The organism is Cupriavidus sp. 01L45, assembly GCF_056399885.1.
This window is the reverse complement of record NZ_JBFTSG010000003.1, coordinates 168,827-264,232: the sequence shown is the minus strand read 5'-3', so window position 1 is coordinate 264,232 and position 95,406 is coordinate 168,827. Positions and strand designations below refer to the sequence as shown.

The window sequence follows — 95,406 nt, the reverse complement described above, 5'->3', positions numbered from 1 at the left end:
GAAAAGAGGGGGCCATGTTTGAGTATCGCCTTAAGGCGATGCGAGTTTGGCCCCCGGCCGCTCTTTTTGTCTGCCGACGAGGAGGGGGTCGCCCCATCCGGCGCGCCTTCTTTGCCTACTTTCTTGGCAAGACAAGAAAGTAGGTCGCCGCCCCGCAGGGGTGGTGAAACTGCTTTGACTTTAAGCCTTTGAAGTTGAAGTTAAGGCAGTCCCAAGTCCCAATACCCCAGCAAAAAACCAACACGATCCCCCCGCCACGCCACCCCCACCACATCCAGCTAAAATCCCCCTGCCCCCCGCGCGCAGCGCGGCCCACAAACCGCTACCCCGCGCCCCCCATGCCCACCTACCCGGCGCCCCGCCACGCCCTCCTGGCTCTCGCCCTTTACCTGGGCACCACAGCCGCATGGGCCGCGCCCGAAATGCCCGACGTACCGGCTTCCACCGCTACCACCACCAGCAACTGGAAAATCTCCGCCGGCCCCGGCATCTACGTCGCACCGAAATTCCCCGGTGCCCGCGACTCGCTCATCTACCCGATCATCTACCAGGACATCGACTACAAAGGCCGCTTCTTCTCGCGCGGTTTCGATTTCCTAGGGATCTACGCCGTCAACAACGACATCTGGCAGGTTGGCGCGGATTTCCAGCTCGACCCGACCTGGCGCAAGAGCAAGGACGACAGCCGGCTGAACGGCCTGGGCGACGTCAACATGACCGTGCGGGCGCGGGCATTTGCGCAGGCACAGGTGTCGTTCGTGACCTTCTCGGCGGATGTCGCGCAGGATATCGCTGGCCAGGGACAAGGCCTGATCGCAAACGGCGACATACTGTTCAGCCTGCCCGCGGGTAAGTGGCTATTCACTTTGGGGCCGGGACTGACGTGGACCAACAGCAAGTACATGCAGACTTTCTTCGGTGTCACGGCGGACCAGAGCGCACGCTCCGGCTTGCCCACGCATGCCGTGGGGGCTGGCCTGCGCGAATGGCATGCGAATGGCATCGTCAGCTATGAAATCTCGCGCAACTGGTCCGCGCTGGGCTCGGTGACATTTGCACGGTTGCAGGGCGATGCGGCCAGCAGCCCTATCACCGAGCGGCGTCAGCAATGGACCGGCATGGGCGCGGTGACCTACCGCTTCCGCTAGCCGGCGGCCTTATGGCACGGCCCGCAGTCCTCAGGACCGGCCCGGCCCCGGCACTGCCGTGCCCCCGGCCGCGACCGGGGCGGTGGGCCGCAGCACCAGCCAGACGGCCAGCCCGATCAGCGCCCCGCCCGCCACATGCGCCCATGACAACTGCTCGCCAAGGAAAATGGCGCCCCAGACGATGCCGAACGGCGGGATCAGGAAGGTGACCGTCAGCGAGCGTACCGGTCCGAGGTCGGCGATCAGGCGGTAGTACAGGATGTAGGCGATGGCCGTGCAAAGCATCCCCACTCCGAGCATCGCCAGCCATACACCCGGCCCGGCAGCCGGCAACGTGTTTTCGCGCGCCAGCGCGATCGCGCAGAACGGCAGCAGGAACAGGCTCGCGCCAAACATGCTGCCAGTCGCCACCAGGCGGCTGTCCAGCCCGCCTTGCGCGGTGATCCAGCGCCGCGCAAGGAAGCCGGCCAGGCCATAGCAGGCGGTAGCCACCAGGCAGGCGGCGGCGCCGAGCATCACCTGCGGCGAAAACGCCACCGGACCGGTGCGGGTCAGCACCGCGACGCCGGCCACACCGAGGACGACCCCGCCGGCCTTGGGTAGCGTCAGGCGTTCGCCAAAGCACAGTGCGCCGATCAGGACACCCATCAGCGGCGTCATCGCATTGAACACTGCCGAGTAGCCCGCCGGCAGCCAGAGTGCCGCGAACGAGTACATGACGAAGGGGATGCCGGAGTTGATCACGCCCAGCGCCATGACCTGCCGCAACTTGCCCCGCATATCCCAGCGCACGCGCATAAGGGCCAGGCAGACCGCAAGGGTGATTGCGCCGATCAGTACACGCAGGAAGGCCGCGGTCAGCGGGCCGAGCACCGGCGCCCCGATCCGCAGGAACAGGAAACTGGCGCCCCAGATGGCGGCAAGGCTAAGCAGGCGAATCAGGTCTGCGGGTTTCATGTGAGGGCATCGAGGATGGTGTGCACGGATTAAACCCCGCAGCCGAAGTGGCCGCAAGCTGGTTTCGGACATCTCCCTGCCTGAAACAGGCGCCACGGCAAGGCACTGGAAACAGGCAAAAAAAGTGCCGCACAAGGCTCTCACATGTAAGATTGCAACGTTCATACCCTACTGATGAGGGGACGCCCACATGTGGTACGTGACAAGTCGTATTTAGTTATTTTAAAATCTGATCTGCGCCAGAGTTAATTGACCCCTCCGACGCATTCCCGACAAGCCGCCACTCACGTGGCGGCTTCTTTTTTTGCGGCGCACGGTTCACAACTATAAATCAACGTCAACCGCAACGGGAGATGCCGCGTTTGCAGCGTCATGAAACGACAGTTCCTTGGCTTGCTAGCCCGCATCTACGTCCTCCAATTTGCCGTCGAGGTGCCGGCCACCGTGGCCATGCTGGCCGAGATGCTGATGGAGTACGGCTTCCAGGTCGACATCGGCACCGTCCGCCCCTTGCTGCGTGCCTTGCAGATGGAAGGCTATCTCGAGAGCGTCCTGCGCGACGGCATTGGCCGCGTCTACCTGATCACGGAGCGTGGCCGGGAAGAGCTGCAAAGCAGCCGCGCCCACGTCGACGATCTCCACCGCCGGCTGCACTCCCGCAACAATCCTTCGGAAATCTCCCACAGCTGATTGCCCCGGAGGCCGGCCAACGATATTGGCCGCCCCCCTGGCGCCGCCACAGCCCGGTGTCGGCGCGAGCCCGTACTGGCTTCTCCGATCGCGTTTCCCCCGTACACGTCCCCCCCGCAAAATCGCCCCATGCAGGATCGCTTCGCCGCAATGCTGCATGCGATGCATAACGTACCCGTTTCTGCGTGAGGCAACATGCTTCGCGTCAATGAAGACGGCCCGGCGAGGCCGGCGCGCGGTTGCACCGGCCGCACCGGGCCTGCTGACTGACCGCTCTTGCTGGCTTACTTCTTCTCTGCCTTGCCTTCGTAGCGCTTGCTCCATTCGGCGAGGATGCGATCGCGATTGGCGCTGGCCCAGTTGAAGTCGTTCTTGATCAGGCGCTTCTCGTAGTCGGCCGGCAGCAGCGGATCCGGTTTGGCGATGCCCGGAATGGCCAGGACCGCGAAATTCTTCTCGTACAGCGCCATGGCCTCGGACGAGGCGGAGAAGTCGGCGAGCTTGCGCGCGGCGTCCAGGTTCCTGGTGCCCTTGATGATCGCGGTGGCCTCGATGTCCCAGCCCAGTCCTTCGGCGGGCAGCACGATATCGATCGGCGCGCCTTCCTTCTTGGACTTCATGGCGCGGTATTCAAACGCGATGCCGATCGGGAACTCGCCCTGGGCGGCCATCTTGCAGGGCTTGGAGCCGGAGTGCGTATACAGGCCGATGTTCTTGTGCAGGGCGTCCATGTAGGACCAGCCCTTCTGCTCGCCCATCATCTGCAGCCAGGCGCTGACATCCAGGTAGCCGGTGCCCGACGACGCCGGGTGCGGCATGACGATCTTGCCCGCGTATACCGGCTTGGTCAGGTCGGCCCACGACGTGGGCTTGGGCAAGCCCTGCTTCTGTGCCTCGATCGTGTTGAAGCAGATCGCCGCGCCCCATACGTCCATGCCGACCCATGCCGGCGGGTTGGCGGCGCTGCGGTATTGCGCATCCACCGCGGCCAGGTTCTTGGGCGCGTAGGGCTGCAGCATGCCTTCCTTGTCGAGGATGGCGAGGCTGGAGCCCGCCAGGCCCCACACCGCATCGGCGCGCGGCGCGGCCTTCTCGGCCAGCAGCTTGGCGGTCACGATGCCGGTGGAATCGCGCACCCACTTGATCTCGATCTCGGGATTGGCTTTTTCGAAGGCAGCCTTGTAGGCGGCAATCTGGTCGGCTTCGAGCGCCGTGTAGACCGTCAGCACGGTGCTGGCATGGGCGGCGCCGGCCAGCAGCGAGAAGGCGGCCACAGCGGTGGCGGTGCGGAACAGGTGAGGCATGGTTTCTCCTTGGGATGCGTGTCTTGGTGTCGGGCAAACAGGGTTGGCAGGTCTCAGCCTTGCGGCGCGCGCCAGGCTTGGGTGCGCCGCAGCCAGCCGCGCGCGGCGCCCATCAGCAGCAGGCAGGCCAGCGCGGAGGTCAGCAGGATCAGCGTGGACATGGCCGCCGCCGGCGCGGTGTCGCCGGCATCGTCCATGTTCAGCACAGAAATGGCGGCCAGCACGGTATCCGGGCTGTAGAGGAAGACCACGGCGGACACCGTGGTCATCGCCGAGACAAAGAGGTAGCGGAAGATATCGATCAGTGCCGGCAGGCAAATCGGCACCGTCACGCGCCAGCAGGTGACCAGCGGCGCCACGCCGAGCGAGAGTGCCGCGGCTTCGAACTCCGCATCGAGCTGGCGCAGCGCGGCGGCGGCAGTGAGATGGCCCGTGGTGTAGAAGTGCGCCACGTTGCAGATCACCAGCAGCGTCATGGTGCCGTACAGCGTGTGCAGCGGATTGGACGGCGCGTTGAAGAAGAACACATAGCCCAGCCCGAGGACCAGGCCGGGCACCGCCATCGGCAGCACAAAGCCTGCCCGCAGCACGCCATGCAGCCAGGCCGGCCCGCGCGTGCGTTCGGTCAGCCAGGCGCCGAAGAAAATCGCCAGCGTGCCCGCCAGCGCGGTGAGCGCGGCCAGGCGCAGGCTGTTGCGGTAGGCCAGCCAGCCGCCGCCGTCCATATTGTCGAAGTCGTAGTGCGCCAGCGTCAGCTGCAGGTTGTACGGCCACAGCTTGACCAGCGAAGCGCCCACCGCCGCGGCCAGCACAGTCAGCAGGAGCGCCCCGGTCACGATCACCACGAGCGTGCAGCAGGCGTCGCGCAGCGGGTCACGGCCAGGCACATAGACCTGCGCGCGGCTCGACATCTGCGCGCGCTGGCGGCGCTGCATGGCGATATCCACACCGAAGGTCAGCAAGGCCGGCAACAGCAGCAGCATGCCGATCAGCGCGCCGCGCGCGAACTGCTGCTGGCCTACTACCGCCTTGTAGGCTTCCAGCGCCAGCACCGGGTAGCCGCCGCCCACCACCTTGGGCACACCAAAATCCGTCACTACCAGCGTCAGTACCAGGCAGGCCGCGCCAAACAGCCCGTGGCGGGCCCCTGGCAGCGTCACCGTCAGGAACGTCCGCCACGGCGAAGCGCCCATCGCGCGCGCGGCCTCGTACAGGCGCGCGTCTGCCAGCGAGAGCGCCGCGATCAGCACCATCAGCGCGTGCGGAAAGGTGTAGAAGGCCTCGCCCAGCACGATGCCCCAGAAGCCATAGATGCCGCCCGCGCCAAACGCGCCTTTGAAAATGCCCTGGTTGCCGAACAGGTAGACCAGCGCGATGCCCGGCAGCAGCGAGGGCGCAAACAACGGCAGCAGTGCGATGCCGCGCCACAGCGGCTTGAAGGCGATACGCGAACGCTGCAGCGCATAGGCAAAGCCGAAGGCCAGCGGCACCACCAGAGCGGCCACGGTCAGGGAGACGGCGAGACTGCGCCCCAGCAGCGGTACGAAATTGGGATTGGCTGCAAGCTCCGCCATGCGCGCGGGAAGGGCCCAGTGCCCGGCCTCGTCGAACCAGGCTTGTCCGAACAGCGCCAGCAGCGGAAGCGCCAGCGCCACGGCCAGCGCTGCCAGCCAGAGCCATTTCATCGCGGCGGGCGCGCCGTGGGCGATGCGGTCCGCCAGGCTGCCGGCGCCGCGCGCGCGGCTGGCGATGGTGGCAGCATCGTTCGCTTTGGCGGCGGCCACGGGCAACGCGCGCGTCATGCGAACACCTGCAGCGCCTGGCTCGGCAGCGACACCCAGAACTTGTGGCTGCCCTGCGCCGGCAGCAGGTGGCGTTCCTCGCGCAGTACGTCGGCGAACAGCGTGATGCCCGGCAGGCGATCGGCCTCCAGCATCAGGCGGTAACGGCTGCCCAGGTAGGTCTGGTCAACGATGCGCGCCAGCAAGCGGTTAGGCTCGCCGTCGGCAGGGTGCAGCCGGACCGCTTCCGGCCGGCAGCACAGGCGAACGGCGCCATCGGCGACCTCGCCGGCGCGGGCCGGAGAAACCGCCAGCTCAAGCTCGCCCACGCTGAAGGTGTCGCGCCCGCTGAGCCGTCCCGCCAGCCAGTTGGCCTGCCCGATAAATTCAGCGACGAAAGGCGACGCCGGGCGCTCGTAGATTTCGCCGGGCGTGCCGACCTGGGCGATGCGCCCGCCCTCCATCACGGCGATGCGGTCCGCCATCGCCATGGCTTCTTCCTGGTCGTGCGTGACCATCACGGTGGTGATGTTCAGGCGGCGCTGCAACTGGCGCAGTTCCAGCCGCAGGTGCTCGCGCACGCGTGCGTCGAGCGCCGACATCGGCTCATCGAGCAGCAGCAGCGAGGGCGCCGGCGCCAGCGCGCGCGCCAGCGCCACGCGCTGCTGCTGGCCGCCGGAGAGCTGCCCGGGAAACTTGCGCTCGCTGCCGGCCAGCCCCACCAGCGCCAGCATTTCACCGACGCGTGCCTCGCGATGCGCGCGCCCCATGCCGCGGCCCTGCAGGCCGTAGGCTACGTTCTGCGCCACGGACAGGTTGGGAAACAGCGCATAGGACTGGAACAGGATGCCGTAGTCGCGCGCTTGCGGCGGCAAGCCGGTCAGCTCCCGCCCGCCGGCGTGGATGCGCCCACCGTCTTCACGCTCCAGCCCGGCGACGATCCGCAGCAAAGTGGTCTTGCCGCAACCCGACGGGCCGAGCAGGCACAACAGCTCGCCTTGCGGCACCGACAGCGAAACACCATCCAGTGCCTGGAAACCGCCTGCCCCGCCGAAACGCTTGCCTACCCCTTCGATCGCCAGGAACGCGCGCTCCGGCACGGACTCACCTGCTTGCATGAACAACCCTCTGCGCTTTGGTAACAGCGGGCAGCATAGGGAAACCGGATGCCAGGCGTGTGGCAGCCGGGCAAAGAATCCCGATAAGGGTATTGGCGGATTTTGGGGTCAGTGGCCTGTCGGCACAGCTTGCACCTTGGCGTGCATCGTCGCTTTCCCACCCGCCGCGCAGATCTCCATCAGGCCGGCGAGCGGCACCGGCTGCCAGAACAGGTAGCCCTGTACCGCGTCGCAGCCCCGGTCGCGCAGGAAGGCGAACTGCGCCGGCGACTCCACGCCTTCGGCCACCACCTGCAGATTCAGCTGGTGCCCGAGGGTGATGATGGCGGACGCCACCGCCTGGTGATGTTCATCATGGGCCACGTCGTCGACAAAGGATTTGTCGATCTTGAGCTTGTCGATCGGCAGCCGCGTGAGGTAGTTCAGGCCCGAATAGCCGGTGCCGAAATCATCGATCGACAAGCCCACGCCGAGCGCGCGCACGCGCTCGAAGGTATCGATGGTCTTGCTGCCACCCTCGATCAGGATGCCCTCGGTGACCTCGATGGTCAGGCTCGCGGCCGGCAGGCCGGCCGCCGCCAGGCATTGCGTGACCATGGCGGGAAACCCGGCCTGCCGCAGTTGCAGCGGCGAGATATTCACCGCCACCTCCAGGTCCAGCCCGAGGCTGGTGCGCAACTGCTGGATCTCGCGGCAGGCCGTGGCCAGGATCCATTCGCCCAGCGGCATGATCAGGCCGCTCTCTTCGGCGATGGGGATGAACTCGGCCGGCGGGATCACGCCGCGCTCGGGCGTGTCCCAATGAATCAGCGCCTCCACGCCGAGGATGCGCAAGCTGGCGGCATCGACGATGGGCTGGTAGCGCAGCCTGAAGGCTTGCGCGGCCAGCGCGCGCCGCAGCAGCCCCTCGATGGTGAAACGCGCCATCGACGCCTCCGCCATTTCGCTGGAGAAGCGGCTGAGTTGCGCGCCACCGCCACGCTTGGCTGCGTACATGGCGGCATCGGCGTTCTTGAGGAGGTCTGCAAGGTTGTCGCCGTCATCCGGACAGATCACCATGCCGATCGAAGGCGTCACACGCAGCCGCTGGTTGCCCAGTTGCAGGTCTTCCGACAAGCGCGCCAGGATCTTGGCGGCGACCAGCTCGGCCTCGCTGTCCTGGCTCACCGGGTCGAGCACCACCACGAACTCGTCGCCGCCCATGCGCGCGACGAGGTCGGCGTGGCGCACGGCGGCCTTGAGGCGGTCGGCGACGATGCGCAGGACCTCGTCGCCGATGTGGTGGCCGAGCGATTCGTTGATGCGCTTGAACTGGTCGAGATCGAGCAGCAGGAGCGCGATGCGCTCCCCCTTGCGCAATGCGCGCTGCAGCACCAGCTCCGTGCGTGCATGGAGCTGGGCACGGTTGGGCAAACCCGTGAGGGCGTCGTGATGCGCCAGGTGCCGGATATATTCGTCGGCACGCTTGCGCTCCGTCAGGTCATGCGCGATAGCGAGATAACCGCCGGCGTTCAGCCCCGCGATGACAGCGCCGCCGGCTACGGCAGCCGCCGGCGTATCGTCCGAGGCGCCTGGGGCGCGCGCCTCGGGCAGGGCGCTCAGCGTCAGCTGCACCGGCAAGCGCGAGCCGCCCTTGCGGACATAGGTCCACTCTTGTTCATCGGCCAGCCCAAGGCGCGCCTTGCCGACCACGGCAGGCAAGCCTGCGGCGACCGGCTCGCTCAGCTCGTTCGTCAGCGCGGCAGCGCGCACCGCGACCTCCCGGGGGTCGAGAAGATCGAGAAAGCGCATGTGCCCGGCCACCTCGCCGGCCTGGTACCACAGCATGCGCTGGGCGGCGCGGTTGATGCCCGTCACCAGGCCGTCGCGGTCGAAGGTAATGACGCTAAGCGCCGTGTGGTCAAGCACGCGTGCGCTGCGCTCGGCCTGCTCGGCGGCAGCCAGTTCGGCGCGGCGGATGGCGCTCAGGTCGGTCACCACCCACATCACGCGGCCGGGACCGGCGGCGGGCACTGACGTCACCGCTACGCGCACGGGAAAGACCGTGCCATCGGCCTTGCGGGCGCGGGTCTCGCGCCGCCCGTCCGGCGCGGGCAGCATGGCGGCGTCAGGGAGCAAGGTGGCAATGGGCGTACCGGCGAACTGGTCCGCCGCCTTGCCGAACAATGTCGTGGCAGCGGCACTGGCGATCTGGACCTGGCCATCGGCATCGCACACCAGGAAGGCATCGGTGGCACTGGCCAGGCCCGCGCGCTGCAATGCGGCGTCCGCCTGCCGGCCCTGGCGGGCCCGCGCCGCGAGCCGCCACGCCCTGTCCCGCTGCCGGGCCAGCACCAGGACCAGCCACGCCGCCATCAGCGTCGCCGCCAAGCCGCCCGCCAGCGTCAGCCGGGAGCGCCGCGGGCGATGCGCCGTCTCGAAGGCTGGCAGGGGGGCGGCACGCAGGGTCCAGATCCGGCCGCCGAATGTCAATTCGCGCTCTGCCTGCTGCTCCGGCGCCGGCGCGGCCGCCGCCACGGGCTCCGCGTCGCCGGCCAGCAGCGCGCCGGGCCGGGTGTCGCGCCCGTCATAGAGCGTCAGCGACAAGGTGCCGGCGGCGGGCAAGCCGACGCTGCGCAACAAATCCTCCAGGCGCAAGGACGTATAGACGTAGCCGGTCACGGCCAGCTGGCGCTGGACCGGCGTGTTCAGCGGCAAGCCGCTGCCGTACACCGGCAGGTAGAGCACCGCGCCGCGTTGCGGCGTCTGCGTTTCGTTCTCGTGCACGAGTTCCACGCCGGTGGTCAGGCGCACCTCGCCGCTGTTGCGGGCAGCCTCGGCGGCGGCCCGGCGCACGGGGTCCGAGAGGATGTCGAAGCCAAGCGCCCGCGTGTTGCGCCCGGCGAAGGGCTCGACATAGACAACCGGCGCGTACACGTCGCGCGGGCCCAGCGGGTAGACCTCGAAGCCTGGCTGGCCCTGGTGACGTATCGTCTCGACCAGCCAGTCGAGCTCCCTGGGAGGGGTCAGGCGCGCATAGCCGATCGATTGCGTGCCGGGCGGCAGCTCGTCCAGTTGCGTGGTGTACAGGTAGTTGCGCCATTGCTCGCGCGTGGCGACGGGATCGGCGGCGAACAGCCCCGCGGTCCCGCGCAGCAATTGCTCGTTCTCCTGCAGGCGCCGTTGCAAGGCCGTAAAGACCGGCGAGAACAACGCATCGAAATCGTCGCGCACTACCCGGTCCTCCAGCGTGCGCATGCCGTACCAGGCGCCGCCCGTGGCCAGGGCGCCGGTAGCGGCAACCAGCAGGGATAGCAAGACGGGCGAAAGTGAGGGCAGTTTCATGAACAGGGGGAGCGGATGGGAGCCCTCGACGGCCTCACCCTGCCGTCGCAGGGCTTCGAGCCACTATACCGTGACGTCAACGGCTCGCCCACCCCCGGCATCCCGGAGTAACGTGCGGCGCCACACGCACTCGCGCGGCACGCCCCGCGCGCCCATCCGGACTCGCGCGGGGCAGGCGCTTGTGGTAGGGTTGGCGGGCCCGCAAGCCTGCCGGAGCCCGACTCCGGCAGCTACGCGGGCCGGCCGGCCAGAAGGCACGCGCCATTCCCCGACACCGCCGGCTCGCATGCCCCAAGTTTCGCTTTCCCTGAAGGCGCGTCTCGCGCTGATTTCCACGGCGTTCGCCGCCGTACTTGGTACCGGCATCGTGCTGGCTTCGCTCTATTATGCGCACGACGACCTGCGCGCCGCGTTGCAGGACCAGCAGGACTCCATCGTCAAGCTCGCCTCAAACCAGCTCGACACCGCGATGGAAGACCGCATCACCCTGCTATCCCACGTGGCCCCGCAGCTCGCCGGGGAGCTCGGGCGCCCCGGCAACGAGCTGCGCCGCCTGCTGGAGCGGCGGATTCCCGTTCCGGGCACCTTCAATTCGTTCATGGTGGCCGATGCCCAGGGCCGCATCCTGGCCCACGACGGCGTGCCAGTGAACGTCGGCGACCGCGACTACTTCCGCGAGGCCGCGCGCACCCTGGAGCCGGTGATCACGCCGCCCATCCGCGCCCGCATCAATGGCGCGACCGGGGTGCTGGTGGCCGTGCCGATCGTCTCCCCGCAAGGTGAATTCGTCGGCCTGCTGGGGGGCTGGCTCGACCTGTCGAGCGCCAACTTCCTGGTGGAAATCACGCACAACCGGCTTGGCACCACCGGCTTCTATTGCCTGGTATCGGCCGGGCGCATGCCGGTCTACGTGCGGCACCCGGATCCGGGCATGACAGCGCAACCGGCACGCGCGCTGGGCGACACCTGTGGCGTCTATGATCGCAGCAGCGCTATCGAGTTTCTCTCGCCTTTCAGGCCGCTGATTTCCCGCTACCTGATGGAGAGCACGGGATGGGAGCTGGTGGCGGTGCTGCCCGCGCGCGAGGCCTTCGCCCCGCTGCATGCCATGCAGGCGCGCTTCCTCGGGCTGGCCTTGCTGGCGCTGGCGGTGGTGGCGCTACTGATCTGGCTGACCCTGCGGCACCTGCTGGCGCCGCTCACGCGCCTGCACCAGGTGGTACGCGACAGCGCCCGTGACCTTGCCGCCTACGAACGGCTGCCGGCACTGCAGAACGACGAGATCGGCGATCTCGCGCGCGCCTTCGGGCAGTTGATGCAAGACGTGCGCGAGCGGCGCGAACAGCTCGACCTGAGCGAGCGCCAGCTGCGCGCGGTCACCGATACCCTGCCCGCGCTGCTGGCCTTTGTCGGGCCCGACGAACGCTATGTCTTCAACAACCTGGCCTATGAGCGGACCTTTGGCATTCCGGTGCAAACGCTGCGCGGCATGACCGTGCGCGAGGTGATCGGCGAAACCCGCTATGCGCGCGTCCGGCCGTTCCTGCAAAATGCCTTGTCCGGTACCTCGGTAACGTTCGAGGTGGAGGAAAGCGATCCCGAGTACCGCTGCATGGAAACCAATTTCCGCCCCGAATGGAGCGCCGACCGCAGCCAGGTGATGGGCGTGCACGTGCATGTGCAGGACGTGACCCAGCGCAAGCTGGAGACCATGCGGCTATCGCGCATCTCCCGGCTGGATCACCTGACCCAATTGCTCAATCGCGGCGCCTTCGAGTCGCTGTTGCAGGCGGCCATGGCGCGCAGCCGTGAAGATGGCCGGCTGATGGCGCTGCTTTACCTGGACATGGACCGCTTCAAGGCCGTCAATGATTTCCACGGCCATATCACCGGCGACCTGCTGTTGCAGGCCTTCGGGCGGCGGCTGCTGCGCTGCGTCCGCGAACGCGACACCGTGGCACGCCTGGGCGGAGACGAGTTCGCCGTGGTGCTGGAGGATATCGGCGCTGCCGCCAACGCGCGGCGCATCGCCCAGGCCATCGTGCATTCGGTTGGCCGGCGGTTCTTTATCGACGGCGTGTTCGCGGATGTCGACGTGAGTATCGGGGTGGCGCTCTATCAGGGGGCGCCGATGCCGGACCAGGAGCTGATGCGGCAGGCCGATACGCTGCTCTATCGTGCCAAGGCCGCGGGGCGCGGGCGGTTCGAGATGGGGCCGGATGCGCTATTGGGGGAAGGGGACGAGGACTGAGGCCAGGGCCGCGGCACGGCTTGCACAGCGTCGCGAAGCACGGCATCACCCCGATTGACTTGCCCCGCCGCCCGCGGCGCTTCGGAAAACGGATGTCGGCGATGGTCCGCGTGGGCGCCAGCACCCGGGCGCGGCAGGTCAATGCAAGCGCCTTTACTTTGCCGCCGCTTCCCTTTACTTGCCTTGCGGCGGCGCTGCGCCTACTCCTTCCCCTCGTTGAATGGCACGTGCTTGCCGTCCCGCGACTGATACCCAAGCTTGGTATCCGCCCCCATCATCCTCTCCCACGCCACCATCGCATCGGCCACGGCATTGGGCTCGCCCTTGAACACGAGCACATCGTTCCCGCAATTGGGACACTGCCCGCCAAACACCGCATCGATGCCACGCAGGTTAGGCGCATCGATCGCATCGAAGGTGCTGAACGCCGTCTTACACGAGCCGCACACCAGTTGCGCGGGCCGCAGGCCCTCAAGCCGTGTGCGTGCCTGCTCGGCACGCTCTGCCTGGCTGCCCCGTCGTTTTGCTTCACCCATGATGAACTTCCTTCCACAGCCTGTTTGCTGCGCTCTCACTTGATTGATGGATCGTCGCGCGCCCGGCTCCTCCGTATGGTCCCGTGCCCATTCAAAACGGCACCGGGCCAATCGCCGATTGCGGCGCTACCGGCGGGAACGCGATCTGGCCGGTCTGGCGTTGCAGCGAATAGCGCACGTAGACGCCGGCATACCACTGGCTGTAGTCACGCGCGTTGTCGAGCCCGACCAGGCCACCCACAAACAGCTGCTGGGCCGCCTGGTACTCCACCGAGCCAACCAGATTGTAGGCCACGCCAGTCTTGGACTGGCCCGGATATACCGCCTTGGTCGAGCTGGTCAGGCCGGCCTTGAAGGCCGTCGCCGCCGCGGCATTGGCGGCCGACTGGGCGCCGGCATCGGTCGGGAAATAGTTCGAATCATCCTCGCGGAAGGCCTGCATGCCGAGCCCGCCGCGCACATTGTAGGCCAGCCGCCCGCTGCGGCCCGCCAGCGAGAGCGGCACCGTCACGGCGAAGTACGTCTGCGGGCTGAAATAACCGCCCTGCCCAAACGTGAAGTAGCGCAGGTTGTCCGAGTAGCCCATCGAGGTGAAGTTGACGCCGCTCATCAGCCGCTGCTCGGCGTTGTCGATCAAGCGCAGGTAGAAGCCACCGCCCCCTTCCCAGCGGTTGTTGCGCATGACGTTGTGCCCGGTCAGCACGCCGTAGCCGCCATAGCCGTAGAGGCCGAAGAGGCCATCGTCCCAACCAAGGTCGACGCGGCCGCCGCTGTTCATCACGCCACCCCACTGCAGGCCGACGCGATCGTCGCTGACGCCCGCGTAGGACAGCAGGCTGTCCGTCACGGGCCGGCGCGACGCGCCCAGCGACAGCGTGGTGCGCTGCGTCACCGGCAGGTTGAGGCGAGCGCCGGCGTTAACGTCGGTATAGCGGAAGCCCAGTGGCGTGCTGCCGATATCGGCCTTGAAATTGTCCGACTCGTAGGCCACACCGAGCGCCACCCCAAAAGCGTTCTGCGAGCCTGGCGAAGTGGACTGCAACGGCGTGCCATTCAGGTTGACCGGCGCCCCTCCCACCGGGAAGGCCAGCGGACCGCCGCCAAATCGCGAGGCGCTGTTGTAGTCGCCGCCCACCGAGCCGGCGTCGAGCGCGACCGGCGTCACCCGTGCCACCAGCTTGCCATTGCCGGCGGCCATCTTGGCTTCTGCCACCACCTGCATTTCGGTGAGCTGGCTCATGCCAGAGTCGCCGTTGCGTCCACGCAGCGTGGGGCCGCCAGCAAAGGTGCTGCTGCGCTGCGCCTCGATCTCGCGCAGTTCTTCTTGCGCGGTCTTGGGCCCCACCGGATTCGCCTGCGAGTCGGCATCGGCCAGCCAGGGCGCGCGAGACTGCGCGCCGATCGGCTGGCGCGCTGGCGCGGCGGGCACGGGTGCCGCCGCGTAGCCGCCGGCCGGCGCCGCGTATTGCGCCCCTGGATACTGGGGAGCCGCCGCAGCCTGCGGGGCCGGATACGGTACGCCGGGCTGCTGGGCGGCCTGCGCGTTGCCCGGATAGGCCGGATAGGCCGGATAGGCCGGGGCCGGCGCCGGGTAAGCGGCATAGCCTTGATTGGGCTGCGTGGCCTGGTTAGCCGCCTTGGTGCTGCCGCGCGTGCTCTTGCCACGCGTGCCGGCGGTGCTGGAGGGGGCCTGCGCCGGGGCGGGCGCCTGCTGCGGATAGTAGGCTTGCGGCTGCTGGATCACGGGAGCCATCGGCTGCCCGCCGGCGGACACCGGCGCCGGGATATAGGGCTGCGAGGGCTGCCCGCCTGCATTCATCATCACCGGCGCCGGGATCATCGCGGGCTGGGGCGCCGCCACGGCACGGCTGGGGCCTGGCACAACCGGATAGGGCGCTTGCGAGCCGGGCGGCGGCAACTGCGAGCTATCGCGCTGGCCGGGCAATCCGACAAACGGGTTGGACGGCACGCGGTCAAAGCCCGCGCCACCCGGGCGTGCGGAGCCGCTCGAAGTGCCCAGCGCGTTCTCGGCGGCCACCGCCGCGCGGAAATAGTCCGCCGCGCGCGAGGTCTTGCCCTCGGCGCGGTAGAGCCGCCCGGCGGCGGTCAGCACCTTGGGCGAGTTGGGCGCCTGCGCCAGCGCCATCTGCAGCGTGCCTTCGGCCCAGCTGTATTCCTTGGCGGCGGTGGCGGTGCCGATGGCCGCCAGCATCAGGTCGAGGTTGCGCGGATCCTTCTCCAGCACGCTCTCGTACAGCGTCAGTGCCTTCTTGTTCTCGCCGGCCTGGGCGTACATGCGCGCCAGGCTGGCACGCACGGCGCCGTTGCCCGGACGCTCGGACAGCGCCGGCGCCAGCATGTCGTAGGCGGCCACCAGGTCGCCGCTCTCGGTCAGCGCGTCGGCCTGCCGCACGATATAGGCCACGCGCAGGTCGTCGTAGTCGCGGCGCTGCGATGCGCTCATGCTGGCGTTGGCGAGCTGGCGCAGCACGCCGGCCAGTTCCACGTCCTGTTTGGTCTTGAGCAGGATGGCCGCGTACTGCAGTTGCATGCCGACATCCGGGCGCACCGTGCGGCTCATCACGTTGCGCATCAGCGACAGCGCGCGCGCCTCGTCGCCGGCATCGGCGTAGGCCAGCGCCAGCGCGCCAAGCTGGTCTGCGTCCTGCTGGGCGTAGCGCTCGGTCTGTTGCAGCACGCCAAGCGCGGCGGCTTGCTGGCCGGCGGCGGCGAGTCCGCTGGCGCGGTCGGCTTCGGCGTGCACCCACAGGCGACGCTGCAGGGTGCCCATGTCACGGGTGCGGTTCTGCGGGGGAATACGCTCCAGCGCGTCCAGCCCGCTTTGCCAGTCGCCGGTTTCGGCGGACAGCAGCGCGCTGGCGTACAGCGCGTCAGGCATATTGGGATTGGACAGCAGCAAGCCGTCCATGACGCTGCGCGCCTGCTCCTTCAAACCCATCGCGGCATAGGCGCGCGCCACGTCCAGCCGTACCCACGGGTTGGTGGGATCGGCCGCCATGGCATCTTCCAGCGCGCGGCGGGCGCCGGCGGTATCGCCGCGCTGCAGCGCGGCGCGCGCCTGGCCGCGCGCTTCTTCCGCGCGCAGCTTGCCCAGCGAGCCAACCTTGTCCTGCTGGGCCGGCGTCAGGTTCTGCACGATGGCGAGCGCTTCGGCGCTCTTGTTCTGCGCCGCCAGCACGCCGATCAGGCCGCGCGTGGCATCGGGATTGTCGGGCTGTTGCTTGAGCACCCGCCGGTAAGCCGCTTCGGCCTGGGCGTACTGGCCCTCCTCGGCCATCACGTCGGCCAGCGCCACCTGCGCCGAAGGCTCGCGCGGGTCGAGCCTGATCGCGCGCTCCAGCAGGCTGCGTGCCTCGACGCGATTGCCCGCGCTGCGCGCGGCGCTTGCCTGTTCGGACAGCAGCCAGTACGTGGCGCTGTTCTGCGCGCTGCGGTAGCGCCCGCCCGCGCCATGCTTGGCAGCCTGGTCGAGAAAGTCCACGGCCTCGGCGAACTTCTCCTGCTTGAGCCGCAGCACGCCCATGCCGCCGAGGGCATCGGCGTCGCCGGGGTGTTGGGCCAGCGCGGCCTGGAAGCGTTCGCCGGCGCGCTCGAGGTCGCCGGCATCCATCGCGTCGAAGCCCTGCTGCACGATCTGGCGCACCGGGTTGCTGGCGGCGCCGGCGACCTGCGTGGCCTGCTGCTGTTGCTGCTGACCCTTGATCGCATCGAGCTTGGCGCGGATGGTGGCATCATCGGGATGGCTTGCCAGCCATGCCTGGTACATCGGCGCGTCGGCCGGGCGGCCGCCCAGCCAGGTCAGTGCCCGGCGCCAGCTCTCGCTGGCCGCGGCCGCTACGTCGCTGCTCTTCGAGAGCGCTTCAAGCTGGCGGATACCGTCGCGCCGGGTGGATTCGCGATAGGTCAGGTGTTGCGCCAGCGCGAGCTGGGCACGGTTGTCGGAAGGATTGGCGCGCGCCAGTTGCTCGAGGCCCTTGCGCGCCTCTTCCCAGCCTTGCGCGGTGCCGCCCAGCGTCTGGTAGTACTCCAGCGCCAGGTTGCCTTGCGGTACCGCGCCGCCCGCGGCCTGCTGGTAGCGCTTGACCGCTTCCTCGCTTTGGCCGCTGCGCGCCAGCTGGCGCGCCTGCTCGACCTGCCTGGTCTCGCCGCCGCTGCTGATCACCTGCGTCAGGCGCGCCACCAGCGGTGAGTTGGGCTGCGCCTTCTTCAGGCGCTCAAGGTAGGTGCGCGCACCGTCGGCGCGGCCCGCTTCGGTTTCGGCCACACCCATGCCGTACAGGGCTTCGGGCTGGTTCGGGTTAAGCCGCAGGATTTTCTGCCATGCTTCGGCGGCGCGATCGCTGCGCCCACGTTCCTGCCAGTACTTGCCCTGGTCCACCAGCAGCTTGACCGGGTCCTCCTGCGCGGTGGCTGCCGCGGCAAATACCGTCAGCAGGCTCAGCACCAGCGTCTTGGCGCGCAGGCCCCTGGCCCGCGCGGCGTCGCCGGAATTTGCCAGTCCGTGCGTCGCCCTGGATGCGGTCGCGCCTCCGGTCATGGCCGGGCGCTTGCGGTTCGACATGTCTTCTCCCACTCCAGCTCCAGTTGCCCCGAAGGCGCGAACCGGAAGCGGCCTTCGGCAAAGCCGAGGCCAAATAATCCCAATACGGTGTCGTAATACATGGCGGCGGGCTTGCCTTGCGCGGCATCGAGCATCGACTCGGCGCGCGTGCGTTGCACCGCTGCGGCCGGCGATCCCGCGGCCTGCAGGAAAGGCACCAGCGCGGCGGAGAAACCTGTCGGCCCTTCGCCTTCCAGCACGCCGCTGTCGGCGTGCATGCGCTCGGGCGGCGCGGCGCGCCCGGCCATGCGCTGCGCCTGCGGCGCCAGCGCCTTCATCAGCACGCGCCCGGCGGCGTCGCCGCGCGGCGTCATGCCGGCCCAGAGATAGACACGGATGGCATCGTAGCTGCTGACGTCGCCCTTGTCGGGGTCGGCAACAAAACCGCTGCCGGCATTGTCGCTGCGATAGGCCGACCAGTCCGGCACGATGCCCTGCCGGGCCACCGCCTCAACCAGCCTGCCAGTCTGCGTGGCCAGCGTGCCCCAGGGGCCGGCCGGCTCCGCGGCGGCCAGGCGGCGCAGCAGCGGGACGGGCAGGTAGCTGGCATTGAGGCGCCATTGGCGCGGGCCATCGGCCTTGCCTTGTGCGAAGCCCTGCGGCCCCGGCAACAGCATGGTGCCGAAGCCCGGCAGCGACACGACTTCGTGCTGCGCCGCCAGCTTGAGCAGCGCGCGCGCCGATTCGGCATAGCGCGGCTGGCGCCACAAGCGGGCAGCCTCGAGCAGGGCGAAGGCGAACCACAGGTCGGCGTCGGAGGCCGGATTGGCATCGATCACGCCCCACGAGCCGTCGGCGCGGTGGCCCCATTGCCAGGCGGGCAGCTTGTCCTGCAGGCTGCCCGCGCCCAGGTTGGCAATGCTCCACTGCCAGAGCCGGTCGAAGGTGGCGCGGTCGTTGGCCACCAGCGCGAACACCATGCCGTAGGACTGGCCCTCGGAGGTGCTTTGCTGCTCCTTGGTGGAAGGATCGACCACGCGCCCATCGGCCTGCACGAACCGCGACAGGAACTGCTGGTATAGCGGCCAGGCGCAGGCGGCGGGCGCGGCAGGCCTGGGCGTCGCCGCCCCTGCAAGCGCGGGCCAGCCGCCCAGTGCCGCCAGCGCGCCCAGCCCGGGCAGGCCAGCCAGCCAGCGGCGGCGCGGTTGATTCACGCGCAGTTGGTTCACGCTCACTTGTCTTCTCCCCGCTTGCGGCGGGCCGCGCGTGCCCGCAGCGACAGGAAGAGCAAGGCGGCCAGCAGCAGCGCGGACCCGCCGATCATCAGCACCATGGCCAGGGGCCGCTGCGAGAGCCACCACTGCACATAGGTCCAGGGCGGCAGCTTGCCCACGTAGTAGTTCTGCTGGGCCGCCAGGCTGTCGATCTCCTTGCCGCGCACCAGGGCCAGGCTGCCCTGCACGTTGGCGACCTGGTCGGGATCGAGCAGTACCTCCGTCATCGCCAGCAAGCCTTGCGGCGCGTTGCTGGTGACCGCGACCACGCTGCGCCCGGACGCCAGCGGCGACTCGAAGGCGCTGAGCGCGGCGTCGGTGCTGGCGCTGCTGATCGACATCCGTGCTTCCAGCGAACGGTTGCGCGTGCCGTCCGCGCCGTTCCACCAGCCTGCTACGGTCGAGACAATATCCGTCAGCGAGAAGCGCTTTTCATTGCCCCCCAGCGACACCGGCATGCGCTCGGCCCACTGCGTGAACAGCGGCTGGCTCTGCGTGGTGCCGATCACCAGCAGATCGCGCGCGGACTGCTTGTCGACCTGCGCCGCTACGCTCACGGCCACGCCGGTAGCGGGATAGCCGGTGGACTCACCCATGCGCCCCATCAGCGTGAGATAGGTCGAATAGTCCTCGGCGGCCGGATTGTCCGGCAGAATCACCGCGGTCTCGGACAGATCGGCCATCCGCGTGAACGGGAAGCCGCTGTTGCCGAACACCGCCAGGTCGGGCAGCGCGATAAAGTGCGGCAGTCCGGAGATGTTGAGGGTCGAATCCGGATCGATGGCGCCCTTGACGTTGTCGAGCAGCACGTCCTTGCAGGCACCCTGCTTGAGATAGTCGTAATAGAAGTGGAACTGCAACTGCGAGTGCGCGGGCAGCATGAACAGCGGCAGGTCGATGTGTTCGCTGACCGGCACCGAGCCATCCGGCAGCACCTTGGCCAGCAACTGGCTGGCGCGGCCATCCTGGTTCTTCACCGAGCGTAGCGGATAGGCACGCAGGAACTGGTTGCTGACGTTGATATTGAGCGTGGACTTATCCACCACCGGGCGCGGCGTATAGCGGTACTTCAGGTCGATCGGGATGCCCTTGGTGCGCCAGCCGAACAGGTCGGGCGGCAGGCGGAAATTCACGCGCACAAGGTCGGGGTTGTAGCCCGAGACGTTGAGGTCGCGCACTTCGGCGAGTTCGCCGAAACGCACCGGCCGGTCGCTGCGGATCCAGTTCGGCGCGTCGTAGGGCACGCGCGGCGCCACGTCTTCGAGCTTGTTGATGGTGGCACTCTGCCCCGACAGCGCGCGGGCGCCGAGCGTGAGCGCTCGCGCCGCGGTCTTCAACTCGGCGCTGTCGCGCCCCATCACCAGCAGCAGCTTGGCGTTGGCATCGCCCGGATTGGGCACCACCGCGATCGACGGCCCGTTGATGGCGGGCACCTGCACGCCCGCTGGCTTTTCCTCGTTGGTAGCGAACACCACCGCATTGCCTTTGGCCGGCACCTGGTTCAGCGTGGCGGCAAACGATGCGCCGCGATAGCCGGCCAGCGCGCCGAACCACGACGAGACGGTTCCCGCCGCTTCCAGCGTGGCCAGCGACGGCGCGCCGGCGAATACGAAGGGCAGCCTGAGGCGGCCGACGTCGCGGCGATCGAAGAACGGCAGCGGCAGCAGCGACAGCTCGTTGGCCAGTGCCAGCGGCGTCAGCGTGAGTTCCAGCACGCTGCTATTGCCGACGGTGGCCCACAGGCTGGAGTGGAAAGGATCCTCGCAGTCGGTGGTGTAGTGGCCGATCAGTTGCAGGTTGAGGCGGTTGAACTCGGAGATCAGCCGCGGATCGATCGGCACCTCGCGCTCCAGGCTGGTGCCAGCGGTCTCCTTGGGCACCGGTACGGTACCGGCGACCTCGCCGTTGACCATCACGTTGATATGCGACAGCGCCGGTATCAGCGCGGGCGAATAGGTGTATCGCAACTTGAGCCGGGCCGAGGTCACGATCTCGTCGGCGCGGACCGAGAACGGCACGCCATTGATGGCGTCCACGCCGCGCAACTGGAAGGGCGCGGTGGCGCCCAGTTGCTTGAGCGTGAGCTGGAGGGTGCGCGCGCCGCTGCGGGGCGCGCCCGTGGCGGCCTGCGCGGCGCTGGCGGCAGGCGCCTGCGCCGCTACGGCGTCACGTGTGGCATCGGGCACGCCGGCGCGCTGGGCGCCAGCCGGGTTGACCGTCAGCATGGCGAGCGCGAGCAGCGCACCCAGGCGGGTCAATGCTGGCAAGCGCGCGGGTGGCCTTGTGGACAAGCGTGCGGGCAGGCGTGGTGTCTTGGTCAAACGCATTCTCTTCTTTCTTGCCAGTGGTCCGGTGCGTGGTCAGATCGCCGCTCCCCATGGGGCGGGGAAGCGGCACGTGGGCCGCTCAGGCCAATCAGTTTGCGGAGGCGCCAGGTTCGGGCCGCCGCAGCAGGCGGCGCATTTCTCGGCCCAGGTGGAACATCACATTATGGAAACCGAGCAGGCCGATGCGCAGGATCTGGCCGGCGGCCAGCCCCGGCGCATCCACACGCTTGCGGCCCCAGGAATCGATCCACGCGTCGGCACGCGCGAAGGTGCATTGCACGAAGGCCAGTTCCTCGCGCGGACTCATCTCCGCCAGTTCCAGGCCAGTGTGCGTCTCGCCCTGGAACACCACCTTGGCGGGGAATATGTGTTCGTCGTCCTGCAGGTAAAGCGATATCTGCACCGGCTCGCCCACGGTGGCCTTCATGCCCGGCGGCAGCCGCATGCCGATGCCGCCTTCGGCAAAGTCGATGGTTTCGCACACCAGCGCGCGGCCATCGGCGAAATGGAGCGTGGCGGGCAGCTTCATCGCAACCCGGTGCGCCACGCGGATCTGGCGCGTCTCGCTGGCGACAGCGATGGAGGCACCAAGGATGATCAGGTTGTAGAACGTCCAGATCAGGTTGAGCACGACCGTGGTGGCCTCGAACTGATTCCACAGGAACAGCCGCAGGAAACCCACCACCACGCCCAGCAGGTTGAACAGCAGCAGCACCAGGTAGGGCCGTGATATCACCCAGTCGAAGTAGGCTTCCTCGATCACCCCGCCCTTCGGCGTCACGTTGAACTTGCCGGCCGCGGGGTTGACGAAGGCCACCAGCACGGGACGCATGATGTACCAGGCCAGCACGGATTCGTAGACCTCGTTCCAGAACGAATGCCGGAACTTGCCCTGGATGCGCGAGTTGGTCATGTTCGCGTGCAACAGGTGGGGCAGCGCAAAGATCGCGATGGTCAGCGCCGAGGCCTGGATCACGTGGGCGCCGAACAGCAGGTAGGCCAGCGGCGCGGTCAGGAACACCAGCCGCGGCAGGCCGTAGAAGAAGTGCAGCATGGCGTTCAGGTAGCACAGCCGCTGCGGCAGCGACAGCCCGGGCCCGAACAGCGGATTGTCGACCCGGCAGATCTGCGCCATCCCGCGCGCCCAGCGGATGCGCTGGCCCACGTGCCCGGACAGGCTCTCCGTGGCCAGCCCCGCGGCCTGAGGGATCGCCAGGTAGGCGGTACCGTAGCCCTTGCGGTGCAGCTTGAGCGCGGTGTGGGCGTCCTCGGTCACGGTTTCCACTGCGATGCCGCCCACTTCCAGCAGCGGCGCGCGGCGGATGATGGCGCACGAACCGCAGAAGAAGGTGGCGTCCCACAAGTCGTTGCCGTCCTGCACCAGGCCATAGAACAGCTCGCCCTCGTTAGGCACCTCCTGGAAGGTGTGCAGGTTCTTCTCGAACGGATCGGGCGAGAAGAAATAGTGCGGCGTCTGCAGCATGGCCAACTTGCGGTCCTTGATGAACCAGCCCATGCAGATCTGCAGGAAGGACCGCGTGGGAATGTGGTCGCAATCGAAGATCGCCACATACTCGCCGTGCGTGCTCTTGAGCGCTTCGTTGATATTGCCGGCCTTGGCGTGGCGGTTGTGGTTGCGCGTGATGTGGGTGACGCCGACCTTCTCGCAAAATTCGCGGAATTCATCGCGCCGTCCGTCGTCCAGCACGTAGACGTTGATCTTGTCTCGCGGCCAGTCCAGCGACATGGCGGCGAACACCGTCGGCTTCACCACCGACAGCGGTTCGTTGTAGGTGGGGATGAAGATATCCACGGTGGGCCAGCTGGCGACGTCCGCAGGCATCGGAACCGGGCGGCGCTTGAGCGGCCAGGCGGTCTGGAAGTAGCCCAGCATCAGCACCACGAAAGCGTAAAGCTCGGCCAGCACCAGGCCGATGCCGAAGGCGGCGTCGAACCAGCCACCCAGCCCCACGGTTTCGGTCAGCCGCCAGTACATATAGCGGCTGGAAGCCGCGATCGACAGCACCACCATCATCAGGGTGGCAAGGTGCCCCTTGACCTTGTTCAGCCACACCGCCAGCGCGAAGCACACCGCGGCAAACCCGACCTGCTGCCAGAAATCCAGCGGCACGGTGACCACCAGCGCAAACATGGCCAGGCCGCACAGCAGCGCAAGCCACCGCGCAGGGGCACTGTCCCACAAGGGAAGCTCGACGAAAGTCGTGCCGAACCGCTGCAATAGGGACGACAGCCCGTTGGGCTTGTCCTGGTCCTGGTTCTGGTCCTTGCCTTTGGCCCGCGCGCTCTTGGGCGCGGCAGTGGCTATTGCCTTGGCTGGCTTCACGCGGCTTCTCCGTGGGCGGCCAACGCTTTCCGTATCCACGCAGCGCAGCGCTGCAGGTCGTGCGTGGCCTGGCTGTGAGGGTTGTATTCAAGCACGCTGCGATCGTAGGCAAGCGCCTCGGCCACGGCCTGGTCCTGGTGGATCACGCCCAGCACGCGCTCGCCGAGCTGGGCGCGCAGCACCTGCACCACGTCCTTGCCGAGCTGGCGGCTCACGTCGACCTGGTTGATCACCAGCACGTGGCCCAGGAAATCCGGCCGGCCCTCGCAATAGGTGCGGATCAGGTCTTCCATCAGGGGCAGCGTGGCGTAGGACGCCGCATCCGGCAGCGACACCATCACGCACAGCCGCGCACACGACAGCACCTGTCGCATGTAAGGCGACGGACCGGGCGGCGTATCGATCACGACCACGTCATCGCGACCCAGGCCCAGCGCGGCAAGCTCGGTGCGCAGCCAGCCCGGGTGGGTGGCCAGGTGCGCTTCAAACGCGGAGCGGTCCGCCTCGTTCAGCGCGCCGAACGGCACCACCAGCACGCGCGAACGGCCTTTGTACATGCTCTGCTGCCAGGCTTCGCCAGCCAGGGTCGCCCGCGCATGGCCCGCGACCTCCTGTGGCGGCATGCCGAAGTGCAGGCGCAGGGCATTCTGCGGATCCAGGTCGACGGCAAGTACATTCTCGCCGGCAACGGCAAGCGCTTCGGCCAGGTTGGCCGACAACGTGGTCTTGCCCACGCCGCCCTTGGCCGAAACTACAGCAATGATCTTCACGAGCGATTCAGCCGATCAAGAAAGGAGCGGCGCGCCGGCGCGCGCTCGCTGGTTGCGCCTGGTTCCTTGCGGCCTTCAAGCCGCGCGAATACCTTGTTCAGTTCCGTGCCGGTGCCGGGGGTGTGGTTCGGATCCACCGGCGCCCACAAGCTGCTTTGCTGCGGTGCGGGAATCGCGGGGCCTGACACCGCTGCCGGTGCGGCAGGGATTGCCTGCGCCGGCGCGGCAGGCGTGAGCGGCCTCGCGGCCGGCGCCAGAGGCGCCATGCCTTCCGGCGTGCGGAATCGGGGCTCCATCCCGGAGACTGCCGTGTTCACGGCCGAAGGCGCTTCATGCCCCACATTTTCGCGGACCGGCCCCGCGGCCGGCCGCGGCTCGCTGGCGGGCACCGCGGCCCGCCACAGTGGCGCGGGCGATGCGGCCGGCTCCGCTGCCGGGCGGGCAAATTCATGCCCGGGCGGCATCGCGGGCTGGACTGCCGGCACCACGGCGGCGCGGTCGACGCGCATAGCCGACAGCAGCGGCCAGCGCTCGCGCGCTTGCGCCGCGGCGTCTTCGCGCACAATCTCTTTGTACGTCTCCGTCCTGCCGCCGAAGCGTTGGAACAGCTTGGACAAATCGTCGGATTGACTCATGGCATCTCACTCACGCAAGGATGGAGGGCGGTGCGCCGGGGCGGACCTGCGGCAAACCACCGCAGCACCTCAACGCCCAAACCGGAATTCAACGCATCCGGTGGGATCAATCGGCGTACTCTGGCTGACCCGCAGGGCCTCGGACGAGCCAAGCATACGAAACCAGTGTTGGTACGCCCCCTCCAGGAACGCCGGTGACCAGTCGTCGGCAGCGTCTCCGAGCGCCGCCTTCAGCGGTGCGCAGTAGTGCCGGATCACCAGGGCGCCGCCAGCATCCTCGATGCTGGTCCAGCCCCAGTCCACGTCCAGCCAGATTTGGGCAATGGCCCGTTCCAGTTCGGCGAGCGTGGCGCACTCGCCCGGGTCGAATCGTTGAGCAAAACGCGCACCGACGCGCCACATGACGGCGCGCAGGCTCGCCGGATCCATGCTTTCCGCCAGTTCCTCGCCCAACGCTGACAAGACGTCACGCCATTGCGATGAGCAATGGCGCTCAGTCAAATACTGAAGAATCGCTTGATTCACCCCGAGTTCCTGTTTTAAATACTCACCGAAAATATATTTATTGTTGAAGCCCATTTTGTTACCGCCCGGGCTTATCCGCAAATGCTTCGTGCGCAACAATAGTCCGTCGGCCGGCCATGTTTCATCCGTGCAACATGCAGCTCCGTGAGCTCGCAAAAAAAGATGCCCTACGATCACACCATGCAGGTTGAAATGTGTTATCAGCCACTCCGCCCCAACAGACTGGCCGGCCGGGGCGGACGGGCGTCGACAGACTGACAGCTTCCGGCTTCGGCGTGAACCCTCCCCCTCCACAAGCGGGGATATGCGACAGCTTTCGCCGCGCCGGCCCGCGACGCAGGCCGGCAGGTCCGGGGCGCAACGCGAGTTGTCCCGACATTTAGCGTTTGCATGGAATTTATGCTTGCTTCTATAAAACAAGGAGCGAAATAAGCGGCTCCCTTGTGTATTTTTTCCCCGCATACGGGGATTGACATTCATGCCTGCGGACAACGAACCGCGGCGGCGCGGCGTATTCTAAAGGCCTGAGCCCGCAACCCGCCGCTGCGGCCAGGACGCATTGCACTTCCAGCCGGCGCGGCAAAGCCAGGATCTTTTTCGGAGCCGTCCGCCGACCGAACAGGAGAATGCCATGTCCGAGCGCAAGCCAGCCGCCACCCGGATCGAAAAGGACAGCCTTGGCGACGTGCCGGTGCCGGCCGGGCACCTGTGGGGGGCGCAGACCGAGCGTTCGCGCCAGAACTTCCGCATCGGCACCGAGAAAATGCCGCCGGCGCTGATCGAAGCTTTTGCCATCCTCAAGCTCTGCGCGGCCCGCGCCAACCGCGAACTGGGCGTGCTCAAGCCCGAACTGGCCCATGCCATCGAACAGGCGGCGCAGGAGGTCATCGCCGGCAAATGGCCGGACGAATTCCCGCTCTCGGTCTGGCAGACGGGTTCCGGCACCCAGACCAACATGAACCTGAACGAGGTGATTGCCAACCGTGCGATCCAGCTGCTCGGCGGCGAGCCGGGCTCAAGGAAGCCGGTGCATCCCAACGATCACGTCAACGCCAGCCAGTCTTCCAACGACAGCTTTCCCACCGCGATGCATATCGCCGCCGCCCGCACGATCCAGTTGCTGTTGCTGCCTGCGCTGGAGACCTTGCGGCAGGCTTTCGGGCGCAAGGTGGACGCCTTCGCCGACATCGTCAAAGTGGGCCGCACGCACTTGCAGGACGCCGTGCCGCTGACGCTCGGCCAGGAATTCTCCGGCTACGAGGCCCAGGTGGGCGATGCCCAGTCGCGCCTGCAGCATGCCATGCTGCGCGCCATGCCGGTGCCCCAGGGCGGCACGGCGGTGGGCACCGGACTCAATGCGCCGCATGGCTTTGCCGCCGTGTTCGCGCGCGCGCTGGCCGACTTCACCGGCCTGCCGTTCGAGCCCGCGCCCAACCGGTACGCGTTGCAGGCCTCGCACGATGCGCTGGCCGACCTGTCGGGCGCGCTCAACACCACGGCGTCGTCCTTCCTGAAGATCGCGCGCGATTTCATGCTGCTTGGGTCCGGCCCGCGCGCCGGTCTTGCCGAACTGGTGCTGCCGGCCAACGAACCGGGCTCCTCGATCATGCCGGGGAAGGTCAACCCGACCCAGGCCGAAGCGCTGGCCATGGTGTGCTGCCGGGTGATCGGCAACCATACCGCCATCACGCTGGCCAACGGGCTTGGCACGCTGGAGCTCAACGCCTACAAACCGGTGATTGCGTACAGCCTGCTGCAATCGGTCACGTTGCTGGCCGACGCCACCGCGAGCTTTGCCACGCACATGGTGGAAGGCGTGGAACCGGATCGCGAGCGCATCGCCGAACTGCTGGCGCGCTCGCTGATGCCAGTAACCGCGCTCAATCCGCACATCGGCTACGACCGCGCCGCCGAGATTGCCAGCCTGGCGGTCAGGCGGAACCTGTCGCTGCGCGAGGCGGCACTGGCGTCGGGCCATGTTACCGAGGCCCAGTTCGAAGCATGGATAGACCTGAGCGGGATGACGCAGGAAACCTGAGGTGCCACGCCGCCCATGCGCCCCGTCCGGTGCAAAGTGCCCGGCTATCGTGGCGAAATCAGGCCGGCCCGCCGGCTCAGCGCTGCCCCATTTCGCACACGGCGCAGACGGCCACGGCAGCGCCACAGGTGAACACCAGCATCACCAGGACCACCAAGGCGTCGACAAAGCTCATGCTGCCTGGCGAACCCACGCCGACCAGCCGCCAGCAGATCCAGGCAATCCAGCCCAGCGCCGCGAGGGCACTGCAGACCGCCACGGCCACGCCGGCCCGGTGCGTCAGCCGGCGCCAGGTGGCGGCCGGCACGCGACTGCTTTCGCTCTCGTTTTGGTTTTCGCTTTCGTGATGGGATATGACGGTCTGCATCCGGAGTCTCCTTAGCCAAACCTGCCGCCTGGATAAACCATGCCTGGACCGGCATCACATGCGCCTGAGAGGAACCCCGCGCGGCAGGTAGCGCGCCGGGCCTTGAGGACACATTGGCCGATACGCCTGGGGTACCGTCCGAGGGGAAGTATGGTGCGGCGAATGCCGAGCCGCCATAGGTAACTGTCTGACACAGCCGCACGATCCGGTCCGGCGTGCCGGAATGCAAAAGCGTACCCGTTTCTGCGCACCTGCAAACGCGCCCGCAAGCGCCGGAAAAGCGTCTTGCCGACGGTCGGCGCGCCGGTCCGGCCAGGCCTACTTGCCCGCCGCCTTCTGGCGATAGCGTGCGAGTTCGGCGCCCAGCCAGGGGCCGCTCTCCACCGGCTGCGCCTGGCCGCACTTCACCAGGTAGGGCTTGCCGCTGACGCTGCTCTTGCTAGCCCCCAGCTCGATGAAGCGTTCGCTAGTGGTGACGGCGCCCTTGTCGGCGAGGTAGTCGTATTTCTTCTTCAGGTGAGCGGCCGCGTCTGGCGCGGAATACCAGCTGCCGTTGCGGTTGAACTGGCAATTCGAGCCGGCGAGATAGGAGAACAGGTGGCTCACCTCAGCCTGCGTCGCAGGGGACGGCGCGGCCGCCGCCGCGGGGGCGGCCGGGATCGCCAGAGCAGTGGCTAACAACAAGGCAGACAGGAAGGCAGGTTTCATTGGGGGACCAGGAAGTCGCATCCGCCGCATTAGAACGGCATTCCTCAACCACTTCAAGTCATGCCGGGCCGTCCCGGCGGCAAAGCGTACCCGTTTCTGCGTGCGTTCGGCGCCTCGGTGCGAGGCTCAGCCGATGGCGCCGCCGCCATCCACCAGCACCGTCGAACCCGTCGCAAACCCCGTACCGGCCAGGTAGAGGATGGCCTGCGCCACATCCTCGGGCTGGCCGATGCGCTGCGCCGGCAGGCGCGCGGCCACGCTCTCGTACATGGCCTGGCGCGCGGCGCCGTCGAGCTTGTCCCACAACGGCGTGGCGATCAGGCCCGGAGACACGGTATTGACGCGCACCGGCGACAACTCCAGCGCCAGCCCGCGGCCCAGCGCGTCCAGCGCGGCATTGATCGCACCCTGCAGCACCGAGGCCTTGCTCGGGCGCACGCCCAGGAAGCCGGACACCATCGTCAGCGAGCCCCGCGCGCGAATCGGCACTGCGCGCGCCACGCGGTAGGCGCCCCAAAACTTGCTGTCCATCGCGGCATAAGCGTCGGCCAGCGGCAACTGGCGCACCGGGCCGGTCGGCGTTTGCGCGGCGGAGATCACCACGTGGTCCCACGGTTCGGCGGTGCTCATGAATTGCGCCACGCTGGCGTCGTCGGTGATGTCCAGCGTGGCGCCCGTCACCGTGCCTGCGCTGCCAGCCAGGCCCCGCACGGCGGCATCGACCTTGTCCCGCGAGCGCGAGGCAATGGTGACGTTCGCGCCGCGGGCGGCAAAAGCGGTGGCCGTGGCCAGGCCGATGCCGGAACTGCCGCCAACCACCAGCACCCTGGCATCCTCGAAATCGGGGAACATGGCAAGACTCCTTTAATCGTCAACCGATGAGGGAGAAGGGAAGGCCTCCTCCGTTCCGGTCATTATGATCATGCGGCGCCGTCCGATCATCCACCCTGGATTGGAAGCACTCTTGGCGGAAATTTGATAATCGGCCCCCATCCGCCCCGCGCCGGCAAGCCTGGCGCAGCGCCGCTACAATGCCGCGGTGCAGCTTAGGCCCCGCCCCTGGAGCCAGCCGCCCTCTTTCCGCCCGTCGCCGGCGGTCCCAGAACATCCCGCCCAACATGAAGCCGCTCCTGCTCGTCCTCAGCCACGTCAGCACCGAACACCTTTCCTGGATTGCCGAACAATACGAGGTACGCTACGCGCCCGACAGCGCCAGCCGCACCACCCAGATCAAGGAGACCGGCGCCAGCGTACGCGCGGTGCTGACGATCGGCTCGGCGGGCCTAACCGCCGCCGAAATCGACGCCATGCCCGCGCTGGAGCTGGTGTGCGCGCTGGGCGCCGGCTACGAGAACATCGCCGTGGCCCATGCGCGGGCGCGCGGCATCACGGTCGCCAACGGCGCCGGCACCAACGACAGCTGCGTGGCGGACCACGCCATGGCGCTGCTGCTGGCCAGCGTGCGCGCCATACCGGTGCTGGACCAGGCCACCCGCGCCGGCAAGTGGCGCACCGCGTTGCCGCTGCGCCCCAATGTGTCGGGCAAGCGCCTGGGCATCCTTGGCCTGGGCACCATCGGGCGGCGCATCGCGCAGCGCGGGCTGGGCTTCGACCTGGAAGTGGGCTATCACAACCGCACGCCGCGCGGCGATGCGCCGTTCCGCTATTTCGATACGCCTGGCGCGCTGGCCGAATGGGCCGACTACCTGGTGATCGCAACGCCCGGCGGCTCCGGCACCCGGCACCTGGTCGACGCCGGGGTGCTGGCCCGGCTCGGCCCGGGCGGCTTCGTGGTCAATATCGCGCGCGGCAGCGTGCTCGACACCGCGGCACTGGCCGACGCCCTGCGCGCAGGCAAGCTCGGCGGCGCCGGGCTCGACGTGTACGAGACCGAGCCCGAGCCGCCGGCCGAATTGTTCGACTGCCCCAATGTGGTCCTGACCCCGCACATGGCGGGCTGGTCGCCGCAAGCCATCGCGGCATCGGTGCGGCAGTTCCTGGAGAACAGCCGGCTGCACTTTGCCGGGGAGCCGGTACTCACGCCGGTAGGCTGATACGGGAGGCGGCGCGATTCAGCCCGCGGGAAATTCCACCCGTACGCGCAGCCCCGGCGCCGCGTCTTCCAGCGCGACGCGCGCGCCGTGCGATTGCGCGATCTCCGCCACAATGGCCAGACCCAGCCCGCTGCCTCCGGTGGGGGCTTCCGGCACACGGTAGAAGCGGTCGAACACGCGCGCGCGCTCGGCGGCCGGAATCCCCGGACCGTCATCGCGCACCACGAGTTGCACCGTGTCCGCGGCCGCGCCGGCCGCCACGGCCTTCACGCGGCAGGCCTGCACATCGATCTTGCCGCCGGCCGGCACGTAGCGCAGCGCGTTGTCGACCAGGTTGGTCAGCAGGATGCGCAGCGCATCCGCATCGCCGCGCACGATAGCCGGCCCGGCATCCGCGCCGGCATCCAGCCCCAGGTCGATCTGGCGATCGAGCGCGGCCTGGGTCATCTCGGCCACCACGTCTTGCGCCAGCGCGCGCAGGTCCACCGGCTCATGCGGCGGCGCCGCGGCGCCTGGCTCCTGGCGCGCCAGCGTCAACAACTGGGCCACCAGATGCGTCAACCGCTCCAGCCCCTGACGCAGCTTGCGCACGGCCTCCTGGCGTGCCTCGGCCGTGTCGGCGCGCTCCACCAGCTGGGCTTGCAGTTGCAGCGCCGCAAGCGGCGTGCGCAGCGCGTGCGCGGCGTCGGCGACGAAGGCACGCTGGGTATCAATGGCGTGCGACAGCCGCGCCAGCAACTGGTTGAGCGCCTCGGTCAGGGGCGCTATCTCGTCGGGCATGCTGCTGACGGCCAGCGGCGCCAGAGCATTGATGTCGCGCTGTCGCACCCCGGCGGCGATCTCCCGCAAGGGCCGCAAGCCACGCCCCACGGCAAGCCAGACCACCCAGCCGATCAGCGGCAGCAGCAACAGCAACGGCGCCACAGTACGCAACGCCATGCGCGCGGCCACCTGGCTGCGCGCCGACATGGGCTGGGCGATCTGCACCACGGCAGGCCCGAGCTGCACGCTGTAGATGCGCCATTCGCCTTCGTCGGTCCTGACATTAGAGAAGCCCAGCTCGGCCCGCGGCGGCAGGGCCGGATGCGTGTGCGAGAGATAGAGGCTGCGCCCCGAGCCGTCCCAGATATGGATCACCACGTCCTCGTCCGCATGGAACAGGCTGCCGCCGGGCGGCTCCGGCGGCGTAAACAACGGCGTGACCGGATTGGCGAACTGGCTGGGCAGCGCGGCGGCTACCTGCTTCATCTGGTAATCGAACAGCGCATTGGCTTCTTGCCGGGCCTGGCCATAGATCAGCAAGGTGGCAATGGCAATGCCGGCCAGCAGGCCCAGCGCCAGCCACCACAGCAGGGTTCTCTGGATGGAACGCATCAGCCCGCGCTCCCGGACGAAGACGGCGCGCCGTCCTCCAGCTTCGGCACCACATAGCCCACGCCGCGGATATTGCGGATCAGCGCCGCGCCGAATTTCTTGCGCAGCGCGTGGATGTAGACCTCCACCGTGTTGCTGCCCACTTCGTCGCCCCAGCCGTACAGGCGCTCTTCGAGCTGCGCCACCGACCACACCTTGCCGGGCCGCGCCAGCAGCGCGGACAGCAAGCCGAACTCGCGCGCCGACAAGCGCACCGGCTCGCCGTCGAGCGTGACTTCGCGGGTGACGGGGTTGATCACGATGCCGCCATAGCGCAGCAGCGGCTCCGCGCGGCCTTCGGCGCGGCGCATCAGCGCATGCATGCGCGCGGCCAGTTCCTGCAGGTCGAAGGGCTTGACGAGGTAATCGTCGGCGCCGGCATTGAGGCCCGCGACGCGATCGGCCACCGCGTCGCGCGCGGTCAGGATCAGCACCGGCGTGTTCACGCCACGCGCGCGCAGCGCGGCCAGCACCTCCAGGCCGGAGCGGCGGGGCAGGCCGAGATCGAGCAGGATCAGCGCGTAGCAGGCTTCGCCGTCCGGTCCGCCCGACTGGGTGGCGGCGGCAAGGCCAGCCTCGCCATCCTGTACCCAGTCCACCGCGAAGCCTTCCTGGCGCAGCGCCAGCTTCACGCTATCGCCGATCATGGCGTCGTCTTCCACCAGCAGCACTCGCATTGTCAGTTCTTCCGGTTCAGGCTGGCCTGGTTGGATTGGATTGTGCGTCGGGGAGTCCGTGAGCCATCGCCTCGGCCAGCGCCTGCGCCAGTCCTGGCAGGGCCGGGAAGCCGGCGGTGATCACGTAAACCGGCAGGTTTTCCAGGTAGGCGCGCATGCGGCCCTTCGCGGCAAACCGCGCGTTGAAGGCAGACGCCCGCAGCGCGGGCACGAAGCGCGGCAGGATGCCGCCGCCCAGGTAGACGCCGCCGCGCGCGCCGAGCACCAGCGCAATATCGGCCGTCACGGACCCCAGCAGGCCGCAGAACACGGCGAGCGCGCGCTCGCAGACCGGGTCGTGCCGGTGGAGCGCGCCTTCCGTTACCTGCGCCGGTGCGAGCTGCCGCGCCAGGGGCGTACCCGTTTCTGCGTGCAGCGCGGCGTGTGTCAGCGACAGTCCCATGCCCGACAAAAGACGTTCCGCGGAGACGCGCCCGAAGGCCTGGTGGGCCGCGCGCCAGGCGGTCCATTCGTCTTCGGTCTCCGGCATCAGCTCGATATGCCCGCCCTCGCCGGCCAGCGCCACGGCCGGGCCCGAGCGCGCCGGCACCAGTCCGGACACACCCAGGCCGGTGCCGGGCCCGACCAGCGCGCGCGGCGCGCCGGCCACGGCGGTGCCCGGGCGCAATAGCGTCAGGTCCTGCTCGCCGAGGTGTTGCAGACCCAGCGCCAGCGCGGTGAAGTCGTTGATCGCGAGCAGCAGGTCGAAGCCGAGCGAGCGCTGCATCTCAGAAATGGAAAACGCCCAGGCGTGATTGGTCAGCTTGACGCGATCGCCGGTCACGGGATTGGCAAGGCCGACCGCCGCGTAGCGCGGCCTGGCGCTGCCGGGCGGCAGCCCGCCGAGGTAGTGCAGCATGGCAGCCTCAAGCGAGGGGAAATCCGCCACCTTGAGCGCGGTCACGGGGCCGATGCGCTGCGGCGCGGTCTCCAGCGCGAAGCGCACATTGGTGCCGCCGACATCGCCCAGCAAGCGCGGATAGCCTTGCATGGCGTCAGGCCGAGAAGACATCGGTGCCGTGGCGATGCCGGCTCAGCACCAGGCTGACGGGCAGCGCCGGCGTGGGCCCCTTGCAGGCGCTGGCGAACACGGCTGCCTTGGCCGGCCCCGCGAACGACAGGAAAACGCGGTCGGCCGCCAGCAACGCCGCCAGGTTCAGCGTGATGCGCGCGTGCGGCGCCTCGCGCGGATGCGTCACCAGGTAGCCCGGCTGCGTGTCGGCCAGCGCCTGCTGCAGTTCGGGCGCCTCGGGAAACAGCGAGGCGGTGTGGCCGTCCTCGCCCATGCCCAGCACCACCACGTCGGGCTGCCGCCAGGCCGCATTCAGGCGCGCCACCGCGCTCGCCGGATCGGCCACCTCGGCGGCATCGGCCACCAGCGGCACGAAGGCCGCCTTGCCCGCGGCCTCGCGCAGCAGGTGGCGGCGCACCAGCGCGCCATTGCTGTCGTCATGGTCCGGCGGCACCACGCGCTCGTCGACCAGCGTGACAGTGACAGCGTCCCAGCGGATCGTGCGGTGGCGCAGGCGCTCGAACAGCGGCACCGGCGAGCGGCCGCCCGATACCGCCAGCACCGCCCAGCCGTTTACGCCGATGGCAGTCTCCAGCGCGTGGGCCACCGAGATCGCCATCGCTTCGGCCAGGTCCGCCTCGGAAGTATGTTCGTAGCGTCGCATGGTTTCTCCTGTTCGAGTGATGGTTGGCAAGGCTTGCAAGAACCTGCAAACAAAGCCGCGGCTAGACCTCTTCGTGCCAGAGCGAGCCGTCGCGCGACATCAGCGCGGACGAAGCGGCCGGCCCCCAGGTGCCGGCGGTATACGGCTTGGGCGGCACGGTGCTGTCCGCCCAGGTATCGAGGATGGGTTCGACCCAGCGCCAGGCCTGCGCCTGCTCGTCGCGCCGCACGAACAAACCCAGCCGCCCGCGGATGACATCGAGCAGCAGGCGCTCGTAGGCGCCGGCGCGCCGCACCTTGAAGGAGTTGGCGAAGTCCAGGTCAAGCGAGGTCCCGGTGAGCGCCACGGTATCGCCGGGCTGCTTGACCAGGAAATACAGGCGAATGCTCTCCTCGGGCTGCAGCCGGATCACCAGCCGGTTCTGCGGCGACAGGGTCAGCGGACGCGGGAAGATCGCATGCGGCACATCGCGGAAGTGGATCACGATCTCCGCCACGCGCGACTGCATGCGCTTGCCGGTACGCAGGTAGAACGGCACGCCGGACCAGCGCCAGTTGGCGATCTCGGCCTTGATGGCGACGAAGGTCTCGGTATGGCTGTCGGGCGCGATGCCCTTCTCGTCCAGGTAGCCCACCACCGGCTTGCCGCCCACCGCGCCGGCGCGATACTGCCCGCGCACGGTCTTCTCGGCCACGTCCTGCGGCGTGATGGGCTTGAGTGCCTTGAGTATCTTGATCTTCTCGTCGCGGATAGCATCTTCGGACAGGCTGGTGGGCGGCTCCATCGCCACCATGCACAGCAATTGCAGCAGGTGGTTCTGCACCATGTCGCGCAGCGCGCCGGTACTGTCGTAGAAGTCACCGCGCGTTTCCACGCCAAGCTCCTCGGCGATGGTGATCTGCACGTCCTGCACCCATTCGCGGCGCCATAGGGGCTCGAACAGCGCATTGCCGAAGCGGATCGCCATCAGGTTCTGCACCGACTCCTTGCCGAGATAGTGGTCGATGCGATAGATCTGGTCTTCGGCGAAGAACCGCGCCACCGCCGAGTTGATCGCATCGGAAGAATGCAGGTCGTGCCCGAGCGGCTTCTCCAGCACGATGCGGACATTGGAATGATTGAGCCCCGTACGCGCCAGTTGCTCGCAGATGGGCACAAAGATGTGCGGGCCCGTGGCGAGATAGCACACCACCACTTCGGGCGCGCGCTGGAGGACCTTCTGCGCCAGCGCATCGAAGTGCGCCGGCTCGCGGGCATCCGCCTGCACGTAGCTGATGCGGGCCAGGAAACTGGCCCAGGTTTCCGGGGGCGCATGCTCAAGGCCGGGCCGCACGCTTTGCTCCAGCGAGCCGACATAGTCCTCGGTGGTCAGGGGATGGCTGCCGGTGGCAAGGATGCGCGCGTTCGGGTGCAGCAGACCCGCCCGGTGCGCATCGAACAGCGCCGGCAGCAGCTTGCGCCGCGCCAGGTCTCCGGTGCCGCCGAACAGCACCATGTCGAAATCGGGCATGCTCACCCTGTACTCCTTGTCTTGGCCAGCGTAGATGCGGCGCAAGCACCTGGCGGGGCCCGTGAGGTCCCGGCAACGCCAGTGCGCGTCACTTGACTGAGTGACACGATGCGCCGCATAAGTTCCGGCCAGTTTACGTGAGTCGCCGCCGCTTGGCGAGGCATGGTGCGCATACGCCTCCCGGCGGGCACCGGGCCGCGATCAGCCGTCCAGCAGCGTCACCCACAGGCCGCGCGCCTGTAACTGGTAGGCGCGGGTGGCCTCGATCAGGGCGCGGCGGGGCGCCGGGTCCATGATGGCCTCGGGCAGCAGCGGATCGCGCACGATGGCGCGGATGATGGCGCGGCCCACCAGCATGGTCTCGCGCGCGGCGGCGTCGGGCGCCATGCGCGCCAGCTTGGACTGGCTGCGCTCCAGCTGCGCCAGCGCGCGGCGGTAGGCCGATTGCAGCGCCGGCACGTCCCACAGTTGTTCCATGCGCGCTTCGGCATCGGCGTCGAACTCGCGGCCGACGAAGAGCAGGCTGGCACCGGCCATGCCCAGCCGGGTCAGCGCCGAGCGCGTCGCCACGGCGCCGCCGGCGAGATTGTCGGGGCGCACATTGATGCCGGCCGCCAGTGTGCGGAAGCCGCACAGCGCCAGCGCGCGCGCATGATGCCGCCACGCGGTCTTCTCGCTGCGCGCGACTGCGGCGTCCTGCACCACCAGCCAGTCGCCCGCCCAGTGTTCCAGCCGGCTTTCCTTTTCAAACCAGTGCTCGACCTCGTCATAGACCGGATTGCCCTCCGGCAGCACCGCGTAGCAGCCGCGCTCCGTCTTGACGATGCGGCCCTGGCGCTGCAGCCGCGTCAGCGCCACGCGCACGCTGGGCGTGCCGATGCCCATCACCTCGGCGCCGCGCGCCAGCGCCTGCACCGGCAGGGTTCGTTCCGGGTGGCCGAAGAGCAGGTCCAGCACCAGGTCGGTGGCGGAGGGCTCGCGGATCTCTATTTCATGCATGAGCGGCAGCGGGGGCAATAAGGGCGGCAAGAAGTGCAGTGTCGGCAGCGTGAACGGTGAAGGGTAAACCACAAATATTTCTTCTAATTCCACATATATATCATTCTATGAAATATTTTGGTATTTGGAAAAACACCTAACCAACACCCCATCGCCACTTGATAAGCACGTTAACAATCCCAGGCACCGAGGACGCGAGCATGGATATTAAGCCCAACCCGTATGTCAGGACCGAAAGCGACGGCCCGGTCTTCACCATCATTCTGGATCGCGCCGACAAGCGCAACGCCGTGGACGGTCCCATGGCGCTGGCGCTGCGCGAGTCCTTCGCGCACTTCGAGTCCGACCCGGCCCTGCGCGTGGCGGTGCTGTGGGGCGCGGGCGGCCATTTCTGCGGCGGTGCCGACCTGTCGGCGGTGGGCGACCCCGCACGGCGCCACGAACTCGATCCGCAAGGCGGCGGCGCGGGCCCGATGGGCCCGAGCCGGCTGGCCCTGTCCAAGCCGCTGATCGCGGCGGTCAGCGGCTATGCGGTGGCGGGCGGGCTGGAACTGGCGCTGCTGGCGGACTTGCGCGTGGCCGAGCGCGGCGCTGTCTTCGGCGTGTTCTGCCGGCGCTGGGGCGTGCCGCTGATCGACGGCGGCACGGTACGGCTGCCGCGCATCGTCGGCATGGGCCGCGCGCTCGACTTGATCCTCACCGGCCGCGCCGTGCCCGCCGAGGAAGCGCTGGCCATGGGACTGGCCAACCGCCTCGTAGAGCCGGGCCAGGCCCGCGCCGCCGCCGAAGCGCTGGCGCACGAACTGGCCGCCTTTCCCCAAAGCTGCATGCTGACGGACCGCGCCTCCGCCTATGGGCAATGGGACCTGCCGCTGGCCGACGCCCTGCGAGCCGAAGGCGCCAGTGGCGCGCCGATCGTCTTCCAGGAAGGCATCCAGGGCGCCGCCCGCTTTGTCGGCGGCGCCGGGCGGCACGGCGATTTCACCGGCTGACACACGCACCGATACACGCGCGAATCCGGGATAAACGCAGCCCGGACGACCAAAGCGTACCCGTTTCTGCGTAAGCAATAAGACAGCCAGATGGCCCAGATCTCACTCGCGCGAGTTCCCCAACCTTCAATATCCGAGGACCAAAACAAGAGCGCAGCAACCAGACAACGATTCGGTGCAGCCGTGTGGAGCGCCCCCAAGGGCGGTCCACACCCCAGCGCGATGCGAAGCGAGCCGTCAAGGTGTACCAGGCCGTATGGGGCGCCTCGTCGGCAGGCAAAAAGAGCGGAAAAGAGGGGGCCATGTCTGAGCATCGCCTTAAGGTGTAATAGCCTAGACTAAATCTGACAGTGGTTGGTTATCCATGCCGCCGCACATCGGTGCGAAGGGCGTAGCCCAGAGTGCCAGTGTGCGGCGGAATCCACAAGGAGTCCGCCATGACTCAGGAACAGAAAGTCATCCGTGCCAAGGTCGGCATACTGGAACTGGCCCGGCAACTGGGCAACGTGAGCCAGGCCTGCCGCGTCATGGGCTATTCGCGCGATAGCTTCTACCGCTTCAAGGAGTTGTACGAGCGAGGCGGCGAAGCCGCGTTGCAGGAGATTTCGCGACGCCGGCCACTGCTCAAGAATCGCGTCGATCCCGAGGTCGAAACCGCCGTGGTAGCCCTGGCGCTCGAATTGCCCGCCTATGGCCAGATCCGCATTGCCAACGAGGTCCTCAAACGCCATGCCCTGCACGTGTCGCCGCAGGGCGTGCGCAGCATCTGGCTGCGTCACGACCTGGAGACCATGAACAAGCGCCTGAAGGCGCTGGAAGCCAAATCCGCGCAGGAAGGGCTGGTCCTGACCGAGTCGCAACTGGCCGCGCTGGAGCGCGCCAAGCTGGAAAAGGAAACCCACGGGGAATTCGAATCCGAGTGCCCCGGCTATTGCGGCGCCCAGGACACCTTCTATGTCGGCACCCTCAAGGGCGTGGGCCGCGTCTACCAGCAGACCTTCGTCGACACCTACTCTAAGGTGGCCTTTGCCAAGCTCTACGATCGCAAGACCCCGTTGCCAGCCGCCGACCTGCTCAACGACCGCGTTGTGCCGTTCTTTGACAGCTATGGCATCCCGCTGTCGCGCGTGCTGACCGACCGCGGCACCGAGTACTGCGGCAACCCTGAGCATCACGAATACGAGCTCTATCTGGCCGTGGAAAACATCGACCATACCCGGACGCGGGCCAGGTCGCCCCAGACCAACGGCATCGTCGAACGGCTGCACAAAACCATGCTCAACGAGTTCTATCGCATCGCCTTTCGCAAGAAGGTCTACGACTCGATCGGCACATTGCAGCTCGATCTCGATGCCTGGCTTGACCAGTACAACAACCAGCGAGAACATCAGGGGCGATGGTGTTACGGCAAAACGCCCATGCGCACCTTCCTCGACTCGCTGGAACTCGCCAAGGAGAAACTGATCCCGCATTGAGTCGCGCTTCTCGATTCAACAGCCCGACTATCTGTCAGATCGAGTCCCAGCTAATACACCTTAAGGCGATGTGAGTTTGGCCCCCGGCCGCTCTTTTTGCCTGCCGACGAGGAGGGGGTCGACCCATCCGGCGCGCCTTCTTTGCCTACTTTCTTGGCAAGACAAGAAAGTAGGTCGCCCCCCGCAGGGGGGTGAAACCGCCTTTGACTTTAAGCCTTTGAAGTTGAAGTTAAGCAATTGAAGTTAAGCAGCCACAGTTAGCCAACCGTTAACCAACCCCATCAATCAACGCCGCCAACCCAGGATCCCGCGCAGCAAAAGCATCAAACACCCCCATCGCCCTCAACCCCGGCAACAACCCCACCAAATCCTCCCGCGCCGCCGCCAGCCGACCCGCATCCTCCCCCGGATCATTCATCACCCGCCAGCTAATCAAAAACGCCCCCACGCTACCTTTGCGCACAGTCACGCCATTCACCTCCACCACATCCACCCCATCGGGCAGCAACGCATCCGGCCTCATGCGCCCTCTCCCGACAGCACCGCGTTCAGCACGCCATGCATGGCCGCCCCGGCCGCCACAATCCCCTGGCAACCCCAGGTCAGTGGATTGCCATCGAGCGCCGTCACCGAGCCGCCCGCCTCCTTCACCAGCAGGACACCGGGCAACCAGTCGTAATAGTCCTGCCCGCACTCCCAGTAGCCATCGAGCGCGCCGCGCGCCACCAGTGCCAGCAACAAGGACGTAGGCCCGTACACACGCTGGCCGAACACCTGCGGCAACATCCGGCCAAAACGGTCAAGGAAATCCGCGGTATCGCTGCGCACCTGCCCCGGCCAGTTCGGATGCGCCGTGGCAATCAGCGCCGTCGTCAGCGCCGAGCGCGCATTGGCCCGCAACGGCTGGCCATCGCAATCGGCGCCCTGCCCTGCCACCGCGCGATAAGTGCGGCCAGTGGCCGGATCGTGCACCAGCGAGAGGACCGGATCGCCCCGCACCACCAGGCACAGTGCGATGGTCCAGCCCGGCATGCCGCTCAGGTAGTGCAAGGCCCCGTCGATGGGATCGCAAACCCAGTAGGCGTCGGCAAATTCCGGCGCCTGTTGCTCGCCGCTCTCCAGCTCCTTGTCGGAAAACGGGATCTCTGGCCAGCGCTCCAGGAGAGTCTTTTTCAGCACCGAACCCACGGTGCCGCTGTGGTGATCGAACGCCACGCGCAACGCGTCGAAATCAGCCGGCGCGCTCAGCGGTTGCCCGGTACGCAGCCACCGGCCCTGCCCCGCGAGCAGGGCGGTCAGCATGTCGAGCACGTCGGGCACCGGCTGGCCAAGGCGTTCGGAGAGGGTTGGCGTTTTTACGTTGGCATTCACGATGGATCGCTCCTGGGGTGGTTGGTGCAGCCAGTCTAGGCACTTGCCGCACTGCCAACTAACGATAGAATGCCAACTTATGTTCGAAACGGGCCAAACCGATGCCGCTACGAGAAATCCGCCCGCTCGCGCACGGCGCCTCGCGCGAGCAAGTGCCGCATCAGCATGCGCAGGGGCAGTTGTTTACGGTGAAATCCGGCGTGGTCGTGATCGAAGCCGGCGGCGGCCGCTGGCTGATGCCAACCGGCTGTATCGGCTGGGTGCCGCCGTACGAATCGCACGGCGCGAGCATTCAGGGGGCAATGACCGGCATGAGCCTGTACTTCGACGAGGCCTGGAGCCGTGCCGCGATGCCTGCGGCGCTCAAGGTGGTGCGGTTGTCGCCGCTTCTGGCGGCCTTGCTCGACACGCTGGTGCAGGCCGGCCCGCCAGCCGGGCCGGTGCGCGAGCATTACCTCGCGGTGTTTGCCGATGACTTCACCCGCCAGCCGGCGCAAACCCTGTTCCTGCCCATGCCGCAGGAGCCGCGCCTGCTGCGCATGGCCACCGCCTTGCTGGCAAACCCCGACGACAACACCGGGCTGGATGGCTGGGCGGCGCGCATCGGCATGGCCCGGCGCACGCTGACGCGCCACTTCCAGGCCGACACCGGCTGGAGCCTGGCGCAATGGCGCCAGCAATTGCGCATGCTCGCGGCCATGCAGCGGCTGGTTGCCGGTGAAAGCGTCACCGCCGTGGCGCTCGGGCTGGGCTACACGAGCGTCAGCAGCTTCATCGCCTTGTTCCGGCGCTACACGGGCACCACGCCGCGCGCCTACCTGGCGATGGGCAAGGATTGAATGGCGCCGCGCGCAAACCTTGCGCAACGCACATGCAAGCAGCAACGCACCCTCTCTTGTATGCTACGGCTATTGCCGCCGACGATGCCTGACCCGCGCCATGAGCCACAAATCACGCAGCCTCCTGCAGTCCATCTTCAGCCACCCGCTGAGCAACAATATTCATTGGCGCGAAGTCGAGTCCCTGCTGCAGCAACTGGGGGCGAGCGTGGAGCCGATCCAGGGCGCGCGCTTCCGGGTTGTGCTCAACGAGTATGAGTTTTACCTGCACCACCCGCATCACGGCAATGTGTGCGCCAAGCAGGAAATCAAGCACCTGCGCGATTGCCTCGTGGCCGCCGGCATCACCTCGCCGGACAACGGCGACAAGCCGAAGTGACCCTGCGCCTGCCCGGACAGGCGTCGCGCCGGCGATCTCCCGCCCTACCCCGCGATGATGACCATCGGCATCGAGCCGTCACGGCTTGAGCCAATCGATCCTCCTCACCGCATCAGCCAAACCAGCCCACCCGGCCCAACCCGGCCAGAACGGATTTCCATGACCAATCTTTCCGCATTCCTCGTCACCAACAAATGGCCGGCCCTGCGTCCCGAGCGGATCCAGCTCTATTCGCTGCCCACGCCGAACGGCGTCAAGATCTCGATCATGCTGGAGGAGACCGGGCTGCCCTACGAGCCGCACCTGGTGCGCTTCGACGCCAATGACCAGTACACGCCGGAATTCCTGTCGATCAGCCCGAACAACAAGATTCCCGCCATCCTGGATCCCAACGGCCCTGGCGACAAGCCCCTTGCCCTGTTCGAGTCCGGCGCCATCCTGATCTACCTGGCCGACAAGAGCGGCCAGTTCATCCCGCAGGACGCCGCCGGCCGCTACGAGACCATCCAGTGGCTCATGTTCCAGATGGGCGGCATCGGCCCGATGTTCGGGCAGGTTGGGTTCTTCAACAAGTTCGCGGGCAAGGAGTACGAGGACAAGCGCCCGCGCGACCGCTATGTCGCGGAGGCGAAGCGCCTGCTTGCCGTGCTGGATGGCCGCCTCGCGGACCGGACCTGGATCATGGGCGATACCTATACCATCGCCGATATCGCCACCTTCCCCTGGGTGCGCAACCTGATCGGCTTCTACGAAGCCGGCGAACTGGTCGGCATCAAGGATTTTCCCCACGTCACGCGCGCGCTCGATGCCTTCCTTGCGCGTCCGGCCGTGGTCAGGGGGCTGGATATTCCCAAGCGCGGCTAACCCCCCGCACCTGGAGACACGCTTGTGCCGCTGATTCGGTTTGACGCCCTTGCCTCCGGTCTGCCAGCCGCCTGGAAGTCCTCCGTCGTGGGGCAGGTCGGGACCGCCCGCATCAAAATCCTCAGGATGGATGAGCAGGCGTATGAAGCCGAGACGCACGACTACAACGAAGGCCTGTTTGTCGTGAGCGGACAGCTCATTTTGCAGACGGAGGGCGAAACCGTCGTGGTCCGGCCCGGAGAGATGTATCTCGCCCTGGCTGGCATCGCGCATGCCGTGCTGCCCGGCAGCCATGGGACGCTGGTGATCGTCGACGTCTGAACCGGCGCCATCGGAGAGCGCCAGCACCGTCGACAGCCCGACCATCAGGATGGATAAAGGCAAACCGCCACCGCTCGAGATCGTGCGCTGCCCGCCGGCGATCGCTCAGCGCAGCGCGGACCGCGCAATCACGGTGCGCTGGATTTCCGAGGAACCCTCGTAGATCCGCAGGATGCGCGCGTCGCGCACCAGGCGCTCCAGCGGCATCTCGCGCGTGAATCCGTAGCCGCCATGGATCTGCAACGCGGCATCCGTCACGAAGGCCACCGTTTCCGACGCATAGAGCTTGGCCATCGAGGCGTGGTCGGTAAAGGGCTCGCCGGCCCCGCGCCTGACCGCGGCCTGCAGGGTCAGCAGCCAGGCGGCTTCCACCCGTGTCTTCATGTCCGCGAACATCCATTGCAGGCCCTGCTTGTGCGAAAGCGGCTCGCCGCCCACGTGGCGCTGTTTCGCCCATTCGATCGCGGCTTCGAGCGCGGCTTCTGCAATGCCAAGGCTGGTTGCGGCCACATCCAGGCGGCTGTTGTCCAGCACCTTCATGGCGGTGCGGAAGCCGCTGCCCTCGGCGCCGAGCCGGTTCGCGGCGGGGACGAAGCAATCGAGCGCCACTTCGTGCGCGGGGGCGCCGCGGATGCCCATCAGCTTCTCCGCCGGGGCGACTTCCACGCCCGGCGTCTTCCGGTCGACGACGAAGGCGCTGATGCCGCGGGTCCCGGCCTCGGGATCGGTCTTCGCGTAGACCACGATGAAGTCCGCCGCGTTGGCGTTGGAGATGAAGTGCTTCACCCCGCGCAGGCGGTAGCCTTCGCCCTCCGGGATGGCGCGTGTCGCCATGTCCGCGGGATTCGAGCCGGCGCGCGGCTCGGTCAGCGCAAATGCGCCGAGCTTGATGCCGGCCGCCGCGTCCGGCAGGTAGCGCTCGCGCAGGCTGTCGTCGCCGCCGATCAGGATGGAGTCGGTCGCGAGATAGTGGGCCCCGATCATCGACGAGGTGGAAGCGCAGGCCTTGGCGATCTCGACCAGAGACAGGATCAGCGCGACGGGCGATGTGTCGGTGCCGCCCCAGCGCTCCGGCAGGTTCATGCCCATCACGCCGAGTTCGGCGAGCAGCGGCACATAGCGCGTGGCCGGGATTTCATCGCGGTCGACCTCGGCGGCCTTCGGCGCGAGTTCGCTCTGGGCGAACCGCCCGATGGCGTCGGCGATCTCGAGGTCGCCCGGCTGCACGCCCAATCGTTTATGCATGTTGATTCTCCATGTTGGTATCTTCCGGTGTGGCGCCAGCCGCCGGGCGATGGTGCGGGGCGGGACGGAGCGGCTGCGGTCCCAGCGCGCCGCTGGCACGCACTGCCGGCAAAGCGTCGCCAGCGATGCCGAGCGTTTCCAGGATGACGTCCGTGTGCTCCCCCAGCGCGGGCGCGCCGGTCACGCGATTGGCGCCGTAGCCGGAGAATTTCACGGGCTGCGACGGCAGGCGGACCTTGCCGCCGCGCGCGTCGGCAACCTCGGTGAGCAAGCCGCGATAAGCGGCGTGGTCGCTCTCCATTGCCTGCTTCACATTGCGGATGGGGGCGACCGGAATGCCCGCGGCGCTGAGCAACTGGTTCACTTCCTCCACCGTGCGCATGGCGGACCATCCCTCGATGCATGCCCGCAGGGCGCCCTCCGCGTTGCAGCGCGAGTGGTCGTCGGCGAAACGCGGATCGGCCGCCAGCTCCGGCTGGCCGATCGTGCCGGCAAGCGTCTGGAACAGCTTGTTGTTCAGCACCGCCACCACGTAGAAACCGTCTGCGGCGCGATACGCGCCGAACGGCGCGGAAGAAGGGTGGCGGTTGCCCACGCGGCGCGGGGCCAGGCCGGTCGCGGCGTAGCGGGCGACCAGCGTGGCGCTCAGGCTCAGGGTGGCATCGAACATCGACACATCCACGTGCGTGCCCTTGCCGGTCTTCTCCCGCGAGAGCAGTGCCGCCAGCACGCCCCACGACGCGAAGAGGCCGCTCACCACATCCGATACGGCTTCGCCAAGCAGCGTCGGCGTGCCGTCCGGCGAGCCGGTGGCGTCCATCAGGCCGCACATCGCCTGCAGGATGATGTCGTAAGCAGGCCGGTGCGATTCGGGTCCGGTCTGCCCGAAACCCGATACGCTGGCGTAGACAAGCGAAGGATTCTGCGCGCGAAGGGATTGATAGCCGATGCCCAGCTTGTCGGCTACCCCGGGGCGGAAATTCTCCACCACCACGTCGGCCCGCGCGCAGAGCGAGCGCGCGAGCTCCAGGCCCGACTCAGCCTTCAGGTCGATGACGATGCTCTGCTTGTTGCGGTTCATGGCGGCGAACAGCCCGCTCTCGCCGTCGACGAAAGGGCCGACCGCGCGGTAGTCGTCGCCGCCCGGCGGCTCGATCTTGATCACCTCGGCACCGAGATCGCCGAGCAGGGCCGTACAGTAAGGCCCGGCAAGCACGCGCGAAAAGTCGATCACGCGGATGCCGGCAAGCGGCAGGTCAGGATGGTTCACTTCACACTCCTCCAGATAGCCAGGGCGGCTTCGCCAGCGCGATCGCCGCCAGAGGGGGCGATGCGGCGTGGCTTGCGCGCCGATGACAGGATTCTGGGCAGCCGGAGCTATCAAGTAAAATATTGATATCAACTAGTACCTATACGATTTCCTGATGAGACTCTCCTTGCGCCTGTTGCGCTACTTCGCGGAGGCGGCGGAAGCCGGGAGCACCACGGCGGCGGCACGCTCGCTGAACGTGTCGCAGCCGTCGATCTCCGTTGCCATCCGCGAACTGGAGGCGCTGTTCGGAGAAGCGCTGTTTGCGCGTGACGCGGGGTCGAGGATGACGCTGACCCGCTTCGGCGTGCGCAAGCTGGCCGAGGCGCGACAGATCCTCGCCGCGGCGGCTGCGTTCGAGGCGGACCAGAGCGGCGATGCCGCCTCGGGTGAAGTGCACATCGGCGTGTTCAGCACGCTGGCGCCGGTGTACCTGCCGGTGCTGCTGCGGATCGCGCGCGAGCGCTTTCCCAGGCTCTCGGTGCGTTTCGTCGAGGGCGACCTGGCGCAGATCGAAGACTGGCTGCACGGCGGCCATATCGAATTCGCGCTGACCTACGACGTGGGGCTGCCCAGCGAGATCGAGCGCGAACGCATCGCCGAACTGCATCCCTACGGACTGGTCCCGGCCGGCTCGAAACTGGCCAGGGGAAGAGGGGCGATCTCGCTGCGGGAGCTGGCCGGCGAACCGCTGATCCTGATCGACCTGCCGCACAGCCGCGATTTCCTGATGGCGCCGTTCTGGCAGTATGGCTTGCAGCCGGAAGTGCGCTATCGCGCCACCTCGCTGGAACTCGCGCGGAGCATGGTTGCGAACGGGCTTGGCGTGTGCCTGCTGATCACCCAGGCGCCGTCGGCCGCGCAGACAGCCGGCGTGGTGGAAAGGCCGATCCGCGAGGAGACCATCCGGCAGCCCCTGGTGATTGCCCGCTCGGCTCGCATGTCACGCACGCCGGCGTCGGAACTGCTGGCCGGGTGCGTGCGCGAGGCGGTGCATGAGGCGATGGCGGCGCGCGCCGTCCGGGGCAGGCGCGGCAGGTAGCCCGGCGGATCCGGGCAGCGGGCGCGGGAGACACTGGAACCAGCCGGGCTTCAGGTCACCGCCCCGATCTGCCAGGGCACGAACTCATTCTGCCCGTAGCCATGGATCTCGCTCCTGGTGCGCTCGCCGGAAGCCACCCGCAGTATCAAGGCGAGAATGCGTTCGCCGACCTCGTCAACGGTCTCCTCGCCATCCGCGATCGTCCCGCAGTTCAGGTCGAGATCGTCCTGCTGCTTGCGCCAGACGGCGCTGTTGGTGGCGAGCTTCAGCGATGGCGTGGGCGCGCACCCATAGGCCGAGCCCCGCCCCGTGGTGAAGCAGATCAGGTTCGCGCCGCCGGCAACCTGGCCGGTTGCCGATACCGGGTCGTAGCCCGGCGTATCCATGAAGACAAGCCCCTTGCTCCGGACGGTCTGCGCGTACTCCAGCACATCCATGAGCGGGCTATTGCCGCCCTTGGCGACCGCACCGAGTGACTTCTCCAGGATGGTCGTCAGCCCGCCTGCCTTGTTGCCGGCCGAGGGATTGTTGTTGAGGTTCGCATCGAGCCTGGCGCAATAGGCTTCCCACCAGCGGATGCGCGCGAGCAGCTTCTCGCCCACCGCGCGCGACACGGCCCGCTGGGTGAGCAGGTGCTCGGCGCCGTAGATCTCCGGGGTTTCCGACAGGATGGCCGTGCCGCCCTGGCCGACGAGGCGGTCCACGGCATTGCCAAGCGCGGGGTTGGCGGTGATGCCGGAGTAGCCGTCGGAGCCGCCGCATTGCAAGCCGACCACCAGGTGCGCGGCGCTGACGGGCTCCCGCGCCACGCGATTGGCCTCGGCCAGCATGGCCCTGACCTGTTCGACGCCGAGCGCGACGGTGCGTGCCGTTCCGCCCGCTTCCTGGATCACCGCCGTGCGCAGGCCGGGCTTGCCGGCCAGTCCTTCGGCGGCGAGCAGGTCGCCGATCTGGTTGGTCTCGCAGCCGAGCCCGACAAACAGCACCGCCGCGAAATTCACGTGCCTGGCGTAGCCGGCCAAGGTGCGCCGCAGGATCGCCAGGCCCTCGCCCTGCGAATCGATGGCGCAGCCGCCGCCATGCGTGAGCGCCACCACGCCGTCCACCATCGGGTAGTCCGACAGGGCTTCGGGGTGGATATCCCGGCGGAAGTGGTCGGCGATGGCCCGTGCCACGGTCGCCGAGCAATTGACCGAAGTCAGGATGCCGATGTAGTTGCGCGTGGCAATGCGCCCGTCGGCCCTTCGGATGCCGAGGAAGGTGGCCGGGCCCGCGCTCGCGGCCGGCACGGGGGCGGCGTCGCCAAAGCGATAGTCGCGGGCAAACTCGACCATGCCCAGGTTGTGCGTGTGCACATGTTGTCCCGGCTCGATCCGCTGCGACGCGATGCCGATGATCTGGCCATAGCGGCGCACCGGCTGGCCGCTCTCGATGCGGCGCAGCGCGATCTTGTGCCCTGGCGGGATCATGCCGGCGACGGTCACGCCCTCGTCTCTCAGGAGCGTCCCGGGAATCAGCTGCTGGCGTGCGATCACCACGTCGTCCGCCGGACTCAGTTTGATGGTGGGTGAAAGCCATTCCCTCGCGGCGGGTGACTGCATGGTGGTTCCTCTTGCTCTTGAGACGGTGATACGAAGGATGTCGCTTACAGCGGATTCGACAGCAAGCCTCGCGCGGCGAGATTGCTCACCAGCGCGCGAATGCCGAAGGTCCAGGGCTCTGCCCGGTCCGCCAGGTTGACGCGGTTGCGCAGCGTGCCGAGCCTGGGGCTGCGAATGGTGACCACGTCGCCCAGCTTGTGCGTGAATCCGCAGCCGGGCGCATCGCGGTCCTCGGTCGGCGCGAACAGGGTGCCGAGGTACAGCATGAAGCCGTCCGGATACTGATGGCAGCGGGAGGCGGCCTGCGCCACCAGGTCGAGCGGGTCCCGGCTGATCTTGCTCATCGAGTTGGCGCCGCGGAGCACGAAACCGTCACCGCCCTCCACGCGCAACTGGATCTCTTCCGCACGCACATCGTCCATCGAGAAGGTAGCGTCGAACAGGCGCAGGAAGGGGCCGATGGCGCAAGAGGCGTTGTTGTCCTTGGCCTTGCTCAGCAGCAAGGCGCTGCGGCCCTCGAAGTCGCGCAGGTTGACGTCGTTCCCCAACGCGGCACCCTGCACCGTGCCGGCGCTGTTGACCGCGAGCACGACCTCGGGCTCGGGGTTGTTCCAGGTGGACTCCGGATGGATGCCGATATCGGCACCGGTGCCCACCGCGGCCAGCACGGGGGCCTTGGTGAAGATCTCGGCATAGGGGCCGATGCCCACCTCGAGATACTGCGACCAGAGCCCCTGCTTGATGAGCAGTTGCTTCAGCGCATCGGCTTGCGCCGAGCCGGGGCGTACGGCCGCGAGGTTGTCGCCGATCAGGGCCTTCACCTCCTGGCGCACGGCATCGGCGCGCGACGCATCCCCGCCCGCCTGCTCCTCGATGACCCGCTCCAGCATGCTTGCCGCGAACGTGACACCCGCTGCCTTGATGACCTGGAGGTCGCACGGCGCCAGCAGATGGGGCTGGCTCGCATCCCGCGCGGGGCGGCCGGTATTGCGAAGGATCTCCGCAAGGCTGCCGAGCCGCCGGCCGGGCGCGCGCCGGACCCGCTCGGCGGGCGCATCCAGTTCGAGCAGCCCGCTGATGGTGCAGGCCAGCTCCGACAGATCGTAGACACCGTCGTCGCGAATCGCGACGACCGATGGGCCGGAGATCCGCCCGGGCACCCAGGCGCGTCCCACCAGTATGCCGGCGCAGCCGTCGTCGGGCAGTGCATCCGACAAATCGAGAGAGGTCAGTGGCTCCATATGCGATGTAGTCTCCAATGCGTACCGGATCAGGCTTGTTCGTGTCCCTGCCGCAGCCGGGTACTGATCAGCGCGGCAAGCACAAGCAGGCCGGCGATCAGCAACAGTCCGTTGTGGGTGCTGCCGGTGGCTTGCTCGATCAGGCCCATCATCGAAGGGCCGAAGAAGCCGCCGAACAGGCCGCACGTGGTGACGAACGCCAGGCCCCCTGCCAGCGCCGTGCCGCTCAGGCGGCTGGAAGGGAAGATAAAGAGAACAGATTGCACCACAAACAGCATGGACGCCGTCAGCGAGAAGCCGATCAGGCCGATAAACGAATTGGACATCGCGGCCACCACCAGGCCGGCGGACATCGTCAGGAGCCCGATGAACAGCATCCGCCGGCAACGCTGCGGCGTTGTCGCCAGGCGGGGCAGAATCGCGGCGCCGAGGGCAGCCGCCACCCAGGGCACGGAGTTGAGCGCGCCGATCTCCAGCGGTGACAGGCTGGCGTAGGTCGCGATGATGCCCGGCAGGAAGAAGATGACCGTGTAAATGGTGATCTGGTGGCAAAAGTACACGGCAATGGTCAGCCAGATCTGCGGATCGCGCAGCATCTCCGTGAAGCGGTGCTGGGATGCGCCAGAGCCCTGCTCCGCGTCCAACCGCGCCTGCAGCCGCTGGCGTTCTTCCACGGTCAGCCAGGGTGCGCTGCCCGGACCATCCGGCAGGGTCTTCCAGACAACATAGGCGAGCGCCAGGGTCGGCAGCCCTTCGATGATGAACAGCCACTGCCAGCCATGCAGGCCCATCAGGCCGTCCATCTGGAGCAGCGCGCCGCCCAGCGGGCCGCTCAGGATGTTGGCGACGCAGACGCCCAGCAGGAAGTAGCCGGTAGCCCGGGCCCGCTGCTCGCGGTCAAACCAGTACGTCAGGTAGAGCATCACGCCTGGGAACAGGCCCGCCTCGGCAACGCCGAGCAACAGCCGCATGATGTAGAAGCTGGTCTCGCCCTGCACGAATGCCATGCCTGCGGAAAGCAGGCCCCAGGTGATCATGATGCGGGTGATCCAGAACCTGGCGCCCACCTTGTGCATGATCAGGTTGCTCGGGACTTCGAACAGCGCGTAGGTCAGGAAGAACAGTCCGGCGCCCAGGCCATAGGAGGCCGCCGACAACCCCACGTCGATCCCCATGCTGGCCTTGGCCAGGGCGATATTGGTGCGATCGAGGAAACTGATCACGTAGACAATCACAAGCAAAGGCATCAGCTTGCGAATGAGTAGTTTGTTCAGGCGCTGTGCGTCGTCGGCCAAGGGCTCAACGCGCGCCGCGACAGCGTCGGCAGTTAGCATGGGGTCTCCTGATATTGGTGTTTTATTGATGTTCTGCTTGTGCTGGCACGCCAGTGCCGCCGCGGCTCAGGCCGGGCCGAGGCCGGCCCAGACCGGTCCGTCCGGAAAGCGGTAGCGCTCCAGCGTGCCGGCATGCATCTCGATGCTGTAGCCCGGGCGCTGGGGCGGCATATAGCGGCCGTTGCGAATCACTACCGGCTCGACGAAATGCTCGTGCAGATGGTCGACGTATTCGAGCACGCGGTTTTGCAGCGAACCGGATACCGCGATGTAGTCGAACAGCGAGATGTTCTGCACGTACTCGCACAAACCGACGCCGCCGCCATGCGGGCAGACCGGGATGCCGAACTTCGCCGCCAGCAACACGACGATCAGAACCTCGTTGAGGCCGCCGAGGCGCGCGGCGTCAAGCTGGCAAAAATCCAGCGCCTGCGCCTGGAACATCTGCTTGAATATCACGCGATTGTGGCAATGCTCGCCGGTGGCCACGCCGATGGGTGCAATGCGCTTGCGGATTTCGGCGTGCCCGAGAATATCGTCCGGGCTGGTCGGCTCTTCGATCCACCAGGGATCGAAGGCCGCGAGGCGGCGCATGGCGTCGACCGACTGATCCACGCTCCAGACCTGGTTGGCGTCCATCATCAGCGTCCGCTCCCAGCCGATCTCCTCACGCAGGATCGTGGCGCGGCGCATATCCTCCTCCAGATCGGCGCCGACCTTCTGCTTGAAGTGCGTCCATCCCGCCGCGACGGCATCGCGCGCCAGCTGGCGCATCTTCTCCTCCGAGTAGCCCAGCCAGCCCGCGGCGGTGGTGTAGCCCGGGTAGCCTTGCTCAAGCATCTGCGCCTCTCGCCGTGCTTTGCCCGGGGCCTGGCGGCGGAGCAGCGCGATCGCTTCCTCCGGCGTCAGCGCATCCGTCACGTAGCTGAAATCCAGGCAGCGGACCAGTTCTTCAGGCGTCATATCCGCCAGCAGCTTCCATACCGGCTTGCCGGCTGACTTTGCCCACAGATCCCAGACGGCGTTGACGATGGCCGCGGTGGCAAGGTGAATCACGCCTTTTTCCGGCCCCAGCCAGCGCAGCTGGCTGTCGCTGGTGGCAAACCGCCGCCAGAAGGCGCCCATGTCCGAGGTGATTTCCTCGAGGGTCAGGCCAACCACCAGCGGGGCCAGGGATTGCACGGCGAGCACGCAGATCTCGTTGCCACGGCCGATGGTGAAGGTCAGCCCATGGCCTTCCGTCCCTTGCGGGGCATCGGTGTGCAGCACCACATAGGTTGCCGAATAGTCCGGAGCCGCATTCATGGCATCGGAGCCGTCAAGGGTTCTGGACGTCGGGAAGCGAATGTCGTGGACGCTGAGGTGGGTAATTCGAATACGCATTTGACGCTCGGCTGATTGGTTGTTGGGGCCGTCAGGGACATCCTGGCCATCTGGGACGCGTCGACTGTACAGCCCCTATTGATACCTGCATAATCGTGCTTTCATATATATCGATATCAAAATTGGTATCTATTCAATGTGAAGCCAACCGATGTGAAACCCGAGCCCACCGAACCCTCCCCGGAATCGGCGAAAGCGTTTGCACCGCTGAAGATCTCAAGCCGGCAGATCGCCTTGATCAACGCGCTGGCGGAACACCGCAACCTTCGCCGGGCCGCGGCGGCCATGCACACCACCCAGCCGGCGGCCAGCCTGTTGCTGCAGCAGCTTGAGGAAAGACTCGGCGTGCAGTTGTTCGAGCGCCTTCCGCGAGGCATGGAACCGACGCTCTACGGCGAGGTACTGATCCGTTTCGCCCAGGGGGTCACGCACGAATTCGGCCATGCAGAAGCGGAAATCGCGGAACTGGGCCGCGGCGCCTCGGGCCTGGTGCGGATCGGCACCGTCATGGGTCCGGTGCCGACGATCCTGACGCGCGGGCTGCTGGCGTTCAAGGCCGCTAACCCGAAGGTGCGGATTGCCATTGAGGTGGGGACCAGCGACACCCTGCTTCCGTCGCTGATCCGCGGGGACTTCGATGTGGTGCTGGGCCGCTTGCCCGACCGGCTCAGTCATCCGGACCTGGACATTGAATTGTTCGAAAGGGGCGAGCAGATGCGGGTGATCGCGCGGCCGGACCATCCGTTGACCAGGCTCGATCCACTGGCGCTGCGCGACCTGGTGCCGATGACCTGGATTCTTCACCCCGTGGGCAGCCCGATGCGGCTGAGAGTCGAGAGTGCGTTGACGCAGGCGGGGATGATCGATGCCCTGGATATCGTCGAGACCGCGTCCATTCTTGCCGCCACCGCCATGATGGAAACCTCCGACATGATTTCCGTGGTGCCGAACGACGTTGCGCAGTATTACGCGCGTTATGCGATGGTCTCCGTGCTTCCCGTGGAGTTGCCGGTGTCGATGGTCAATCTCGGGTTGCTGACGCGGCGCTCGCGTCCGATGTCGGCGGCGGTGCGCGGCGTGCTCAGTTACTTGAAGGAGTACGGGAGGAACGCCGAGGTTGGCAGCCCCGATCCGGGAAGCCGGCGCTGAACAAAAAGGCGGACACCAGACTGGTGCCCGCCCGTTCAACGCCTGCCGTCAGCCGGCGATCTCCGCCACCGCCTTCGCTGGCGCCACCGCATAGTGATCGAACTGCATCGCAAAGCTTGCGCGCCCCGAGGTCAGCGCGCGCAAGCTGCCGATATAGCCGAACATGCCGGCCAATGGCACATGCGCTTCAACCACGACCGTGTTGCCGCTGCCATCGCCGCCGCGCTGCGACTGCCCCCGCACCAGGCCCCGGCGCCGGTGCATGTCGCCGATCACGTCGCCCACATGATCCGCGGGCGTCACCACCTCCACGGCCATCACCGGCTCCAGCACCATCGGCTGCGCATCGCGCGCGGCTTCGCGGAAGGCCGCCGCCGCCGCGGTCTCGAAGGCCAGCGCCGAGGAATCGCGCTCGTGGTAGCTGCCGTCCAGCAGGGTGGCCTTGAAATCGACCACCGGGTAGCCCGCGAGCAGGCCTTGCGCTGCGGCGCGGCGGATACCGGCTTCCACCGCCGGCACAAACTCGCGCGGTACCGCGCCGCCGGTGATGCGGCTCTCGAACTGCAGGCCTTCTCCGCGCGCCAGCGGCTCGAAACGCAGCAGCACTTCCGCGAACTGGCCCGGCCCGCCGCTTTGCTTGCGATGCAGATAGCGCGCATCGGCGGCGCGGGTCAGCGTTTCGCGATAAGCCACTTGCGGGCGGCCTACCGTCACCTCCACGCTGAACCGCGTGCGCAATTTTTCAAGCGTGACTTCCAGTTGCAGTTCGCCCATGCCGGACAACAGCGTCTGGCCGCTCTCCGGGTCTTGCCGCAGCCGCAGGCTCGGGTCTTCCTGCACCAGCACCTGCAAGCCGCGCGACAAGCCAGCCTGGTCCGCCTGCGATTTCGGCTCGATGGCCACGTCGATCACCGGTTCGGGCGACTCGATGCTCTCCAGCACTACGGGATGCGCCGGATCGGTCAGCGTGTCGCCGGTGATGGTCGCCTTGAGGCCGACGATCGCCACGATATCGCCCGCCACGGCAACATCGCGCTCCTGCTTCCGGTCGGCATGCATCTCGTACAGCCGGGCCACGCGTTCACGCTTGCCGCTGCCGGCGTTGAGCACGGTGTCCCCGGCGGCAAGCCTGCCGCGATACAGGCGGACGAAGGTCAGCGTGCCGTGCGCGTCGTGCACCACCTTGAAGGCGAGCGCCACCAGCGGCTGGTCCGCATCCGCGCTGACTTCATGGCGATCCACCTCGCCGGGTGCCGGCAGATAGGCCGTCACCGCGTCGAGCAGCGGCTCCACGCCCTTGTTCTTGAAGGCCGATCCCGCCAGCACCGGCACCACGGCGCCGGAGATCGTCGCACGCCGGATGGCCGCGCGCAGCGCGTCCCCGGCCGGCACGCGGCCGGCGAGATAATCTTCGAGCAAGGCATCGTCATGCTCGGCCAGGGTTTCCAGCAAACGTTCGCGCCATACGGCCGCCTGCTCCCTCTGCGCGGCCGGCACGGCCTGCGTCACGTATCCGGTCGTGCCCGCACCGCCCTGCCATAGCAAGGCCTGCATGGTGACAAGATCGATCACGCCGGTGAAATCGCCCTCGCTGCCGATGGGCAACTGCAGCACGAGCGGCACCACGCCGAGGCGGTCCTCGATCATGCCCACCACGCGCAGGAAATCCGCGCCGGTGCGATCCAGCTTGTTGACGAAGGCCAGGCGCGGCACGCGATAGCGGTCCGCCAGGCGCCAGTTGGTTTCCGTCTGCGGCTCCACGCCGGCCACACCGTCGAACACCACCACCGCGCCGTCGAGCACGCGCAGCGAGCGGTTCACTTCGATGTTGAAATCGATGTGGCCCGGCGTATCGATCAGGTTGATCTGGTGCTCGCGCCAGAACACGGTGGTGGCCGCGCTGTTGATGGTGATGCCGCGCGCCTGCTCCTGCGGATCGAAATCCATGGCGGCGGCGCCGTCGTGCACCTCGCCCAGCCGGTGGCTGGCGCCGGTGTAGAACAGGATGCGTTCCGAGGTGGTGGTCTTGCCGGCGTCGACGTGGGCGATGATGCCGATGTTCCTGAGGTTTCTGCGTTCGTTCCTGCGTTCTTTTCTGCTTTCCATGATGGGCTGCCTACAATGCAAACACCCTGGCGGGTGTGTGCCTGCCAGGGTGTCTTGGGTCCCTGGGAGGCGATCTGCGAGGCCTCCCGGACTGCATGTGCGGCCGGGAGGCTATGGGATCGCTTGCGGGGCGGCGCCGGCATGCCGCATGCGGCACGCAACCTTCTCGGTGGCTACGCCAGCCGACGCCGTTACCGCACCAAGGGACGAGCGCAAGCTCCCGTTCCCTTGGCCGGTTTGAATCGTGGCGATCAGCTTGTCGTAGGTACGCATGGCGTGTCAGATGGTGGCGAAACAAAAAAACAAAACCCCGGAGGGCCTGCGGGCCGTCCGGGGTTGGCGATATGCTGTTTCGTCACTCCCGGAACCGGCCTTGCAGCCTTCCGGGCGGACGCTCGGAAGACTAGGCGTGAATAGCCAGCAGCACGCGTTCACCGTAAGGTGCCGCGGCAAATACTGCGATGGCGGTGCGTTGCGCTGCTTGCTTCATGTTGCCTGAACTCCAGAGAATGGAGCGGAGTCTAGCACTTGCAGGAAAAACTTGCAGCGCACCATACGTGCACCCCGCCCCAAAGTGCGCTAGGCTGAAAAAAGACATCCCCACGCAGGAGATCCCCATGCCAAGTCACCCAGTCCTGGAACGGGTCACCGCCCGTATCGTGGCGCGCAGTGCTGGCACCCGCCAGCCCTACATGGACCGCACCCGCGCCATGGCGGGGCAGAAGGTGGAACGCGCCCATCTCTCTTGTACCAACCTGGCGCACGCCGTGGCGGCCATGCCAGAGCAGGCCAAGATCCGCCTGAAGGCGCAGGAGCGCCCCAACCTCGCCATCGTTTCGTCCTACAACGATATGCTGTCGGCGCACCAGCCACTGGCGGAGTATCCGCAATGGCTCAAGGAGGCCGCGCTGGAAGCGGGCGGCACCGCGCAGTTCGCTGGCGGCACACCCGCCATGTGCGATGGCGTGACGCAGGGTCAGGACGGCATGGATCTCTCGCTGTTCTCGCGCGATGTGATCGCGCTGTCCACGGCGGTGGCACTGTCGCACCAGATGTTCGACGGCGCGCTGTACCTCGGCGTGTGCGACAAGATCGTGCCGGGGCTGGTGATGGGCGCGCTGTCCTTCGGCCACCTGCCGGCCATCTTCGTGCCCGGCGGACCCATGACCACGGGCATCGGCAATGAAGAAAAGGCCCGCGTGCGCCAGCGCTATGCCGAGGGCAAGATCAGCCGCGCCGAGTTGCTGGAGGCGGAGAGCCAGTCCTACCATGGCCCCGGCACCTGTACCTTCTACGGCACCGCCAACTCCAACCAGATGCTGATGGAGATAATGGGCCTGCACCTGCCCGGCACCGCCTTCGTCAATCCGAACACGCCGCTGCGCGAGGCGCTCACGCGCGAGTCCGCGCGGCAGGCGCTGCGCCTGGTACATGGCGGCGAGCGCTATACGCCCGTGGCCGACGTGCTCGACGAGCACGCCTTCGTCAACGGCATCGTCGGCCTGCTGGCCACCGGCGGCTCCACCAACCACACGCTGCACCTGGTGGCGATGGCGCGCACCGCCGGCATCGTGCTGAGCTGGGACGATTTCGCCGAACTATCGGAAGTGGTGCCGTTGCTGGCGCGCGTGTACCCCAACGGCAGCGCGGACGTGAACCAGTTCCAGGCCGCAGGTGGCCTGCCTGTGGTGATCCGCGGACTGCTGCAGCTCGGGCTGCTGCACGACGACGTCACTACCGTGGTGGGCAAGGGGCTGGCGGACTACACTCGCGAGCCGGTGCTGCGCGATGGCAGGCTCACCTGGATCGACGGGCCGGAAGCGCCGCTGGACGACAGCGTGGTGCGCTCTGCCAGCCAGCCGTTCGCGCCCGAGGGCGGCATCAAGCTGCTCGACGGCAATATCGGCCGCGCGGTACTCAAGATCTCGGCGGTCAAGCCCGAGCACCATGTGGTCGAGGCCCCAGCGCTGGTGTTCCATACGCAGGATGCGCTGATCGACGCCTTCAAGCGCGGCGAGCTGGAGCGCGACTTCGTCGCCGTGCTGCCATGGCAAGGGCCGGCCGCCTGCGGCATGCCGGAGCTGCACAAGCTCACGCCTACGCTGACGGTGCTGCAGGAGCGCGGTTTCCACGTGGCGCTGGTGACGGACGGGCGCATGTCCGGCGCATCGGGCAAGGTACCGGCCGCCATCCACGTCTGCCCCGAAGCACTGAGCGGCGGCGGCATCGCCCGCGTGCGCGACGGCGACCCGATGCGCGTGGATGCGAACACCGGTGTGCTGACGGTGATGGTGCCGGAAGCGGAGTGGGCCGCGCGCGACGTGACGCCGCCCGATCTCACCGCCAACCGGCACGGCGTGGGACGCGACCTGTTTGCAAACTTCCGGCGCCATGTCAGCACGGCCGAGGCGGGCGCGTGCTCGCTGTTCGCGCAGGAGGGCTGAAGCGCCCCGCTTAGAAACTATGGCTGATGCCGGCACCAAACCCGGTGCCGCCACTGGCCTGCCGGCTGTGGCGATACGACACCGCGCCATACAGCGTGGTGCGTTTCGATAGCGCGTAGTCCAGCCCGCTGGTGACGTAGCCGGTCGTGCCGGCGTGGCCGTAGCCCTGGAAATCCCGCGCACCGGAGAGCTTCAGCGTGACGGCGCCCACGCGCCAGTTCGCGGCGAGGGTGGCCGCGCTGCGTTTCGCGCTGGCATCGCCGAGAAACGCCTGGCTGGCGGCGCTCAGATGCGTCTGGCTATACGACGCCATCAGCCGCACCGCGCTGAAGGCATAGGCGAGCCCGGCAAACCAGGTGTTGTCGCGGGCTGAATTGCGCTCGGCGGTGAGCATGGCGGACCACGGTCCCGCGTCGTAGTTGAGCGAAGCGGCCAGCGGCCGGGTGCGGTCCCGGTTGCCGGCGGCATCCGGCGTCTCGTTCTTTTCCACGCCGGCGGAGACGTGGACATGCACGCCACCCCATTTCGGCGAATCGTAGAACACCCCGTTGTTCAGCCGCGAATATTCTCCCGCCGGACCGTTGTGGTACGGATCGGTGCGATAGGACGGGTGGTACACAAACCAGGCCACCGAGCCGACGCGATTGAAGTTGTCCCAGCTGTCGTACTGCCAGTCGTATTGCCACATCGGCGTCAGCGCGCGGCCAAACCGCAGGTCGCCATAGGGCGATCGGATGCCGACGGTGGATTCGCCCTGGAAGTACGGCGTGGCACCGCTGGCTTCAAGGCGTCCGTCGCCCATGTCGAAACGTGTCTGCAGGTTCATGGTGGCGGCCCAGCCGCCGCCCAGCGGCTCGCTGCCGCGCAGGCCGATGAAGCTGCGCTGCATGGTGCCGAGTTGGACCGGCTGTCCCGGCGCCGGGCGGAAGATGCCGGCATCGGCAAAGCCATACAGCGTGAGGCTGCCCTGCGCGTGCGCCATCGGTGCGGCCGGGGCCAGTACGGCGGCGCAGGCGAGCGCCGGCAGACAGCGCGCCAGTGCGCGCTTGCGGCGCAGGCCGGGGGAAAATGCGCTTTCGCATGGCGGCGCCACGGCGCGAAAGCGCGGGGATGTATGTGATGGGTTCCGTGTGGGGTTCAGTGCGGGGTTCAGTGCGGGCGTGGAGTCAAACGTCAATGCCAGTTCCAGATTTGATGACATGCCAGGGTCCGCCGCTCGGGTAGCGGGCCCTGGACAAGCGTGAGCGACCCAAAGGGGTGAAAGTGCGGCGGCATCACGAGGGCGCGCCACAAAACAGAATCGCCGCCGGGGCGTTTGCGCGCCCCGGCGGCGGAAGACGATCAGGCCAGACGGTTCAGCTCAGCCTGCGCGCGGGATTGGCCACGGCGGGCACGGCGAGTTGCGCATCGTCGGGTACGCGCAGTTCCTGCACCGGCACGGCGATGGCGCAGCCGGCGGCTTCCAGCGCCTGCTTGATGCGGTGGTAGAACGCGAAGCGTACGGTCCAGTAATCCACGGCGGCAAGCCAGCAGCGCACATTAAGCGTCACGCCTTGCGCCGCGTAGTTGATCACCATGACCTCGGCGGCCGGGTCCGCCAGCACGCGGTCTTCCGCGGCGAGCATGGTGCGCAGCGCATCGAGCGCGGCCTGGATATCGGCGCCGAAGGTGACCGTGACCTCGATATCGAGGCGGCGCGTGGGGTTCTCGCTGTAGTTGGTGATGGCGCTGCCCCAGATCTTGCCGTTGGGCACGCGCAGGCAAACCCCGTCGAAGGTGGTCAGCTCGGTCATGAACAGCCCGGTTTCGCGCACCGTGCCCGCCACGCCCTGGGCATCGATGTACTGGCCCACGCGGAACGGCCGCAGCAGCACCAGCATGATGCCCGCGGCGATATTCTGCAGCGTACCTTGCAAAGCCAGCCCGATGGCGAGGCCGGCGGCGCCGAGCATGGCGATGATGCTGGCGGTCTGCACGCCAAATTGCGACAGCACCAGCACAATCGTGATCACGCGCACGATCCACTGCGTGACGCTGGCCAGCATGGGACGCAAGGTGGCATCGACGCGCGGGCGGTCGAATGCGCGCAGCACGGCGGCGCGGGCACGGCCCGAGATCCACCAGCCCAGTATCAGGATCAGGACGGCGGCGATGCAGTTCAGGCCCTGCTGCACCACCAGTTGCAGCAGGTAGGTCCAGGCTGCTTCCAGCTTTCTGGGCTCGATGAAGTTGAGGTCCATGGATTCGGCTCCGGCAATCAAATTGGAAAGACTGGTCATGCGCGGCTCACGCTGCCGCGCCGGCGATGCGCCAGTTCGCCTGCGTCGGGCAACGGCGTTTCGCTGCGCGCGAGCTGGCCGGGATCGAGCTGATGCGAGAAGCCAGCCACCGAGCCCATGCGGCGCTGGCGGTCCTCCGGCAAGGTTGGCCCGCTCTGAATATAGACGGTGAGCAATTCGGCAAGATGAACGAGCACGGACAACCGTGTGCGCTCATAGCCATGCGAGGCGTCGGCGCCGAAGCAAAGCAACGCCGTACGCACATCGTGCCCGGCAGTGACCGCCGCGCCCGCGTCGGAGTGGTAGAAACGGAACACGTCGCGATGGCTGGGGATGCCGTGCTCTTCGCACAGGCGCAGCAAGCGGCGCGTAAGGTGATAGTCATGCGGTCCGGCCGAATCCATCAGCGGAATGGTCACGCCATTTTCGCTCGCGCCCTGCCCCGGCGCCACCGGGCCGATGTCGATGCCGATCACTTCGCTGACGTCGTCCTCGATCACCGCGGTGGCGCCCGAACCAACTTCTTCGGTGAGCGTAAACACGGCGTGGCAGTCCATCGGCACCGGCGCGCCGCTTTCGCGCACGGCCTTGAGTGCGGCCAGTACCGCGGCGACGCCGGCCTTGTTGTCGAGATGGCGCGAGACGATAAAGCCGTTGTCGAGGATCTCGGGGTTGGCGTCGAACGCAACGAAATCGCCCACCTGTATACCGAGTTCGCGCAGTGCTTGCGGCGTGGCGGCATCTTCGTCGAGCCGCAGTTCGAGCTGGTCCCAGTTGACGGGTTGCGTGTCCACCGCCTCGTTGTATACGTGACCCGAAGCCAGCAAGGGCAGCACCGAGCCGCGATGCCGGCCGCTCTCGGTAAACAGTGTCACGCGCCCGCCTTCGGCCCAGCGGCTGGACCAGGTACCGATGGGAGCTAGCGCCAGGCGGCCGTTGGGCTTGACTTCGCGCACCATGGCGCCAAGCGTATCGAGATGGGCGACGATAGCGCAGTCGGGGCCGAGCCCGGCTTGCGCGCGATTGCCGCGCAGCGTGGCGCGGATGGTGCCGCGCCGGGTGAGCTGGTACGGAATGTCCAGGCTGTCGAGCGTGCGCGCGGTGTAGTGCACGATCTCGTCGGTCAGCCCGGCGGGACTGGGGATGGCGAGCAACTCCAGCAGCGTGGTCTTGAGGTAGTAAGCGTCGATTGTCAGTGTCTGCATGCGGGCGGGTTCATGGTTCGGTTCAGGAAGAAGTTGGTACGGAAGAGGTTGGTACGCCAGGGAACGCGGTCAGGCGGTGAACGGGAAAAGGAGGTCGACAAAGCGCTCGGCGGTCGGCTGCGGTTCGTGGTTGGCCAGGCCGGGGCGTTCATTGGCTTCGATGATCACGTACTCGGGCTGGTCATGCGCGGGTACCAGAAAGTCCAGTCCCACCACCGGGATGCGCAACGCGCGCGCGGCGGTAACGGCGGCTTCGCGCAGCACCGGATGGAGTTCCGCCGTGACGTCGTGCAGCGTGCCGCCGGTATGCAGGTTGGCGGTCTTGCGCACCGGCACGCGCTGGCCGGCCGCCGGCACCGAAGCCATCCCCAGGCCTTGCGCGCCGATGCAGCGCCCGGTTTCGCCGTCCATCGGAATGCGGCTTTCGCCACCGGTGGCAGCGGCGCGGCGCGCGCTGTGGCGCTCAATCAGCGTCTTGAGATCCGACTTGCCGTCTCCCACCACTTCGGCCGGCTTGCGAATCGCGGCAGCCACCACCGCGTAGCCGATCACGACGATGCGCAAGTCCTGCCCGGGACAGAACGACTCCAGCAACACGTTGCCGCCTTCGCGCTGCGCGGCTTCGATAGCGCTGGGCAGTTGCGCGGTGTCGCGCACGTCCACGCTGATGCCGCGCCCCTGCTCGCCGCAGGCGGGCTTGACCACCACCGAGCCGCAGGCACCAAGGAAGGCTGCGTTGTCTGCCTCGCTGCCCGCGGGCCGCTGGCGCGGCACCGCGAGGCCCGCCGCATCCAGCCGGGCACGCGTGAGCGCCTTGTCCTGGCACCACGTCATGGCCACCGCGCCGGTCAGCTCCGAAAGCGATTCGCGGCACAGCACCTCGCGTCCGCCGAAGCGCAGGCCGAAGATGCCGCTGGCGGCATCGACGATGTCCACGCCGATACCGCGCCGGCGTGCTTCCTTGACGATCAGCGCGGCGTAGGGATTGAGCTGGTCGCACTCGCTGCTGCCGGCAAACAGCGGCTCGTTGATGGCGTTCTTGTGCTTGATGACAAAGCCATCGAGCTGGCTGAAGCCGAGCTTGTGATACAGGCCGATGGCGTGCTCGTTGTCGTGCAGCACCGAGAGGTCGAGCGACCGCCTGCCGCGTTCGGCAAAGCGCGCGAGCAGGTGCGTGACCAGCGAGCGCCCCACGCCGGCGAGGTGGGTCTGCGGATCCACCACCAGGCACCACAGGCTGCTGCCGCCTTGCTCGTCGCCGAAGGCCAGCGCATGGTCCACGCCCATGGCCGAGCCGACGATCTCGCCGCTCTGCTCATCCTCGGCGAGCAGGTAGACCACCGCTTCCTGCTCGCGTTGACGCCACACGGTGGCAGCGTCTAGCGGCACCATCTTGCGCATGGCGTAGAGGCGATTGATTGCAGCGATGTCGGCGCGGGTCGCGAGGCGGCGAATGGTGACGCCAGGAGATGGCGCGATATCGTCCAGCGGCACATCGAGGCGGCGGCGGAACAGCAGCGAAGGATCGAGGAACAGCGTCTGCGGCGCTTGCGCGAGCACGAGTTGCGGCGCGTCCACGTAGAACGCGATATCGCGCCGGCCAGGCGCTTCTTGCTGCAGTTCGGCAGCCAGCAGCGCCGGCGAACCGAAGGCCGGTGCGAACATCAGCCGGCCCCAGCCGCAATCGATCATCGCATTGGGGCGGGTCGACACCGGCGCCGGCGGCTCGCCGGCGCTGCGCGGGGTGGCAACGCCAGTGCGATCCTCGCCGGCGGGGTCATGCATCGCGCCGGCGGGATGCGGCGAGGGCGCGATCCGGCCGGTAGCCCTGGTGCGCGCGGAAAGGCTGACAAGGTTGGTGGATGGCATGTGGGTCTTCCTCCTGTTGGTGTCTCGTGCAGCGTCCCGTCAGGCTGGCGTGTTGTCGGTGCATCGCTGCGCCGGTCAGATGCCGCGCGTCTGCAACCACGCTTCGAGCAGCGCGATCTGCCAGACCATGGAGCCCTTGAGCGGGGTGATATGGCTATCGGGCGCGTCGAGCATGGCGTCGGCCACGCCGTCGCGGTAGAGGCCGCGGCTGCGCGCGCGATCGCTGCTGATGTAGCCGCGCACGTAATCCAGGAACGGGCCGCGCAGGTACTTCAGCGCCGGCACCGGGAAATAGCCCTTGGGGCGATCGATCACCGCGACCGGGATCACCTGGCGCGCCGCTTCCTTGAGCACATGCTTGCCGCCCGCGGCGACCTTGTGGCGTGCCGGCATGCGCGCGGCCAGTTCCACCAGCTCGTGGTCGAGGAAGGGCACCCGCGCCTCCAGGCCGTGCGCCATGGTCATGTTGTCGACGCGCTTGACCGGGTCCTCCACCAGCATCACGGTGGTGTCCACGCGCAGCGCGCGGTCGATAGCGCTGTCGGCGCCGGCCTGGGCGAAGTGCGCGGCAAGGAAGCGGCCGCTGGGATCGTCGGCCAGCCATTGCGGCGCGAGCAGCTCCGCCATCTCGTCGTGGCTGCGGTCGAAGAAGCCGTGCCGGTAGGCGGCGACTCCGCCGTCCGCGTCCGTGTTGCCGGCCAGCGGCGGGTACCAGTGGTAGCCGCCGAAAACTTCGTCGGCGCCCTGCCCGCTCTGCACCACGCGGCTGTGTTTCGCCACGGCGGCGGACAGCAGGTAGAAGGCCACGCAGTCGTGGCTGACCATCGGCTCGCTCATGGCGCCGATGGCGTCGGGCAGCGCGGTCAGCAGGCCGGCCGCCGGAATCATCATCTTCTCGTGGCGGGTGCCGAAGTGCCTGGCCACCAGGTCGGAGTACCGAAACTCGTCGCCAGCCTCGCCGCCCACGGTCTCGAAGCCGATGGCGTAGGTGCGCAGGTCGGGCGTACCCGTTTCTGCGAGCAAACCGGTGATCAGGCTGGAGTCGACCCCGCCGGACAACAGCACGCCCACCGGCACATCGGCCACGGTGCGGCGGTGCACGGCGTCGCGCAGCGTGGCGAGCGTGAGATCGCGCCAGGCCTCGAACGGCCTTTCCAGATCGTCTGCGTTCTGGCGGAAATCCAGCCGCCACCAGGTGCGGCTGTCGGTGCGGCCGTCGGGCTGCACCGTCATATGCGTGGCCGGCGGCAGCTTGCGCACCGCTTGCAGGATGGTGTGGGGCGCGGGGACCACGGCGTGCAGGCTCAGGTAGTGATGCAGCGCTACGGGGTCAAGCGTGGTGTCGATATCGCCGCCGGCCAGCAAGGCTGGCAGCGTGGAAGCAAAGCGCAGGCGCTGCGGCGTGGCCGAGTAGTACAACGGCTTGATGCCCAGGCGGTCGCGCACCAGGTGGGTCACGCCGGAATCGCGCTCCCACAGGGCGAAGGCGAACATGCCGGCGAAGCGGTGGAGCGCGGCCGGCCCCCATGCATGCCACGCCTTGATGATGACTTCGGTATCGCCGGTCGAGGCAAAGCGGTAGCCCTGGGCGGCCAGTTCCTTGCGCAACGCATCGTGGTTGTAGATCGCGCCGTTGAACACGACGCCCAGGCCCAGTTCGTTGTCGATGAAGGGCTGGTGCGCGCGCTGCGACAAATCCATGATGCGCAGCCGGCGATGGCCGAACGCACGGCTGCCCAGGCTAAACAGGCCTTCTCCGTCGGGGCCGCGCGGCGCCTGGTCGCGCGTCATGACGGCGACGGCGTGCAGGTCGGCCATGACCTGATCGAAACGTAATTCTCCAGCAATGCCACACATATCCGGACGCTCTCCTGTCACTGGCGGTATCGGGACGTCCAATGGGACTGCCAAAGCCCAAATACCGCGCCGTGTATTGTTTTCTCATGGCGCGGTGTTCTGGTCTGCCCGCGACCGTCTGACCGGATGTCTGACGATCACCTACAGTTGATTGAAATTGGGGATACTTTCAGGACAGATGAATGGGGCTTTGGTTTCCCCGAAATTCGCGGAGGCAGGCGGCCGAACCGGCGCGAGCCCTTGGTGGACAAGGGCTCGCACCGGTTCAAAAAAATTCGCCTGAATGCCATTTCAGATACTTTTATGCGTGCATGGCATCGCGCGACAAAGCGGTGCAAGCACCATATTTCCGGCGCATGCGGCGTGGTGCGGGATCGGAGAGTGGCGCATTCCGGCGCCCGGACGGCACCGTCGAGGCACGCAGAATTGGGTACGCTTTTGGTGCGGGAGGGGCAAATCAACCGGTGCGACCGGACCGCAGGGCGCTGTCCGGCCGGCGTTCAGGCCGTCAAAGGGTGATCGTGCAAGCGGTCGCGCGAGGCCAGCGAGGGGAACAGGCGCATCCACACCGCCACGACCACCAGTGTGCCGATGCCGCCCAGCAACACCGCGCCGACCGGTCCGAGCAGTGCGGCCGTGACGCCCGACTCGAACTCGCCAAGCTGGTTGGATGCCCCAATGAACACGGAGTTGACGGCCCCCACGCGCCCGCGCATATCGTCGGGCGTATCGAGCTGGACCAGGGTGGACCGCACCACTACGCTGATCATGTCGGAAGCGCCGAGCATGACCAGCGCGGCCATCGACAGCGGCAACCAGTGCGAGATGCCGAACACCATGGTGGCCACGCCGAACACGGCCACCGCGCCGAACATCACGCGTCCCACGCGGCGGTTCATCGGGTGATGTGCCAGCCACAGCGCGGTTACCAACGCGCCGACGGCGGGCGACGAGCGCAGCAGGCCAAGGCCCCAGGGCCCGGTGTGGAGGATGTCGCGCGCATAGATGGGCAGCAGCGCGGTGGCGCCGCCCAGCAGCACGGCAAACAGATCCAGCGAGATCGCGCCGAGCAGCACCGGACGGCTGCGGATATAGGAGAAACCGGCAAACAGCGTGGCGATGCTGACCGGCGTGGTCAGCCGCTGCGCGGCCTGGCGCAGCTTGAGCACGCTCACCAGGCAGGCGGCCACGGCGAACAGCGTGGCGCTGATGGCGTAGACCACGCCGGGGCCGGCCACATAGGCAAAGCCGCCCAGCGCGGGGCCGATGATGATGGCCGTCTGCGTGGCGGAACTGGACAAGGCCACTGCGCGCGGAAGCTGGCGCGGCGTGACCACACTGGGCAGCAGCGCTTGCAGCGTCGGCGTCTCGAATGCGCGGGTGGCGCCGATCAGGGCCACGAAGACAAAGATGTGATCGCGCGTGATCCAGCCCTTCAGGCTCGCCACCGCCATCGACACCGCAATCAGCGCTTCCAGCGTCTGGCAGGTCCGTACGATCAGGCGCCGGTCGAAACGGTCCGCCACATGGCCTGACACCAGCAGGAGCATCACCGAGGGCAGGAACTGCACCAGGCCCACCATGCCGAGCATGAAGGGATCGCGGGTGAGGTCATACATCTGCCAGCCCACGGCCACCGTGAAGATCTGATAGCCGATGGTGGTGCACAGGCGGGCAAACCAGAACAGCCGAAATGAAGGGTCGCGAAAAACAGAGTCCGGCGCGGTGGCCGGAGCAGTAGCAGGGGTCGGCATGGATGGCGGTGATGACGGGGCGGGCGGCGAGGCAAAGCGCTGGCTTGTCTCACTCGGCGGGAAACGCTGAAAAGCGCCTGAAACGACTCGCATGGCAGCCAAAACCACGCACCGGCTACCGGGCCATTTCCCAGGCAATTTCCCAGACCAGTTCCCGCAAGTTTCGGATTCTATCCGAGCCCCGCGATGCATGCAGGCGCATGCATTGTGTCCGTACGCCGCCGCCATGTATCAACAATGATGCAATATCGCTACAGAGCGAAAAAATGCGATTCGTTTCGAGAATCATTCGTATTCATAATGCACCACTCGATGTGGCGGCACCCTGACTTTCCCGCCCCATTCCCGGGAATTCCATTTTGCAGCCCACCGTCTCGCTCACGTGCGCCGCTATCGGCACCGTCCTGCTTTGCCTGACCATGTCCCGCGCATGCGGCCGACACCCACCCTGGCGCCGTGCCCGCACCCGATGCCGCAACCGCACCGCAGGCCACTGGCGCTTTCAGCGCCGAAAGCGCGCTCAATACCGTTACCGTGGTAGGCAACTGGCTCGATAGCCCCAATGACTCCAAGGTGCAGGACCAGCCAGGCCTCGCTGGCTTATTGAGCAGGCAGCGCCATGCGCAGGCTGCTGGCCAGCGCCGCGGCCGCTGGCGCGGCATCGCGCCGCGACAGCAGCACCACGCGCGTGTCGCAGCCGGCATCGGCCAGCGGCACGAAGCGCACCCCCGGCGGCGCCATGCGCCCGAGCGAAGCCGGCACCAGGGCCACGCCAAACCCGGCCTCCACCAGCGCCAGTTGCGACAGCTTGCGCGAGATCGCCGCGGCGGCGCGCGGGTAGAAGCCGCTCGCCAGGCAGCACTGCGCCACGCGCTGGCTCAGGCCGCCGCGATCCGCATGCGGCAGCGACACGAAAGGTTGCTCCCGCAAGGCCTCCAGCGCGATTTGGTCCTCCCGCGCCAGCGGGTGCGCGCTGCTTACCGCCAGTTCGAGACGTTCGCTGTAGAGCGGATCGACGTTGACGCGGGGCAGCCGGCGCAGCAGCGGCTCGCGCGCCAGGCCAAGATCGGCGCGGCCTTCCTCGATCTCAAGCGCCTGCTGTTCGCTGGACGCCTGCGAGATTTCAAGACGAATCCCCGGATGTCCGGACTGGTACGCGCGCAATACCGCCGTGCAGGCTGGCGTCAGCGGCACCGAACTCGAATGCAGCAAGCGCACAGTGCCTTGTTCTCCGCGCTCGACCTGGCGCGCCTGCGCCGATGCCTCGGTCAGCTCGGCCAGGATGCGGCGGGCGGCTTCATGGAAAGCGCGGCCGGCCGGCGTGGTTTCCACATGGCGCGCCTTGCGCACCAGCAGCGCCACCTGCAACATGCCCTCCAGTTCCTTGATCTGCCGGCTCAGCGCCGACTGGGCAATAAAGAGCCGCTCGGCGGCCAGGCTGAAGCTGCCGGCATCGACGATTTCCACGAAATAGCGCAACTGCTTGAGGGACGGGCTCATTCAGGGACAGGCTCATTGAAGGACGGGCTCATGCCGGGCCGGGTCGTGCGCGGGGCCGCGAGCCGGGATTGCGGACTGCGATGGCTGGATTGGCGCCGGCGCGGCGCACGCGCGCAGTGTGCCATGGCGCGGGCGCCGCGCCCAGCACCCTGCCATGCCGCTTTGCGATGGATCGCGGGGCGCTTTGATATTGGTCCGCCGGCGGGCGCGTCCCTATGCTGTGGGTCACGCAACCCCGACTCAGCCTATCGTGGAACTCCCCTCCCTTTCCTTCCTGCTCCCTGGCTTTTCCCTGCCGGCCTACCTCGCCATGTGCCTGGCAATCGCCGGCGCTTATGTGATCTTCGGCATGGCGGGCTTTGGCACCGCGCTGGTGGCGGGACCGCTGCTGGCCTACCTGATGCCGGTCAGCCAGATCGTGCCTCTGCTGGCGCTGATGGACTGCAGCGCCGCCGCCTTTGCCTTGCTGCGCGATGGCCGCGCCGCGGACCGCGCCGAGCTTGGCCGGTTGCTGCCCTGCATGCTGGCCGGCAGCCTGGCGGGCGCCGCGTTGCTGCTCAAGCTGCAATCGGATCTGCTGCCGCTGCTGCTGGGCATGTTCGCCATGGCCTACGCGGTCTGGTCGCTTGCCGGCAGGCGCCCGGCGGGCTTCACGCCGCGCGCGGCGCTCCCTTTCGGGCTGGGTGGCGGCATCTGCTCGGCCATGTTCGGCAGCGGCGGTTTCCTGTATGCGATCTACCTGTCGGGACGGCTGGGCAAGGACGCGATGCGCATGACGCAATCGACGCTGATCGGCGTAAGCACGCTGACGCGGCTGGTGCTGTTCGCGCTGGCGGGAGTGTATGCAGGCGCGGCCATCCTCAAGCTGGCGCTGATGCTGGCGCCGGCGATGGCGCTGGGCCTGTGGGCCGGGCGCAGGATCACGCTGCGCTTGTCGCGCGAGCAGTTTCTGCGCATGGTCAATGTGGTGGTGCTGTGTTCGGGCGGCGCGCTGGTGCTGCACTTCCTGCTGCGCGTGAACTGACGAACGCCGCCCGGCGAGGGCGGCGTTCGTCCATGACACCCGGCCTCAGACGATCTCGCGCGTTTCCATGAACTGCAGATTGGGAAAGCGCTCCTGCGTCAGGCGCAGGTTGACCATGCTGGGCGCCAGGTAGACGTGGTCGCCCGCGCCGTCGAGCGCCACGTTATGGCCGGCCTTTTCGATCAGCTTGTCGATCTCCGCGGGATCGCCCTTGAGCCAGCGCGCCGTGGCGCAATCGTGCGACTCGAAAATCGCGTCGACGCCGTACTCATGCTCCAGGCGGTGCGCCACCACGTCGAACTGCAGGATACCCACGGCGCCCAGCACCAGGTCGTTGGAAGCGATCGGGCGGAACATCTGCGTGGCGCCTTCCTCGGCCAGCTGCTGCAAACCCTTTTGCAGTTGCTTGACCTTCAGCGGGTTGTTCAGTCGCGCGCGGCGGAAGAACTCGGGCGCGAACGAAGGAATACCAGTGAACTTGAGCGCTTCACCCTCGCTGAACACGTCGCCCAGGCGGATGGTGCCGTGGTTGGGCACGCCGATGATGTCGCCGGCATAGGCCTCTTCGGTCGTATTGCGGTCCTGCGACATGAAGGTGATGGCGTTATTGATCGCCATGGTCTTGCCGGTGGACACGTGCAGCAGCTTCATGCCGCGCTCGAAACGGCCCGAACAGACACGCACGAAGGCGATGCGGTCGCGGTGGCGCGGGTCCATATTGGCCTGGATCTTGAACACGAAGCCGGTGAACTTGGGCTCCTGCGGCTCCACCACGCGCGACTCGGCATGGCGCGCCTGCGGCGGCGGCGCCAGCGCGCACAGTGCGTCGAGCAGCGATTGCACGCCGAAGTTGTTGACGGCCGAGCCGAAGTACACCGGCGTCTGCTTGCCGCTGAGAAAGGCGTCCTTGTCGAAGGCATGCGAAGCGCCGCGCACGAGTTCGATCTCGATGCGCAGTTCCTCCGCCTGGCTGCCCAGCACGCGGTCCAGCTCCGGGTTGTCCAGCCCCTGGACGATGGCCGAGGTGCCCTTGTCGCCGTGCGGATCGAACAACTGCACGCGGTCGTCGATCAGGTGGTACACACCGCGGAAAGACTTGCCCATGCCGATCGGCCAGGTCATCGGCGCGCACTGCATCTTCAGCACGTCCTCGATTTCGTCGAGCAGTTCGATCGGCGAGCGGCCTTCACGGTCGAGCTTGTTGATGAAGGTGATGATGGGCGTGTCGCGCAGGCGGCAGACGTTGAGCAGCTTGATGGTCTGGGCTTCGACGCCGTTGACCGAGTCGATCACCATCACCGCGGAGTCCACCGCGGTCAGCGTGCGGTAGGTGTCTTCCGAAAAGTCCTCGTGGCCCGGCGTGTCGAGCAGGTTGATGATGTTCTCCTGGTAGGGGAACTGCATCACCGAGGAGGTCACCGAAATGCCGCGCTGCTTTTCCAGCTCCATCCAGTCGGAGGTGGCATGGCGGTCGGCCTTGCGCGCGCGCACTTCGCCCGCGACCTGGATGGCGCCGCCGAACCACAGCAGTTTTTCGGTCAGGGTCGTCTTACCCGCGTCAGGGTGCGAAATGATGGCAAAGGTGCGACGACGCGCAATTTCGGATACGAGCGAGCTCACGGCAGTGGATTCGGCAAACAGAAGATGAAATAAGGGCCCGGGGCGCAGCGGACCGGCGCCAGGGGCCGGCGCGACCATCAGCTTGCGGTCGGGGGCCGGGCACTGCGGGCATGCACGAAGGGAATCGGGCCGTATTTTACCGGTTCGCGGGACCAGCGGCGCGGGGATCGGGCGGCACGCTGCCGCTTTGCCCTCTCAGGCTGCCGAATTGCAGCGCGTACTGGCGAGTGAGTTCGGCACCGAAGAAGAAAATTTGCGCCGAATAATACACCCACAACATCAGCGCCACCACCGAGCCGGCCGCCCCGTAAGACGTAGCCACGGCACTATTGCCCAAGTAGAGGCCAATCAGCCGCTTGCCCACCGCGAACAACAGGGCGGTGATGACCGCCCCCATGATCACATCGCGCCAGGCGATGCGCGCGTTGGGCAGCATCTTGAAGATCACGGCGAACAGCAAAGTGACCACGCAAAAGGAAAATGCCGTTGAGATCGCTTCGGCGACCGGCGCAAACCACGATTGCGTCCACAACTGCCCCCAGAACCGGTCGATCACGGCCAGCGCGGCATTGACGATCAGCGACACCAGCAGCATGAAGCCCAGCACCAGCACCAGGCTGAACGACAACAACCGCGCGCGCAGCAATTGCTGCCAGCCCGCGCCTTGCGGCACGGGCGCTTGCCAGATCTCGTCCAGGCTGCCCTTTAGCTCGGCAAAGGCGCTGGTGGCGCCGACGAACAGGATGCCGGTGGCGATGGCGGCGGCCACCCCGCTACCGCCGGCGCGATGCGTGGCGGCAAGGATTTGCTGAACGGCCGCCGCGCCCTGGGCGCCGACCAGGCCCTCGATCTGGGCGAATATCTCGCCGCGTGCCGCCTCCGCGCCGAAGAAGAGGCCGGCAATGGAAATCACCAGCACCAGGATTGGCGCCATCGAGAAAAGCATATAGAAGGACAGCGCCGCGCCCTTGCTGGCGGCACGGTGCGCCAGCCACGAGCGTATCGCGGCCAGCACCACGCTGACCGTGCGCGCGGCGGTATGGCGATTGGGCAACCAGTTGCCATTGCCGCCCGGGCGTTGCCTGGGCGGCTTGTGGTCCAGGGACCGGTCGGGGAAATCGGCTGGATTCACGCGTGGATCCCGTTATTGATCGGCGCCGGCGAGCGGCCCCGCAGGGGCGGGGCCATGAGCGCCGTTGTCATAGGCGGCGCTAGCGCCGGTCCTTGCTCAGGCCCCATATCAGCGACACCATGAACAGCACGATGAAGATGAGGAAGACAATTTTGGCGAACGCGGCCGCCCAGGCGGAAATGCCGCCAAAGCCGAACAAGGCGGCAATCACGGCGATGACGAAGAAAACCACGGCGTAGCGCAACATGATGCGACTCCAATGCAGCCATCTCCCGTCTTGTTATCCGCTCCAAGGTTCATGATACCGCCCATCGCACGCTTTGCCCAAGCCGCCCGCGGCTCGGTTTTGGCCCGATCCCGGCACCAGCAGCTAGACTGAAAGACGGGCAAGGCGCCATTTCGCCGCGCGCGCACGGCGTCACCGGACCGTTGAGCGCCATCCCCAACGTGCAAGCACCGTCCTCCAGCACGCAACCCTTTGACAGTCGGAAGGAGGCACCATGAACAGAAGGACTATCCACCGCCTCGGGACCGCCGTCTTCCTGGCGCTCGGCCTGCTCGCCGCCGCTGGTTGCGAACGCAGCCAGCCGGGCCCCAAGCCGATCTCCAGCGGACCCGCGCAACACGCCGGCGGCACAGCGCAGGGTCTGCCAGGCGCGCCAGCCTGAGCGCATCGCCAGCTTCGCAACCGCGCAGGGCAGGCCAGCGTGGCCGGTGCGGCCTGCGTGGCACCCATGCTCCTGCAAGCTCAGGGCGTACCCGTTTCTGCGTAGGGACCATCGCACCCCGCGGACGGCGTTGCGCGTGGCAAACGGGGGTTGCGGGGCACAAAAGCGGCCGGCAGCAAAGGCAGGCGGGCGCGCCAGCCACCGCCGGCCTTGTTTCAGCAATGTAACCGGCGCCCGCCCGCCCGTCGGGGCACACATGGCGCGGCGTCTGGCCTGATCCATCATGGCTGGGCGGTAGATCGGCAATAGCTTACAACCGGCTTCACTGCCAACAGCGTGTTTCAGTGCTGCAACCAAAATGTCCCCCCTTTTGCGGGGAACTTACACACGATCTGGCAACCCACCCGCAAACCCTTGCCAGCGCTGGATCCCAGGGTATTGGCACGCTTGTCGCTCTACTCCGCAGAGGGAGATATAAAAAAATGACGCGACGAGTCCTACAACGCGGGAGTGAGTTCTGCCATGCGTCAGCCGCCTGCGCGAATGACGGCACGAAGGCGCTCGTATCGACTGGCGCGGCCTGCGCCCTCGGTCTTGCAGCTTTTGTCGCCGCCTTTGCTTCCTTCTCCGCGAGTGCAGATCCAGGCGATATCGTCGTTCTGCGCAGCGTCGAGCCGCACATTGCCTATCGCGGCATTCCGCAGGGGGACATGCCGGTAGCAGCCGCTGTCGAGCCGTTTCCGTCCGCCCGTTTCCAGCAATCCACAGCCGCCGTGGTGAGCGACCTGACCGACAGCGATCTCGCTGCCGCGGTGGGCCGCAGCACCGGCGGCACCGCCGTGTCCGGCACCAGCCAGTCTGCCACCGGGCGGCTGGTCGTGGTATCCAGCCAGATCGAGGGCCTGGCCAACGGCAGTGGCGCTGGAGGCGTCTCGGGCGGCATCGCCGGCCAGATCGCGCAAGCTACCGGCAACATGAGCGGCGCCCTGATGCGCGGGCTGGCGCCGCTCGCGGTGGGAGGCCGGCCATGACCCTTACCCACGCTGCCGTTCTGGCCAGCCTTTTACTGGCCAGCCTCCCATCCCACGCCCAGGGCACCGACACCGACAGCGCGCGCATCGATACGGGCGCGCTCGCCGGCGTTGCCGGGCGTGCCGCCGTTAACCTGGCCGCCGGCAGCGGCAATGCGCAAAGCAACCAGGCTGCCATCGCGGACATTGGCAGCGCTACGGTGCAGTCGCGCCAGCACGCTGGCGCGTCCGTGCCCGCGGGCGGCGCCGTGAGCCAGATCGGCAACGGCGCATTCGCCAATGGCAGCGGACTGCTGAGCGCCAACGTGGCCAGCGGCAACGGCAACCTGCAAAGCAACGCGGCAGTGCTGGCGCCGGCCGCCAGCGTAAGGATCGAAGCCATCTCCGACGGCCTGCTCGCCGCGGAATCGGCCGGAGGGAGTCGCCCGGGTTCAGCGGGCCACGCAGCGGGACCCCGCGAGGCAGTCATCCAGCCGGATGCCTACCGCAACGCGACGGGCCTGGTGCAGCTGAACCAGACGGCAGGATCGGGGAATGTCTCGTCCAACGTTTTTGTGCTCCGTCCCCCGGCGGGCACTTTTTTCTAAGCAGGGAAGGAGAAAATCATGAAAACGAAAATCCTCGCCATCGCAGCGATAACCGCGCTTTCCACCAGCGCGTTTGCGGGCGGCTTCAGCTATTTCGATCGGCCGGACGATGCCGATATCTTCAACCAGACCGCCATCAGCAACGACATCTACGTCCGTGGCTTCGGCTTTGCCTGGGGCGACATCCGCTTCAAGTCCGAGTCGGGCGCGGTGGTCAACAGCCAGCAGAGCGCGCGCGACAATAACGTGCGTATCGGCCCGTCCAGCAATAGCGCATCCGGCGGCGGCAACGCGCTGTTCAATGCGCAGGGCAATATCGGCGTGAACATTTCCGCAGGCGCGGGTAATGGCCAATCCAACCAGGCCGCGCTGGCCAGCATCGATGCGTCGGACGTGTTCGCCTCGGCGCAGGTTTTCTCCAGCCAGAAGACCGGGGATAACGGCGTGCATATGGTCGGCGCGGCGAACAGCGCCAGCATGGGCGACAACATGCTGGCCGGGGCCAAGGGCAATGTCGGTGTGAACATCGCTGCCGGCGCCGGCAACCTGCAGAGCAATTCGCTGGCCGCCTCGGTCAATACGGGCAGCGGCAACAGCGGTGGCCGCAACGGTGCGCCAGTCGGCGTGCTGGCCAAGGCGACCGCCTCAAACGACCAGACGACTTACGGCAACGATCTGTCCATGTGCGGCTGCCGGCCGAGCAACGCTGCCACGCTCAGTGGCAGCGCCCTGGTCAACGCAGTCGGCAATATCGGCGTCAACATCGCCGCCGGCGCCGGCAACGTGCAGAGCAACGGGCTCGCGATTTCCACCGCGGCCCATTGAAGCAGGATAAACGCGGCAGGAGAGCCGGGTACCGGGGGGTACCGGCTCATCCCGCCCAACGGGGGGATGTGTCATGCGCGCGCTATTCCGCATGGCCGGGGCATGCGTACTGCTAGCAGCGGCACTCGGCGCTCACGGTCAGAGCACGATGACAATCGACATCGACGGCCAGCCGATGCTCAGGAAGCCTGTCAAGAGCATGCTCGAGATGCGCTACCAGAACATGATGCGCCAGCAACTTGACTTCAGTTGTGGTGCGGCCGCGGTGGGTACGCTGCTTCGCTACGGCTATGGCTTTGACCTGGCGGAGCCCAGGATCGTCGAGGACATGCTGCGCATCGCCGACGCCGACACCGTGGTCAAGAACGGCTTCTCCATGCTCGACATGCGCAACTACGTGGAGACGCTCGGCCTGCGCGGACGAGGTTTCCGGGTCGACTACAGCGCCCTGCGGCAACTCAAGATCCCGGTCATCACCCTGCTCGACGTCAACGGTTACCTGCATTTCGTGGTGGTGCGCAAGGCAATAGACGGGCGCGTGTTTGTCGCCGACCCTGCGCTGGGGAACCGCATCATCAAGGAGGAGGACTTCGCGGCCAACTGGAACGGCCTGGTGTTCGCCATCGTCGGCCGGCCGTTCGACCCGAACTCGCCGCTGCTCAACATCACCGCGCCTGCCTTGCGCGAGCGGACCAACGCCGCGCTGGCCGGCGGCATGGTGCCCGCAGCGCTGGACTTTGGCCTGATCCGGATGGATTACTTCTGACATGGACGCCGCGCTTCGCCTCCTCTGCCTGAGCTGCTCGGCCAGCGTGGCGCTGACCGCATCGGCCGCCGCCCGCGCCTCTGCCGTGACGGACGACTTGAGCGAGGTGGTTGCCTCGCCGGTCATGGCAGAGCTCGTCGGTGACGACGAACTGGCGGCCGTGCGCGGCAAATACATGGGTGCGAGCCTGGTCAGCGGCTTCGTGGTGGAGATGGTCTCGCGCTGGCAGAACGACACGGCGATCGCGACGGCGAGCGCGCGCGTGGCGGCCGCCAACCTGGCCGCCGCCAGGGCGGTTTCCCAGGCCACCGCCAGCCTGTCGGCGCAGGTGCAGAGCCTGGCGCCTGGCAACGTGCAGGGCAATGGCGGCGTGGCCAGCTCCGCAGTGCAGGTGGCGGGCGTGGGCCAGGTCACGCAGATCGCGGGCGACGCCAACTCAGCCAGCAACGTCAGTACCATCACGACGCAGACCGCGCCCATCCAGGCGGCGACGGGCAACAGCAACCCGGCACCGCAAGTAGCTCAGGGCAACGGCATCACTGCCAGCGCCACGATCGCTGCTGGCGGTGGCGTCTCGGTGGCCATTCAATCGGCCGCGGGCAGCGCCACGCAGAATGCGCAGACCGGCAGCCTGATGCAGACCGCGCGCATCACCGGCGACGCGCAGCAAGTGCTCAACCTCACCAACATCACGCTGCAGGTGCAGCAACTGTCAAGCCGGCAACTGACCCAAACCAGCATGCGGGACGCACTAGCGGCGATGGCGACGATGCGACGATAATCCACCATGCAAGGGCTGGCGCACCCGCATCGCGCCCATTCAGATTTCCGGGGGGAAAGATGAAGAACGAATTCGCTCTGTTGGGTACCCTGGCGGGTACCCTGATCTCCACTGGCGCGTGGGCCCAGGTCAGCGTCCAGCCCAGCACAGACGAGCGGATCGAACGGCTGACGAATCTGGTCGAGCAACAGCAAAAGACCATCAAGGCTCTCGAGCAGCGCCTGAACGACCTGGAAATGGTCGGGGCGCGCGGACGAGGGGTGGCAGGGGGAACGGGGAGCAGTGCCGAGGGGAACGCTGGTGGTGCCATGACCGCCGCCGGTGTTCCCTCATTGGCACAAGAGGCCAGCCCTGCCACACCTGGCGCGACAGCCGCAGCCACCGCGACTTCCGGCAGCGATACCCCTGTAGTGGGTTCGGATGCGCGCGAAACCCAGCAGCAGGCACGCGTGCAGAGCAAGGATCTGGTCTACCAGAGCGAGCACGCGCCGCTATTCGAGCGGCGCCTGACCATCGACAGCGGTTTCATCTATAGCTACTACGACCGGCGCGCGCTGTCGCTGTCCGGCTTCCTGGCACTGGATGCCATCTTCCTCGGCACCATCAATCTCAACCAGACCAAGTCGTACACGCTCACCTACGACACCATCGCGCGCTATGGTCTCTCCGACCGCTTTTCGATGGATTTCGACCTGCCGCTCATCTACCGCAATACCAATTTCCTCTCCGGCGGTGCGGGCGGCTCCGCCTCGAACCTGTCCGACGCGACGCTCAGCACGGCAGCGCCGGGCGACATCAGCATGGGGTTGTATTATCAGTTCCTGCGTGAGAGCGGCGCGGCACCCGACGTCGTCGGCAGCATCCGCGTACGCGCACCCACCGGGCGCTCGCCGTTCGGCATCAAGCTGGTTCCGGCGGACCCCAACAACAACAATCTCAATATCGCCGACCAGTTGCCCACGGGCAACGGCGTATGGGCCGTTACCGCCGGCCTGTCGCTGCTCAAGACCTACGACCCGGTGGTGCTGTTCGTGAATGCCAGCTACACCTACAACATCAAGCGCTCGGTGAGCGATATTTCCTCGGTGCAGGGACAGGTCACGCCGGCCGACGTCAAGCTGGGCGACACGTTCGGCTTTGGCGGCGGCCTCGCGCTCGCGCTAAACGACCGCACGTCGATGTCGCTGGCCTTCAATGCCTCCATTTCGGGCAGCACGCAGGTCACCACCGCCGGCGTTACGCAGACCGTGATCGGCAGCCGATCCAATGTGGCCACCATGACCTTCGGCTTGAATCACGTGATTACCAAAGGCTGGTCGGTGAGCGCCGCGATCGGCCTCGGGCTGACACCCGACGCGGCGAACTACACAGTGACGCTGCGCTTCCCTTATACGTTCTGAATCGGGTAGGTCGCTCCCGTCCCCTCCCCCAAAAAAAAGGCGGGCCGCAGCCCGCTTCCGTCCTGTATGCCGCTTCTGCGGCGATGTGTTGTTAGTCGCCGGCGCCGGGGCGCGCTTCGATACGGATATTGTGCTTGTGCATCAGCCGGTATAGCGTGACCCGCGAGACGTTGAGTTCGCGCGCGGCCGGCACCACATGGAAGCCGTGACTTGCCATCACGGTACGGATCGCCTCACGCTCAGCCTCTTCGCGGATCGCATCCAGGGTCTTGCGCGGTGAGTCGCTGCCACCGTGCAGCTGCAGGTCCTCCGCGGTGATCTTGCGGTTATCGGTCATCACGATGGCGCGCCGTACCCGGTTGATCAGTTCGCGTACATTGCCGGGCCACTCATATTGCATCATGGCCTGGGTGGAGCACGGCGAAAATCCGCGAATGCGCCGGTGCGCCTCGTGGCCATGTTCGGCGAGTACCGAGTTGGCCAGTAGCAGGATGTCCTCGCCGCGTTCGCGCAATGGCGGGATCGACAGGGTCAGCACACATAGCCGGTGGAACAGGTCGGCGCGGAAGCGACCGTCCGACTGGGCCGCCACCAGGTCCACGTGTGTCGCCGAGATGATGCGCAAATCCAGCGGGATCGACTGGTGCCCGCCTAGCCGGGTGATAGTGCCTTGCTGCAAGAAGCGCAGCAGGGCTACCTGGCTTTCCAGGGGCAGGTCGCCAATCTCGTCGAGGAACAGGGTACCGCCCTGCGCCTGCTCGATCCAGCCTATCTTGCGCTGGTTGGCGCCGGTGAACGCGCCCTTCTCGTAGCCGAACAATTCGGACTGCACCAGGTGCGGCGGGATTGCGCCGCAATTGATCGCCACGAACGGACCTTTGCGGCGGCTCGAGGCTTCATGGATGGCTTGCGCCGCCAGCTCCTTGCCGGTGCCGGACTCGCCGGAGATAAATACGGGCGCCTCGTTGTGCGCCACCTTGGCTAGCGAGCGGAACATGGAACGCATGGCCGCGCACTCGCCGATCATCGGTCCGTGGCCGATCAGTTCGTGGCTGCGGGCGCCATGCAGGCAGGCCATGCCGTGCGCGTGCTTGAGCGTGTAGAGCAGTTCGCTGAACGAGAACGGCGTGCGCACGTAGTCCACGCAGTAGTCGCGTATCAAGCGCCGCACGCGTTCGTCTTCCAGCATGCGCGACGACGTGATCGCCACCCACATCACGTGCAGGTATTGCAGGCTTTGTTCGAGCTGCATCAGGTCGGCATCGCTGTATTCGCTCTCGAGATCGAGCACGCCAGCCATCGGCGCGCTGCCCCGTACGACCCGGCTCAGATCCCGGATCTGCTGAATATGGCGAATCTCCCAGCCGGAGCCGAACTGGGCCGGGTCAAATCCATAGGGTTCGTGGCGCGATACGACCAGCACCTGTGCGGTGCGTGTCGCCGCCTTGCACAGTCGGTCCATAACGTTCTCCCTGACATTGAGCACTTTGACTATTCCAGCTTCCGCCACGGCCGCGCTCTGATGCGGGCTCTGTTTGCGGCCAAGCTGAGTCGGTTGGGGAGGCTCCCCCACGCGCAACGTCGGCATTACGATTTGGACTGGCTGCGGGACTGCTCGCCGAGAATGGCGGTGTGGTCGCCCCCGGCCTGGAGCTGCTCGCGAATACGCCGGCGCACCTCGTCTTTCTCGCGCGTCAGCTCGCTGCGCGGTGCCTCCAGCGACTGGCCCGAGTAACGGCAATAGAGCGCCTTGTAGGTCAGTTGGCTAAGGATCCATTCCTGCAGCAACTCACGCTGGCGGGACAGTTCGCTTTCGAGCGAGCGTTGCCGCTGCAGCAATTGCTCGATCGCTGCCCGCACATGGGGCGGGAGCGTCTCGTCCTGGCTCAGGAATGCGTCGACGGTACTGGCGGCAGGATCGCCCCGCTCGCTGATGCGGCTTCGGCGCGGTGCCTCGGCTGCGGCTTCTCCCAAAGCCAACCAGGCACGGTGAATGGACAGGCTGGCGGACTCGCTGATGGGCCCCATGGCGGGTCGCCGGATTTCTCCTGCGGTCATGATGTGATCCCCGTTGAACAACACCCCCGGCACTACACGTTCGCGATTACCACTTATGTTTGATCTTATTGTTTGCTTTTCTAATCGGGCGGGCGTGTATCCGCGCGCTCCTTTCGTGGTGGCGAAGCCATCTGGACGATGGTCTGATCGTTCAGTCCTTGCCGTCTGTGTGCGGTGGACTTGTTTCTGTCTAAATTTTCAGGCCTGACTACACTGCGCCAGCGGCGCGACCCCGGAGTGCCGGAGTCAAGAAGGGGCGCCCTTAAAGCGCCCCGCTATCTGCCACGCCTCTAGTTCAGTGCATTTGGGCCTGTTTGTCCAGCCCTCAGTATGGGCACTCAGCCGAATATCATCCTTTCGTATGAGCCACATGACCACGATCATCTGCCTTGCGAGGTAATTAGCCACTTACTTTTTGTGTAAAAAGAACGACAGTTCGGGAGCCTGGCAAGCCCCGGGCACGTTTCGGCGGGTGCGCAGAAACGGGTACGCCCCAGCGATCCCGGAGGCGGCAATGCGCTCCGCGGGCGACGCAGAAACGGGTACGCGCGTCGCCGCGGGCCAATCGCGGTTGCGGGCTCAATGCCCCGGCAAGTGATAGAACTTGAAGACAAAGACAGCGGCGATGATCCACACCAGGACCGGGACCGTGCGGGCCTGCCCTGTCAACAATTTGAGCCCCGCATAGGTAATGAAGCCAAAAGCCACGCCCTTTGCCACCGAATAGGTGAAAGGCATGCCAGGCGCGGTCAGCATGGCGGGTACCACCTCGGTCGCATCGCTCCAGTCCAGGTCCACCAGCTCGCGCAACATCAGGCGAGACACGTAGAACTGCGCCGGCGCCGTGGCATTGCCGGGCACGGTGCCCGCGAGCGGAGCGATGAACCGGCTGGCGAGAAAGAGCGTCGCCACCGTGACCGCGGTAAGCCCGATCCATCCACCTGCCTGCACGCCTGATGCGCTTTCGATATAGGCGGTGGTGGACGACGAGGTGCCGAGAAAATATCCCGGCATGATCGCCGTGCTATCGGCCATCAGTGCCTTGTTAAGCCGGTCCATCTTGCCCGCCTTTAGCAAGCCGGCGCGATTGGCCACGCCCATCAGGGTGCCGGTGGCGTCGAACAACTCCGCCAGGAAGAACACCAGCACCACATTGATGATGCCGATCGACAGGGCGGCGGAGATATCGAGCCTGAGCAGGGTCGGCGCAATGGAGGGCCATGGAACGTGTTGTCGCCGACTACGAAGCTAAGGATGGTGGTAAGCAGGATGCCGATCAGGATCGCGCCTTTGACCTTAAGGTGATCGCGTGCCAGGATCACGAAGAAGCCGGCGGTGTAGGCCATGGTCAGGAACGTGGTTGGCCCGGCCAGCAACTCGATGCGCGCGTCGGTCGGTGCTCGCTTAACTTGAACAAGCGCTCCACCTGCGAAACTCCGGCGGCACCTGCGGGTAGACTGGTTTGCTGGCGGGTTCCTGCCCGGGCTACTGACGCTGCGCATGTGCGGCCAAGCGTACTGTCTAGCAATTTCTTCCCCCCGGCACCGCTGCCGGCCAATAGGCATCATCTGAAAAATGTGATGATCCCACGACGATCGGCAGTGGATCCGGGCAGGCATCCAGAATCACCCTACCTTGACGCTGACGCTAATCCGCCGTATAAACCCCGCTAGATTCAAGCGACGAGGCAACAGCACATTCGTTAGCCACCGTCATGGTACTTCCGTTGTCCATGGTGTCCTTTCCTTGAGTTGCTTTGCTCGGATACGCGTGAGCTATCCGTTTCTTTTAAATTTTTCCCAGGAAAAGCAATACCATGCAAACCGGTATCGTTAAATGGTTCAACGACGCCAAGGGCTTCGGTTTCATCAAGCCGGACGCTGGCGGTGACGATCTCTTCGCGCACTTCTCTGAAATCCGCTCGGAAGGTTTCAAGTCGCTGCAGGAAAACCAACGTGTGTCGTTCGAAGTCAAGAACGGCCCGAAGGGCCTGCAAGCCGCGAACATCACGCCGCTGTAAGCAATAGACTGGCACCCCGCCCTGGGGTGCGCCCAGTCAGGAAAACCCCGCCTCTCGAGGCGGGGTTTTTTTTCGCCCGCGCGTACTGCGTGCGCGGCGGATCAGTCAGGCATGGCCCTCCACCCACTCGGCACGCTACGGCGGACCGCCAACCGTGCGGCATCCATGCCGGCAGCGCAGCGCACTGGCGGCCCCAAGCAGTGCCATTGCGCCGCCGCCTGCCGGCCCAAATCAGCCCCATTGGCGAAAACGCTCCCGGCAACGCACGCAGAAATGGGTACGCTTGCCTGCGGCGGGGCTAAAGAGAACTCCCGGACCCCCAAATCACTCCGCAGAAATGGGTACGCCCAAGGCGCATTGAGCACCCGCGGCCATTCCCGATGGCCAGAAACCACGCAGAAATGGGTACGCCTCATCATTCGGGCGCTTCGCGTCGGCAACTAAGCGGCGTTTGCCGGCTGTGACGCAGCAAGTCATCACGCAGAAACGGGTACGCCCTGCGCCAGATCTGCCCTCCACGCCCCCAAGGCTGGGCGAATACCTCTCCGCAAGCGGCGCGGTGATGCAACGCCGCAACGCAGAAACGGGTACGCCCCCTCATTTTTTGGGCCAGGCCAATCACTAGTGCAAGCGCGCCCGTCGCGCAGAAACGGGTACGGAGCGCGGCTTTCGGGCACCGTGACGCAGTTGCCCCCCTCGCGCAGAGCCCCCGCGTCACCTGGCGCCACGCCAATTCCTTGCCGCGGCGAGGAAATCCGTGCTCCCCCGCAGAAATGGGTACACCCCAGACGCGACGACGGTGTTCCTTCCGTCGCAGAAATGGGTACGCGCCCGTCAAGTCATCGCGCGCCGCCGGGGCACGCCACCATCCCCTCACCACCAACAGCACGCAGAAACGGGTACGCCACCGGAAAGCCTTTAATTTATTTATGATCCTTGAGTGCAAGTACTCGCTTTCAGTAAGAAGCTTGTGTATAATGGAAAGGAGAACCAGCTTGCGGGAAATAGTGGCAACGGATATACGCAGAAACGGGTACGCGGTGAGCGGAAACCTGGCTTGTTGGGCCCGCAGAAACGGGTACGCCAAGCACTGTGAAGCAACGGAATCCACGATTCGCAGAATTGGGTACGCCGCAGAAATGGGTACGTTTTGAGTGCGCCAGGGCGCCGAACCTCGGATTTCAAATAGCTCCACGCAGAATTGGGTACGGAAATGGAACGGCAAGCACCCTTGTTACGCAGAATTGGGTACGGGCGCGATGAAAAAGGGCTGTGGCGGGATGGGCGGCGTACCCGTTTCTGCGGGGATAACTAGTCCGCAAACCGGATCCCAACGGCATACGTGACGAAAAGCGCCCTTGATGCGCAGAAACGGGTACGCTTTTGGCTCGGGTGGCTGTGGAAAAGCCTGTGGGAACAGCGACTTATCCCCGCAGAAACCGGTTCGGGCTTTGCGCTGAAACGGGTTCGGTATACCGCAGAATCAGGTACAGCACTTCGCAGAATCGAGTACGGTTTCACGCAGAATCGGGTTCGGCGAGGCCATATTTCCGCTTAAGAATCAGAGCCTTGGGGGCTCCGTATACGGTTTACAAGTAGTTAACCCATACTCTTATCGTTTACCGGTAGCTGATGGGTTGCCGTCCGTGGACAACCCTCCGGGGTTGCCCACCGCCGGCAACCATGCGACCAGTCTGGAGACCCCCCCACCCCAAAACACGCGGCATTGCAGGAAATTCGTCTACTGAACCCGTTTCTGCGTGACAAGGCTGTTGGCTTCGCGTAAAAAGTCGGGTATTCCGAAGCACGCCAATATGCCGATCAAACGCAACCAGACCATCCTTGGGTCTCGCGGTCCCGCCGATGTGGACAGTGAGCCCTCCCGCATCATCGTTCCCGGCGACGAGAACAGTCTGGTTCCGTCCGAAAAATTCCAGCGGCTCTTTGACGAAGCCCAGGCCATGGAGCGTGAAGACGCCTGGCAAAGCGGCGAAGTCGGCTTTCTGAGCCGGGCCAGTGTGCAAGTCACCTTGCCTTATCGGGCGCCAAAGGGTGCTCCCCCTGTGTGGACGCGGACCAGCGGGAATATTTCGCTGATGATCCAGCCTGGCTATTTCACTCAGCAGCGTTCAGAAAAAGCGAGCAATGGTCGCCAGAAACTGGTATCCGAGACGGTGTCGCTCGGGTATCCCTACGGCTCCTATCCGCGCCTTATGCTTGCCTGGATCGGCAAGGAAATCATGGCCAAGAAAAAGCGAGGCGAGTTTACGGGAACCGTAGAGGACCGTCGCATCTCGCTTGGCAACTCCTTGTCCGAGTTCATGTATAACCTGGGCATTCCGATGGCCACAGGAGGTAAACGCGGCACCATGACCCTGGTGCGGCAACAGATGATCCGTCTGTTCTCCGCCACAATTGCGATCGTCCAGAACAAGTCAACGCCCAGCCAGAACCAAAACCAGAGCCACGAACCCCTTTCGATTGACCGTGTTGGCTACCTGCTGGCAGACCAGCTGTCGACGTGGTGGGATCCCATGCAGCCTGGCCAGGGGTCCATGTTCGAGAGTTTCGTGGTCTTGTCGGAGCCGTTTTTCAATGAACTGGTTAATCGGCCAGTTCCGGTGGATATGCGTGCGTTGAAAGCACTCAAGCAATCCCCGTTCGCGCTCGATGTTTACTCCTGGCTAACCTACCGCTTTTTCACGATCCAGCGCCGCACTGAGATCCCCTGGGAAGCCTTGCAGATGCAATTCGGCACGGAAACCGAGAGCGAGCGTAAATTCCGCGCACTGTTCCGCAAGGCGCTTAAGGATGTGCTGGTCGTCTATCCAGGCGCCAAGGTGGACGCCGATTCCTCCAAGGCGCTGATCCTGCAGCCTTCCCGGACGAGCGTTCGCAAGCTGGCCTGATCCTGGCCACACGTGGTGCGGAACCCGCGGGCTGATCCAGCCCGCGGGTTTTTTGTTACTGGAGGATATTGTGCCTGCGGACGAAGGGAGCGTCGTGTGGCTGTCCGCGGGTCTTGCCTGGCGGGCACTTCCGATGGGGGAGCCGTCGCGGAGACGGTGCCTAGGAACAGGCGGTCGGGGAGGCGTGGCCTTCCGGCTGTGTAAACACAAAAGGCAAGCGAAAACGCTTGCCTTTTGCTTTGCTGACCACGCATGGCCCGGGAGCCTCGCGTGATCGGCGATTTCGGCGTGATTCGTGAGATCAGGCCGGCTTGATGGCGGATGCCTGCAAGCCCTTCGGGCCCTGCTTTACTTCAAACGTGACGCGCTGACCATCCTTGAGCGTCTTGAAGCCCGAACCCTGGATTTCGGAGAAGTGCGCGAACAGATCCGCACCGCCGTCGTCCGGGGTAATGAAGCCAAAGCCCTTGGTCTCATTGAACCATTTGACCGTACCGGTTGCCATGTGAATTTCCTTTCGAAGCAAGTTCTTGTACACAACGCTAACAACGCTAACAACCGTTCAAGCACGCTAAGTTCTCGTAGTTACCGAACGGACGCCGACGAGGTGACACGACTTGACTCGACTGTAGCGGGCATCATAACCAGTTTGTCTAGTTGTGTCATGTGCGCCGAAAGACGCACTATCGATACTTTAGGCGTATTTCATGCCGCATTTCAAGTGGAAATCTTTCATTTCCATAAAGCGAAATGTTTCCACTAATTTTATATTTTAAATATAAATTCAAAAAACAGTTGAGCCAGCACGTCACTTTGACTAAAGTTGCGGCTAGAGTTAATCGCGCTTTCAGCGCTGAAAGAGAGGTCTTAGTGCCAGCAAAAATCATCACGGTCTTTAACCAGAAGGGCGGGTGCGGAAAGACCACGGTCAGCATGCATCTCGCGGGTACGCTCGGTTTGCGCGGCGCACGCTCGATGCTGGTAGACATGGACGAGCAGGGCACCGCGACGCGTTGGGCCGCGCAGGCGAGCGACGAGCGACCCTTTCCAGCGTCGGTAATCGGCCTGGCCCCGTCTGGGGGTGCCATGCATCGCGAGGTCAGGAAGTTTGTGCAGGACTACGATTACATCGTGGTGGACTGCCCCCCAGCCGTGCATTCGGCGGCTCCCTCAAGCGCCCTGTTGATCTCCGATCTGGCGATCATTCCCGTCGTTCCGTCTCCTCCCGATCTCTGGGCTGCCGTGGCGGCCAAGACGCTGGCCCAGCATGCGCAGGTCCAGAACGAGACGCTCCGCATCCGCGTGATGGCAAACATGGTCCAGCGGCGCGTTTCCATTGCACGCCAGGCGATTGAAATATTGGGCGACGATTCGGAGGTGCCCCTGATGCATTCCATGATCGGCTCACGTTCGGCTTTCCGCGAATGCCAGGCGATCGGGTGCACGGTGCATGGTGTGGCGGGCGCGCGCGAGTCCGTGCAGGAAGTCGACATGATGGTCGACGAAGTCTTGTCTTTGATTGAGCAATAGGTATGGCAACAAAATTGAAAAGCCTCAAGGCAGGCATGCTGGCCGGAATGGCGGCCGAAAAGACGCGGGGCGACGCGCTCGACCGCTTTGCCCGTGCCGAAGCGGCAATTTCGCAGCATCCCAATGGTCTGTTGCAAGCGCGCAGCCGCGAGCCGAATCCCATTTTCAGCGCTGAAAGTGAGATGGAGGACGAGGGGGACGGGCGGATCCTGATGAAGGTTCCTCTGGCGCAACTGCACGACAATCCGTTCAATGCGCGCCGCATCTATGATCCGGTGGTGGTCCAGGAGCGGGCCGCTTCCATAGCCACGCATGGTCAGAAGACGCCGGGCCTGGCTACGCCGGATCCGGCGCGTCCAGGGCACTACATCCTGATCGATGGCCATTACCGCAAGCGCGCGCTGGCATCGGCGGGAAAGCTCGAGATGGAATGTTTCGTCGAGAGCAACCTGAGCGATCTCGATTTCTATCGCTTGTCCTTCCTGCTCAATGAACAGCGTTCCGACCAGTCGGCGCTGGACAATGCAATCGCTTGGCGGCAACTCCTCGACGAAGGCAAGGTCCAGAAGGAGGAAGATATCTGCGAGCTGACTGGCATGTCCGCCGGGACCGTCAACAAGACCCTGGCGCTGTTAAGGCTCCCGGATTCTGTGTTGGGTGTCATGCGCGAGCGGCCCAGTGCAATCGGCATTGCGACCGGTTACGAACTGACTCTATATTGCAAGATCGTGGGAGAGGACCGTACCCGCGACCTCGCTGCCCGGATCATGGCGGAAGGCTTGTCCAGCCGCGAGGTCGAGGCCATTCGCAAGCATGCACAGGAAGGAAAAGCGCGCAAGATCAAGGAAATCAGTCGCCAATATAAGATCCGGAGCGATGGTGGCCTATTGCTGGGAACGATCAAGGAGTGGGATTCCGGCCGCGTGATGCTGGACGTCCAGGTGGGCGATCGCGGCGCCCGCGAAGCCCTGGTTGAGGCACTCAAGGCACGCTTCGGCCTGGACAAGCCTGCGGGCTGATGGCTGGGCGGCAGCATAGGGGACGGTCGCCGCGGCACGTTCGTCCACGAGGCGTCATCCGATGGCCGGTGTCCCCGACGCGATGATACCGGCCGCGGCCCCTGCATCGGGCCCGCGCGCGCCGGCCCGTGCCATGCGGGTTCGCCGCCCCGCAAGATCACGCGGAGAGCGCGCCGCGAATCCCGCATCTTCCTCTTCGCGATAGCGTTCGATCGCCTGGCTCAACAGCGCGTGCAGGCCCCGCACCGAGTAACCGGCACCTGGCGACACGTCGGCTTTGCGCCTGGCTCGCCCGGTGGGTGGCAGCCGGGGAGGTCCGATCAGCACGATCGGTTGGCCAGCCTGACCGTGCCAGTCCAGTCCGCGGTCTTGCCAGTGACGCTCCAGCGCGATGCGTGCCGGAGCGCTGAGTGCTTCATCTCCACAGCCGGGTTCGCCGGCCATGCCGAGCTTGTCGCGCGTGAATGTCGTCAGGTCGGCAAAACCAATATGTTGCTCCTGGAGCAAGCGAACCGCGGCCTCGGCTGCACGGTACCGCAGCCCCTCGGCGTCCCGCCCCCGAGCAGCCAGCCACTCCAGAAACCGGGAAAGGGAATCGAGCGAGAGCGGGCTGCCCACGCCGGCAGGCACCGCGGCACGTTGCGCGTTGGCCCGTGTCTCGGGCTGCCAGACATGGTCCGCAAGATACCCCTGAATCTGCAGCCACTCAAATAGCGCACCAAGGATGCGCGACGCGTGAAGCACGCTGCTTTCCGACAGCGGACCGGTGAACGGACGCCAGGCTGCCGATTCCCTGGGAGCGCGCGGTCCGACCCATAGCCGGACGGGGCCGGGATTGCGCAGGAACCCAAAGTACTCCAAACGATCCTGGCCGTCCAACGCGGCCAGCGGCTTACGCCGGTCCATTGCGGACCAGAGCAGCAGCCTCTCGGCTTCCTTGCGATAGGCCAACCAGGTACTCCGTTGCGCGCGATTGGCTGCAAGCCACCCGTGGACGGCCGCAAGATCGCTACTAAAAGAGCCTGTTACATCACTATTATGTTGGGTTATCTGCGCTGTCGCGGACCCCTCCTCGCGCATGAGTTCGAACGGCACAAGCTGGCGCAGGCGGGGCCCCAGCGCGGCCTCCGTCAAGCGGCCCTGGGCGCCAAAATGCTCGCGCAACAGTGGCTCGCCTCGCTCGTCCCTGACGACATCGCGATGATCGGCCAGCCAGCGGTTGATGACCGTCCCGGCGAGCGCCCCGATACGCGGAACCGAGCGCCACCACGCACTGCCGTGGCGATTGGCGAGTTCGACCAAAATGTGCAGATTGGATATCTTTTGGGCGCGTAAACGTCGCGCCAGGGCGGGAGCAAACCATAGCTCGATGCCATGATCCGCACGCGGCCGTGCGGTGCCGAGCCGCTCCAGTTCGGCCAGGGCTTCCACGCGCCGGTCCATGCCCCGGTTGGAGCGGCCGGGGCCGAGCTCGAGCAACTCGGCCAGATCCTGCCTGTTATGCAGGTGCGCCAGTTGTACCATGCGGTCACGCAGGCCGAGCAGCAAGCGCAGTGCGGACTCGCCACCGGCGTCGTCATCGCCGTCGTCGGACAGGTAGCGCCCGGCAACCATCGCGGCCGGCATACCCTGCACGTAGGCGCGGACGGCCGCAAATTCGCTACGGGTGAGACTCAGATTGGGGGCCTTACCGGGCTGCATGACAACGCCCAAACGGGCAGCTAAGATATTGATTCATAAGGCACTTAAGCGATCGCTAAATGCATCCGGGTAGAAATGCATAGTGAAATTTAATGCCGATAATTATAGCGCCGAATCCGTGCGGCCATCCCCGAATCGCGCCTGCCACAGGTTTCGACGTCGCGCGGTTCGGTAGCGTACATGGCGCGGTTGGCATCGCGCGACACCCTTTGACGGGTGTAACCCTCTCTTGCATTCACCCCCACCTGTGCATATCCTGATACCCAGAGTCAGAGTTCTTTAACTCTGACTTAAGAAACATCTAAAGCGTAAAAAACGCAAACGGGGCGATTCGAAACGACTCCACGGGATGGTCAGTCGGGCAGCGGAACCTGGACGGGTGCGCTGCCATGGCCTGGAGACGGGACGGATCGTATGGGACTGCAACCGCAACATAGCGGTCAGTTCCGTTAGCATGTGCGGGTTGTCGCGGGGCTCGCCATGCCGAAACAATAAAAGAGAGCGGCCATGGCCACAATCCTCTTGATCGAGCCACATCCTCTGCTGCGCCTGGGTCTGCGCCATCTGTTAACTCAAGCTGGACTCCACGGCGATCTGGTCGACATCGATCCGACTTCCTTGCCCCATCCTGCCGAATGGCTCTGCCATGCCGATTTGTTGGTCTATGGTTTGCCGCCGGACCAGGATGCAGGCTGGCAGTCGTTGGGAGACATCTGCCAGACCTTGATGCCCAGGCGGATACTGGTGTTGTCGGACCAGATCCCATCCCACTCGATCAGCGCTCGGATGCCAGACAATGTGCGGGGCGTGTTGTCCAAGGGCTGCAGCGCCGAGATGCTCGACGCGGCGATCCGCCTTGTTCTGGCCGATGGCGAGTGTTTCCCCGCGCGCGCGCAGGCGGCGCATGGCACCGATGGCGTCTCGGCGTGGCCGACCGACAATGCGCGCCACGCCCCAACGGCGCTGCATGTGCGGGCCGGGCCCGGCCAGGCGGATAGCGAGGCCGCAACCGCAGCCCAACATCCGTCGCGCCGCGCATCCGATGTGGCACCGGAGCCTGAAACGCCATCAGTGGGCTCGCATCTGCTCAACATTACAGAACGCCAGTACGAGGTGCTGGCACTGCTGGCACGCGGCTATCCGATCAAGACAGTCAGCCGCTTGCTGAACATTTCCGTGGCCACGGCCAAGACCCATGCGTGCACCCTGTATCAACGCCTGCACGTACGCAACAAGGGCGAGGCGGTCTACGTGGCGTTGCAGCGCGGCGCGAAACTGAGCTGGCCGGGCCCGGCTGCCGCCGCGCCGATTCGCGGCGCCGCCCAACTGGTTGATTTCGCCGCTGTTTGCCAGGCGGCCGCCTGAGCAGCGCGGCGCCTGCTCCCCGCCTGGCCGGCGGGGGCATGGCAACCCGCAAGCGCTTCAATCGTTGGCATGAGCCGCCTCATCCAAACGCACGAGGCGGCGCTTTGTTGTAGTTGCTACGCTTTTGACAAGTGCCGCATGCGATAGGCGATCCCTGTGCTTGCCGGCCGGATGTCCACCCGCGTCCACCCGAGTCGATGACAACGCTCCTGCTCGCCCACAATATGATGCTGCGCCGCGGACTGCTGCGCCACCTTCGCGAAATCTCATCACTCACGCCGGTATTGACACAGACTCCCGAATGGCTACTGGATGCGCCAGCGGCGGAAATGCCTTCGGCTCCAGTGGATTTCGCGCTGCTGGATTGCAGCGGCACGGACGCCGACCCGCAGGTTCTTGTCGACACCCTCTGCGCGCGCCTGGCGCCAAGGCGCTGGCTGATCCTGTGCGAGGCGCCTGGCTCCGGGGTGGCAAGCTATGCCGCCCGCCTTGGCGCGAGCGGGTGCCTGACCGTGCCGGCCACGCCCGAGCAGGCGCGCGCGGCGGTGGAGCTGGTCCGCGCCGGCGGCCAGTGTTTTCCCCGCAGAGCCTTCTCCATGACACCCGCGCCGGCTCCTTCCCCCATTGGTTCAGGTGGATCTACGGCAAGGGGATGAGGGCGGGCGGCAGCGTTGGCAACTATGCTGAAGGCGCGCGGGTAGCGAAGCCGGGAATATCAAATTCAATACGGCCGCCGCGCGTTGCAGAGGGGGTCATATGGACGCGGGAGTGGACATCCTGGTTGTGCGCGGCTTCGCCGTGCCCGAAGGCCGGGGCAAGTGGGCATGCTGCTACGAAATCAGATTGACGACCGGACGCGATGGGCCACTGCTCTATCGCGGCGAACTGCATGGCCGGCGCTATAGCTGCGAGGCGGCAGCCATCGCCGCGGCGACCTTCGCCGGCGAGCAGGAAGCGCGCCGGCAGGTGGCAACCGTCAGGGCTGGACTGATTGCCCGCCATGAGTATTGCGTGGTGGTAGCGAGCGAGCAGGCATGCGATGGCCGCAATGACGTGGCCACGGGCTAGCGGCGGCGCTAACCAGCCAGGCAAGGCGCTACGATCGGCGAGCATCGTGACGTCGCAAGGCGACAAGGCAAAGGGGGGCGAAAAGCGCGTGTTCGGGGGACCGGAGCGATCCGGTGCGTATGCCAATCCGGATGCGCACACGCGCATTTCGGTTGCAGCGCGTGCTGCGCCGGATCTTGATGGCCACGGTAACAGCCGCGTAGCGCAAGTGGCGGACCGTGGCCTATTTGTTTTGTTCTGGCGCGGGACTGGCGGCCCGCCTGCGTCGGCGTTGATCGGTATCGGCACGCTTGCCGTGGAACCGCGAGCAAAAAAAGAGCCCGCCGACCGGGGGACCATGCGGGCTCTAAAGTGGCCGGCACGATTCCGCTCGGCGGGCCACTCTTCAGACGATAGTCAAACAGCGGTGCCACGCCTATCGACCAGAAGCCGCATCCGCCACGCAGCGCACCGCGTGTCGGCCGCGGCGCCCGCGATGTCCGCCAACCCAATGGGCGCAACGGACCAGCCGCTTTACTTGTCCGGCACATCTGCGACTTGTCATGCTTTTGGCTGGGTGGAGATGCTGCCGCCGGCCGATGGCGGGGACTGGAAAATGGCTCAACTGTGTTACTTTTCTCGCGTACTCGATCCTCGGCGCAATCATGCTTAACTGGCAATTCATCACTCGCTTCGGCGAGACCTCCCTGCTGCTGCCGGGCGCGATACTGATCACCGCCTGGCTCTTCCACACCCGCGCTATCGCCAGCGCGTGGCGGTGGTTCCTGAGCTTCGGCGTGGCAGCCGCGATGGTGCTGGTCTCCAAGCTGGCGTTCATGGGCTGGGGCATCGGCAGCGCCGCGCTCGATTTCACTGGTTTCTCGGGGCATAGCATGATGGCCGCATCGGTACTGCCGGCACTGCTCTATCTGCTGGTCCCGAACGCGTGGCAACGCCTTGCGCTTGGCGCCGGCTGCATGGGCATGCTGCTCGCGTTGCTGGTCGGCTTTTCGCGACTGGAACTGGACGCGCACTCCAGCTCCGAAGTCCTGAGCGGACTCATCCTTGGCTTTGGCGTGAGCCTGCCCTTTATCCTGAGCTCGGCACGGCCGGTACGCTCGGCCCCGGTCGTGGCGGCAAGCCTGGTGCTTTTGCTGCTGCTGGCAGTACCCGTCACGGGCGTCGCCGCGCCTACGCATCACTGGCTGGAGGTGCTCGCGACGCGGCTGGCCGGGCGTGACAAGCCCTTCCAGCGCGGACAATGGAGCTCCTGGGCATTGCAGAGCGGGCACGAGCAGGTGTTGACGCACCTCGCACCGGTGCCGCTGATGCGCTGACGCTGGCCGGGGCCGGCGTCTGTGTGCGTAAGCAAACAGACGTGGCGCCCTTGCGGCGCAATCATGGTCTCCATCACTGCTTGGGTATGCCAGGTGGAGGCCAATCATGTCGACAGTCCGAGCCTTTGTAGCCGAGCGGCAAGCCGCCCTGCAAATCCTGTACCGCATCGCCGATGCAGTCATCATCGCTGCCTGCGGCGTGGCGGTCGGTGCCTTGCTCTTCCCCTACGGCATCCGCGGTGCCTCACCGGTGCACGGCTTCCTCATCGCCTTGTGCGCGGTGGGCGCATTGCTGGTGTTTCCCGCCTGCGGCCTTTACAGTTCCTGGCGCGGCCGCAGCCTGGCTGCGCTGGCGCTGCGCACGGTGGCAGCATGGTGCGCGGTCTGTCTCCTGGGCCTGGTCACAGTCTTCCTGATGCACCAGGTTGCCGCGCTCTCCCGGCTGTGGTCCATGACCTGGCTGCTCGGCGTCGCCGCCGCGCTGGTGGCGTCGCGCCTGGTGCTGTACAGCATGCTGGGCAGCGTGCGTGAACAAGGCCTCAATGCCAAGCGCGTGGTTATCCTCGGCTATGGGACCCTTGGGAATGAGTTGTACCAGCGCGTGCAGCGCATCCGCGGCGCGGGCTACGATGTGGTCGGCATCTACGATGAGCGCGAGAAGCCGATCCCGGTGGGCGTAGCGCGGCTCGAGTCGCTGGAGCATGTCTGTGCCTTTGTGCGCAGCAATGGCGTGCGCGAAATCTGGCTGACGTTGCCGATGGCGGCCTGCCGCGACCTCTATGACGTGGTGTTCCAGTTCCGCAATGACATGGTCGACGTGCGCTGGGTGCCCGATATCATGTCGGTGGAACTGCTCGGCCACCGATTCAGCGACTTCCTCGGCATGCCGGTGATCGACCTGAACAGTCCGCCTGTGTCCGGTATCACCGGGCTGTTGAAGGCGAGCTTCGACCGGGTCTTCGCGCTGTGCGTGGTGCTTGGCCTGTCGCCGGTGCTGCTGACCATCGCACTCCTGGTCAAGTTGTCTTCTCCGGGCCCTGTGCTGTTCCGCCAGAGAAGGCTCGGTATGGACGGCTCTCCGTTCAATGTCTACAAATTCCGTACCATGGTGGTGCACCAGGAGGCCGGTGTGACACAGGCCACGCGCGACGACGTGCGCGTGACGCGCATCGGTGCCTTCCTGCGCCGCACAAGCCTGGACGAGTTGCCGCAATTCCTCAACGTGCTGCGGGGCGAGATGTCGGTGGTCGGTCCGCGTCCCCATGCGATGGAACACAATGAGTTCTACAAGGAGCTGATCGACCGCTACATGCTCCGGCACCGCGTCAAGCCTGGCATCACCGGCTGGGCGCAGATCAATGGCCTGCGCGGCCAGACCGACACCGTCGAGAAGATGCGCAAGCGCGTCGAGTTCGACATCTACTACATCCGCAACTGGTCGTTCCAGCTGGACATCTCCATCATCCTGCGAACCGCAGTGCACGGATGGACCGGCAAAAGCGCGTTCTGAGTTCGTGCGATCCCCCCGCTCGCCGCGCTATTGGTGGGGGAACGCACGCCCCGCCAAGGCGATTCCATGTTCAATGGCTCCCGTCTCAATCGCTGGAGATCAGCATGAAAGCAACGATCCGTCACATCCTTGGCGAGGTAGCGAGACTCACGGTTCCGGCAGACCGGCTGGACGATGGCACAGATCTCTACGAGGTAGGCCTGTCGTCCCTGGCGACCGTGCATGTGATGCTTGCCATCGAGAACGCTTTCGATATCGAGATTCCGGACCGAATGCTGACGCGGCAATTGTTCCGTAGCATTGATTCCCTAGCCACCGCGGTGCAGCAGATCAAGCAGCAGGAGGCAGCGTGAGCCCGCCGCTGGCCAGGGTGGAGCTGGCGCAGCCTGGCATGGATCCGGCGTCCGGCGAGGCGCTGATTGCTGCCGCTCATGTCGTGGCCGAGGTGGCGGCGGAGCACGGGGACCAGGTAGATCGCGAGGCAAGGTTTC

Annotated in this window: 78 protein-coding genes and 1 pseudogene (1 of these 79 running past the window's edge); 33 read left to right on the top strand and 46 right to left on the bottom strand. The window is 66.4% G+C overall.

The window, feature by feature from the left end; translation table 11 throughout:
* The first annotated feature begins 338 nt into the window (after positions 1-338).
* Positions 339-1,148: a MipA/OmpV family protein gene (locus AC1DT6_RS03590; RefSeq protein WP_441637123.1), complete on the top strand. Its 810-nt coding sequence runs from the start codon at positions 339-341 to the stop codon at positions 1,146-1,148.
* Between the two features lie 30 nt (positions 1,149-1,178).
* Here AC1DT6_RS03590 and AC1DT6_RS03585 read toward each other — a convergent pair whose 3' ends face one another.
* Complete coding sequence (locus tag AC1DT6_RS03585) at positions 1,179-2,105, bottom strand: DMT family transporter (protein ID WP_051647945.1); 927 nt, start codon at positions 2,103-2,105, stop codon at positions 1,179-1,181.
* Positions 2,106-2,477: 372 nt separating this feature from the next.
* On the opposite strand from AC1DT6_RS03585, the gene AC1DT6_RS03580 reads away from it, so the two are divergent.
* Entirely contained in the window at positions 2,478-2,795 is a 318-nt protein-coding gene (locus AC1DT6_RS03580; protein WP_035858983.1) for a PadR family transcriptional regulator, read from the top strand.
* A gap of 284 nt (positions 2,796-3,079) precedes the next feature.
* Here the strand turns inward: AC1DT6_RS03580 and AC1DT6_RS03575 are convergent, their stop codons facing one another.
* From AC1DT6_RS03575 to AC1DT6_RS03560, 4 genes are all read right to left on the bottom strand, one after another.
* Entirely contained in the window at positions 3,080-4,099 is a 1,020-nt protein-coding gene (locus tag AC1DT6_RS03575) for a putative 2-aminoethylphosphonate ABC transporter substrate-binding protein (protein ID WP_441637126.1), read from the bottom strand.
* 53 nt (positions 4,100-4,152) lie between these two features.
* A complete protein-coding gene (locus tag AC1DT6_RS03570; protein ID WP_441637128.1) occupies positions 4,153-5,901 on the bottom strand; it encodes a putative 2-aminoethylphosphonate ABC transporter permease subunit in 1,749 nt (582 codons plus the stop codon).
* The gene (locus AC1DT6_RS03565) at positions 5,898-6,998 is read right to left on the bottom strand and encodes a putative 2-aminoethylphosphonate ABC transporter ATP-binding protein (RefSeq protein WP_441637130.1); all 1,101 of its coding nucleotides are present in this window, start codon (positions 6,996-6,998) and stop codon (positions 5,898-5,900) included. The genes AC1DT6_RS03570 and AC1DT6_RS03565 overlap by 4 nt, the downstream gene beginning before the upstream one ends.
* A gap of 108 nt (positions 6,999-7,106) precedes the next feature.
* On the bottom strand, positions 7,107-10,322 hold the full coding sequence (locus AC1DT6_RS03560) for a bifunctional diguanylate cyclase/phosphodiesterase (RefSeq protein WP_477111968.1): 3,216 nt from the start codon (positions 10,320-10,322) through the stop codon (positions 7,107-7,109).
* A 286-nt stretch (positions 10,323-10,608) separates the two neighbouring features.
* Here AC1DT6_RS03560 and AC1DT6_RS03555 point away from each other — a divergent pair, with 286 nt between their 5' ends.
* Positions 10,609-12,573, top strand: a complete 1,965-nt coding sequence (locus tag AC1DT6_RS03555) for a sensor domain-containing diguanylate cyclase (protein WP_441637494.1) — start codon at positions 10,609-10,611, stop codon at positions 12,571-12,573.
* Positions 12,574-12,773: 200 nt separating this feature from the next.
* Here the strand turns inward: AC1DT6_RS03555 and AC1DT6_RS03550 are convergent, their stop codons facing one another.
* The 8 genes from AC1DT6_RS03550 to bcsD all read right to left on the bottom strand — a co-directional run bounded on the left by AC1DT6_RS03550 (position 12,774) and on the right by bcsD (position 25,599).
* Positions 12,774-13,109, bottom strand: coding sequence for a hypothetical protein (locus AC1DT6_RS03550; RefSeq protein WP_035859003.1), 336 nt, complete (start codon positions 13,107-13,109; stop codon positions 12,774-12,776).
* Positions 13,110-13,200: 91 nt separating this feature from the next.
* Positions 13,201-17,691 (bottom strand): cellulose biosynthesis protein BcsC, encoded by a 4,491-nt coding sequence (locus AC1DT6_RS03545; protein ID WP_477111969.1) that lies wholly within the window; start codon positions 17,689-17,691, stop codon positions 13,201-13,203.
* A complete protein-coding gene (gene bcsZ, locus AC1DT6_RS03540; RefSeq protein ID WP_477101872.1) occupies positions 17,664-18,890 on the bottom strand; it encodes a cellulose synthase complex periplasmic endoglucanase BcsZ in 1,227 nt (408 codons plus the stop codon). Before bcsZ ends, AC1DT6_RS03545 begins: the two co-directional genes overlap by 28 nt.
* Before the next feature lie 11 nt (positions 18,891-18,901).
* On the bottom strand, positions 18,902-21,271 hold the full coding sequence (bcsB, locus tag AC1DT6_RS03535) for a cellulose biosynthesis cyclic di-GMP-binding regulatory protein BcsB (protein ID WP_477111970.1): 2,370 nt from the start codon (positions 21,269-21,271) through the stop codon (positions 18,902-18,904).
* An 88-nt stretch (positions 21,272-21,359) separates the two neighbouring features.
* On the bottom strand, positions 21,360-23,615 hold the full coding sequence (gene bcsA, locus AC1DT6_RS03530; protein WP_477111971.1) for a UDP-forming cellulose synthase catalytic subunit: 2,256 nt from the start codon (positions 23,613-23,615) through the stop codon (positions 21,360-21,362).
* Positions 23,612-24,385 carry a cellulose biosynthesis protein BcsQ gene (bcsQ, locus tag AC1DT6_RS03525; protein ID WP_035867614.1) on the bottom strand — a complete coding sequence of 258 codons (774 nt, stop codon included), beginning with the start codon at positions 24,383-24,385 and terminating at the stop codon, positions 23,612-23,614. The genes bcsA and bcsQ overlap by 4 nt, the downstream gene beginning before the upstream one ends.
* Complete coding sequence (gene bcsP, locus AC1DT6_RS03520; RefSeq protein WP_477111972.1) at positions 24,382-25,020, bottom strand: cellulose biosynthesis protein BcsP; 639 nt, start codon at positions 25,018-25,020, stop codon at positions 24,382-24,384. The genes bcsQ and bcsP overlap by 4 nt, the downstream gene beginning before the upstream one ends.
* Positions 25,021-25,089: 69 nt before the next feature.
* A complete protein-coding gene (gene bcsD, locus AC1DT6_RS03515) occupies positions 25,090-25,599 on the bottom strand; it encodes a cellulose biosynthesis protein BcsD (RefSeq protein ID WP_477101784.1) in 510 nt (169 codons plus the stop codon).
* 577 nt (positions 25,600-26,176) lie between these two features.
* On the opposite strand from bcsD, the gene AC1DT6_RS03510 reads away from it, so the two are divergent.
* Positions 26,177-27,583 carry a class II fumarate hydratase gene (locus tag AC1DT6_RS03510; protein ID WP_441636579.1) on the top strand — a complete coding sequence of 469 codons (1,407 nt, stop codon included), beginning with the start codon at positions 26,177-26,179 and terminating at the stop codon, positions 27,581-27,583.
* Between the two features lie 76 nt (positions 27,584-27,659).
* Here the strand turns inward: AC1DT6_RS03510 and AC1DT6_RS03505 are convergent, their stop codons facing one another.
* The 3 genes from AC1DT6_RS03505 to AC1DT6_RS03495 form a co-directional block, all read right to left on the bottom strand.
* The gene (locus AC1DT6_RS03505) at positions 27,660-27,950 is read right to left on the bottom strand and encodes a hypothetical protein (protein WP_441636581.1); all 291 of its coding nucleotides are present in this window, start codon (positions 27,948-27,950) and stop codon (positions 27,660-27,662) included.
* Positions 27,951-28,268: 318 nt separating this feature from the next.
* The gene (locus AC1DT6_RS03500) at positions 28,269-28,658 is read right to left on the bottom strand and encodes a YfeK family protein (RefSeq protein WP_441636583.1); all 390 of its coding nucleotides are present in this window, start codon (positions 28,656-28,658) and stop codon (positions 28,269-28,271) included.
* Between the two features lie 126 nt (positions 28,659-28,784).
* Positions 28,785-29,510: an SDR family oxidoreductase gene (locus AC1DT6_RS03495; protein WP_441636585.1), complete on the bottom strand. Its 726-nt coding sequence runs from the start codon at positions 29,508-29,510 to the stop codon at positions 28,785-28,787.
* Between the two features lie 266 nt (positions 29,511-29,776).
* Between AC1DT6_RS03495 and AC1DT6_RS03490 the strand changes: the two genes are divergently transcribed.
* Positions 29,777-30,712 carry a 2-hydroxyacid dehydrogenase gene (locus AC1DT6_RS03490; RefSeq protein WP_441636587.1) on the top strand — a complete coding sequence of 312 codons (936 nt, stop codon included), beginning with the start codon at positions 29,777-29,779 and terminating at the stop codon, positions 30,710-30,712.
* 18 nt (positions 30,713-30,730) lie between these two features.
* Here the strand turns inward: AC1DT6_RS03490 and AC1DT6_RS03485 are convergent, their stop codons facing one another.
* From AC1DT6_RS03485 to AC1DT6_RS03460, 6 genes are all read right to left on the bottom strand, one after another.
* On the bottom strand, positions 30,731-32,086 hold the full coding sequence (locus tag AC1DT6_RS03485) for an ATP-binding protein (protein ID WP_441636589.1): 1,356 nt from the start codon (positions 32,084-32,086) through the stop codon (positions 30,731-30,733).
* Positions 32,086-32,802 carry a response regulator transcription factor gene (locus tag AC1DT6_RS03480; protein WP_441636591.1) on the bottom strand — a complete coding sequence of 239 codons (717 nt, stop codon included), beginning with the start codon at positions 32,800-32,802 and terminating at the stop codon, positions 32,086-32,088. The genes AC1DT6_RS03485 and AC1DT6_RS03480 overlap by 1 nt, the downstream gene beginning before the upstream one ends.
* A 16-nt stretch (positions 32,803-32,818) precedes the next feature.
* Entirely contained in the window at positions 32,819-33,832 is a 1,014-nt protein-coding gene (gene glk / locus AC1DT6_RS03475; RefSeq protein ID WP_477101778.1) for a glucokinase, read from the bottom strand.
* A 4-nt stretch (positions 33,833-33,836) separates the two neighbouring features.
* On the bottom strand, positions 33,837-34,517 hold the full coding sequence (gene pgl, locus AC1DT6_RS03470) for a 6-phosphogluconolactonase (protein ID WP_441636595.1): 681 nt from the start codon (positions 34,515-34,517) through the stop codon (positions 33,837-33,839).
* A 61-nt stretch (positions 34,518-34,578) separates the two neighbouring features.
* Positions 34,579-36,027, bottom strand: coding sequence for a glucose-6-phosphate dehydrogenase (gene zwf / locus AC1DT6_RS03465; RefSeq protein ID WP_441636601.1), 1,449 nt, complete (start codon positions 36,025-36,027; stop codon positions 34,579-34,581).
* A 201-nt stretch (positions 36,028-36,228) separates the two neighbouring features.
* Complete coding sequence (locus AC1DT6_RS03460) at positions 36,229-37,026, bottom strand: PaaX family transcriptional regulator (RefSeq protein WP_441636597.1); 798 nt, start codon at positions 37,024-37,026, stop codon at positions 36,229-36,231.
* A gap of 200 nt (positions 37,027-37,226) precedes the next feature.
* Here AC1DT6_RS03460 and AC1DT6_RS03455 point away from each other — a divergent pair, with 200 nt between their 5' ends.
* Positions 37,227-38,018 (top strand): crotonase/enoyl-CoA hydratase family protein, encoded by a 792-nt coding sequence (locus AC1DT6_RS03455; RefSeq protein ID WP_441636599.1) that lies wholly within the window; start codon positions 37,227-37,229, stop codon positions 38,016-38,018.
* A gap of 437 nt (positions 38,019-38,455) precedes the next feature.
* Complete coding sequence (locus AC1DT6_RS03450; protein WP_441637739.1) at positions 38,456-39,493, top strand: IS481 family transposase; 1,038 nt, start codon at positions 38,456-38,458, stop codon at positions 39,491-39,493.
* Positions 39,494-39,761: 268 nt separating this feature from the next.
* Here the strand turns inward: AC1DT6_RS03450 and AC1DT6_RS03445 are convergent, their stop codons facing one another.
* Both AC1DT6_RS03445 and AC1DT6_RS03440 read right to left on the bottom strand, forming a co-directional pair.
* Positions 39,762-40,016, bottom strand: coding sequence for a hypothetical protein (locus AC1DT6_RS03445; RefSeq protein ID WP_477111415.1), 255 nt, complete (start codon positions 40,014-40,016; stop codon positions 39,762-39,764).
* The gene (locus tag AC1DT6_RS03440; protein ID WP_441626244.1) at positions 40,013-40,864 is read right to left on the bottom strand and encodes an inositol monophosphatase family protein; all 852 of its coding nucleotides are present in this window, start codon (positions 40,862-40,864) and stop codon (positions 40,013-40,015) included. The genes AC1DT6_RS03445 and AC1DT6_RS03440 overlap by 4 nt, the downstream gene beginning before the upstream one ends.
* A 101-nt stretch (positions 40,865-40,965) precedes the next feature.
* On the opposite strand from AC1DT6_RS03440, the gene AC1DT6_RS03435 reads away from it, so the two are divergent.
* The 4 genes from AC1DT6_RS03435 to AC1DT6_RS03420 all read left to right on the top strand — a co-directional run bounded on the left by AC1DT6_RS03435 (position 40,966) and on the right by AC1DT6_RS03420 (position 43,267).
* Entirely contained in the window at positions 40,966-41,703 is a 738-nt protein-coding gene (locus AC1DT6_RS03435; protein ID WP_441626242.1) for a helix-turn-helix domain-containing protein, read from the top strand.
* A 100-nt stretch (positions 41,704-41,803) separates the two neighbouring features.
* Positions 41,804-42,082 (top strand): hypothetical protein, encoded by a 279-nt coding sequence (locus tag AC1DT6_RS03430; RefSeq protein WP_035875236.1) that lies wholly within the window; start codon positions 41,804-41,806, stop codon positions 42,080-42,082.
* Between the two features lie 159 nt (positions 42,083-42,241).
* Positions 42,242-42,946 (top strand): glutathione binding-like protein, encoded by a 705-nt coding sequence (locus tag AC1DT6_RS03425; protein ID WP_477102880.1) that lies wholly within the window; start codon positions 42,242-42,244, stop codon positions 42,944-42,946.
* 24 nt (positions 42,947-42,970) lie between these two features.
* Positions 42,971-43,267 carry a cupin domain-containing protein gene (locus tag AC1DT6_RS03420; RefSeq protein ID WP_276291498.1) on the top strand — a complete coding sequence of 99 codons (297 nt, stop codon included), beginning with the start codon at positions 42,971-42,973 and terminating at the stop codon, positions 43,265-43,267.
* Between the two features lie 105 nt (positions 43,268-43,372).
* Here the strand turns inward: AC1DT6_RS03420 and AC1DT6_RS03415 are convergent, their stop codons facing one another.
* The gene (locus tag AC1DT6_RS03415) at positions 43,373-44,512 is read right to left on the bottom strand and encodes an acyl-CoA dehydrogenase family protein (RefSeq protein ID WP_441626238.1); all 1,140 of its coding nucleotides are present in this window, start codon (positions 44,510-44,512) and stop codon (positions 43,373-43,375) included.
* Complete coding sequence (locus tag AC1DT6_RS03410) at positions 44,505-45,782, bottom strand: CaiB/BaiF CoA transferase family protein (protein ID WP_441626236.1); 1,278 nt, start codon at positions 45,780-45,782, stop codon at positions 44,505-44,507. The genes AC1DT6_RS03415 and AC1DT6_RS03410 overlap by 8 nt, the downstream gene beginning before the upstream one ends.
* Before the next feature lie 154 nt (positions 45,783-45,936).
* On the opposite strand from AC1DT6_RS03410, the gene AC1DT6_RS03405 reads away from it, so the two are divergent.
* Positions 45,937-46,863 carry a LysR family transcriptional regulator gene (locus AC1DT6_RS03405; protein ID WP_441626234.1) on the top strand — a complete coding sequence of 309 codons (927 nt, stop codon included), beginning with the start codon at positions 45,937-45,939 and terminating at the stop codon, positions 46,861-46,863.
* 50 nt (positions 46,864-46,913) lie between these two features.
* Here AC1DT6_RS03405 and AC1DT6_RS03400 read toward each other — a convergent pair whose 3' ends face one another.
* The 4 genes from AC1DT6_RS03400 to AC1DT6_RS03385 all read right to left on the bottom strand — a co-directional run bounded on the left by AC1DT6_RS03400 (position 46,914) and on the right by AC1DT6_RS03385 (position 52,422).
* The gene (locus AC1DT6_RS03400) at positions 46,914-48,464 is read right to left on the bottom strand and encodes a UxaA family hydrolase (RefSeq protein WP_441626232.1); all 1,551 of its coding nucleotides are present in this window, start codon (positions 48,462-48,464) and stop codon (positions 46,914-46,916) included.
* A 44-nt stretch (positions 48,465-48,508) separates the two neighbouring features.
* On the bottom strand, positions 48,509-49,705 hold the full coding sequence (locus AC1DT6_RS03395; RefSeq protein WP_441626230.1) for a fumarylacetoacetate hydrolase family protein: 1,197 nt from the start codon (positions 49,703-49,705) through the stop codon (positions 48,509-48,511).
* Positions 49,706-49,734: 29 nt separating this feature from the next.
* Positions 49,735-51,039, bottom strand: coding sequence for an MFS transporter (locus AC1DT6_RS03390; RefSeq protein WP_441626228.1), 1,305 nt, complete (start codon positions 51,037-51,039; stop codon positions 49,735-49,737).
* A 66-nt stretch (positions 51,040-51,105) separates the two neighbouring features.
* A complete protein-coding gene (locus AC1DT6_RS03385) occupies positions 51,106-52,422 on the bottom strand; it encodes an L-fuconate dehydratase (protein WP_441626226.1) in 1,317 nt (438 codons plus the stop codon).
* A 153-nt stretch (positions 52,423-52,575) separates the two neighbouring features.
* Between AC1DT6_RS03385 and AC1DT6_RS03380 the strand changes: the two genes are divergently transcribed.
* Positions 52,576-53,571, top strand: coding sequence for a LysR family transcriptional regulator (locus AC1DT6_RS03380; RefSeq protein WP_441626224.1), 996 nt, complete (start codon positions 52,576-52,578; stop codon positions 53,569-53,571).
* 48 nt (positions 53,572-53,619) lie between these two features.
* On the opposite strand, the gene fusA is transcribed toward AC1DT6_RS03380, so the two are convergent.
* Entirely contained in the window at positions 53,620-55,677 is a 2,058-nt protein-coding gene (gene fusA, locus AC1DT6_RS03375) for an elongation factor G (RefSeq protein ID WP_441626222.1), read from the bottom strand.
* 617 nt (positions 55,678-56,294) lie between these two features.
* Here fusA and edd point away from each other — a divergent pair.
* On the top strand, positions 56,295-58,121 hold the full coding sequence (gene edd, locus AC1DT6_RS03370; protein ID WP_441626220.1) for a phosphogluconate dehydratase: 1,827 nt from the start codon (positions 56,295-56,297) through the stop codon (positions 58,119-58,121).
* 10 nt (positions 58,122-58,131) lie between these two features.
* Here the strand turns inward: edd and AC1DT6_RS03365 are convergent, their stop codons facing one another.
* From AC1DT6_RS03365 to AC1DT6_RS03335, 7 genes are all read right to left on the bottom strand, one after another.
* On the bottom strand, positions 58,132-59,322 hold the full coding sequence (locus AC1DT6_RS03365) for a porin (protein ID WP_441626218.1): 1,191 nt from the start codon (positions 59,320-59,322) through the stop codon (positions 58,132-58,134).
* Between the two features lie 154 nt (positions 59,323-59,476).
* Complete coding sequence (locus tag AC1DT6_RS03360; protein ID WP_441626216.1) at positions 59,477-60,361, bottom strand: mechanosensitive ion channel family protein; 885 nt, start codon at positions 60,359-60,361, stop codon at positions 59,477-59,479.
* A gap of 35 nt (positions 60,362-60,396) precedes the next feature.
* Positions 60,397-61,605 carry an osmoprotectant NAGGN system M42 family peptidase gene (locus AC1DT6_RS03355; protein ID WP_441626214.1) on the bottom strand — a complete coding sequence of 403 codons (1,209 nt, stop codon included), beginning with the start codon at positions 61,603-61,605 and terminating at the stop codon, positions 60,397-60,399.
* A gap of 69 nt (positions 61,606-61,674) precedes the next feature.
* Positions 61,675-63,474, bottom strand: coding sequence for an N-acetylglutaminylglutamine synthetase (ngg, locus tag AC1DT6_RS03350; RefSeq protein WP_441626212.1), 1,800 nt, complete (start codon positions 63,472-63,474; stop codon positions 61,675-61,677).
* A 75-nt stretch (positions 63,475-63,549) separates the two neighbouring features.
* Positions 63,550-65,331, bottom strand: a complete 1,782-nt coding sequence (locus AC1DT6_RS03345; protein ID WP_441626210.1) for an N-acetylglutaminylglutamine amidotransferase — start codon at positions 65,329-65,331, stop codon at positions 63,550-63,552.
* Positions 65,332-65,831: 500 nt separating this feature from the next.
* A complete protein-coding gene (locus AC1DT6_RS03340; protein ID WP_441626208.1) occupies positions 65,832-67,085 on the bottom strand; it encodes an MFS transporter in 1,254 nt (417 codons plus the stop codon).
* 600 nt (positions 67,086-67,685) lie between these two features.
* The gene (locus AC1DT6_RS03335) at positions 67,686-68,585 is read right to left on the bottom strand and encodes a LysR substrate-binding domain-containing protein (RefSeq protein WP_441626206.1); all 900 of its coding nucleotides are present in this window, start codon (positions 68,583-68,585) and stop codon (positions 67,686-67,688) included.
* A gap of 250 nt (positions 68,586-68,835) precedes the next feature.
* Between AC1DT6_RS03335 and AC1DT6_RS03330 the strand changes: the two genes are divergently transcribed.
* Entirely contained in the window at positions 68,836-69,609 is a 774-nt protein-coding gene (locus AC1DT6_RS03330) for a TSUP family transporter (protein ID WP_441626204.1), read from the top strand.
* A 45-nt stretch (positions 69,610-69,654) separates the two neighbouring features.
* On the opposite strand, the gene AC1DT6_RS03325 is transcribed toward AC1DT6_RS03330, so the two are convergent.
* The 3 genes from AC1DT6_RS03325 to AC1DT6_RS03315 form a co-directional block, all read right to left on the bottom strand.
* Positions 69,655-71,229 carry a peptide chain release factor 3 gene (locus AC1DT6_RS03325; RefSeq protein ID WP_441626202.1) on the bottom strand — a complete coding sequence of 525 codons (1,575 nt, stop codon included), beginning with the start codon at positions 71,227-71,229 and terminating at the stop codon, positions 69,655-69,657.
* 136 nt (positions 71,230-71,365) lie between these two features.
* Positions 71,366-72,331, bottom strand: coding sequence for a YihY/virulence factor BrkB family protein (locus tag AC1DT6_RS03320; protein WP_477102884.1), 966 nt, complete (start codon positions 72,329-72,331; stop codon positions 71,366-71,368).
* Positions 72,332-72,440: 109 nt separating this feature from the next.
* Positions 72,441-72,608 (bottom strand): DUF1328 domain-containing protein, encoded by a 168-nt coding sequence (locus AC1DT6_RS03315; RefSeq protein WP_045236439.1) that lies wholly within the window; start codon positions 72,606-72,608, stop codon positions 72,441-72,443.
* A 253-nt stretch (positions 72,609-72,861) separates the two neighbouring features.
* On the opposite strand from AC1DT6_RS03315, the gene AC1DT6_RS03310 reads away from it, so the two are divergent.
* From AC1DT6_RS03310 to AC1DT6_RS03280, 7 genes are all read left to right on the top strand, one after another.
* Positions 72,862-73,029 (top strand): hypothetical protein, encoded by a 168-nt coding sequence (locus tag AC1DT6_RS03310; protein ID WP_441626200.1) that lies wholly within the window; start codon positions 72,862-72,864, stop codon positions 73,027-73,029.
* A 482-nt stretch (positions 73,030-73,511) separates the two neighbouring features.
* Positions 73,512-74,060: a hypothetical protein gene (locus tag AC1DT6_RS03305; RefSeq protein WP_441626198.1), complete on the top strand. Its 549-nt coding sequence runs from the start codon at positions 73,512-73,514 to the stop codon at positions 74,058-74,060.
* Positions 74,057-74,647 (top strand): hypothetical protein, encoded by a 591-nt coding sequence (locus AC1DT6_RS03300; protein ID WP_441626196.1) that lies wholly within the window; start codon positions 74,057-74,059, stop codon positions 74,645-74,647. The genes AC1DT6_RS03305 and AC1DT6_RS03300 overlap by 4 nt, the downstream gene beginning before the upstream one ends.
* An 18-nt stretch (positions 74,648-74,665) precedes the next feature.
* On the top strand, positions 74,666-75,472 hold the full coding sequence (locus AC1DT6_RS03295) for a hypothetical protein (protein ID WP_441626194.1): 807 nt from the start codon (positions 74,666-74,668) through the stop codon (positions 75,470-75,472).
* Between the two features lie 73 nt (positions 75,473-75,545).
* Entirely contained in the window at positions 75,546-76,238 is a 693-nt protein-coding gene (locus tag AC1DT6_RS03290; protein ID WP_441626192.1) for a C39 family peptidase, read from the top strand.
* A 1-nt stretch (position 76,239) separates the two neighbouring features.
* The gene (locus tag AC1DT6_RS03285; protein ID WP_441626190.1) at positions 76,240-77,019 is read left to right on the top strand and encodes a hypothetical protein; all 780 of its coding nucleotides are present in this window, start codon (positions 76,240-76,242) and stop codon (positions 77,017-77,019) included.
* 59 nt (positions 77,020-77,078) lie between these two features.
* Complete coding sequence (locus tag AC1DT6_RS03280; RefSeq protein WP_441626188.1) at positions 77,079-78,419, top strand: transporter; 1,341 nt, start codon at positions 77,079-77,081, stop codon at positions 78,417-78,419.
* A 91-nt stretch (positions 78,420-78,510) separates the two neighbouring features.
* Here AC1DT6_RS03280 and AC1DT6_RS03275 read toward each other — a convergent pair whose 3' ends face one another.
* The 3 genes and pseudogenes from AC1DT6_RS03275 to AC1DT6_RS03265 form a co-directional block, all read right to left on the bottom strand.
* Positions 78,511-79,881: a sigma-54-dependent transcriptional regulator gene (locus AC1DT6_RS03275; protein ID WP_035875198.1), complete on the bottom strand. Its 1,371-nt coding sequence runs from the start codon at positions 79,879-79,881 to the stop codon at positions 78,511-78,513.
* A gap of 125 nt (positions 79,882-80,006) precedes the next feature.
* Positions 80,007-80,477 (bottom strand): hypothetical protein, encoded by a 471-nt coding sequence (locus AC1DT6_RS03270; RefSeq protein WP_441626184.1) that lies wholly within the window; start codon positions 80,475-80,477, stop codon positions 80,007-80,009.
* Between the two features lie 579 nt (positions 80,478-81,056).
* A pseudogene (locus AC1DT6_RS03265) lies at positions 81,057-81,811 on the bottom strand (solute carrier family 23 protein); the annotation flags it as partial.
* Between the two features lie 482 nt (positions 81,812-82,293).
* Here AC1DT6_RS03265 and AC1DT6_RS03260 point away from each other — a divergent pair.
* Both AC1DT6_RS03260 and AC1DT6_RS03255 read left to right on the top strand, forming a co-directional pair.
* Positions 82,294-82,497, top strand: a complete 204-nt coding sequence (locus AC1DT6_RS03260) for a cold-shock protein (RefSeq protein ID WP_035875195.1) — start codon at positions 82,294-82,296, stop codon at positions 82,495-82,497.
* 1,814 nt (positions 82,498-84,311) lie between these two features.
* The gene (locus AC1DT6_RS03255) at positions 84,312-85,406 is read left to right on the top strand and encodes a replication protein RepA (RefSeq protein WP_035875187.1); all 1,095 of its coding nucleotides are present in this window, start codon (positions 84,312-84,314) and stop codon (positions 85,404-85,406) included.
* Positions 85,407-85,707: 301 nt separating this feature from the next.
* Here the strand turns inward: AC1DT6_RS03255 and AC1DT6_RS03250 are convergent, their stop codons facing one another.
* Positions 85,708-85,911, bottom strand: coding sequence for a cold-shock protein (locus AC1DT6_RS03250; protein ID WP_006159056.1), 204 nt, complete (start codon positions 85,909-85,911; stop codon positions 85,708-85,710).
* A gap of 365 nt (positions 85,912-86,276) precedes the next feature.
* Between AC1DT6_RS03250 and AC1DT6_RS03245 the strand changes: the two genes are divergently transcribed.
* Together AC1DT6_RS03245 and AC1DT6_RS03240 are read left to right on the top strand one after the other, a co-directional pair.
* Positions 86,277-86,936, top strand: a complete 660-nt coding sequence (locus AC1DT6_RS03245; protein ID WP_035875292.1) for an AAA family ATPase — start codon at positions 86,277-86,279, stop codon at positions 86,934-86,936.
* A gap of 2 nt (positions 86,937-86,938) precedes the next feature.
* The gene (locus AC1DT6_RS03240) at positions 86,939-87,955 is read left to right on the top strand and encodes a ParB/RepB/Spo0J family partition protein (RefSeq protein WP_441626181.1); all 1,017 of its coding nucleotides are present in this window, start codon (positions 86,939-86,941) and stop codon (positions 87,953-87,955) included.
* Between the two features lie 54 nt (positions 87,956-88,009).
* Here AC1DT6_RS03240 and AC1DT6_RS03235 read toward each other — a convergent pair whose 3' ends face one another.
* Positions 88,010-89,656 (bottom strand): phage integrase family protein, encoded by a 1,647-nt coding sequence (locus AC1DT6_RS03235; protein ID WP_441626179.1) that lies wholly within the window; start codon positions 89,654-89,656, stop codon positions 88,010-88,012.
* A 507-nt stretch (positions 89,657-90,163) separates the two neighbouring features.
* Here AC1DT6_RS03235 and AC1DT6_RS03230 point away from each other — a divergent pair.
* The 7 genes from AC1DT6_RS03230 to AC1DT6_RS03200 form a co-directional block, all read left to right on the top strand.
* Positions 90,164-91,021 (top strand): response regulator transcription factor, encoded by an 858-nt coding sequence (locus tag AC1DT6_RS03230; protein WP_441626177.1) that lies wholly within the window; start codon positions 90,164-90,166, stop codon positions 91,019-91,021.
* A 197-nt stretch (positions 91,022-91,218) separates the two neighbouring features.
* On the top strand, positions 91,219-91,677 hold the full coding sequence (locus AC1DT6_RS03225) for a DNA-binding response regulator (RefSeq protein WP_441626175.1): 459 nt from the start codon (positions 91,219-91,221) through the stop codon (positions 91,675-91,677).
* 100 nt (positions 91,678-91,777) lie between these two features.
* Positions 91,778-92,089 (top strand): hypothetical protein, encoded by a 312-nt coding sequence (locus tag AC1DT6_RS03220; protein WP_441626173.1) that lies wholly within the window; start codon positions 91,778-91,780, stop codon positions 92,087-92,089.
* A gap of 644 nt (positions 92,090-92,733) precedes the next feature.
* Positions 92,734-93,405, top strand: a complete 672-nt coding sequence (locus AC1DT6_RS03215) for a phosphatase PAP2 family protein (RefSeq protein ID WP_441626171.1) — start codon at positions 92,734-92,736, stop codon at positions 93,403-93,405.
* Positions 93,406-93,511: 106 nt separating this feature from the next.
* Positions 93,512-94,915, top strand: a complete 1,404-nt coding sequence (locus AC1DT6_RS03210; protein ID WP_441626169.1) for an undecaprenyl-phosphate glucose phosphotransferase — start codon at positions 93,512-93,514, stop codon at positions 94,913-94,915.
* Between the two features lie 104 nt (positions 94,916-95,019).
* Positions 95,020-95,268, top strand: coding sequence for an acyl carrier protein (locus tag AC1DT6_RS03205; protein WP_441626167.1), 249 nt, complete (start codon positions 95,020-95,022; stop codon positions 95,266-95,268).
* Positions 95,269-95,306: 38 nt separating this feature from the next.
* Positions 95,307-95,406: the start of an acyl-CoA dehydrogenase family protein gene (locus AC1DT6_RS03200; RefSeq protein WP_441626254.1), read on the top strand. 1,055 nt of this gene lie beyond the right edge of the window; 100 of the gene's 1,155 nt are visible here — the first part of the coding sequence; its start codon is at positions 95,307-95,309; its stop codon lies beyond the right edge, outside the window.

Excerpts from the sequence above, each read along its gene's own strand:
- AC1DT6_RS03590 (WP_441637123.1), top strand. The coding sequence starts at position 339 with ATGCCCACCTACCCGGCGCCCCGCCACGCCCTCCTGGCTCTCGCCCTT.
- AC1DT6_RS03585 (WP_051647945.1), bottom strand. The coding sequence starts at position 2,105 with ATGAAACCCGCAGACCTGATTCGCCTGCTTAGCCTTGCCGCCATCTGG.
- AC1DT6_RS03580 (WP_035858983.1), top strand. The coding sequence starts at position 2,478 with ATGAAACGACAGTTCCTTGGCTTGCTAGCCCGCATCTACGTCCTCCAA.
- AC1DT6_RS03575 (WP_441637126.1), bottom strand. The coding sequence starts at position 4,099 with ATGCCTCACCTGTTCCGCACCGCCACCGCTGTGGCCGCCTTCTCGCTG.
- AC1DT6_RS03570 (WP_441637128.1), bottom strand. The coding sequence starts at position 5,901 with ATGACGCGCGCGTTGCCCGTGGCCGCCGCCAAAGCGAACGATGCTGCC.
- AC1DT6_RS03565 (WP_441637130.1), bottom strand. The coding sequence starts at position 6,998 with ATGCAAGCAGGTGAGTCCGTGCCGGAGCGCGCGTTCCTGGCGATCGAA.
- AC1DT6_RS03560 (WP_477111968.1), bottom strand. The coding sequence starts at position 10,322 with ATGAAACTGCCCTCACTTTCGCCCGTCTTGCTATCCCTGCTGGTTGCC.
- AC1DT6_RS03555 (WP_441637494.1), top strand. The coding sequence starts at position 10,609 with ATGCCCCAAGTTTCGCTTTCCCTGAAGGCGCGTCTCGCGCTGATTTCC.
- AC1DT6_RS03550 (WP_035859003.1), bottom strand. The coding sequence starts at position 13,109 with ATGGGTGAAGCAAAACGACGGGGCAGCCAGGCAGAGCGTGCCGAGCAG.
- AC1DT6_RS03545 (WP_477111969.1), bottom strand. The coding sequence starts at position 17,691 with ATGTCGAACCGCAAGCGCCCGGCCATGACCGGAGGCGCGACCGCATCC.
- bcsB (WP_477111970.1), bottom strand. The coding sequence starts at position 21,271 with ATGCGTTTGACCAAGACACCACGCCTGCCCGCACGCTTGTCCACAAGG.
- bcsP (WP_477111972.1), bottom strand. The coding sequence starts at position 25,020 with ATGAGTCAATCCGACGATTTGTCCAAGCTGTTCCAACGCTTCGGCGGC.
- bcsD (WP_477101784.1), bottom strand. The coding sequence starts at position 25,599 with ATGGGCTTCAACAATAAATATATTTTCGGTGAGTATTTAAAACAGGAA.
- AC1DT6_RS03510 (WP_441636579.1), top strand. The coding sequence starts at position 26,177 with ATGTCCGAGCGCAAGCCAGCCGCCACCCGGATCGAAAAGGACAGCCTT.
- AC1DT6_RS03505 (WP_441636581.1), bottom strand. The coding sequence starts at position 27,950 with ATGCAGACCGTCATATCCCATCACGAAAGCGAAAACCAAAACGAGAGC.
- AC1DT6_RS03500 (WP_441636583.1), bottom strand. The coding sequence starts at position 28,658 with ATGAAACCTGCCTTCCTGTCTGCCTTGTTGTTAGCCACTGCTCTGGCG.
- AC1DT6_RS03495 (WP_441636585.1), bottom strand. The coding sequence starts at position 29,510 with ATGTTCCCCGATTTCGAGGATGCCAGGGTGCTGGTGGTTGGCGGCAGT.
- AC1DT6_RS03490 (WP_441636587.1), top strand. The coding sequence starts at position 29,777 with ATGAAGCCGCTCCTGCTCGTCCTCAGCCACGTCAGCACCGAACACCTT.
- AC1DT6_RS03485 (WP_441636589.1), bottom strand. The coding sequence starts at position 32,086 with ATGCGTTCCATCCAGAGAACCCTGCTGTGGTGGCTGGCGCTGGGCCTG.
- AC1DT6_RS03480 (WP_441636591.1), bottom strand. The coding sequence starts at position 32,802 with ATGCGAGTGCTGCTGGTGGAAGACGACGCCATGATCGGCGATAGCGTG.
- glk (WP_477101778.1), bottom strand. The coding sequence starts at position 33,832 with ATGCAAGGCTATCCGCGCTTGCTGGGCGATGTCGGCGGCACCAATGTG.
- pgl (WP_441636595.1), bottom strand. The coding sequence starts at position 34,517 with ATGCGACGCTACGAACATACTTCCGAGGCGGACCTGGCCGAAGCGATG.
- zwf (WP_441636601.1), bottom strand. The coding sequence starts at position 36,027 with ATGCCCGATTTCGACATGGTGCTGTTCGGCGGCACCGGAGACCTGGCG.
- AC1DT6_RS03460 (WP_441636597.1), bottom strand. The coding sequence starts at position 37,026 with ATGCATGAAATAGAGATCCGCGAGCCCTCCGCCACCGACCTGGTGCTG.
- AC1DT6_RS03455 (WP_441636599.1), top strand. The coding sequence starts at position 37,227 with ATGGATATTAAGCCCAACCCGTATGTCAGGACCGAAAGCGACGGCCCG.
- AC1DT6_RS03450 (WP_441637739.1), top strand. The coding sequence starts at position 38,456 with ATGACTCAGGAACAGAAAGTCATCCGTGCCAAGGTCGGCATACTGGAA.
- AC1DT6_RS03445 (WP_477111415.1), bottom strand. The coding sequence starts at position 40,016 with ATGAGGCCGGATGCGTTGCTGCCCGATGGGGTGGATGTGGTGGAGGTG.
- AC1DT6_RS03435 (WP_441626242.1), top strand. The coding sequence starts at position 40,966 with ATGCCGCTACGAGAAATCCGCCCGCTCGCGCACGGCGCCTCGCGCGAG.
- AC1DT6_RS03430 (WP_035875236.1), top strand. The coding sequence starts at position 41,804 with ATGAGCCACAAATCACGCAGCCTCCTGCAGTCCATCTTCAGCCACCCG.
- AC1DT6_RS03425 (WP_477102880.1), top strand. The coding sequence starts at position 42,242 with ATGACCAATCTTTCCGCATTCCTCGTCACCAACAAATGGCCGGCCCTG.
- AC1DT6_RS03415 (WP_441626238.1), bottom strand. The coding sequence starts at position 44,512 with ATGCATAAACGATTGGGCGTGCAGCCGGGCGACCTCGAGATCGCCGAC.
- AC1DT6_RS03405 (WP_441626234.1), top strand. The coding sequence starts at position 45,937 with ATGAGACTCTCCTTGCGCCTGTTGCGCTACTTCGCGGAGGCGGCGGAA.
- AC1DT6_RS03400 (WP_441626232.1), bottom strand. The coding sequence starts at position 48,464 with ATGCAGTCACCCGCCGCGAGGGAATGGCTTTCACCCACCATCAAACTG.
- AC1DT6_RS03395 (WP_441626230.1), bottom strand. The coding sequence starts at position 49,705 with ATGGAGCCACTGACCTCTCTCGATTTGTCGGATGCACTGCCCGACGAC.
- AC1DT6_RS03390 (WP_441626228.1), bottom strand. The coding sequence starts at position 51,039 with ATGCTAACTGCCGACGCTGTCGCGGCGCGCGTTGAGCCCTTGGCCGAC.
- AC1DT6_RS03385 (WP_441626226.1), bottom strand. The coding sequence starts at position 52,422 with ATGCGTATTCGAATTACCCACCTCAGCGTCCACGACATTCGCTTCCCG.
- fusA (WP_441626222.1), bottom strand. The coding sequence starts at position 55,677 with ATGGAAAGCAGAAAAGAACGCAGGAACGAACGCAGAAACCTCAGGAAC.
- edd (WP_441626220.1), top strand. The coding sequence starts at position 56,295 with ATGCCAAGTCACCCAGTCCTGGAACGGGTCACCGCCCGTATCGTGGCG.
- AC1DT6_RS03365 (WP_441626218.1), bottom strand. The coding sequence starts at position 59,322 with ATGTCATCAAATCTGGAACTGGCATTGACGTTTGACTCCACGCCCGCA.
- AC1DT6_RS03360 (WP_441626216.1), bottom strand. The coding sequence starts at position 60,361 with ATGGACCTCAACTTCATCGAGCCCAGAAAGCTGGAAGCAGCCTGGACC.
- AC1DT6_RS03355 (WP_441626214.1), bottom strand. The coding sequence starts at position 61,605 with ATGCAGACACTGACAATCGACGCTTACTACCTCAAGACCACGCTGCTG.
- ngg (WP_441626212.1), bottom strand. The coding sequence starts at position 63,474 with ATGCCATCCACCAACCTTGTCAGCCTTTCCGCGCGCACCAGGGCTACC.
- AC1DT6_RS03345 (WP_441626210.1), bottom strand. The coding sequence starts at position 65,331 with ATGTGTGGCATTGCTGGAGAATTACGTTTCGATCAGGTCATGGCCGAC.
- AC1DT6_RS03340 (WP_441626208.1), bottom strand. The coding sequence starts at position 67,085 with ATGCCGACCCCTGCTACTGCTCCGGCCACCGCGCCGGACTCTGTTTTT.
- AC1DT6_RS03335 (WP_441626206.1), bottom strand. The coding sequence starts at position 68,585 with ATGAGCCCGTCCCTCAAGCAGTTGCGCTATTTCGTGGAAATCGTCGAT.
- AC1DT6_RS03315 (WP_045236439.1), bottom strand. The coding sequence starts at position 72,608 with ATGTTGCGCTACGCCGTGGTTTTCTTCGTCATCGCCGTGATTGCCGCC.
- AC1DT6_RS03310 (WP_441626200.1), top strand. The coding sequence starts at position 72,862 with ATGAACAGAAGGACTATCCACCGCCTCGGGACCGCCGTCTTCCTGGCG.
- AC1DT6_RS03305 (WP_441626198.1), top strand. The coding sequence starts at position 73,512 with ATGACGCGACGAGTCCTACAACGCGGGAGTGAGTTCTGCCATGCGTCA.
- AC1DT6_RS03300 (WP_441626196.1), top strand. The coding sequence starts at position 74,057 with ATGACCCTTACCCACGCTGCCGTTCTGGCCAGCCTTTTACTGGCCAGC.
- AC1DT6_RS03295 (WP_441626194.1), top strand. The coding sequence starts at position 74,666 with ATGAAAACGAAAATCCTCGCCATCGCAGCGATAACCGCGCTTTCCACC.
- AC1DT6_RS03290 (WP_441626192.1), top strand. The coding sequence starts at position 75,546 with ATGCGCGCGCTATTCCGCATGGCCGGGGCATGCGTACTGCTAGCAGCG.
- AC1DT6_RS03285 (WP_441626190.1), top strand. The coding sequence starts at position 76,240 with ATGGACGCCGCGCTTCGCCTCCTCTGCCTGAGCTGCTCGGCCAGCGTG.
- AC1DT6_RS03280 (WP_441626188.1), top strand. The coding sequence starts at position 77,079 with ATGAAGAACGAATTCGCTCTGTTGGGTACCCTGGCGGGTACCCTGATC.
- AC1DT6_RS03275 (WP_035875198.1), bottom strand. The coding sequence starts at position 79,881 with ATGGACCGACTGTGCAAGGCGGCGACACGCACCGCACAGGTGCTGGTC.
- AC1DT6_RS03270 (WP_441626184.1), bottom strand. The coding sequence starts at position 80,477 with ATGACCGCAGGAGAAATCCGGCGACCCGCCATGGGGCCCATCAGCGAG.
- AC1DT6_RS03260 (WP_035875195.1), top strand. The coding sequence starts at position 82,294 with ATGCAAACCGGTATCGTTAAATGGTTCAACGACGCCAAGGGCTTCGGT.
- AC1DT6_RS03255 (WP_035875187.1), top strand. The coding sequence starts at position 84,312 with ATGCCGATCAAACGCAACCAGACCATCCTTGGGTCTCGCGGTCCCGCC.
- AC1DT6_RS03250 (WP_006159056.1), bottom strand. The coding sequence starts at position 85,911 with ATGGCAACCGGTACGGTCAAATGGTTCAATGAGACCAAGGGCTTTGGC.
- AC1DT6_RS03240 (WP_441626181.1), top strand. The coding sequence starts at position 86,939 with ATGGCAACAAAATTGAAAAGCCTCAAGGCAGGCATGCTGGCCGGAATG.
- AC1DT6_RS03235 (WP_441626179.1), bottom strand. The coding sequence starts at position 89,656 with ATGCAGCCCGGTAAGGCCCCCAATCTGAGTCTCACCCGTAGCGAATTT.
- AC1DT6_RS03230 (WP_441626177.1), top strand. The coding sequence starts at position 90,164 with ATGGCCACAATCCTCTTGATCGAGCCACATCCTCTGCTGCGCCTGGGT.
- AC1DT6_RS03225 (WP_441626175.1), top strand. The coding sequence starts at position 91,219 with ATGACAACGCTCCTGCTCGCCCACAATATGATGCTGCGCCGCGGACTG.
- AC1DT6_RS03220 (WP_441626173.1), top strand. The coding sequence starts at position 91,778 with ATGGACGCGGGAGTGGACATCCTGGTTGTGCGCGGCTTCGCCGTGCCC.
- AC1DT6_RS03215 (WP_441626171.1), top strand. The coding sequence starts at position 92,734 with ATGCTTAACTGGCAATTCATCACTCGCTTCGGCGAGACCTCCCTGCTG.
- AC1DT6_RS03210 (WP_441626169.1), top strand. The coding sequence starts at position 93,512 with ATGTCGACAGTCCGAGCCTTTGTAGCCGAGCGGCAAGCCGCCCTGCAA.
- AC1DT6_RS03205 (WP_441626167.1), top strand. The coding sequence starts at position 95,020 with ATGAAAGCAACGATCCGTCACATCCTTGGCGAGGTAGCGAGACTCACG.